Here is a 115343-nt window from a genome sequence, read left to right as displayed (position 1 = left end):
CGGCTGCTCCAGGAGACCGTTGAACACTCCCGGCTCCTGGTACAGCCACGGGCACCAGTCCTTCTCACGCCCCGGGAGGACCCGCACGCACCGCCCGGCGACCAGGTCGGCGCCGCTCTCCTCGGCGGCCGCCCTCAAGATGTCGCAGGCGTGAGGCGGGAGGGTGTCGTCGCTGTCGAGGAACATCACGTAGCGGCCACGCGCGACCTGAAGCCCGAAATTGCGAGGTGCGCCGCATCCGCCGGAGTTCTCTCTGAGCAGGTAGGCGCGCACCCGATCAGGGTCGGCCGCCGCCATGGACGCCGCGACCTGCGGCGTGGAATCGGTGCTGCCGTCGTCGACGATGACGACCTCCACCCGTGCGAGCGACTGGGCCAGCACCGAGCGGACCGCGCGTGGAAGCCGCCGCGCGTCGTTGTGGGCGATCACGACCACGGTCAGATCGGTTTCCGAGCGCAAACGGTTCCACCGCCCTCTTCCATGGCCAACGATCTACTATCGCGATAGTAGAAGTTGGTCGGTTAGCGAAACGTAAGCGCGGGGTGCGGCGACCGTTCCCCGGGCGCCCGCACAGCGCCGACAGGACGGCGGGCCCGCCCTCGCCGTGAAGGGCGAGGGCGGTCAGGTGCACCCGGGGGCGGTCAGGAGGTCTCGGCGCCGGAGCCGGTGTCGCGCAGCAGGCGCTGCAGCAGCGCCTCGTCCCCAGGGGACATCTCGGCCACGAACCGGGCGAGCACGGCGGCGCGGTCACTGCGCCGGCCCAGCAATTCGTGCATGGCGGCGGCGGTGTGGCCGGCCTCGTCGACGCGAGCGGAGTACACGTACCCGCGCCCTACGCGTTCGCGGGTGGCGAGGTTTTTGCGCACCAGGCGAGCCAGCGTGGTCATCACGGTCGTGTAGGCGGGTGAGCCGTCGAGAAGGGCCCGGACATCGGCGGGGCTCATCGGCCGCCGCCTGGCCCACAGGACGGCCAGCACCGCGTCTTCCAGCATCCCGGCAGGCCGGCGCTCTGCCTCGTCCGCGCTCACCGCTCCTCCGTTCGGCTACTACGCCGATGGTAGGAGCCACTGGCTCCCGGCGTCCATCAGGCCAGGTCAGTGGCCATCCACCGCGTGGCCCGGCTCGACGGCGACGTGGGCGTGAGGGATCGCGTGTAGCGGGTTAACAGGAGTACGGGTGGCGGCAAGGCCGAGGAGCAGGCCGAGCCAGATCCCCGTGGTCTCCAGATCGAGGACGCTGGCCAAGAGCACGGCGGCGGGCAGGCCGACGGCCCAGTAGCCGATCAGGGTGATCCGGGATCCGCCCCTGGTGTCGTTCAGAGGCCGACGCCGATGTTCTGCGCGCAGTCGAAGAACTGCGGGAGCGCAGCGATCAGGAGCAGGTGGGTCGCGATCGTCAGCGCGCGATCGGACTGGGGGTCAAAAGGTCGTGGTTCAAATCCCGCCGGCCCCACAAGAAGCACCAGCTCAGAGGCCGTTTCTCCACCACGGAGAATCGGCCTCTTGATCGTTTGTTAGCCGTTCGTTAGCGAACCCGGCCGCCTCCCCCGGCATCCGGACGGTTCACACAGGACCAGAAAACCCGAGAACCGTCGGCGGGACCTCTCCCCCGTGTTCAACCGAGCCACGCCGAGCTATCAGGCCTCCAGCCCTCCGCAGCCGCAGGTACCAGGCGCGTCGCCCAACTCCAGCGCCGCTCGGCCGAGGGGCCGGATCCGCAGACCCGGCCCCGGACGGCAAGTGCTCACGTCCGCCCAGCGGGCCGGACCGTCATCACCGGCCATCTTCCTCAGAGCCGGTCGGTCTACACCCCCAGCGCTCGACCGCCTTTGCTGCCTCCTCAAGGCGACCGGCAGGAGCAGTGCTCCGATGAGTCGGAGCTGAGAAGGGCTTGTAGAGCTGCAGTGGGGACGCGGTAGCAGGTGCCGATGCGGAGGATCTTGCAGGGGAACTGGTCCTGTTTGGCGAGTTGGTAGGCATTGGTGCGGGAGAGGCTGAGGGCTCGGGCGGCGGTGTTGATGTCGACCACGGTGGGGAGTTCGGCGAGTTCGGCGTTATCAGCGGTTGCATACGTCGACCTCCAGGTCCGGGAGTTCTTGGTCCTTGTGAGTGAGCTGGTCTGCAAAGCCTCAGCCGATGTCAAATGCGCCGTCGCCGCCGGGAAGGCCGCACCCTGTGCGTGACGCCCACCGGGACTCGGGTGCGGGGATGCGGCCGGCGGCCTTCATCGATTGAGACCTGGCCGCCCCTGGGCGGCGGGTCCATGATGTCGCGCACGTGTGCTGGCAGTACCTGGGGCTTGGTCCCGGCGTCGCCGATGTCGCAGCGGCGGCTCGGCGAGCGCGGTTGATCTGCGATGCCTATGGACTGGCCGATCGCAGCGAGCTGGTCGATGTGATCTTGTGGTGGCAGGACCGCTGCTGGCGCGGCATCGCAGCCGCCGCTCAAGCCGGCGACCTGGCGATGATCCGTCTTCGCCAGGGTGGCGCCATCGACGAGGTGCAAGCCGCACATCACTGGGTCCAGCAGCATCGCGCAGAGTTGGTCGCGGGCCTGTTGTCGCAAGGGCAGTCCTGAGGGTGTGGACGGTAGCCAAGCTGGCGTGACTGGTGCATGCGCAGGCCTCCGGTCAGGCTTCCGCCGTGTGGGCTGCGGGGCGGATGGCGCCGATGTATTGGCGTTCGCGTTGGGGGTTGCCGGTGAATTGGGAGATGCGGACGACGTCGCCGGTGTGGGGGGCGTGGATCATGCGGCCGCGGCCGTAGTAGATGCCGACGTGGTGGATCGTGGCGGGGTTGCGGGGGTTGGTGGCGAAGAAGAGCAGGTCGCCGGGCTGGAGTTGAGGCCGGGGGATGTGGGTTCCGGCGTTGTACTGGTCGGCGGCGACTCGGGGTAGGCGGATGCTGGCCTGGGCCCACGCGTACTGGGTGAGACCTGAGCAGTCGAAGCCTTTGATGCCGGCTCCTTGGGCGGTGCCGTAGGTGGGGCCGGCGGGCCCGCCGCCGCCCCAGGAGTAGGGGGTGCCGAGCCAGCGCAGGGCGGCGCGGACGGCCACCGCGCCGCGTCCGGTGGCGGTGAGGGCGGCGTAGCGGGCGGCTTGGGCGAGGACTTTGCGGACGTACCAGTCGGCGTGGTTGTACTGCCAGATGGCCTGGTAGAGGTGCTTGCCGCCTTTTCCGGCGCCGTTGGCGCACAGGTAGTGGGCGGCGCCGTGGATGGCGTCGGCGGGGTTGTAGCGGTCTTTGCGGCCGTCGTGGTCGCCGTCGATGCCGTAGGCGGCCCAGGTGGCGGCGAGGAACTGCATGGGGCCGCCGGCTCCGGCGGTGTTCTGGCCGGAGTGGACGCCGGGTGCGGTGGAGCGGCCGTGGTCGGATTCGATCTTGCCGATGGCTGCCAGGACGTTCCAGGGCAGGCCGGGGCAGGTTGTAGCGGCGTCGAGGTACCAGCGCAGGTAGGCCGGTGGGATGTCGCGTTCGGCTTCGGCGGTGGGCGCGCCTGCCAGCTCTGAGCCGGTTCCTGCGGCGGAGTTGTGGCCGGCGAGCAGGATGACCAGAGCCAACGGAAGGGCGAGGGCGGCGGCGCATGCGGTGGCGGCGGCTTTCACCGCGCCGGCCTCCAGGGTGTTCTACTCCAAGCCGACTTGCTCCTGGGTGGTCTGGTTCTGGGCGCCGGTGCGGGCGCGGCGTTGGGCGCGGTATCCGGCGCCCCTCTTGGGTTCGGGTGGCTCATGTGCGGTCTCCCCCGGAGAGTGGGGCTGCCGCAGCACCTCGCGGACCGCTTGCCAGGAATAGCGGAAGTCCTTGCCGGTCTTGAGGGCGGGGATCTGCCCTGCGTTGGCCATCCGGCGGACGGTCTGGGGCGAGAGGCCGAGTTTGGTCGCGAGTTCGGCGGTGGTGAGGACGTCGGGGTCGCGGCCGGGTGTCTCGGTCATCGCGGGGGCTCCTGGTTCGGCGGTCACAGATCGTCCTCTCCAGTGTGGTGGACGGGCGCTGCGGAAGCACGTTCTTGAGGCCGGTTGGTTCTCGAAGAAACTGTTTGACGTTGCTTGCGCTCCATAATTCTGCCACGTACTGTGAGCGATCAACAACCCAGCGCATTGATTCGGGGGTACGCGGGTGAGTCTTCGACAAACCGGACCAAGGCCGGCCGAGCGGCCGGCAGAGGTCCTTGACGTGGTCGTTGCCAGCGCGCACGGCGGCGCCGGGACCTCCACGCTGGCCGCGCTGCTGCCCGCGGCGTGGGACATGGGCTCGATCGGCCAACTGCTGGATCTGGATCGGGCACCGCTTCAGGCCAAGGGCCGTCCGGTGGTGCTGGCCGCGCGCAACACTGCGGTGGCGGCCACGCACGCCACCGCCGCGATCGGTGCGCTGCATGAATGGGGCGAGCGCGTGGCCGTGCTGGCGATCGTCAGCGACGGCGGCCCGGAGTCGCGCGACGCGACCGCCCGGTACGGGCTGCTGACAGCGCGGGTCGGTGGCGTGGTGCGTGTCCCGCATGTGCGGACTTTGCGGCTCGTCGAGGACCCATCGACGGTCGCCCTGCCGGGCAAGGTGCACCAGGCCCTCGCTGAGATCCGGCGCCTGGTCAGCGAGGAGCAGCCATGACTCTGATCTCGTCCCTGCTCACCGCGTTCCCACTTGTAGGCGCGGATGTCGATGTGCCCGATCCGCCCCCGGCTCCCCCGCCTGGGCTGGATAGCAAGATGGCGACGCTGCTGTCGTGGGGTAAGTGGGGCGTGCTGATCTGCGGCGTCGCCGGCCTGTTCATCTGCGCGGGCCAGATGGCCATCGGCCGCAAGAACCGGTCCACGTTCGCCGCCGACGGAGCTACCGGCATCCCGTGGGTGCTGGGCGGGCTGAGCCTGGCGGCAACGGCAGCTCCGATCGTCGAGGTGTTCTTCAAATGACCCGGGCGAAGGACGAGACGAAGCGGTCGGATGGCGCCGCGTGGTGGCGCCGCGGCCCGGTCATCGCGGCGTCGGTGATCGGCGGCGGAGTACTTGTCGGGCTTCTGGCGCCTCCGGTCTTCAGGACGTCTCCCACGACCACTCCGGTGATCGTTCAAACGACGGCGCGGGCCGGGCAGATGGTCAGCGCGCCGCAGGTCTCCTTCGGCGGTGTGTCGTGGCGGGACTACCACGGCGTTCTCCTGCCCTACTCCGCTGGGGACGGGCCACACGACACTGCCGGCGATCTGGCTTCGGGGTTCGCCAGGTCGCCGCGCGGGGCCTTGCTGGCCGCGATCCATATCGCGGTGCGGGCCAACGTGCAGTGGGGCAGCAGAGTGTTCGGTCCGACCATCGAGCGGCAGGTCACCGACCCCGATGCCAGCGCCCTGCTTGATGCGACACGCAGGGCCTACGAGCGTTTGAGGGGCGACCGGCCCGATGGTGCCATGCTCAGCCGCGGATATGTCGTGCTGGAAGCGTTCCGTTGGCAGGGCTATTCGCCCGAGGCGGCGAGCCTGGATCTGGTGTCGGCGGGGCCGGGCGACAGCGATGTGACGGCCCGTGCCGTGGCCCGGTTCCAACTCCAGTGGCAGGACGGTGACTGGCGTCTCCTGGCTCCCCCGGGTGGGACATGGGTCGGAACAGCGGCCCCCGTCGATTCGCCGGACGGCTACGTCCGCTTCCCGAGCGGGGGCGCCTGATGTTTCCATTCGATCCGTGCTCACCGGTCATGGACCCGGCCTGCGTCCAGCCGGTCGATAACGACGGCCACAGCGGAGGGGTCCCATCTCTGCCCGGGGTACCGGACATCCCTGCCATGGTCGGCGGGCACATGCTGGATGAGGCTGCCAAGTCGTTCCAGTCGGCGGTCGGCTGGCTGATCTCCAACACCGCCGCCTGGTGGGTTAAGACCCCCTCCCCCGACCTGGAGGGCGAGCCGGCGATCAGATACCTGCAACTCCTGGTCCAGCCCCTGACGATCGCGGTCGCGGCACTGGCGTTGCTGGCGGTCGCCGCGCGCATGGCGCTGTCGCGCAAGGCGGTTCCGCTGATCGACGCCGGACGCGGCCTGGTCGTGCTCGCGACGGTCACCGTGATCGGCACCGTCCTTCCGAACCTGCTGCTGAAGTGGGGCGATCAATGGTCGGGCTGGGTGCTGAACGCGTCCTCACAGGGTGACTTCGCCAAGCGAATGACCCAGATCGTGATGATGCCGAGTGGGACGCCCGCCGCGCTCGTGCTCATCCTCTGCCTGATCGCGCTGATCATCGGCATCATCCAGGCGATCCTGCTGCTGTTCCGCGGAGCGGCGCTGGTCATTTTGGCCGGGCTGCTGCCGCTGGCGGCCGCAGGCATGATCACCACCTCGACTCGGTCGTGGTTCACCCGTGTGGCCGGCTGGATGCTCGCGCTGATCTTTTACAAGCCCGCAGCGGCAGCGGTGTACGCGACGGCGTTCACGCTCGTCGGCAAGGGCAAGGACATGCGCGTGATCCTGATGGGGTTCACGATGATGCTGATCAGCCTGATCGCCTTCCCTGTACTGCTGAAGTTCTTCACCTGGACGACCGGCGGCACCGAATCGAGCACCGGCGGCGGGATCCTCGGCGCGCTGATGGGCAGCGCGACCGCGTTGGGCGCGTTGCGCGCCTACGGTGCCCTGGGGGCATCGGGCGGACGGTCGGACTCGGCAGGCGAGCACGCCGACTACCTCGACCAGCAGCTCGGCGACCAAAGTCCCCCAGCGCAGCCACCGTCCACCGCCGACTCTGCCGACCAGCCGTCTTCCCCGCCCGGTCACCCCCATGACACATCGGCACCGGCCGGCGGTCTCGGCCATGGCTCTTCCGATTCCAGCTCCCCCGAAGGAACCGGTTCTCCCGAGGCGGGCCAGCCTGCGCAGGACGGTCACGGGTGGGCTCCACCGGACGGCGGCCACGGCGAACCGGTCGGTCCTACCGGCATCCGCGCGGCCGACCGTGAACGTCGTCGCGGTCAGGACGCCATCCGCTGGGTTGGCAACGGCGGTCTGGACGGACCGACCGGCGCCGCCGGGGAAGGGGGTGGCGGCGGTGGAGCATGACATCCGCACCTACGGTGGCTGGCGACGCCGCCAGGGCATCGGCCTGCTCGGCCTGGACACCACCTCGACCTTCATCGCGCTCGGCACCGCGATGCTGCTCGTGCTGGTCGCGGCCACCGCTCCGCCGCTGCTGGTCTACCTGCTCCCGCCCGCGTTCATCGGTGGCGCGCTGAGCCTGGTCCGGGTCGGTGGCGTGCCCCTGGCGCGTCTCGTTCTGGCGCGGTGCCGCTGGCGTTGGGGCGTGTGGCGCGGCCACACCCGCTACCGAGCCGGTGTCGTCATCGACCACCCGCGCGCGTTCCAACTCCCGGGCGTTCTCGCGCCGCTGACGCTGCTCAGTGCCGAGGACGGCTACGGCGGCCGGTACGGGATCGTGTGGGACCGCCGCGCCGGTCTGCTGACCGCCACCCTGCGCGTCGTCCCCGCCTCGACATGGCTGGCCGACCGCAGCGACGCCGACACCTGGGTCGCCTCCTGGGGAGGCTGGCTCGCCGCGCTCGGGCACATGCCCGCCGTGCGCTGGGTGAGCGTGACGGTCGACACCGCACCCGAGCCCGGCTCGACCCTCGCCGACGCCGTCGACCGCGCCGTCGTGGACACCGCACCGGAACCGGCCCGCACCATCATGAGCGAACTCGTCCGCACAGCCCCGGCCGCAGCCGCCGATGTCGACACCCGCGTCTCGATCACCTTCGATCCCAAGGCGTCCGCGGTCGGCCCGAAGGACCTGTTCGAGGCGGTCGCCGAACTGGGCCGCACGCTGGACGGGCTGGCGTCACGTCTCGGCGGCTGCGGCGTGTCCGTCCTGGGGCGCGCCACCGCAGCCGAGATCGCCGGGGCGGTACGGATCGCCTTCGACCCCGACGCGCGCGGTGAGGTGAACCGGCTGCTCGCGCGCCCGAACTCCGAAGAGATCCTTTCGTGGGCTGATGCCGGACCGGTCGTAGCGACCGAGCACACCACCCACTACGAGCATGACGGCGGGCACTCGGTGAGCTGGGCCTGGCACGAGCCACCCCGCCAGAACGTGCGCTCCGACGTCCTGGCCAGGCTGGTCGCGCCCGGCCCGTTCCCCAAACGCGTCACCCTGCAGTACCGGGCATTGCCCGCCGCGGCGGCGAGCCGCGTCCTGCAACAGGAAGTCAATGCGGCGGCGTTCCGCGCCCAGTTCCGGCGCCGCACCGGCCGCGACGAGACCGCGCGCGACAGCTGGGACGCCGCCCGCGCCCGCCAGGCCGCCGCCGAGGAGGCCATGGGCGCCGGGGTCTGCCTGGTCTCGATGTATGCGACCGTCACCGTCACCGACCCCGGCCAGCTCCAACGCGCTGTAGCCCACGTGGAAGCGTCGGCCGACTCGGCCAAGATCCGGCTCCGCCGCCTGTGGGGCAGCCAGGCCGCCGGATCCGCCACCACCCTGCCGTGCGGAATCTGCCCACCCGAGCTGTCTCGCCGCCTCGTGCACTGAACCGGAGGAACCGAGCTTGCCCAACGCCGAAACCGCAGCGATGTCCGAGCCGCTCGCCCCGCCGTGGGGCTGGCGCGGTCCAGGTATCGGACGCGCCGCGCACGTCGAAGCCGCCCCGGAGTTCCAGGCCACCACCAGCCAAGTCTGCGGTCTGTACCCCTTCACCGCCGGCTCAGGAACACCCACCGCAGGCACTCCCATCGGACGCCACCAACTCTGGGGCGAGGTCGTCTGCCTCGACCCGCTGGCCTGGCTCCGCGAAGGCCTGGTCACCAACCCGGGCATGTTCGTCCTCGGCCAACCCGGCACCGGCAAATCCACCCTCGTCAAACGCCTGGTCACCGGCGCCGTCGCCACCGGCACCACACCGATCATCCTCGGCGACACCAAACCCGACTACACCCTGCTGGTCGAGTACCTTGGCGGCCAAGTCATCCGCGTCGGCCGCGGTTTCGACCGCATCAACCCCCTCGACGCCGGCCCCCTGGACCAGGCACGGCAACGCCTCACCGGCGCCGACGCCGAAACCCTGCGGTGGGAAGTGCGCTCCCGACGGCTCTCTCTGCTGCTGGCGCTGGCGACGCTCGTCCGCGAAGCCCGAATCACCAACGCCGAGGAAGTCGTCCTCGGCCGCGCCATCGACCTCCTCGACGAGCGCCTGGCTCACGACCCCACCGTCGTGGACGTCCTGCGCATCCTGGAACAAGGCCCTGACGAGCTGCGCTCAGCAACCCGCACCGATTCCGCCGAGTCCTACCGTGCCCAGACCCGCGACCTGGTCTTCACCCTCGACCTGCTCATCTCCGGGTCGCTCGCCGGCGTCTTCGACTCTCCCACCACCCGCCCGCTGAACCTGGACGCACCTGCGATCAGCGTCGACATCTCCCGCGTGCGAGCCGCCGGCGACAAGCTCCTCACCGCCGCGATGCTGTGCACCTGGGCCTACGCGTTCGGCATGGTCGACGCCGCCACCGCCCTCGCCGACCTCGGCGCCGCCCCACGCCGCTCCTACCTCGGCGTCATGGACGAACTCTGGCGGGCGCTGCGCGGCGCCCCCGGTCTGGTCGAGCACGCCGACGCCCTGACCCGCCTCAACCGCGCCAAGGGCATGGCCTCCATCATGATCACCCACTCGCTCGCCGACCTGGACGCCCTGGCCACCGAGGAAGACCGCGCCAAGGCCAAGGGCTTCGCCGACCGCTCCGCCATTACCGTTTTGGCCGGGCTCCCGCCACGCGAACTGGCTCGCGTCCACGAGATCACCCCGCTCACGGGCCCCGAACAGCGCCTGGTCACCTCCTGGTCGGCACCCGACTCCTGGCAGCCTGGTGCCCGCCACCCCGGGCGCGGCAAGTACCTCATCAAGACCGGCGAACGCCTCGGCATCCCCGTCGAGCTTTCCCTCGTCGGCCCCGAAACCGACCTCTACGACACCGACCAGGCCATCCGAGGTGTTGGATGACACGAGCGCTGGGGCCGCGGGCATCGCTGTGGGATTCCAACGCCGGTGCCGGATGGCTGGTGCTGGCCGCCTGCTGGACACCCATTGTCGCGCTGGGGGTCGTGTGGCTCGCTGCCAAGCTGTGCGCCGCCGCCACGGGCGGGACTGTCATGCCCTTCGGCTCCGATTTCGCGATCGCCCTCGCCAGGGGCAAGACCAGCACCACGTGGCCGGGAACACCGACACCGCTGGTCCTTCTCATCCTCGCGCTCCTGGTTACCGCATTGATGAGCGGCGCTTGGGTGGTCTGCTCGCGCATAGCTGCGCGCCTGCCCCAGCCTGGAGATGCTGTCGCCGCGCTCGCCGACAACCCGGGCCTGAGCGCACTCCAACCCGACGCGACCGCACGCAAGGCCATCGCGCTGAGACGTTCGCTCGCCAAGTTTGCCCCAGAAGAGTTGGACCGGGACGACATTGGCCTCGTCCTGGGCGACGTCCTTCTCCCCGGCGAACGTTCTGGCCCGACGTTGTTCGCCTCGTTCGAGGACACCGTGGTCGCGTTCATGGCACCGCGGTCGGGCAAGACGACCACCCAGTCGATCCCGCACGCCCTCTCGGCGCCGGGCCCCGTCATCGCGACCAGCAACAAGGCCGATCTGTGGTCGGCGATCGCGACCGTCCGCGCCAAACGGACCGGCGGGAAGATCTGGCTGTTCGATCCGCAGCACATCACCTATCAGCCGCAAGACTGGTGGTGGAACCCGCTCGCTGCCCTGTCCACCGTCGAGGATGCCCACCGGCTTGCCGGGCACTTCGTCCTCACCGTCGACGACGGCCAGAAGAGAGACCTGTGGGGGCCCGCCGCGCAAGACCTGCTGTGCGCCTTGTTCCTGGCCGCGGCGACCTCCGGCCGTTCGCTTCATCATGTGGCGCAGTGGCTGGATGAGCCGGCCGTCCCCACGCCGATCGAGCTGCTCCAGAAGGCCGGGTTCCAGCTCATGGCCTCCTCACTCAAAGGCACGCAGAACGGGGCCGTTGAGACGCGGGACGGCATCTACCAGACCGCTCGGACGGCGGCCAAGGCACTGCGCGACCAGGAAATCCTTGCCTGGGTAACCCCCGACCGCGACCTGCCGGTCTTCGACCCGGACGCGTTCGCGAGCTCCCGCGACACGCTGTATCTGCTGTCGAAGTCGCTCTCGGCGGCGGCTCCGCTGATCGCCGCGCTCACCGACACCACCATGCGCGCCGCCGAGCGCCGCGCCGAACAAGCTGGCGGACGCCTGGACCCGCCGCTCATCGTCACGCTGGACGAGGCCGCCAACATCTGCCGCATCGCCGACCTCCCGCAGCTCTACTCCCACCTCGGCTCGCGCGGCATCATCCCGGTCACCATCCTGCAGAGCTACGAGCAGGGCGTCACCGTCTGGGGTGAGCCCGGCATGGCCGCTCTGTGGGGCGCCGCAACCCGCAAGCTCATCGGCGCCGGCATCGACTCGCCCCGCCTCGTCCGCGACCTGGCGACCCTCATTGGCCAGCACGACGTGCCCGTCCGGTCCATCACCTACAGCGAGGGACGCGCCAGCGAGCAGATTTCGCTGCGCCGCCAGGACATCCTCGAAGCCGCCGACATCCGCGCCCTGCCCACCGGCACCGCGCTACTGCTCGCGACGGGCACCAAACCCGCCCTCATCCGCCTGCGCCCCTGGTACGCCGGACCACACGCCGCAGCCATCAACACGGCGATCAAGACCGCCGACGTTGCCATCGCCGACGCCGCCCGCCGCCATTACCACCGCGGCACCAACTGATCCCCCCGTCCGAGAAAGGCCCTTGCATGCACATCTCGAAGGCTCTGGAGGCTCCATGTCCCACCCCGAGTCCCACCCCGACGCGCCACGCACGAACGGCCGGCGTCTCAAGCCGCTGTATCCGGATGTCACCGCCTGGGTGACCCAGCACTTCATCCCGATGTACCGGCGCACCCTCGGCGGCGAATTCCGCTGGTGCTCCGAATGGTGGCGGCACGGCGAAGCCATCTCACGCCTCACCGCCCTGTGGTTCTCCTGGGAGGCGATGCGGCTGCAGGGCGCCACCGGCATGGCCCTGTGGTACCGAGACCACCTCGACCACCAGATGCCCGTCCTGCTGGGACCGCGCGGCCCCTTCTACCAGTGCACCGAGAACGAGCATCTGGCCCCGCACCAGGCACGCATCATCCCGGTCCCAGCCTGGTGGCTGGGCGTCGACCAAGACGACCTCGCCGCGGCGGACGCATGAACTCGTCTCGCACGCTGCGAACCGCCGGCTGGAGGCCCGCGTGACTGGACGCATGGCCGCCGCTGCCCTGGCGCTGGACGCCTACGAACAGCACCTGTTCGGGGAGCTCGCCCATGGGCCCCGCAACGACCACGCAGAAGCCGAAGGGCTTGTGCACGCCCTGGTCGTCGACCTCATCACCTACGGCGAAAGCAACCGCCTGGACGTCATCGACCTCCTGGACGCCCTCGTCCAAGCCCGCATCGACCGTGGCGGGGACCTCATCAACCCTCGCTACAGCTTCCGCCTCAACACCGAAGTCCAGTTCCGCGACAGAGGCGCCGACGAGCACCGCGGATTCATCACCGAACTGAAGTCACCCGGCTCCAGACAGGACGCCGAATGCGTCCTGCGCGTCCCGGGGCTCATCGACCCGCAGCACACCATCACCTCGCAGCTTCAACCGGCTATCCGGCTGGCCCCTGTGCGGACTCGTACCTGCGGAATCGTCTTCTCCGCACTGGAGGCCGAAGACACCATCATCGAGATCCTCGGTGGCCTGACGAGCAAGCCGGACACCGCTCCTGCTCCTGAGGTGCTCGCGGATCTGGACGAGCTGGCCACCGCCCTGGCCACCTGGTCCGGCACGACACCCCAAGGGGTCCTGCACCACCTCCGCTACCAGGCGAGACTCTCCCCGCCATTGTCGGATCACCGCTCACCAGCCGCTCGCCGCGCCGCAGCAGCATTCCCGAACGGCATCGCCGCCAGCCTGGCCGGCGAGCAGCTCACCACGTCAGCGGCCCACCGGCCCAAGCCGCCAGACCCGAACCCGCCTCTCCGCTTTACGTGATCGGCCCTACCCGCCCAGTTATCCGGAGGTACTAGATGCGCGAACATGAAGAGGCAGTCGCCAACGCGCTCGACACCTACCAGCGGCAAGTCCTGCCCGACAAACTTCCCAGCCACCGGGCCGACCCGTTGCTGGCCGAGTTGCTCAGCAAGTCGCTCCTCGATCAACTCGTCCGCTACGCCGAGCGCCGGGACCTGAAAGTGAACGACACCTTGGCTCTGCTTCATCAGGAACGACTCGACCGCGGCGGGCGCGCCCACGACCCGGTCGAACGCTTCCGGCTCGCAAGCGAAGTCCAGTTCCGGCAAGAGCCCACCGCCACAGGGGCCAAGCCGCGGTTTCCGCTATGGCGCGGCTTCATCACCGCACTGGCAGCCTCACCAAACGGTGGCGCACAGTGCACGGTCCGCGTGCCGGGCATCCACCAAGGTCTACACGTCACCGCATCCGAGCTGGAACCGGCCGATCCGTTTCCGCCACTCTCCACCCGAACGGCTGGTGTCGTCGTCAGTGCCCGGGGAGCCGAGTCGACGATCATCGACATTGGCGTCCGGCTCAAGCGCGCCGCTGCCAGCGGCCTCGTCGCCGACGAGCAGGCGCTCACCGACCTCGCACAGCTGACCATGAGACTGGGGACCTGGTCCGGCGGCCAGCCCGACGCAATCATGCGTCACCTCCACGACCGCATACTGGCCGCCGTTCAGAAGCCGTCCCAGCCAGGACGAGGACGACCTGCAGCGCGGCTGTCCGCAAGCGAGTTCCCCCAGGGCCCGACTCCCTCGCCGTCACCCGACCAACCGCCCAGCACAAGGCCCAGCCCAGACAACCGGCACAACCCACGCAAGCACCACCCCTAAGACCCACCGGCGCCTCCCATGCCACCTAACTCGAACCCTTGGAGGCCATATGGCCGAAGCCGGCGCCGAAGAGTTCGCCGAGTTCGGAGCCGCAGCCTTGGACTCCTTCCAGGCCCTCTTCGAGGAGACCGAGCATCTCGACCATCGCAGCAACGACGTACACGCCCGAGAGCTCCTCGGCGACCTGCTGATCGATCTGATGCACTACGCCCAGCACCGCGGGCTGGAGTTCAACGACGTCCTCGCCCAAGCCAACGGTCACTACCTCAGCGAACGCAACAGCTCCAACGTCTACGCCATCGGCTCGGTCGTCCAGCTCGAAGGGCCGGCCGCCGACGAGGCAGCTCTGCTCGGTCGACCGACCAGGGGCGGCGTCACCGGAATCTACGTCCCTCATGACGGTCCTACCGAGTACTACGTTCGTTTCCTGGGCGAACCCGGCAGCCACAGCATCCTCGCCACCGAACTGGCAGGAGCGCCGACCTTCCCGGACACATCCACCACAAAGGGCATTATCAGTGACCCCTTCTTGGCTGAAGGCGCCCTCGTCGAGGTGATGACCCAGATCGCGCGAGCCGACCTCAACGGCGTCCCACCGAACCAGGACGACCTCAACGATCGCCATGTCCTGCTGGATGCCCTAGTGGCCTGGAGCGGTATGGACACTCGTGACGTCACCGACCTGCTCCTGGCTCAGGTGGAACAACGACTCACCACGTCCCAGGTCGAGATCCCAGTCGCGGACACAGCGCTCAGCCCCGGCCGACTCGCAGCACAGGACTTCCCGATACCGCTGGAGCAAGGACTCGCAGAGCACCGCCCTGGCACCCGCACAACTCCTCACCCCACCGCCTCCGCCAGCAGGCGCACCGACCGCCATCGATAGGGCCGCCGCCACCTGCGGAAACTCATCGCGAGACGCGCTTCCATCGTTGGCATATTGATCATGAGCAACGATGGCTGTTGTCAGTGCTTTTAGACACACGCCTTGGAGATGGGCGTCAACAACCTGGAGGTTCCGCTGAAGTACTTCTTCGACTACGCCGCCCGCCAGATCAAGACGGCCGACTCAATCCCCGCGCTCCTCGCAGCCGCATTCATGGGCATGGAACTGATCGAGCGCGCCACCACCGTCCTGGCCCAGACCGCACCCGAGGACGCCTACCAAACCGCACTCGCCGAGGCGAGCGACGCTTGGTGGGCCCTGGTCGACGCTCCCACCCTCACCTGGCCAGACCGCGCTATCTCAGACACCGACGTATCAGACCTCGCCGAATCCATCGCCGCCTTGGTGATGGTCGTGGCCGAAGCCATCCTCACCGTCGCTTCCAAAACCACCGACCCAGCCGATCGAGTGGCCTGTCTGAGAGCCGCCCACCACGCCGGCAACGTTCACGCGGCAATGAAGTAGGACCCGTGCCTCACTACACCAAGCGCATCGACCGCGCCACCCACGCCCTGACCGCCTACGAACAGGAGGCCTTCCCAGGCAAGCCTTCGCTTCTGCAACGCGACCCCTTCTATACCGAGGCCTTGCTGGCAGCGCTGGTCTGCGATCTGGAGCACTACGCCAACCACCACGGCATCAGCTTCTCCGGCGTCGTCAGCACTGGCCGCGCCCTTAACGCCGAAGAGGCCTCCGAGGACGCCCCCTACAAGCCTGGCGACCAGGTACGCCTCACTCGCCAGTACAACTACTGCGGAACCGTCATCGGCTGGCAAACCACAGGCTCCGACAACGAGACCTCCTACCTCGTCACGATCCCCGGCATCCCCTACATCTATGCCGAGGCGGCCACGCACCTTGAACCCGCGCCTGCGTTCCCACCGACCGAGACAATCCTCGGCACCGTGCGCTATCCCGACCAAGCCGAACAGCTGTACTTCAACATCGCCAAGCAGCTTCCGAACGCTCCTGAGGCAACCCGCCTCAAGCTAGAAAACGACCGCCAGCGGCTGCTGGCCGCATTGAGCTCCTGGAGCGGAATCTCCGGGTCCCGGATCCACAACGAACTCGCCCCGCGCCCGACCGCGGCCAGATTCCAACAGCCCGATACCCGTGCAGCCGCCGCGGACTTCCCCACCGACATCAACCACAGACTCACCGCAGCACCACCGGACGCACCCGACCACAAGCAGCCGCCTCCCTCGGCCCAGGGCTCAACTCCCACCGCATAACCACCCGGCTGGAGCATCCCAAGGCTCCGAATAGCCCATCGCATCGCCGCTGCAATCAAAACCGTGCCGCCGCCGCCCGGTCGGCACACGGGCCAACCCAGCCGTCCACCCGGAGGACACCGCAATGACGAACGAACGCCAGCACCAGGACGTCCGCCAAAGCTGGTTCACCGAACTCCTCAACAGCGCCCTCAACGACCTCGCCCACGCCGAACGCGTCATCACCGCCTACGCCGCCCAATCACCCGACGGCTTCATCGCCTGGGGCATGGCCGAGGGTGAAGCCGTCCAAGCCCACCAGGCACTTCGCCAAGCCCCATCCCTGCGCGCAAAGCTTCCCGCCGACCACACCGGCCAGAACGCGACCGCTGACGCCCTGTTCGACCTCGCCCGAAAGACCTCCCAGAGCCTCGTCCGGGCCGCGGAACTGGCCAGCGACCCCGACGACAAACTGGCCTGCCTCCAAGCCGCCCTGCACGCCGGACGCCTACGCGACGCACTCCGGTAGCCGCCCATGGCCACGTTCGGGGAGATGACCGCACTCGCCAACGAACACCTCACCGACCTCCGAAACCAGCTCCACCTGGCGCGCTTCGAAAGAGACATCCGCAGTCGCACCGCCGTGCCCGAACTGGCACGCCTCGCCCACGTCCTCGCCCGCTACCACAACGAGATCGCTGACGGCTTCGGCGTCCCTGACCCGACCGGTGCCGGCGTAAGGGTCGGCGCCCGCCGCGCCAGCAACCTCATCAAGCAAGCCGAACACCTCCTCGGCCCACACCCAGACACCGAAACCCCACGGTCGGCCCTGGCTCAAAAACTCCGCGCCACCTCGATCGCTCTGGGCTGCGGTCTGGACCTGCTGTCCACCCACTTCTCCGCAACCCATGACCATGCGACCTCGGCGACCGCAAGCGTGATCGCGTCTGCTGACAGCGCCCGCTCGCTCCTGCGACAGCTCAGCGTTCACACGTCCACCGTCGGGCATCTTGCCAGGCGCACTCCAACGCCCACCAACGAGGCCGGCGTTCTGCTCTTAAAGGCCGCGCTCCTCTCCCACATCTACAGCGAGAACCAGACCTCACCGCCCATCACCGCCGTACAGCCCCTGCACACGCCGGGCCGCATCCCCCCTGCGGTCGGCGAAGACCTCACACAAGCCCTCGCCGGCATTGGCGCCAGCATCCAACGGCTAAGCAACCCGCAAACCAGTACCTCGGTAACCACCTGGCGCTACCTCGCGCGAGCAGCCGCCATCATCTGCGACCTCGACTCGAAAACCGTCCACCAACTGATCCACCGAATCAACGAACTGAACGAATATGACCGCCTACCCGCCCTCAAGCAGGCCGCAACAGACATCCAACGCACTGGTCGCACTTGGAGAACCATCATCCGGCGCTGGGACGAGCACATCGGCCACTACGGCCACCCCGCCAACGGTCCGGCCACCGACGCCAGCGACCTCATCATCCGCCTGGGCCGCCTCATACACGCCGACCCGGCGTGGACACCAAGCCCTCATTCATCCAGCCGACTAAAACCACCCCACGAACTCGCCCCCGACCTCCACCACGCAGCCGCCCTCGCCGTAACCACCCTTAAAACCATCGAAGCCTGCAACAACCTCGCCGCACACCACCACGCCGCCATCAACGACGCAGCCACAATAGGCGCAGTGAACCGGCACAAGAAATACCCAACCCACCTACCACGCGTGCCAGGATCAGTGCGCGAACTATCAACCCGCTACGACGCCGCCAAAACCAAAGGCAGTCAGGCAATCACAACACTAGCCCAAGCAATTCAAGACCTCACCTCCCCGCACTCCGTCCCGCAGGAAGTATGCCTAATAATCCGTCGAGCGACCAATTTCCACGAGCAAAACCAGCCCAAGCTGGCCGCAGTCGACTTCCCAGCCCCACTCGCCAGGACTCTCACCAGCTCGAACAACTGCATGAACGTTTCAACCAACCCCCCTTCTTCACAAGTTAAGCGAGACTATGGGCACCCAAGATGGTGACATAGGCCTACCACCGCCCCGCGAACCAGAAGCCGTGGAGATACATTAATTAGCCGCAGGAAATGATTTACCCGAAACGAACAAGACAGGCCGCACAACAGCACCAAATCACCGGACGCCGATTAGGCCACCAGGTACCACTAACCCCGTTCCCGCCGGTCAGCACGAAGGGGGCCACGGTCATGGAAGGTTCACCAGTGCGGGTCTGGCGGCAACCAAGGCGCCGTGCAACATGGCAGCATCCCCACGTCTGCGGTGAGCGGTAGGCGGCGGACCGACTCGTTCGTGGCGAGGTAGGGACCATCGCCCGCGTCCGCGGGGAGGACAGCCGATGCACTGCCCATCTGGTTCTCCTTCGGAGACCATCCCCGCGTGCGCGGGGAGCACGGCGTCATCAGCGGGGTCTCAGCGGTGAGCGTGGGACCAACCCCGCGTGCGCGGGGAGCACCGAGTCCCGGCCGAGCGACTTCGATCTGACGTGGGACCATCCCCACGTGCGCGGCGAGCACTAGCCGAACCGGACCCCCTTGGAGGAGTCGGCGGGACCATCCCCGCGTGCGCGCGGAGCACAGCTGCCGTCCCTCGTTACTGAACTTCCACACGGGACCATCCCCGCGTGCGCGGGGAGCACCCTGCGTCCGCTGGGGGTGTCGTGGCATGTCGGGGACCATCCCCGCGTGCGCGGGGAGCAGTCGAACTCGATCGAGGCCAGCTCGCTGATCTCGGGACCATCCCCGCGTGCGCGGGGAGCACTCTGCTGACTCACGTCCTGCCTCCTTTTTGGGGGGACCATCCCCGCGTGCGCGGGGAACACAAGGCCGCCATGCACGACGGCATGGAAGGGCTGGGACCATCCCCGCGTGCGCGGGGAGCACAGCATCCACCCGCTCGCCGTCGGCGTGCTGGTGGGACCATCCCCGCGTGCGCGGGGAGCACTGACAGGTGGGTGATCAAGGGCGCCGCGCCGTGGGACCATCCCCGCGTGCGCGGGGAGCACTTCCCGACCGAGTTCGCCGGCGCGAGCGTGGTGGGACCATCCCCGCGTGCGCGGGGAGCACTCTAAGAGCAACGGGCATTGCTGGGTTCTCGCGGGACCATCCCCGCGTGCGCGGGGAGCACGTAGGACCACCATGGTTTCTGAGCCTGCTCTCGGGACCATCCCCGCGTGCGCGGGGAGCACGCTTCGGCGCTGCTGGTGGCGGGGGCGTGCGTGGGACCATCCCCGCGTGCGCGGGGAGCACTCCCCTGATCTCCATTACCGGGGGGTCCTTTCGGGACCATCCCCGCGTGCGCGGGGAGCACTGGCAGCGGCTCACCACGCTGGCCGAGCAGGAGGGACCATCCCCGCGTGCGCGGGGAGCACTTCTTCGGCGGCGCAGGTCTGAGCGGTGGACGGGGACCATCCCCGCGTGCGCGGGGAGCACTGCGGCGCGGTGAAGGTCGCCATGTAGACCTCGGGACCATCCCCGCGTGCGCGGGGAGCACAAGACGCGCGTGTCCGACGGCGCGATCGCCCAGGGACCATCCCCGCGTGCGCGGGGAGCACAAGGTCTGCACGTTGCTGATGGCCGGGCTGCCGGGACCATCCCCGCGTGCGCGGGGAGCACGACACAGTCTCCAACAGGGGAGGAGTCTTCAGGGGACCATCCCCGCGTGCGCGGGGAGCACCAGGGCGTAAGCCCAGAGGATGAAGCGTTTCTGGGACCATCCCCGCGTGCGCGGGGAGCACCTCGTCGCCGAGGGCGAACTCGATGCCTCGCCGGGACCATCCCCGCGTGCGCGGGGAGCACGTCCCCGCGGTGTGTGAGGCGTGGGCGTTCCCGGGACCATCCCCGCGTGCGCGGGGAGCACGACCGCACCGTCAACGGTGGCTGTCCCGACATGGGACCATCCCCGCGTGCGCGGGGAGCACACTCCGCGACCTGGGCTCTTAGCGTGGTGCGGGCCTGGTTTCGAGCACTTCTAAACAAACAGACATACAGGACTTTCCGCGAGTTGCGTGGCGTCAATGGAGTTGCCTGCGCCGACTGCATCGGGCCAGCGCTCACAGGTCCCGCGGCTGGCACATTCACTCGGTTCCGGCGGAGCTGACGCAGCAGTGCGATGATCTTCATGGTACGCGGTGGCCCATGGTCGGGGTATCAACTCGTGCCATCGGGGGTGGCCGGATCGTCCTAGGTCAGCCCGCGATCACCGGGCCTTTTCGCTCCCCGCGCACGCGGGAATGGTCCATTGTCACCACTTATTGCCGCTTTCTACTCCCGTGCTCCCCGCGCACGCGAGATGGCAAGTCGACGCGCGCGGCGCCGACTGTTGGGCTTCCGGTGCGCTCGGGCGCGGGCATAGTTCTGAGCCATTGACACGTGCCTCGCCCGCATTGTCAGTGCGGCTGCGGCTGATCATCAAAGGTCATTAGTTCCCTCTGTTGATAGCGGCGATACAGGCGGGCCAGGGCGTCGAGCGGGAGTAGGGGCCACCGGGTGACGGTGCCAGTGGACTTGTCGATGACCAGGGTCATGGCAGTCTCGACGGTCGGGATCGGGGGTGGTTCAGGGATCGGAACCGAGATAGGGATGGCCTGGTAGCCGTCCTCGAATTCTCGAATGTGGATGAGGATCGGGACGTCGCCGCGGTGGGGCAGGCGGAGGTGGGCGCGGCGCCAAGCCTCGGCAGTGTCCAGGGGATGTGAGGTAGCTGGTGTTAGAGAGTTCGCGCAGAGTGGGGCGAGGTAGAGGTCAGCACCAGGGACCCCTGTCGGCTGGCTACCGTCGTTGCAGGTTGGCTTCGCGATTTCTAGCGCTGTTGTCAGCGCTTGCGCAGTGGAGCAGACCAGGTCTTGGGCCTGGCGGAGGAAGTCGAGAGTGGGGGCGTCGAGTTGATTGGCGGCGTCTGGGCGAGCGAGGAGGCGATCGATGGCGGTGCGGTCGGCTCGCTCGGCGAGCATCCGGGTCTTCTCGGCGCTTCGCCGCAGTAGAGCAAGGCGGTCGGCTTCGGTAGGCATAGGTACTGGTCCTGGGTGCTGTTGTGGGCCGGGGACGCGGCGAACCGGGGGTGGCGCCGCATCCCCGGCGTTGGGTCCCCAGGCGGTCGGGCTGCTCGAGCTATCAGGCAGGGGATACCGAGGGGTGAGTTTCGTGATGGCTGGTGATGCGCTCGGCGGTCTCTTGGAGGTCGATCAGTGATTGGCGGGTGTAGCGGTGACCGTCGTGCCAGGTGAACGTCTTGGACCCGATCCAGATGCTCAGGCTTCGGGTGCTGAGGACGGTGGCTCCGCTGTCTTCCCTGCGGTAGGAGGTCGAAATGCCGCGGGCTTTGAGTGCGTCGGAGAGCTGACATGCCGCCAGCGTCGGCGTAGGAGCTTGATCGATCATCTGCCAGGGGGTTGGTAATGCGAGGGTGAACCAGACACACTTGCCGGGCGCCGCGGTGAGGCGTGACCGGGTGAGGTGGGTCCCGGTGCCGGCGGAGACGGCCGCGACGATGGAGAGCCCCTTGCCGTGCTCATCGAGCAGCTCGGCGTCGCGGATGACTGGCCAGGTCTCTCGCTGTGTGTCGAAGATCGAGACGACCAGTTCAGGAGTGGGACAGATGCGTGCCCAGATCCAGAGTTCCTGCTCCGCCGCGCTGACGCGCCCGGTCGGGGACGCATAGGTGTAGGCATTGGTAGCTAGCTCGGACACTGCGAGTTCACCGTCCTCGATCTGATCTGAGGCGAAGCCCAGCGGGCGCATTGTCGCAGCGAGGAGAGAGCGTGCCTGGGAGGCGGTACTCGCGTCACTGGGGAGGCGGAAAGCGCACGCTCCGCCGGCTGGGATGTCGGTCGGTTCGCCCGTCAGCACCTGTCTCTCCCCCTTTCAAGCCAAGGGTTGGAGTGACCGTCTCGGCCCCAGTCGGTGGCTCCGGTCCCCTCCCGACCGGGAATCGGTTGAGCGTCAGAAGCTTCACGAGCCACGAGCGGGGTTGAGCTGTGGTGGGAGGCGTGACGGGAGGGCGGCCGTAGCCGGTGATGCTCCGGCGTAAGGGGCGCCATGGTCGCGAGATATCGACTCAGGTCCTCCGGCGAGCTCTGCTCGATCAGCCGAGGCTCGCCGTTCTCGGTACGGACCAAGGCCCAGTAATTGCCTGTGTACGCACCGAACCAGATCGCGGTGTGAGGGTACCGATGGCCGAGTTCGGCGACAGCCTGGGCCGGGCCTCGATCAACCGTCCTGTATGGCACGGACGCCGTGAACCGAACAGACGTATGGCCATGGCGCCGTCCGCCGTCAGGCCCGTTTTTCGTGGCGTGAGCGATCACCGGGCCGGGTGTTGTATTCGTTCGATCATGCATGGGTCGGAGGACCTCCACTGTTCGATCAAGGCCGCGGCGGATGATGCCCGCACCGCGTCCGAGGTCGCACCACTCTCGCTGAGGGCTTCAGCCGGATTCGACCGGAAAAGATCAGCGGGATCGGCTTCTTCAGATTTGATTCAGTCGCTCTGCGTGGTTGGCCGAACACAGCACAGCATGCACCTGGAATCTGTGCCGCACAAGTGTGCCGACCAAAGTAAGGACAGCTTGTCTCTTTTGTCAGAGACGTCCCTACAGGCCTGTGGGAGGTTAGAGCTTCAGGGGCCGGAGGGGACTTGCGCCGTATAACTTGTGCCAGGCATGAAAGGAGAGCTCCATGCCGCAACCGCGGGTCACGACAGTACGTATGCGCCGACTCGGCACCGAGCTTCGCAAGTTGAGGGAGAGCGCCGGATACACGATCGAGCAGGTCGCTGAACACCTTGAGTGCTCACCCTCACGGGTGAGTCGGATCGAGACCGGCAAGGCACAGCCGCCCAAACAGCGCGAGCTTCGCGACCTGCTGGAGTTGTTCGGCGCGTCCGATGCCCGGATCCAGGACGCCCTCCTCCAACTTGCTCGGGAAGCGGCACAGCCGGGTTGGTACAGCGAATTCCAGGACGTCTTCCCGCCGCACTTCGGCTCCTACATCGGCCTGGAGAGCGAAGCCACTGAGCTGCGGCATTTCGACAACCAACTCGTCCACGGCCTACTGCAAACACCCGAGTACGCACGTGAGGTGTTGCGGACAACTCTGCCTGGCGAGGCACCCAAGACCATCGACCGACTCCTGGAGCTCCGCCTCGCCCGGCAACAGCTCCTCGACCGTGCCGCCCCGCGGTTCTCTCTATGGGTGATCCTTGACGAGAACGTACTGCGCAGGCAGATCGGGGACCCTCAGGTGATGCATGAGCAGATACACCGGCTCCTCGAAGCGATCAAGACTCCCAACATCACTTTGCAGGTCCTACCCTTCGCTAAGGGTGCGCACGTCGGGCTCGACGGGCCGTTCTCGCTACTCGGCTTTCCCGAACCCACCGACCCGGACGTCGTATACGTCGAGAGTCAGGCCGGCAACGCCTACCTGGAGCAACCGCATCAAGTGAACCGCATGAACACCAAGTTCAACCTGCTGGTGGCATCGGCACTCGACCCCCGTGAAACGGCGTCCTTCCTGCGCAGCGTCGAAGAGGAGATTCAATGACTAATCAGCCCCCCTCCCCCCTCCCCTGGCGCAAGGCGACCGCCAGCCAGGGCAGCCAGGGCTGCGTCGAACTCGCTCCCCTCCACGGAGGTATCGCTGTCCGCGACTCCAAGGACCCCGACGGCCCAGTGTTCCTTCTGAACCGCGATGGATGGCGCCAACTGGCCAAGATGGCTAGCCACGGAGAGCTCGACCTCTAGCACCAGCGCATACAGAGAGCACCGTTACTCGTCCGCATAGGGTGGCCGCGTTCCGCAAAGTCCGCGCGACCAGGTACCTGTCGTGCTGATCACGTGCCGGGCCTCCAGGAGCGGGTCGCGTCGTCCAATAGGAGGTGGTCGCCGTCCCAGTAAAGGCTTTGATCCGGACGAGACGGCTAACGGGAAGCTGGTAACGCTTTTCGTAGACCGTCAGGTAGTCGACGACGTGGGCGGCGGGCGGGTTGCGGAGGTGCTTTGAGGGCGGCATCGGCCAGCCGGGCAGGGAGCTGCAGTGGCGGCGGGAAGAGTCGAAGCGAGTCTTAGGCGTGCGGCCAAGCCCCGCCAGGCTGGTCTGGGGCATAGAAGATGACAAGTCCAGTTCGGCGCGACGGACGTAGTAACCGACGGCGAATCCGGGGCGGAGTGAGACGAGGATGGGGGTCACGCCTGCTCTGGCGCGGCCTTCAGTTCGGCGGTGAGTTTCTCGATGCGGCCCCGGATCTCGTCGCGGATGGGGCGGACGGCGTCGACGCCTTGGCCGGCGGGGTCGTCGAGCTGCCAGTCGAGGTAGCGCTTGCCGGGGAAAACCGGGCAGGTATCGCCGCAGCCCATGGTGATGACGACGTCTGAGGCCTGGACGGCGTCGATAGTGAGGACCTTGGGGATCTCGGTGGAGATGTCGATGCCCTCTTCCGCCATGGCTTGGACGACGGCGGGGTTCACCTGGTCGGCGGGCTCAGACCCAGCGGAGCGGACTTCGACCCGGTCGCCGGCGAGGTGAGTGAGGTAGGCGGCGGCCATTTGGGAGCGTCCGGCATTGTGGACGCAGACGAACAGCACACTGGGCTTGTCAGGCATCAAGGCTCCGTTGCGGGTCGAGGGTGGTGAGCAGGTCGGTGACGAGCAGGTCGATTTCGTCGCGGATGCGGCGGATCTCGTATAGGGGCTGGCCGGCAGGGTCAGGGATGCTCCAGTCCAGGTAGCGGACGCCGGGCAGGAAAGCACACGCCCCGCCGCAGCCCAGCGTGATGACCAGGTCGGCGGCGCCGACCAGCTCGTCGGTCAGCGGCTTGGGGAAGTCGGCGGACAGATCCACGCCGATCTCGGCCATGACCTCGACGACGGCCAGTTCCAGTTCGGCCTTCGGTGCCGTGCCTGCCGAACGTGCATGCACACGGCCTTGTCCGCGGGCTATGGCGAGCGCCGCCGCCATCTGGGAGCGTCCGGCGTTGGCGTCGCAGACGAACAGCACCTCGGGGACCGGTTTGGCGAATCGGCCGTCGGCCTGGGCAAGGGCGGTGAGCCGCTCGGTGGCGAACCGCTCGGCCAGGACCACCAGGTGAGCGCCGATGCGCGAGGTGGAGTGCAGCTGCTGGTAGGAGTCGATGACCAGACGCTTCACGGTGTCGACGGAGACCAACCCATGGGAGCGGGCGGCCAGTCGCACGGCGATGCGGTCGAAGACGGCGCGGTCGACGGTCGCGCTCATCGTCGGCTCTCCAGCCGTTCGGGCGCCTTGGAGAAGCGGCGACGCAGCCAGAGCGAGACGTAGACGAGCCCGACCAGCACAGGTACCTCGATCAGCGGCCCGACGACGCCCGACAGGGCTTGGCCGGAGGTGACGCCGAAGGTTCCGATCGCGACCGCGATGGCCAGCTCGAAGTTGTTCCCGGCGGCGGTGAACGCCAAGGTCGCGGTGCGCGGGTAGGACAGCCGGACGCCCCCGCCCAAGGCGAACGCCCCGCCCCACATCAACGCGAAGTAGACCAGCAGCGGGAGCGCGATCCGCGCGACGTCGCCCGGCTGGGACGTGATCGTCTTTCCCTGCAGGGCGAACAGGATCACGATGGTGAACAGCAGCCCGTACAGCGCGACCGGGCCGATGCGGGGAAGGAATCGCGACTCGTACCATTCGCGGCCGCGGGCCTTCTCGCCGAAACGCCGGGTGAGGTAGCCGGCCAGCAGCGGGACGCCGAGGAACACCAGCACGTTCACCACGATCTTGCCGGTGGAGAAGTGCAGGTCATTGGTGTCCAGTCCGAGCCAGCCCGGCAGGACCTGCAGGTAGAACCAGCCGAGCACCCCGAACGCGACGACCTGGAACACCGAGTTCAGCGCGACCAGCACCGCCGCGGCCTCCCGGTCGCCGCAAGCCAGGTCATTCCAGATGATGACCATCGCGATGCAGCGCGCGAGCCCGACGATGATCAATCCCGTGCGGTACTCGGGCAGGTCGGGCAGGAAGATCCAGGCCAGCGCGAACATCACGGCGGGTCCGACCAGCCAGTTCAACACCAGCGAAGAGACCATCAGACGGCGGTCGCCGGTGACGGTGTCGAGCCGGTCGTAGCGCACCTTGGCCAGCACCGGATACATCATCACCAGCAACCCGAGCGCGATCGGCAGGGAAATTCCGCCCGCCTCGACCTTGCTCAGGGCGTCATCGAGTCCGGGAACGGCCCGTCCGAGGCCGAGGCCGATCGCCATCGCCATGATGATCCACACCGGCAGGAAGCGGTCCAGGGTCGACAGCCCTGCCACGACCTTGGGCTCGTTGTGATCGGCGGTGGCGTGCTCCGATTCGATGCTGGTCAAGTGCAGGGCCTCTTCCGCTGTTCGAGATTGGCCAGTCGTGCCGCCTCGGCCAGGCGAGTCAGCTGGACGGCCAGGCCGTCCAGGGCCTCTGGGCGCAGCCGGTAGTAGGTGAAGCGGCCACACGGCTCGGTGTCCACCAGCCCTGCCTCGCGAAGCGCGCGCAGGTGGTTGGAGATGTTGGTCTGCCTGGCCCCGGTCTCCTCGACCAGGTGGCAGGTGCACAGTGCCTCGCCGGCGAGCAACGAAACGATCCGTGCTCGCAACGGGTCTGCGAGCAGTCGCAGCACATCATTATCAACTGACATCATCACAAACTGATACGTTAGCAGGCGCTGACCTCCACAGGCACGTGCGTTCGGTGAGGGAGGTTCCTGTGCTGAACTGCGCGTCGCTCGGTTCAGGCCTGTGGCCCTCACCGTCGACACTTGGTCAGGAGGTGGTTCGGCGCGTGGTCTGGTCGCGCAGATCGTCTGGCCTTGCACCAGGAACACTGCCGGTGGCCAGGGCGGCGGCGAGGACTGCGGTGGCCGCGAGTGCGGTGAACAAGGTGGGATAGCCGCCCAGGGCGACGGCCAGAGCGGCACCGGCGGCGGGGGCAATCGCGCCGGCGATGGTGACTGGTGCAGCCATGACGCCCGACAGGGACCCGTAGACGGCTGTGCCCCACCGGTCAGAGACAGCGGTTGCCTGCAGAAGCGTGGCGATGCCGCGTGTGGTACCGCCCAGGACGGCGACGGCGATGAGCAGTGGCACAGGGCCGGGCAGCACCGCGAGTGCGGTGGTGGTGACGGCCGAGCCGGCCAGGATGCAGACGGTGCGGGTGCGGACGCCGAGGCGGCGGGTCAGGGTGGCGTAGCCGAGGCGTCCGGCGACTTGGCCGATACCACCGAGGCCGAGCGCCCAAGCGGCGACACTGCTGGAGGCGCCGCGCGAGGTTAGGAGCGGGATGAGGTTGGTGAGCACGGCGTACATGGAGAACGCCGACAGGGTGAGCGCAGCGGTCATCAGAAGGAACGGTGCGCTACGTGCCACCGTGCTCACCTGGTCGCGTCCGATCCTGGAGGAGCGGTCGGTGTCAGGCACGTGAGGTGGTGGCCATGGACGACGCAGGGCGAAGTAGTGCAGGGGGATGGTCACGACGGCAAGGACGACGGCGAGGACCAGGTAGACGGTTCGCCAGGACATCTCCGCTGCAAGGGCATTGGTCAGGGGTGCGAAGACGGTGCTGGCGAGCCCGGCGACGAGGGTCAGGGTGGTCAGCGCCCCGAGGTGACGGGGTGCGTAGTAGCGGGTGAGCGCGGCGAAGGCGGGTTGGTAGAGCACGGCGCTCATAGCTGCACCGGCCAGCATCCACGCGGCGACGAACCCGAACAGGTTCGGGGCTGCGGCCATGCCGAGGACCGCCAGTACGCCCAGTAGGGAGCCTCCGGTCATGAGCAGCCGGGGGCCGTGCCGGTCGAGCGCTCGCCCGATGGGATGCCGCCGAGGGCTGCCAGGACGAGTGCGGCGGAGAACGCCGCGGTGATGGCACCGGTCGACCAGCCGGTGTCGTGATTGATGTCAGGGGCCAGGACGGGAAAGGCGTAGTAGAGGATGCCCCAGCTCGTGATTTCGGTGACGCACAGCGCGATCAGAGGGACGCGGGTGACCGCACCGTTGGCGGTGGCGCTGCTCGGGCTGCTGGGAGCGGTGGTGTCGGTGCCGGCGACGGGATCGTCCGTCGCCGGCACCGGCTCTGGCGTCGATGGTTCGTGAGGCACCGGTCAGTTGTCGCCGCGTTCGGTCTCGCCGGAGTAGCCGTGGACGCTTCCGGTCGCAAAGCCCAATCCGGCGGGAGCGCCGATGCCGATGGTGACTGGCTCGGGCGCCGATCCACCGCAGCACGATCCGCCTCCCGCTTCGCCTGCGGTGACCGCGGCCGGTGTCTCGGCGGGCTCGGTGTCGCAGGAGGTCCCGCAGCCATCGCCCGCAGCGGCGCCGGGCAGCTGGTCCTCAGTGATGAGGTTGGTGGAGCAGACGCCGGTTTCGGGGAGGTCGAGCTCGACGGCGTCGGCCGCGGCACGGTCTCCAGCGAGCGCGGCGACGACGGAGCGGACCTGCTCGTATCCGGTGGCCATTAGGAAGGTCGGGGCGCGGCCGTAGCTCTTCATCCCAACCAGGTAGAAACCAGTCTCGGGATGGGCGAGGTCGCGTTCGCCGTGCGGCGGAACGGTGCCGCAAGAGTGGAAGTTGGGGTCGATCATCGGCGCGAGCCGCACGGGCGCCTCGGTGGCCGGGTCGAGTTCAGCCCGGACTTCGCGGAGCATGTCCAGGTCAGGACGGAAACCGGTGGCCGCCACCAGGGCGTCGGCCTCAATGACGCGCTCGCCGTCCGGGGTCACGCCGATGACCTTCACAGGACCGGCAGCCGGGCCGGCGTTGGGGCTGGCGAAGCCGGTGATGGTGAAGCTGCGCACCAGTTCGATCTCGCCGCCTTCCACAGCGGCCTTGAGACGGGTGCCGAGCGCGCCACGGGCGGGGAGGCCGTCGGCGTCGCCGCCGCCGTACAAGCGGGCGACCGAGGCGCTGCGCACCCCCCAAGTGATGCGGGTGCCGGGAGCGGTCTTGGCGAGTTCGGCGAGAGACAGCAGCGTGTTGGCGGCCGAGTGGCCCATGCCGACTACGAGGGTGTGCTTGCCGGCGAAACGGTCGCGGTCACGGCCCAGCACGTCCGGCAGCGGTCCGGTCAGGTAGGGGCCGGCCTGGTCCTCGCCGGGAGCTGGGAGGCCGGAGTGGCCGAGCGGGTTGCTGCGGCCCCAGGTGCCCGAGGCATCGATGACGGCGCGGGCGGTCAGGTCGGTGACGGTGCCATCCGGTCCGATGGTGCGGACGAGCAGCGGCCGCTCGTCGCGTCCGACGGTGCGGGTCACGTCCACGCCCTGGCGGGCCACCGCGACCACGCGGGTGCCGGTGCGAATCCGGACGGCCAGCTCGGGCACCTCCCCCAGGGGCGTCAAGTAGTCGCGGACCAGCTCGGCGCCGGTCGGCAGCGTCTCCGGATCGGGCAACGTCCACCCGGTGGGCTCCAGGAGACGTCGTGCGGCGGCGTCAGTGTCGTACCGCCACGGTGAGAACAGCCGGACGTGCCCCCAGTCGGAGATCGCCGCCCCGACGCTGTCGCCTGCCTCCAGTACGAGGAATTCCAGCCCGCGTTCGGCCAGATGCGCGGCGGCGGCGAGGCCCACCGGCCCTGCACCAATGACCACCACAGGCAGGTCATGGGCACCGTCCTGGTCGTTGACGCAGCCGCAGCCGGCATCGGTCTTCGCTTCGAGCACGGTGATCGCCGGGTCCAGCGACTGCTCGGTGTCACTGCAGCAGCTGCTGACACCGCAGCAGCTGCCTACGGCGTCGCCGTCGGTAGGCCGCGGAGCCTCGGTGCTCTCGCTCATCAGTTCTCCTCGCTGCGTTGCGTGGTCGTCAGGATGGACTTCGCCAAGACTCGTCAGGGGTTAGAGCCGGGCGCGGTGGGCCGCCGTGCTGATCCGGTCGCGGTGGGCGGCAGCGCGGCAGGCGCTCGTGCAGACTTCGCTGCGGTCGTCGCTGAAGGTGATCCGCTCGCTCGCGCGGACGGTCTGGGCGGCGATCCGACTGAACAGCGTCTTCATCCCCGACTCCTGATTAGATGGACTTCTAAGTAGCCGCTAGTTTGCCTTGCTGCCTAGATAGATGTCAAATTAGAGACATGTCTAACTTGATGGATCTGGAAGACGTCACCGCCCCGGCGTGCTGCGCTCCGCTCAGCGGACCGGCGCTGGGCGAGGACGATGCCGCAGAGCTCGCAGGAGTGTTCAAAGCGCTGTCGGACCCAGTGCGGCTCCGGCTGCTGAACATGATTGCCTCTGCTGACGCCGGCGAAGCGTGCGTGTGCGACCTGACCGGCGCCTTCGAGTTGACCGCCCCGACCATCTCCCACCACCTCAAGGTGCTCCGCCAGGCCGGGCTGATCGACGGGGAACGCCGAGGGACCTGGGTGTACTACCGGGTCGTCCCCGAGCGCCTTACCCGGCTCGCCGGCCTGTTCACCCTGCCCCATCTCGCCTCGGCTTGACCCTCTCCCGAGGGCTTACGTGCATTTGCGGAGCCTGCCGAGGACGTGACGGGCATCTGCGCCGACGCCGCGCAAGGTGGCAGATGCGAACGAACGCTGCCACTCCAAGCCGACGTAGCCCAAGCCTGGATGGGTGGTGGAGATGCCGCCCCGGTGCAGCGGCCGGCCCTCGTCATCGAGGGCGCCCAGCGCGTCGAGGTATGCCACGCCGGGACGGAACCCCGTGGCCAGCAGAACTACGTCGACGCGATCGTGCACCCCGTCCTGCCACACCACGTGATCGCCGTCCAGGCTGGTGAACATGGGGCGGCGGTCTGGATTGCCGGTAGCGATCCGCGCCCGGTAGGTGCCTGTGTCGAACACCGGTGTCCCTTTGCCGCCGGTGAGTAGCGGACGCGCCCACCCAGCCGCGTCCAGGCCGGTGCGCTGCAGCCACAGGTGCATGTCGACGCCGAGCACGCGCTGCGCCATGAATCGCAACGGATGCCGGGTGGCCAGCGTGACGCGCGATTGTGCGGCCAACTCGATGGCGATCTGAACCGCAGAGTTGCCGCCACCCACGATCACGACCCGCTGTCCGGCGAATTCCTCGGGCCGCCGGTACTGCGACGAATGAAGCACTCTGCCGGTGAACGAACCCAGCCCTGGCAGTTCGGGACGGTACGGGCGACTGAACGCTCCGGTCGCAGCGATGACGATCGGTGCGGTGAAACTGTCTCCGTTCTCGGTCGCGACCTCGAACATCCGCCCGCGCGCCGTGGCGGCCTCCGCAGCGACCTTCGCCACGCGGTGACCGGTCCGAACATCGACGTCGAGCCGTTCGGCGTACCGGGCCAGGTAGGCGATGACCTCATCGCGGGTCGGGTAACCGTTCGGGTCGCCAGGAAACGGAGCGCCTGGCAGGGCGCTGCGGCGGGCCGGAGAGAACAGCGTGAGGCTGTCGTAGTACCGCGGCCATGACCCGGTCGTCGACTGCGCGGCTTCCAGGACCAAGGGGCTCAGGCCGAGCCCGCGGGCGACCTGGGCAGTGGCGAGACCGGCCTGGCCGCCCCCGATGATGATGGTGTTAAAACGCTGAGGCATGGGCTCAACATAACATCATTTCATGAAATGTTAATATGTTGCCCTGAGGTAGAGGAGGAACCGGTGCCTGACCAGGCCACAAGCAGCTCGCTCCCCGAGCCGGAGTTCAGCTGCGGAGCCGTCGTCGAGCCTCCGAGCGAGAAGCTGCGCGAGTTCCTCAAGGGCCTGGCCAGCGAGCAGCGACAGCAGATGCTCGAACTGTTCGCAGGCGGTGTTGAGCTGACCGTCGGCACCGTTGCCGAACGCCTGGGCGTCGGCCAGTCCAACGCCTCCCAGCAACTCGCGGTACTGCGCCGCGGCGGCCTGCTCACCTCCCGCAAGGACGGCAAGCAAGTCCGCTACCGCGTCGACACCCACTCGGTAGAGCGATCCCTCACCGAACTCCAGGCCTACTTGCGCACTTGCTGCCCACCCCAAGAAGACAGCACGGTCGACGGGTGAGTCCGCGACGGCGGTCGGTCATCTGTCTGAGGAGAGGGTGGAGCACTTCACCTTCCTCCGGCCGCCAGCCCGTTGAGGTCGGGCGACATGTGCACTGCTCGTTCGAGCACTTGTGCGGCCAAGGAAAGCAAGCTGGGTGCTGGCAACACGGTGTTGGACGGTGCCGGGTTGGCGGATGTTACGGGCGGGTGGGTCGCCGAGCAACCGTTGGCATGGACATCAGCTTGATGAAGCCGTCGTCCTTCGACAGTGGTGCTAGGCGGGCAGGGTCGGGCAGCTGCGCGGCATGCGTTGAGAATTCGCTGTCGTGTGTGACCTCCACAGTTGTCACCGCGGGAGACGACAGTGAGATGACGACGACTTGGCCTCGCTGGCCGCTCGGGAGCTCGCGGACGTCTGCGGCGCCGCCGTAGTAGGTGATCAGGACACGCCGGGAGACTGTCTGACGCCGTAGGAAGGCGCGTGTCTGCGCCAGGCCTTCGGTCAGCTCCAGGCCGGGGATCCGATCCTCTTGCAGAGTGTCGATATCTATCCCGAGCAGTCGCCGCGCGTCTGGTCGACTCAGGACGAACTCGGTGGTGGCTCCGGCCCGACTACTCAGGGTGTCCATGACGAGGCGGCGGGCGGCGTCCTCGGCTGCTGGGCCCTCAAGGGACTCCCCCGTCGTGGTGAGCCGGACATTCTCAGGCGGGTCGGCGGGGTCCGGTGACGTCGGTTTGGACTCCGGCCGCGGGCGTCGTTTCTGCAGGCAGAGCATCGATTTTGCCGCCGAGAGGAGGGGCCATCGGTATCTGCTCCGGGAGGCAGCAACGCCGAGGAGGACGACTAGTGCACAGGCTCCCGTCCCAATGATCGCCCACGGCCGGCGGCCGTCTTGTTGTGTGCGTGCGGTTGGGATGGCCGTGTGGGCGGACGGGCCAGCGGGCGCCGGTTCAGGCTGGAGTGTGTTCAGCTGCTTCTTGGCGGTCGGTGCCTGTGGTCCTGGTGGCAGCTGGCCTTGCGTTCGATCCGGAGGCTGGCTGCGGCCGGTAGCACTGGTTGTGGGTGCCTTCCCGGGCGGCGTCGGGGTCGACTTGTGCTTCTTGGAAGGTTGGCGACGAGGCTTCGAGGTCTGGTGGCGGGGCCGTATGGACGCCTTGGGCATGGAGTCGCGGAAGACGTCGCCCCAGTCGGGGTCGCGGCCGGTCTTGAGGCTTCGCAAGACTTCCTTGCGAGCCCGGCGGCAGACCTTCTTCTTGTCGACGTACCTGCTGGCGATTGGGCCGATCGGAGCACATGTCGCCACATGCTGGACAGCGATCGGGCCAGTGTTCTGATGCTGAGCAAGCGATGCGGCAGTACAGAGGAGGACGGCGGAACTGACGAGGGATGGGCCTAATAGGCTCGCTGCTCTGCGCCTTCGGGCTTGTGTTCGGCTCTCGCGACCTGGATTGCCTCGGCCTCGCCGGAGCAGGCCGCTGGCGGCTGCGGCGTCACGCATTCGGGCCTCGGCCGCGGAGGTTGCTGCGGGAGCCGCCGAGTGGTGGTCTATATCCAGGCTTCCGTGATGAGCCGGGCGAACGTGGGTGGCTGATCGGCCATCTCATGGCTGCGAAGACTGCGACGGGCCAGGCGAGGACGGTCGCGCAGCAGATCAGGTTGATCAGGATGATGTAGCCGATGTCGTCGGCACCTCGTATGAGCGCGATGAGCGTCGGCAGGACAGCGAGGAACGCCAGGAGCCCGATCAGTCCGAGCCAGAAGAACGCGCTGCTCTGGATGGCGATCATCATCTTCCCTTCGGTTAGAGGTTCCGCCGGCGGTTGCGCTCGGGGATCTGGGGCTGGGTCCGGCGAGCGGCTGGGGCGTCGAAGGGTTGGTTCGAGCTCATCTCCAGTGCCTCGTCGATGGAGAGAGGGAAGCCCTCAGCGGCCCGCTCCACGTCCGAGCCCCGACTGGGGTCCGGCCCAGGGGTCGCCGGGACGGCCTTGAGGATGATGTGTTCGGGCAGGTTGGTCGTGAGCTCCAGGATCGTGCGCAACTCTTCAGGCTGAGGCTCACGTCCCTGAAGGTTGAGGCTGGTCCTCAGCTTGTCCGCGATCTGGCTTGCGCGCAGTTCTTGCCGGACTTCCTCCCACTCGCCGCGGTCGGGCCCGTGGGCTCGTGCAGCCCATTCGGCGCCTGTGCCTTCGTGCAGTTCTCGTTGTTGGGGCCCAGGGTCGCCAGGGCGAACGTTTGGATCCCGCGTGAAGAAGGGTGCAGCTTGGGCCATGGCGTCGAGCGAGTCCATGCCTTCACTGCGGAAGCGGTCGTAGTGGCTCATGCCATGCGGATGAAGGCGGCGGAGCCGTTCCTCGCATTTGCGCACGGCGAGGGCCGCCGAGACGTTCCCCGAGGCGTACGGGACGGCGGCTCCCCATGCCTCGGCTACCTTGAGCAAGTTCGCCTGGCGGAGCCATTCGCTGTCGTGGGCCCGCCCCCAGCGCGATCGGGCCTCGGACATCGCTGCCCTTTGAGCTCTGGCCTCTTCACGCTGAGCCTGTTGGTCCTGAGCCTGCTGGACGACCTTTAATTGATGCCGGCGATGGGCGAGCGCTTGTTGAACTCCGACGGCTGCGGAGACGACCTGGACGAGGCGCTGTCCGCCGTGCTGGAGGCCTTCGTTGATCGGGTCAGGGTGTTGCTGGTTCACGTCATCCTCCGATGGTGGGGTTTCGGCGAGGCCGTGGGCGAGGAGCCTTGCGCGCCGCGGTTCTGCTGGGCGGGGGTGGAGGCCGCGGTGATGAGGCACCCGGGTCGAGGTCCGGGCTGATCGCTCCGGCGACCAGTGCAGTGACGTCTGCCGGGTCTATGCCCGTGCGTGCCGCAACGCGGTCAACCTGGCGAGCGATCTGGTCGGGTGGCAGTTGAGCGATCTGGGCTGCGGCGGCTTGGGCGGCGGCCAACCGGGACTCAACGAACTCCAGCGCTCCCCCGAACCGCTGGATTTTCTCATCTATGACCAGGTCAGCGAGGGGGATTACGGAAAGTAGCGCCTCGCGGACGGCGAACTGGCTCGCTGGGGACAGGAGGTCGCCCGGGTCGCGGCCTGGTGGAAGGAGAGCCGCTTCGATAGGCCCTGCGATCGTGCGGAGGGTGCGCCAGGCTCGGACCGCTGCGGCTCGTCCAGCATCGTCCCCGTCGAGCGCGATCACCAGCCCGGACGTGGACCCGTCAGCGCGTGCCGCGATCGCCTCGACGTGCGCGGTGGTGATCGCTGTGCCGCAGGGAGCGACCGCGGCGTAGACGGCCGGTAGGGCGACATTGACCGCGATCGCATCGAGCGGCCCCTCGGCAAGGAGAGGACGACAGGTGGTCGCGAGCTGGGCGCGGCTTTCGTGCAGGCCGAACAACACTTCGCGCTTGTGGAAGAGAGCCGTGTCGGGTGTGTTGAGGTACTTCGGTCCGGGGGCTTCGTCACGTCGGCGACCGATGAAGCCGATGATCTCTCCGGTTCGGTCTCGGAGCGGGAACAGAACTCGGTCCCGGAACGTGTCGAGAAGTTCGCCGCCGTCTCTCTCTTTCGCCAGGCCGGCGTCGATGATCGTCTGGTCTTGATGTCCGAGACCACGCAGATGTTGGAGCAGCGCACGGCGGGGGCGTGGTGCGAGGCCGAGCTCCCATCGTTCCTGGACCACGGCGTTGAAGCCGCGGTCCGCTAGGTAGCTGGCGCCCCAGCTTCCTGGCAGGGCTCGTCGGTAGAAGTGATGCGCGTCTCTGAGCGCTGCTCGGAGGGCCGAGTTGTCTCGTGTTGCAGTTGTCGGAGAACGCTCGGCAGGGCTGACAGCTGAGGTTGAGGCGGAACTGGTCACCGGACTGGCGAGCGCGTGCAGGCGTCGTCGGAGTCGTGTGCTCGTTCTGACAACCTGGTCGCCGACGACGCGGATCGCGGCAGACGCGTTCGTCCGAGCGTCCGTCCCGGCCCATTGCTCCGTCGGCGGGAAGCGAAGGTGTGAGACGTCCAGTCCGAGGTCGGCCAGGACGAGGTGAGCGACCGAATCCGCGAACACGCGCCGCGCCCCCAGGCACGGCGCAGCATTCCTGGTGCAATCATCGAGGAGCCCGCCAGGTCCAATGGCGTGGGCGAGCTGGTGCACGAGCCGCGTCGCTGCGGAGACCTCGTCGAGTTCTGGAGCGAGTTGGATTCGTCGCCCCGCGCGCCCGAGGTAGGTCCAATCTTGCCCGCGGTCTAGGTAGAAGCCGAGGTCGGCAGCCAGCCGAGAGAGCTTCTGCAGGGCTTCAGCCGGGGAGAACGACTCCTTTGCGATCGGCTCGCCGTCGGTCTGCTCGACATCGAAGACCGCGCGGGGGTTACCGCGCATGGAGATGATCCGGATGCCGGTCTCGCCACGGCGCACTTGCCGTCCGTGCTCCTGCCATGCGTCGTAGGAGCGGACGTCGGTCGCCGAGCGACGCTGGGCTGGGATGAGCAGGGTGTTGATGAATCCGTAGCGCCCGTGCCGGCTCGCGTCGCGGAGCCAGGCATCCCACGCCAGGCTTCCGTCCACGAGGCGGCCGACCGAGTGTTCGGCGATGCCGTGGAGGACGCCGAGTTGGCGATGCTGTTCCTCCTCCTGGGCGAGAGGCTCATCCTCCGAGGGGGCGCTCATGACGTCTCCCGGCCGGAGGACTCTTCACGGACGAAGGCGATCAACTCTGTCAGCCGGTAGTTGGCCATGCTGAAGCCCAGCTCTCGCAGCCGCTGGCCAAGCCGGTCCCGGCTGAACGAGCCTCCTTCACGTTCCACTTGGCGGTGAAGCTGACGAGCGATGGCCAGTACCTCTTCGTCGTACCGGTCTTCTGGTGCGCTCTCGTTGCCGGGCGCGTGTGAGGTGGGAGATGCAGGCGGCCGGTTGAGAGCCAGCCGTTCGGCCAGCGGTGCCTGCCATCGCCACGACCACCTGCCGTACTCCTGCTGCAGTCGCGAGACGGCCTCCAGGTGCTGGCGCTCCAGTTCGAGGCCCTGTTGGTACTCGGTGATGTGCCAGAGGACCATCCGTCGCCACAGCAGGAGGCTGGAAGCGGGCGCGAGTACCCAGCGAGCCATCGGCACTCGCTCCACTCGGCGGGCCGAGGCCAACCCGACCCACCGTCGGATCAGATGCCGCACGCCTTCGATCACCGTGATGAACAAGACGGGCATGGCCGCGTACATGAGGCTGCCCGCGAACTCTCCGTGTGCGGCGGACACGTTCACCAGGACGGTGCCGGCGATGTAGAGCCAGGCGACCAAGCGAAGGACCGGCCACGGCAGGTCGAGGTACTCCATCAGCAAGTCCCAGGCCAGCAGGATCAGGATGCCTACGTCCATCCCGACGGGGACGATCCAGGCGAGCCCCTTGAAGTGCGGCTCGGCCATCTGCCGGATGGTGGTGAAGGAGCCAAGGCCTCCGAGGATCGCCAGCGCAGCTATCAGCGGTGCGATACCGGCTGCCGCCCACCTGACAACGCCTGGCTCCGGGTGCGTCCGGACGATGTCGTTTCGACTGTCGCCCGTAACCATGGCTCGGGGTCGCTTCAGCCAGGTCACCGCCGCCGCCTTTCGACCATCCAGAGCACCAGTTGGGCGACGTACCGAGGCTCAGCCGTAGTGCCCAAGAGACGGCCGTGAGCGGTGACGTAGGCGTAGACGCCGTCAGCTCCAGCGCACAGGACGGTCTCGGACCATCCGTTGTGCCGGATGCGCAGGCACCAGCGTCCGTTGCGCGGCTTTCGGACTCGTACTCTGAGCCCCAGCCGTCTCAGCTCGTAGCGCAGCCGGAGCAGACGGGCGCGCCGTTCCTCCAGCTCAACCTGCATGGTCGATGCCTGCATCCCCATCGCTCCCCCGGTGATGTCAGCCCAGCGCATTATCAACTAAAGCCTTCGAGGATGAAGATGCATCACTCATAGGCATCGGTCAACTACAGGGAGCGTCCGGCGTGTTGTGACTTTTTTGGGTGATGCCAAGGGCTCATGGGCTGTGCCGTTGGCCCTCCTGCCGCAGCGGTGTACTGGACGTCCGTCTGCCGTGTGTGTCGGCGGTCGCAGGAGTCCAAGGTGTTGGGAAGGCGGCCATGGCAAGGCGAGCTGGGGTTGGCTGGGCCGCGGTTTCGAGCCACGGAACTGAACTGTCGGTCACGCGGCCGAGGTGTTGTCTTGCTCGACGAGCCGCGTCCGCCTGCGCCTGGCGCTGCTGCAGGAAGCGGATCTGGGTGATGGTTTCGAGGAGTGCGATTAGCCGACTGGCCAAGACGAGGATCGAGACGGTGGTGTGGTTCTGGTTTCCGGTCAGCGCCAGGAGACGAGCAGCAGAGCGCAGGGCATTGCCCGCTGAGGTGGGGTGAGAGATGCGGCCGTAGGGCGAGCGGGCGGCACGCTCGTAGGAGTCAGCGGCATAACCCAGGTGTCGGTTGCCGGTAGCTCTGGCGGCCACGTGCAAGACGTCGGATGCAGCCCAGCAAGCGTCCTCGGCCGCGTAGGGATTGGTGGCCAGATACCTGCGCATGTGGGAGGTGGCGTAGGCGGCGGCACGAGCCGCATCGTCATAGAAGGCTTGGCGTTCCTCTGGCGTCAGATCATCCCTCGGAGAAGCACCACCCTCGGCGCCCGGCCCTGATGGGCTCCAGCGTTGCCTAATGCGCGGGAGGGTGAGGTCGTCGGCGAGCTGGCCGCCGGAATACCAGTCGGGCTCCTCACCACCGGGAAGCGCTACGGCGTAGCCGGTGAGCTTTTCGGGATCGAGCCGGCTGTAACGAGGGCGGACGAGCAGACCGTGGCGTTCCAACAGCTCGAGGAAGTCGGCGGGCGTCCGCGCCTCGTCCGCCGCGCGGCGGACGGTCGTCCGCAACACGGCGCGCGTCGTCCGCGCTGACAGATGCCGTCCGGACGGCGGACGAGCCCCCGGACGATCGACCTGCTCTGGGGCCCATCGGCGACGGAGTCTGGGCAGGGTGAGGTCGCTTGCCAGCTTCCCGCCGCCGAACCACACAGGCTGCCCGGACGATCCCAGATCGTCTGGCAAAGCAACGGCGTAACCGGTGACCTCCCCGGAGAACTGCGTGCTGTGACGCAGGCGCACCAAGACGCCCTCAGCTCCCATGGCAGCGAAGAACTCCGCTTCGGTCCGTGCTCCCGCCGCCGCGGTGGCGACCCGCCGCCGAAGCACAGCGCGAGCAGACTCACCGCGTCCGATCCGCGCTGCCTTCTCGGTCTCGGCGCGCTTGGGCCGCCGCGCCGCCGTCCGGTCCGCCGGGGCCGTGGACCGCAACCCGAATTTCCGCTCCATCGCCCGGCAGGCATCCCGAATCCGATACCCGTCGTTCCATACCTTTGGTCGTGTCCCGTCCGGACGGGCGAGAGTGGCGACGACGTGGATGTGGTCATCGGCATGACGAACCGCGATCCAGCGGACGGCGTCCTCGTCTCCGTCCGGCGCCAGCCCGGTGCGAGCCATGGCCGCCTCGGCGACCTCTGCCCATTGCCGGTCGCTCAGAATGGGGTCTTCCGGTGCCGCCCTCAGGGACAGATGCCACACCGGCTTGCGGTAGTTGCGCTCCCCCAGTAACGCCAGCGGCTGATTCAGCAAGCCGTCCAGGTGACGAAAGTTCCGGCTGCCGTCCGGCCGGAGCGCGGGCTCCAGTTCGGCTGGGGTTCGGAAGCCCGCCACGATGTGCGGATCGCGGTGCTCCCCGCGCCGTCCGGGCCCGTACAGGTACCGAATCAAGCCCTGGACCCGTTTTCCCCGCAGAACCTTCCCGATCACTGCTCGCCCATCAAGGAAGGCTGCGCCTCAGCTCGTCTGCCAGGTCATCGAGCTTGCGCACTGTCCGCGCCGCCGCCTCGGCGTACCACTGGAGCTGAGCCGGCGGATCCCCCGCGTGCAGCGCTGCCACGACCTGGTTGAGGTTCACTCCGATCCGCCGGGCCTGCCCCGCCGCGTGCATCACCGCCGCCAGAGCTTCTCGCAGCTCGACATAGTCGGCATGCTCGCCCTGACTTGCCACGGCCAACAGGACCTGAGCCGCCCACGCCCCCGTCGCCAGCCGTTCCCGCTGCGCCGCCGTCACCAGTAGAGCGTGCTCGTCCTCGGACAACGCGACGAACAACGCACGCCCTCGCCGCGGCGTTTGATGCGTCCTTCGGTTCCGGCGAGTCTCGCTCCTCCGCGACGAGTCGCTGCCCCCGTCCTCGGTCATCACCCTCCCCCGGATCGCGCTCGATCCGTCCGCTCGCTGTGGACCGCGCCCGGTCCACACACCAAATCCTTAGGATTTCCATTTCTTGCCCCGCGCCCGCCGCCCTCCGGCGGACGGCTCATGGACCTGTCCAGCACTGCTGGGTAAGGACCTGCAAGGGCGACCCCACCAAGGCAGATCTAGTCGGAGCGTGGAGAACGAAGAATCGTCATCCCACTCTTGGCGGACGCCCCCGGTACCGTCGGGCAACCCGAGCTAATTCAGACGACCGGTCTCAGCCGCTCGACCCGAAGCTCGGCTGCTTGGGTTCCGTCTCCCCGCAATCGCTGGAACCCTTTGGTAAGGCACTTCCGGCGATCATCGTGTCGGCCCATGCTGGATTCCGTGCTGCAGCAACTCTTTTGATCGACAGCGCCACAGGAGACGACCGATGAGCACTGAGCCAGCAGCGGCCCTGCCCAAGCTCGCCGCCCCGGCCCGGCGAGCATTGGCGGCCGCCGGCTACAGCAGCCTCACCCAACTCGCCCAGGCCAGGGCAGACGACATTGCTGCACTGCACGGGATGGGCCCCAACGCGATCAAGGCGTTGTGCCAAGCCCTCCGGGAACACGGCCTATCGTTCCGCGCCAGCGACGACGCCTAACGGCCGCGGGGCCGCTCGAGGACGCCCTGGGTCAACGTTCCCGGCGTGGGTGCGGTACCTGCGGCGGGGACCGAAGCTCGGGCGGAACCGCGTCGGTGCCACAGGGATTCGACAGGACGTCACCAATCGGGTTGGGGAAGTCCTTCTTCGCGGGCTCCACCTGCGCCGCCTCACGATCGTCAGTCCTTGCCTCAGCCCCCTGCGCAAGGGACTGCTTCTCGCCGGTGTCCACGACGTGGATGGGAGCGAGCGCGCTCGCCGCACGCCGGAAGGTGTCACCGAGATCGGCAGCCTGTTCAGCCGCCCGCCCCAGCGCGTTGTGTGCCGCAGTCACGGCGGGGGTCGGGTCTCCGCTCTGGTCATGCCCGAGCCGTCCGGCATCCAGTTCCCTCGTCAGGAACGCGTCGATCTGCTCAGCCGTCTGCGCCAGGCGGAATGAGGTCTGAGCCAGGTTCCCCAGAACCGTGTACGCGGCTGCCGGCTCGGAGAGCCCCGGTGAGTCTTGGGTCAGATGGTTGAGGTCCCGGACACGCTCATGCAACTCGCCAGCGAGTCGCTCGATGTCCTCGTTCGTACGGGTCTCGTGATCGTCCATGTGTGGTGCTCTCCAGCATCGAGGCGGATCCGAACATGCGGCTCTCCTTTCGTCGGGGACAGTCCACAGTCTCAACGCTCACTGAAGTGAGATAAGACTGTTTGCGCTCCATACTGCCTGGCGATGCCGCCGATGGCCAGCTAGCCCGTCGGCGTGTCCGTCCTGGCGACCTCGATGACAGCAGACGGGCACTCCCTGCCGGTTTCGGAAGCAGGGAGGGCGTGCGCCGAGGCTTGTTGCAGCCGTCTCGACGCACTCCCTTCTTCACTGCCCCAGCGGGGCTCTACACATCTCCTCAGGCAGGTTTGCCGGCGCGGTACTCGAGAGCCTCGGGTGTCTCGTTGTACTCCAGGAGATGGTTGCCCGCGATGCGCTCGAGGACCTCTCGGACCTCGGCGGGCGTCGCGTAGAAGAACTCCCTGCGGAGGTTGACCTGGTTGACGCGACGTTCGGAGAACTCCTGATGGAGCTTGTTCTCCAGACCAACGGCGTCGTCGCTGAAGATGAGCGCGTGGACATCGAATCGGAACGGCACCGACGCGTCGCCCAGTTCGCGTACCCGGTCCATCGGCTCCAGGCGCCGCGTCATCCCTATCTTCACCATGCGCTCGCCGAACGCGCCGATGTTGGAGATGACGTACACGTAGCCGGCGCGGACGTTGGCGGCACGACCCTCTACGTCGGAAATGGCCGAGTCCACGTCGGCGAGCTTGGCCCGCAGATCGGCAGCACCCTCGGCGTTCCCGTTCGCCTCCAGGCGCGCGAGCGCCGATTCCACGTGTGAGCGCTCCTTGAGCAAGCGGGCCTTCTCGCGCTCGAACTCCTTGCGGGCCTTCTCCTCCTCACGCTGCCGCTCACGCTCGGCCCGGACGCGCTCCTTCTCCTCCTCGGCCTTGGCCAGATGGTCCGCGGTCAGACGCAACTCCTTGACGCGGATCGCGCGGTAGTCCCTGCTGACCCGGATGTCCATGGTCTTGCCAAGCCGCTCGATCGTCTGGGCGCTCTTGTCGAGCCGCTCGATCGCCGACTGCAGCTTGTAGGGGCGCATCGTCCTGACGAGGTTGTCGGCCTCGGCGTTGTAGGCGCGCAGCATCAGCTTGGAGAAGTCCCGCACCATCTTGCCGCCCTGAGCCGCCGAACCGTTCACCGTCCAGTTCGTGGCTCCGACGACCGCCTTGCCCGCCCGGGCCATGGCCTTGATGCGGTCCTTCACCTTGGCCAGCTCGGCTTTGTAGGCGACGACGTCGGCCAGCGGATGCTGGTACTCGTAGACGCCCGCCTCCTGCAGAAGGGCCAGGTCCTCGGTCTCGACGATCGAACCGCGGATCCGCCGCAACTCGGCACGCAGCTCCGTGCGCTTGCGCTTCGCATCGGCGACCTCGCCGCGCAGACTCTCCAGTTCTGCCGCTACCGCGGGAGCGTCCAGGCCCCCGAGCCGCTCCAGCCATCCGCGCAACTCGGCATTCTCGGTCTCAAGTTCTTCGATCCGTTGTTTGCGGGTGCCGAACCCCGCCCTCCCTCTGGATCCGCCGGAAGGCCCGTGCGGAGGTGGCGCAGATCCGGCAGGCTGGGGAGCAGGTGGCCTGACCACCTCCTGGCTCGGCATTGGCGGCGGGATACTTGCAGGCGGTGAGGTCTGCACCGACGCGGGTGACCAGAACTGCCAGCCAGGCGGCACGGGCGGCCAACTGGCATCGGGCATCCAACCGGGTGGCGGCGTCCAGCCTGGGGGCGGCGCGGGCCAGGTCGGCGGCGGGTTGTACTGCCATCCGGTGGGGTGAGGCATGGTCGGAGCAGGCATGGGCGCGGGCGGTCCCAGGACGGGGGCGGCCGGCGGCGGGGTAGGTGTCCCCATGTCGGCTGCGAGCATGCGCAGTTCCGGGACGGCGGCCCCTTGCAGGGGCGGTCCCCCGACGAGATCTTGGACGACCTGGGCGAGTAGCGGCGCGTCCTGATCGTGTACGTCGCCGAAATCAACCTCGGCGCCCGCCCGATCCGTGATCACGAAGAACCACCGCTGCTTGTAAGATTTCCGTGTTTCCACGGAGGCGATCGCCCCGATCTCGCTCTCCTGGAGTGGTCCCTTTTGCGCGAGTTCGGCAAGGCAGAATCCAAGGACCCGACGTCCAGTGACGGCGATATGCGTGAGCGTCGGAAGCGCCTTGACGGTCGTCGCGAGAGCCAGCACCCTCTCGCCGTCCTTGAGGAAAAACCTCAACAGGCGCATGGCCCGCTCAGCGTCACCTGGCTCTACCTCGGCCCCGATGTAGTCCGGGTGCGGGATCTCCTGCAGTGTCATCACTTCCTCGCAGCGCCATCTCAGACGAAACGAGGGCCTCGATCTAACGTCACGACCCCCGCTTCGCCGCTGACTTGAACTCGTCGAGGGGAGCACCCGACATTCCTGGGACGGCCCGGTAGTGGTATCGGTTTACATGCCGCTAAGCGCCGCCTCCGCCGCCGAAGCCTCCGAGTTCGGACGCCGATCTTGGTCATTCGGGTGCGGGTCCGTCAGTCCGGCAGCCTCACCGGGCATACGGATGGTCATCTCGTGGCGACTTGACAGTCAGTCCACCAGGCCGTGCTGGACGGCGATCACGCCGAGCTGGAAACGTGTTTTGATATCGAGATTCTCTCGAAGTGCCTTGATGTGGCGACGGACCGTGGTCAGGCTTAGATTCACCTGTTGAGCGATGGTGTCGTCTGGTAACCCCTGGACCAGGAGGCGCAAGATTTTCACCTGAATCTCCGGTAAACCTTTCCTGTTGACCCCACTTCCCCCGTATGGAATGGCCCTCTCCCAAAGTAGTTCGAAGTACTCCCAGAGCGCACCCACGATCACCGAGGACTGAACGAGCAGCACCCCGGACGTTTCAGAGGAGGTGAGGGGAAGGAGCGCAACACCCTCGTCGGCGAGCCCCAGACTCATGCGAATACGAGGAAGGATCCGAACTTCGATCCCGGTCTCGGCTATTGATTCCATCTTGTCGCGCGCGACTTCCTCCGCCAAGAGATCGCCGTCGTAGATGGCCCTACATCGAGCACCGCGACCAACTGGAGAGGGAGTCGCAGTGATGCCAGCTCCATCCATTGGTTCTGTCGGCGCATAGTTGCTTAGGGTCAACCACTCGCGCTGAACTGAGCCTAGGAGCGTGCTGGTCAGTCTGCTGACTTCGTCGGTGTCGGTGATGAGCCGCGCCAACTGCCCTACCGACGCATCCGGCTCTTCGCGTGTGGAGGAAGCGAGGGCACACATACGCTGGTAACCGCCCAGAAGTCTTTCATAATCGGCCAGCGCCTTCCGAGCGAGACCGACGAGCGTGTGCTGCAGGACCACGTCCATCGGAACGGGCATCAGGCGAGCCGGCAAGCCAACTGCCGGTTCGCGGACCTGGGCCATTCCGGCGTGGATCAGGGTCTCTACCTCATCCACGCCCCCGAGGAGGTCTGCGGCCTCAACCGCCGGACAGCCATCTGCGACGAGGAGGCGGAGATATAGACGAAGAGTTTGCGCTTCAACGACTCCGCCAAGCAGTCGAACGGTCTTCTCTTCGAGAGAGCGCATGCAGCAGCCTAAGGTCGAGTGTTTGAGCCGAGATCTGAACCCGCTCCTTCGCTGGAAGCAGACATGATGGACTTACGCCATAGCCTCTTTTGTTTCGATCTTCGAAGAATTCTCTCTCCCGGCGACCAGTCGGAGTCCGATCAGCGCGGAGAGCGTTGCAACTATCGCCGTGGTTCCCGACCAGAACGCGAGCGCCTCGGCCCCCAGGATGGTCGCCAGTCGTCCGGACACCAGCATGATCAGTGGCATGAGGAGATAGCTGGCGACCATGTTCCAGCTGTTAACACGGACTAGTACGTCCAGCGCGATCCGCTCCTGCAGGGCAGTAGCCCACAGAACGTAGTAGACGGCTTGGAGTACTCCGGGCACGACGGCTGCTGCGGCGATCGACGGCCACGGGGCTCCGCTTCCCATTAGGAGCATGGGAAATGCGACCGACACGGGCAACAGCGCGGCCGCCGACATGGGCCAGCCGGGACGCCAGCGGGCGCCGACCAATGCACCCATCACGGCCCCGAGAGGTTCGCAGGCACTGATGATGCCCCAAGACCAGGCGCCGCCATGCCCGTCGATGGCATAGAGCGGACCAGCGATCTTGGTGTAGCAGACCACCGCAGTGGTGATCGCCGTGTACTGCAAGGTCATGATCCACACCCATGGGCGTGCTCCGAACTCGCGCCATCCGGTCCGCAGGTCTCGGAGCGGTCCAGTGCCGGGTTCGCTGGGACGAGAAGTCGCAAGGCGGCTGAGCAGTACGACGCTGAGCCCGCACAGGACACCTCGCATCGAGGCAGACCATGCTGGGCCGACCGCAGTGACCATGGCCCCGGACGAGACGAGCCCGATGAGCAGGCCTATCGACTGGGTCTGGTTGATCAGCGCATTGCCGGCTGGCCGGTTCGGCGAGTCGAGGAGATCGGCGATGATGCCGCGGAGCGTGGGCAGGAACAGTGCGGTCGCGACGCCGCCGACGGCGGCCAGCGCACACAGCAGCGCCAGGGGCGCTCTACCGGTGAAAAGCGCGGCGCCGATCGCAAGCCAGGAAAGGCAGGCCAACGTCTCGGCTCCCATGAGGACGTAGTGCCGGCGGAAGCGGTCCCCCGCGACTCCGCCGCAGATGATGAGCAGGGCCGGGAACGCGTTACAGGCCATAACCAGAGACAGGCCTCGGGCGCCATAGCCCAGATCCATGACGCCCCAGGCCAGGGCAAGTTGTCCGAACCCGACGCTCGCGCTGGAGACGATGCGGGAGATGAACAGGGGCGCCACGGACGGGTCTCGGAACAAGGTGAGGGGCGATAGAAATCCCGACACTGAGCCCATCTACTTTCTCATCAGGTGTGTGAGGAGGAACTGGGCGATGTCTCCGTAGGCCTTGATCTCGTTGGCGCGGTTGCTGAACCCATGGCCCTCATCGGGATAGATGTCGTAGCGCACGTCGATGCCGCGTGCTCGAAGCCTGGTGACGATCTGGTCGGACTCGTCCTGCGGAACGCGCGGATCATGGGCGCCCTGGAGGACCAGCAGTGGTGCGGTGATGGCGTCGGCGTAGGTGATCGGCGACCGGCGCGTGAGGTGTTCGGCGTCGGTGTCGGGGTTGCCCAGGACAGCGTCGACGGTGGGCCGCCAGGTGGGCGGGCAGGCCCGAGCGAGAGTGACCAGGTTGGAGGGGCCGCAGAACGACACCCCGGCCGCCCATCGATAGGGCAACCGAGACAGGCAGGACAGGGCGGCGAAGCCTCCGTAGGAGCCCCCCATGACGGCGATGCGGTCGGCGTCGATGCCGGGAAGCGTGGTCAGGTGGCGAACCGCGTGATCGAGGTCGACCAGATCGATCCCACCCCAGTCGCGGTAGATGAGCTTTTGGTGGGTGAGGCCGTAACCCGTGGAGCCGGCGATGTTAGGTGCCAGCACCGCGACGCCCTCGTGAAGGAGGTACTGGTAGAGGCCGGCATAGGCGTACTCGGGACGTTCCTGGGCTTCTGGACCGCCGTGGACCGAGAGCACGACCGGATGCGGGCCTGAGGTGCTCGGCCGGTAGAGCAGAGCGTGTATGCGGCGTCCGCCGGAGGACGAGTAGGTGATCAGGTCGGGCTCGACTGGATCGATCACCTGAACTGCGGGTGGCCGGGTGTCGGTGAGGTACCGGAACCCACCCCCCGGGTCGAGGACCCCGAGCTCGCTGGGTCGTGTCGGGGTGTCAATCTCCAGGACGATCTGTTCCCCGTCCGGGCTGAGTGCGATCGCGTCGATGACCCCCTGCGGGAGGTCCGCGAGCGCGAGTTCGCTTCCGTTCCGCGTGGCGCGCAGCACGGAACGTCCTCCTTGGTTGAGGGACCAGACGAGCATCTCGCCGGCGGCTTCGATGTGCTCGACGTCCCAGTCGTCGGAGCTGATGCGTTGCATCGAGGCATCGGTCAGGGTGTACCGGCCAATGGCGGTGAACTCGCCCCAGACATCGGTGGACAGGTAGAAGGCGGTCGAGTCTGGTGTCCACGGTCCCGGGGCGAAGTAGCCGCTCCCATGCTCAGCGGTAACGCACACGGCGTCGAGGTCGGGATAGGTGAGGTCGATGAGATAGATGGCGACGTCAGTGTTAGACCGAACGCCGGCCGCCAGCAGCCACCGGTCGTCGGGCGACATGCTGGCAGGGGTGAAGTTGACCCCGTCCGGAGGAACGATCCGGCGTTCAGTGTCGTCCGACAGGTCCCGGACGAGAATGTCCTGCACAGTGCGGTCACGGTCGTTGGCCGCGAAGAGGAGATACCGGCCCTCCGCGCCGAATGGGGTGTCCGCCAAGACTCGCTGACAGTCCGGACCGGCGCTGATCTCAGTGAGCTCCTCGCCGTCTGTACCGATGCGGTAGATGCGGTACTGCTCATCGCCGTTGCGGTCGGCAGTGAAGACCAGGCCCTTGTCATCCGGCCACCATGCGAGCTGGCACGCCGCCTGGCCTTCGAGCCGGGTCAGCCGGTGCGGTGCCCCGCCGACGGTCGGAATCGTCCATACGTCGAAAGTTCCTCCGGCGTTACTGCAGTAGGCCACGGTCTCGGCATCCGAGGACAGGGCCACTTGCCCGCGGAAGCGCTCGGTGGGGACGAAGTCCAGGTAGTCGGGCATCGCTAATGTGCTCCAGACGCATCGTGTTATTTGACCCAGCCGCGGCGGGCGGCTGCGGCGCCCATAGCGACACGGCTGGTGGTGCCGAGTTCTTTGCTGATCGCGCTGACGTGGCGCCGCACGCTGCTGGTCTTCAGCCCGATCCGCCGCGAGATCCCGTCATCGGTCATCCCCTGCGCCAGCATCCGCAGGATCGACATCTGGATCGGCTTGAGCGGCAACTGGGGCTCGGCCTCTCCCAGCGGAACCGCGCGCTGCCACAACAGTTCGAAGTACTCACGCAAGGCGGCGACGATCACCGGCGACTTGATCAGCAGGGCACCGGGCAATCCGGTCGGAGTCAGCGGCAGCAGCGCCACGGCCTCGTCGGCCAGCTTCATCTTCATGCCGATCTCGGGCAGGATCCTGGCCTCTTCACCAGCCTCAGCGTGCATTCGGATGATCTTGGCGCCGACAGGGTGTTCGGCACAGGACGCCTGGTAGATGGTCCGGCTCAAAACGTTGCCTTCGAACGCGGGAAGGGGAGGCATTCCAGCCAGTTCTTCCAGCGGCCGTTCCATGGCGAAGTTCTCCAAGGTCAACCAGTGCCGTCTTGCGGTTCCCAGCAGTGAGCGTGAGGTGTCTGTGATCTCGGTGCGGTCTGTGAGGATCCGCACCAATTGATCGGCCTGGCCTTCCATCACGCCGGGGAAGGGGTGCATGTCGACCATGCGCCGCTGACCGTCCAGCAGCCGTTGTTGGTCATCGACCAGCTTGCGAGAAAGCGCGGCAAGCGCCCCTTGGAGGGCCAGGTCCGGCGCGGTGGCGACGAGCCGCGCAGGAACCGCCAGCCCCAGCGGCATGACATAGGCCAGCCCAGCCTCCTTCAATGCCTCGACGACTTGCGGACCGCCGAGCACCTCGGCGGCCTCGGATGGCAGACACCCGTCCGAGCCGAGCAGCTGGGCGTAAGGGACGAGCAGATCCTCGGCGACGATGCCCTTCAACAGCCTGGTGGCCGTCTGTTCGAGCTCGGTACTCACTCACACCTCCCATGACAGAGAGTATCGACACGAGTGAATAGCGTTACAAGCTGGCCGATGAGCGTTTGGCGTCAACGAGCAAAGTGACCACCGGCAGCCAGCCCCTACAGCTGGGACTCTCCAGAGCTGTCACCGAAGGCGGTCTCCTAGAGGCCAGCACCCCTGAATTGGGCCACCGAACCCTGGTCACTTACCACCATGAGGCGTTTCGATCAGGCCTGTGAGCTGGCAGAACCCGGTTTGATCAGGGTGCCCCGCCGCCGATCGACCGGAGCGAGAATGAACCGTCTACGCAAGGCCACCCACTCACCCATGATCCAGTGGCTCATCCGCCTCACCACACCGGGACTCAACCAGTGCGCGTGCGGTGGATCTGCCCCTGACCCGTTCCTGGCGCGAGCCTTCAGCCACCCCCAGGGAGCCGGCGTCATCGGCCCTGGCGCCCAACGTCTGCTTCGGACCGTGCTGGTCGACACCCTGGCCCGTGGCGCAGAAGGATGCGATGTCGTCATCGTGCGTCCCGACCTGGAGCGCCTACTCGGCGCCACCTCCCTCCCAATTCCGATGCACGTGGCGCCCGTCGTGCACATCACCGACACCCTCGAAGATGCGATCGAGCACCTTGAGAGCAGGGCTTCCGCCACCACTGCCGCAGGCATGGTGGAGCAACCGCCAGTGCTCTGGCTGGCGACACCAGGGGACGACGCTGACGTCGTCCACCAGACACTCGAAGGCCAGCCTTCGACAGACCTCATCGCGCTGTTCAACGGTCCCTGGCCGTACGGCCCCACTCACTTCGTCACCACCGAGGGGCCCCAGCACCCGCCCTGCCACAACCTCGATCTCCTCACCCGCGATCAGGCAGTTGCCAGGCTCCGAACCCTCAGCTGGGCAAACAGTGGATCCGGTGATCAAGAGACACCAGGCGAACGTCCTCCTAGTTAAGGACGGCGACCAGCATGGGTACCCCACCTGGCTTTCTCCGTTCCGGGGACGGGGAGGCCAGCCGGGATCATCGGTGCGGTGCCGCGTTCACCTGCCTTCCATCTTTGGATGGGTGATAGGTAGCCAACCTCTCCTTACAGGACCCGCCTGCCAGCGAGTGTTCCTTACCAATCAGCACAAGTAGCCAGCAGCGACACCCCGGGCCTACACCCCTGGACCGGGGTCTCCTGCGGTGCCCTCAGCGCTCAGCAGCCGCATCGCACTGCTGGTCAGTTGTGCCCAGCGAACGTTCTCCTCATTTAACAGCTCGAATTCCCAAGGTTTCATTGTGGCTCGTCAGCAAACGATCGGAGGATTCCATGAACGCTCTGGCACGCACCTCACACGTCCCTTACGGGACGAGTAGCCAGCGATTCCACAGAGGCTCGCTCACCGCCCCAAGCGGGGAAACAGAGGTCTCCCACAGTCCTCTCGGCAGTCTGTCCGGGCTTCGCGAACCGAGCTGCGCGGACACGACTCGCTCCACCCGTAGCAGGGCCAGCTTCCTGATCGCCGGTCTCAGGGACCCGGTGGACGGTGTCGTCAACAGTCCAGTCGCACATGGCCGTTCCCTCAATGCCGAGGCACTCACGAGCAAGGTCGGCGTGTCCTGGATCCGAGCGACCAGCCCTGTCGCGATCCAGCGTCGACGGCCTGAGCCAAGCGTGTCTCAGAAGCTCGAGCAGATCGCTTAGGCACAGTAACGGGGAAGGCTCCCGCTGCCGACCCCTCGGCCAGGCGTCGTCTGGCCGAGGGGCGCGTCTCCGCCGGGGGCCGGCCTACTGTGCGCCGCGGTCGGACATTCCCCGTTCGACCTCAGCGACCAGAACGCCGCCGATGTCCACCTGCGGTCCACTCGTCGATCGGCTCCATCAGATCAGTTCATGTGCTCCCCCGCGCACGCGGGGTTGGGGCCACCACCTTGTGGTGGCCCTTTGTGGCCGTGCTACTTCGTATCTGCAAGACCATGCAGCCTGCGTGTGTTAGATCAGTCCTATGTTCGGGGAGACGGGCGGCGCATGGCTTCGCGGGCGGCTGTCAGAGGCAGCCAGGTCGGTTTGGGCTAAGCATGATCGCAGAACGGACGGCCAGCTGCCCTTGTGGCGCCATCTCGCCGATAGCGGTGCCGTCGCGGGTTTGTTGTGGGATCTGTGGGTGCCTCGTCAGTGCCGCATGATAGTGGCCGATCAGCTTCCTGGCGGTGTTGAAGATGCTCGTCGGCTAGCGGTGTGGTTGGCGACCACTCATGACATTGGTAAGGCGACGCCGGCATTCGCTTGCCAGGTAGAGTCACTGGCTGACCGGATGCGCAGGGCGGGGCTGGACATGCCCACGCTCAAGCGGCTGAACGATCGACGGGTCGCGCCGCATGGCCTGGCTGGTCAGGCACTCCTGCAGGAGTGGTTGATTGGGCATGGCTGGTCTCGATCGGCGACGCTGCCGTTCACGATCATTGCCGGTGGGCACCATGGGGTGCCGCCGACGTTCAGCGGTATACACGAATTGAACGTGCACCCTGATCTCTTGTGGACGCCGGGCTGTGAGTCAGTTTGGCGGAGCGTTCAGAAGGAGATCTTGGACGCTTGCGCGGAGATGTGCGGTGTTGATGACCGGCTGTCCGAGTGGCGGCAGGTGAAGCTCTCGCAGTCGGCGCAGGTGGTGTTGACCGGGTTGGTCATTGTCGCTGATTGGATCGCCAGTAATTCGGACCTCTTTCCGTACTTTTTCGACAGCGGGTCTCCGAGCGACGAGAAGCGCGTCAAGGCGGCGTGGGAGGGGCTTGCCCTTCCGGCGCCGTGGCGGCCGGTAGAGCCGGTCATGGCCGCGGACGAGTTCTTCTCCTCGCGCTTCACTTTGCCGGTAGGGGCCAGCGTTCGTCCTGTCCAGGCGCGGAGTGTGGAGGTGGCGCGGCGGATGTCCAGGCCGGGGCTGATGGTGATCGAGGCCCCGATGGGTGAGGGGAAGACAGAGGCGGCGCTGGCTGTCGCCGAGGTGTTCGCGGCGCGTTCTGGAGCGGGCGGGGTGTTCGTGGCGTTGCCGACGATGGCCACGGGCAATGCGATGTTTCCTCGGTTATTGCGGTGGCTGCGGCGAGTCCCGGACGCGGAGGGGGCGGGGCCGCGGTCGGTGATGCTGGCGCACTCGAAGGCGGCGCTTAACGACGACTTCGGTGAGATCGTGCGGGCGGGACGGCGGGTCGTCGGGGTCGAGCTCGATGGCGAGGACGACGAGTGGCGGGCGCGGGACGATCATCTCGCGCAGTCGGCTGAGCTGGTGGCCCATCAGTGGCTGCATGGCCGCAAGAAGGCGATGCTGTCGTCGTTCGTGGTTGGAACGGTCGACCAGTTGTTGTTCATGGGGTTGAAGAGCAGGCATCTGGCGCTGCGGCATCTGGCGCTGGCGGGCAAGGTCGTGATCATCGACGAGGCCCACGCGTACGACACCTACATGAACTCCTATCTGGACAGGGTGCTGTCTTGGCTGGGCGCTTACGGGGTTCCTGTGGTGGTGCTGTCGGCGACGTTGCCATCGGGGCGGCGTTGCGAGCTGGCCGAGGCGTACGCCGGGCAGAGCGGCCACGATATGTCGGGCGTGCGGTCAGCCCAGGGCTATCCGCTGCTGACGGCGGTCGAACGCGGGGCTGAGCCGTTGGTCGAGACGGTGGCGCCGTCGGGGCGACGTACCGATGTGCATATGGAGCGTCTGGGCGACGATCTCTCCGAGCTGGCCGACCGGTTGGAACACGACCTCACTGACGGCGGGTGCGCGTTGGTCGTCCGCAACACGGTGGGGCGGGTGCTGGAGACCGCGCAGTTCCTGCGGAGCCGGTTCGGGGTGGACGAGGTCACCGTGGCCCACGCCCGTTTCGTGGACTTGGACCGGGCACGGAAGGACGCCGACCTGTTGAGGCGGTTCGGACCGCCGGAGGACGGCGCGGGGCGGCCGGTGAAGCACATCGTGGTGGCCAGCCAGGTCGCTGAGCAGTCGCTGGATATCGATTTCGATCTCCTGGTCACGGATCTGTGCCCGATCGACCTGCTGTTGCAGCGGATGGGTCGGCTGCATCGGCACGTACGCGGTGAGCGACCGGCGGGTGTGCGCGTGCCCCGGTGTCTGGTCACGGGCACGGATTGGGACGCGGTGCCTGCCGAGCCGGTCAAGGGGTCGCAGCGTGTCTATCGGTTGCACGCGTTGCTGCGGTCTGCCGCGGTGCTGGAGCCGTACTTGGCGAGCACGGCCGCGACGGAGAATGTGGTCCGCCTGCCAGAGGACATCAGCCGGCTGGTTCAGAGCGCGTACGGGACAGGCCCGGCGGGGCCGCCTGCCTGGCAGGACGCGATGGAGCGAGCGTACGAGGCGCATCTGCTGCATCAGGAGACGCAAAGCGCCAAGGCTCAGGATTTCCAGATCAACGATGTGGGGAAGCCGGGCCGTGCGTTGATCGGGTGGGTCGATGCGGGTGTGGGCGACGCCGACGACACCAGGGCGGGCCGTGCCCAAGTGCGCGACAGCCGCGAGTCGCTGGAAGTGCTGGTCGTGCAGCGGTTGGCCGACGGAACCGTCCGGACATTGCCCTGGTTGGGAGACGGGCAAGGCGGCCGGGAGGTGCCGACGGAGGCGCCTCCGCCCTGGGAGGTGGCGCGGACCGTGGCGGCGTGCGGGCTGCGGCTGCCGTTCCAGTTCTCGATTCCGGAGATCCTCGACCGCGTGATCGAGGAGTTGGAGGCCGAGTGCGTTCCCGCATGGCAGTCAAAAGAGAGCCACTGGCTGGCCGGAGAACTGATCTTGATGCTTGACCAGAACTGTCAGACCCGGTTGGCAGGCTTCGATCTGCGCTACACCGAAGCCGATGGCCTTGAGGTGACCCGTGTCCAGTGATGTTCCGGCGATGTCCTTCGACCTGACCTGCGAGCCATGGCTGTTGGTGCTGCGCGATGACGGCACCGACGGCGAGATGTCGCTGCTGGATCTGTTCGCCCAGGCCGACTCTGTGCGGCGGCTCGTCGGTGACGTCCCCACCCAGGAGTTCGCGCTGCTGCGTCTCCTGCTCGCGGTGCTGCACGACGCGATCGACGGGCCTGCCGATCTCGACGCGTGGCAGCGGTTGTGGGAGGAAGGGCTCCCGGTCGACGGGCCGGACGGGATCGCCGCCTACCTCGACCGGCATCGGGATCGGTTTGACCTGTTGCATCCCCAGGCGCCGTTCTTCCAGACGGCCGGGCTTCGTACCGCAAAGGACGAGGTCTTCGCGCTGGGTCGGCTGGTGGCCGATGTCCCTAACGGGAGCCAGTTCTTCACCATGCGTGCCCGAGGGGCGGAGCGGCTGTCGTTCGCCGAAGCCGCCAGGTGGGTCGTGCACGCGCACGCCTACGACACGTCCGGTATCAAGACCGGCGCGGTGGGCGACACCAGGGCTAAGAAGGGCAAGGTGTATCCGCTCGGTGTCGGCTGGGGCGGGAATCTGGGCGGTGTCTTCGTCGAGGGCGCGAACCTGCGCGAGACGCTGCTGCTCAACCTGGTCGCCTTTGACACCGACAATCTGCGGATCGATCCCATTGAGGACCGTCCCGCGTGGCGGCGCGAGCAGGCCGGCCCCGCAGAGACCGGCGCGTTGGAGTTGAGCAGGCGCCCGGCGGGGGTGCGGGACCTGTACACCTGGCAGTCCAGGCGGGTCCGGCTGGCGTACGACCGGGACGGTGTCCACGGGGTGGTACTGGCGTATGGCGACCCGCTGAGCCCTCGGAATCTGCATCAGCGCGAGCCGATGACCGGCTGGCGGCGCAGCCCCGTGCAGGAGAAGAAGCTGGGCGTGGCGCAGGTGTACCTGCCGCGCGAGCACGATTCGAGCAGGAGTGCGTGGCGGGGGCTGGGAGCGCTGGTCGCGGGACGAGCGCCCGGCGCCGATCAGCGCAACGAAGCTGCCGCGATCGTGCGGCCGCGGATACTGGACTGGGTCGCCCGCCTCACGGTCGAGGGCGACTTCGAGCCGGACTTCCTCGTCCGGGCGCGGCTGGTGGCGGCCGAGTACGGCACGCAGCAGTCGGTGATCGACGAGATGGTGGACGACTCGGTCGCGATGCCGGTGGTGTTGCTGCACGAGCGCGACACCCGGCTTGGCCAGGCGGCCCTTGATGCCGTCGCCGATGCCGACAAGGGAGTCGGTGTGCTCGGCGATCTGGCTGCGGACCTCGCCCGCGCGATCGGCGCCGATCCCGAGCCGGCCCGCGCCCGTGCCACGCATCACGGCTACGGCCTGCTGGATGGCCCCTTCCGCGAATGGCTCGCCGCGCTGGACCCGGAGAAGACACCCCAGGAGCAGCGGGCGCTCTGGCAGGACGAGGCAAGGAAACTCCTGGCCCGTCTTGGAGCCCAGGAGGTGGCCGACGCAGGCGAGGGCGCGTGGGAGGGCCGTGTCATCCAGACCGGCAAGGGCCAGGAGCTGTGGCTGTGCGCACCCCGCGCCGACGCGACCTTCCGCTACCGGCTCCGTAAAGAACTGCCCGGGACGGCTACCACACCTGAAGGCGAGTCCGACGAGCTGACGGGGTGGGCCCCTACCGAATCCTTGGAGGCAAGCAGATGACGGCCACCCTTCCGGACGGGCGTCTCCAGGTATCCGACCTGGTGCACCAGGTCGTCGGAGAGTTCGTCTCCGAGTTGCAGGAGGGCTACCTGCGCGATACCAGCGGGGCCGTGGGCCGTCTCGCGCAACTCCGGCGCGGAGCGGGCAAGCTCCCGCAGGACGTTCCGGAGCTGTGGGGGCTGGCAGGAGCCGAGCGGCTCTATCAGGAGCAGTCGCTCAGCGAGGTGCAGGCGACCCGAGCCGAGGCCGCGGCCTTTCTGGCCGTGACGCTGTTCGCGTTGCACCAGCAGTCGCGCCCCAACCAAAGGATGCACGGCTCCGGTGTCGAACTCGGCGCGGCCGTGCGTCGGCTGATGCCGCGGGGCGAGATCGATGAGGCGATTCGGCGGCGGTTCGTCCGCGTGGGTACGGCAGGCAGCCTGGAGACGCTCGCCTACCGGCTCCGAGAGATCGTCTCGCTGCTGCGCCGGGAGTCGATCCCGCTGGACTATGCGCTGCTGGCTCGGCAGCTCTACCAGGCCCACACTCCGGAGGGTCTGGAAAGGGTCCGCCAGCAGTGGGGCCGCAGCTTCCACAACTACCGTCCGCCCCGCGGCAACGGCGACCAAGCTCAGCCGGCACACGCGGGCCAGTCCGGGCGGACACCGCAGGACGAGGCCACGACCGACAAGGACGTCACATGACTCGTACCATCATCGACCTGCACGTGTTGCAGAGCGTCCCGCCGAGCAACCTCAACCGGGACGACACCGGCACGCCCAAGACCGCGGTCTACGGCGGGGTTCGGCGTGCACGGGTGTCCAGCCAGGCGTGGAAACGCGCCACCCGCAAGAGCTTCCACGACCTCCTCCACCCCAGCGAGCTGGGCGTGCGCACCAAGCGCGTCGCCGAACTGCTCTCCGACCGCATCTGCAAGCTGGACGCCTCCATCGACGAGCCGACCGCCTGGAACCTCGCTGCCGAGACCGTGCAGAACGCGACCGGCTCCAAGATCGAAGTGCCCAAGCGCCGCGCCGGCGCAAAGGACGACGACGCGTCGGCCGCAGCGCCGGAGGCCAAGTACCTGATGTTCCTCAGCGCCCGCCAACTCGACGGGCTCGCTGAACTCGCCGTCGAGGGACGCGACGACATCACGACCTTCTTCAAGGACAAGGAGAACAAGGCGCGCGCCAAGCAGATCGCCAACGCCCGCCACTCGGTCGACATCGCCCTGTTCGGGCGCATGGTCGCCGACGGCGCCGACATCAACGTCGACGCCGCCGCGCAGGTCGCGCACGCCCTCAGCGTCCACCAGGTCGAGAACGAGTCGGACTACTACACCGCGGTCGACGACCACAAGGAACGCGAGGACGACGACCTCGGCGCGGGCATGATCGGGACCGTGGAGTTCAACTCCGCCACCCTTTACCGCTACGCCGCTCTCGACGTCGACCAGCTCCGCGGCAATCTCGGCAAGGGCCTGCGCGACGACGAACCGGTCACCGAGCCCGTCCGCCGTGCCGTGGAGGCGTTCGTGCAGGGCTTCATCACCTCGATGCCCACTGGGAAGGTCAACACCTTCGGCAACCACACCCTCCCGGACGCTGTCGTGGTGAAGATCCGGTCGGCCCGTCCGATCAGCTTCGTGGGCGCGTTCGAAGAGCCCTGCAAGCCAGGCGCGGGCAGCGGATACCTGCAGCAGGCCGCAGCGCGGCTGGCCGGCTATGTTCCACAGATCGAGCGGGCTTATGGAGTCGCCGAGGACGCCCGCACCTGGGTACTGCGCGTCGGCGACAACACCGAGCCGCTGTCGGAACTGGGCGCCCAGGTCTCGCTGCCGGAGCTGGTCAGCGAGGTCGGCGAGGAGGTCGCCCGCCGCCAGGAAGCCGCGCAGTGAGCGTCCTGGCCATGCAACTTGCCGGCCCCTTGCAGTCGTGGGGGGCCTCTGCGAGGTTCGCCCGCCGCACCACCGAACAGGCACCGACCAAGAGCGGCGTCATCGGCCTGCTGGCCGCCGCGCTCGGCCTCCGACGCACCGACGACCTCAGCGACCTGGCGGCGCTGCGGTTCGGTGTCCGCGTCGACCAGCGCGGTGTCCCCGTGCGGGACTACCAGACCGCCCAGCACTTCAAGTCCGGCAAGTCCATGCCGGTGTCGGAGCGGTTCTACCTCGCCGACGCGGTGTTCCTCGCCTTCGTCGAAGGGGATGGCGTCCTGATCGAGCGGTTGCACTCCGCGCTGCGCGACCCGGTCTTCCTGCCCTATCTCGGGCGCCGCTCCTGCCCGCCGTCCCGCCCGGTCGAGTTGGACGTCCATCACGACCAAGGCATCGAACAGCGCCTGGTGGACGAGCCCTGGCGTGCCGCCGCATGGCACCAGCGGCGAACCCGCGAGCAGATGGTGCGGCTGGAGACCATCGTGGAGGCCGGCCGCGGCGACGGCCCGACCGACACTCTGCGCGACCAGCCCCTCAGTTTTGACCCGATCCACCGTCGCTACGCCCTGCGTGGCATCGTCCGCGACCACGTGAGAGTGCCCAACCTCATCGCCCGCCGCGCGGGCGCCGGCGCACCGACCGACCACGACCCGACCGCCGTCCTGCGAGGCAAGTGATGTACCTGACGCGCTTCGGTATCAACACCGAACGGATCGGCGCCCGCAAAATCCTGTCCTCCCCGCAGGTCCTGCACGCGGCCGTGATGGCGTCGTTCGCCGAACTCCCCGACCCGTCCCCCGACGCACCGCGCGTACTGTGGCGGCTCGACCGCGACAGCCGGTCCCGCACCCACTTGTGCATCGTCAGCCCGTACAAGCCCGACCTGACGCATCTGGTCGAACAGGCCGGTTGGCCGACCACCGCCCGCTGGGAGACCTACGACTACGGGCCGTTCCTCGACCGTCTGGCCGCCGGCGACAGGTGGGCGTTCCGGCTGACCGCGAACCCCGTCCACTCCGTCCGCAACAAGGACGGAGTACCGACCAAAGCCACCGCGCACATCGGCCCCCGCCATCAACTGGGCTGGCTCTTGCAACGTCAGGAGAGCAGCGGGTTCAGGATCGTCCGCAAAGCCTCAGCTCGCGACGACGAGGACCCGCTTGCCGCGCACGAACTGATCGTCCACAATCGCCGCCAGCTCGCCTTCACCAAGAGGGGCGCAGGTAAGCCGGTCACCCTGGTCACCGTCACCTACGACGGCCGCCTGGAAGTCACCGACCCGGACGCCTTCCGCCGCATCCTCACCCGTGGCCTCGGTAAAGCCAAGGCGTACGGGTGCGGGCTGATGACGCTGGCAACGGCCTGACCGATGTCGACCGTTGGCAAACGTGGCGCTTCCTCCCCCTACGAACTCACCCGGATGAGCGACCGGCTCTCGTTCATCTACCTCGAACGCTGCATCATCCACCGCGAAGACAACGCCATCACCGCCGAAGACGCCGACGGCACCACCCACATTCCCTCCGCCACCATCGGCACCCTCCTGCTCGGGCCCGGCACCCGCGTCACCCACCAGGCCATGAGCGTCCTGGGCGACAGCGGCGCCGGGGTCGTCTGGGTCGGCGAACAAGGCGTCCGCTTCTACTCTGGGGGACGCTCCCTCACCCGCTCGTCCGCCCTCGTCGAAGCCCAGGCCACTGCCTGGGCCAACCGCCGCACCCGCCTGGACGTCGCCCGCGCCATGTACCGGATGCGCTTCCCCGGCGAAGACCCTTCCGGACTCACCCGGCACGAACTCCTCGGCCGCGAAGGACGCCGCGTCAAAGAGCGCTACCGCTACGAAGCAGCCCGCGTCGGCCTGGCCTGGAACGGGCGCCACTACGTCCCCGGCGACTACGACTCCGGCGACGCCGCCAACCAGGCCGTCACCGCCGCCGCCCAATGCATGTACGGCATCGCCCAGACCACCGTCGCCGCCCTCGGCTGCTCACCGGGCCTCGGCTTCGTCCACTCCGGACACGAACTCGCCTTCGTCCTGGACATCGCCGATCTCTACAAGACGGAGATCGCCATTCCCGTCGCCTTCGAGGTCGCAGCCGACAGCCCCGACGACATCGGCTCCCGCACCCGCCGCGCCATCCGCGACCGCGTCAACCAGCTCGGCCTGCTCCGCCGCTGCGTCCAGGACATCAAACGCCTCCTGCTACCCGACAAGGCCACCGATGACCCCACCGGCGACGACACCGACCACGTCACCCTGCAAAGCGACCACGGCATGAACGTCGAATCCGGACGCAACTACGGCGAAGACGTGTACTGGTGACCGTCATCGTCCTCACCAACTGCCCCGCCGGCCTGCGCGGATTCCTTACCCGCTGGCTTATGGAGATCTCCCCCGGCGTCTTCATCGGCGGCCCCTCAGCCCGCATCAGGCAAGCCCTCTGGGACGAGGTCCACAAGTACGCCGACACCGGCCGCGCCCTCCTCGCCTACACCACCAACAACGAGCAGGGCTTCACCTTCGAAACCCACGACCACAAATGGCACCCGATCGACCACGACGGCATTACCCTCATACGCCGCCCCAACAGCCAACCGGCGGTCTCCGCCAAGCCCCCGCCCGCTGGCTGGAGCAAAGCCTCCAAACGTCGCCGCTACGGCAAACGTTAACCCCGGTGCCCGAAATGCCGGAATTGAAAGAAGTGCTTCCAAACACCATGATCAGCCAATAAACCCGCAGGTCGCCGAGAGTGCTCCCCGCGCACGCGGGGGTGGTCCCTTGGACGTGTACCAAACCTCGTCCACGAACAGGTGCTCCCCGCGCACGCGGGGGTGGTCCCGCTGTGATCACGAGTCCCTGTGCCCTGTCCGTGTGCTCCCCGCGCACGCGGGGGTGGTCCCTTCAGGTTGTCCCCCCTCCGACGACGGGGTTTGTGCTCCCCGCGCACGCGGGGGTGGTCCCCGGATTCCGGAACTGGAGACGATCGAGTTCAAGTGCTCCCCGCGCACGCGGGGGTGGTCCCGCGGAATCAACCCGGGAACGAAAATCCCCGATGGGGCCCTGGTGCTCCCCGCGCACGCGGGGGTGGTCCCCTCCGTTACTGATGTGACGGACGCGAGCAAAGGTGCTCCCCGCGCACGCGGGGGTGGTCCCTCAGCAGTGGAAGACACCCCTTGGAGACCCGGGTGCTCCCCGCGCACGCGGGGGTGGTCCCCGGTCGGCGGGCGCCCCGGACCCCACGTACTGGTGCTCCCCGCGCACGCGGGGGTGGTCCCTCCCTCAAGGCGGCGACGTGACCCACTGGAACGTGCTCCCCGCGCACGCGGGGGTGGTCCCCTGCGCAGCACGGGCGGCCGCCTCGAACCAGAGTGCTCCCCGCGCACGCGGGGGTGGTCCCCCGTCGAATCTGCGGTCGGAGACGGTCGGGTCGTGCTCCCCGCGCACGCGGGGGTGGTCCCTCGGTCGGCTCGACCTCGTCGGCCTTCGCGATGTGCTCCCCGCGCACGCGGGGGTGGTCCCGCTGGGTCGCCTTCACAGCCGGCGTCTCGCACGTGCTCCCCGCGCACGCGGGGGTGGTCCCTGCTCGGCCATCATCCGGCCGAACGTCGTGGAGTGCTCCCCGCGCACGCGGGGGTGGTCCCCCGGCGACCTCGATGCCGCGGGTGAGTCCCCCGTGCTCCCCGCGCACGCGGGGGTGGTCCCAGCCGATCGCGTGCACGACCATGGCGGCCGCGGTGCTCCCCGCGCACGCGGGGGTGGTCCCCCGCGCCCCCCGCTCGACAATCCGCACCATCCGTGCTCCCCGCGCACGCGGGGGTGGTCCCGCTGCAAGGTGGACGGCCCGCCCGACGCGAAAGTGCTCCCCGCGCACGCGGGGGGTGGTCCCCCCTCCTCTCCGGAGCCGAGTCCCCGCCGGAGTGCTCCCCGCGCACGCGGGGGTGGTCCCCAGCTGACACCGACCAGAACGGCAGCCCCTCGGTGCTCCCCGCGCAGGCGGGGGTGGTCCCACCACCAACCCGGTCGGGACGCCCGTCCTGTAGTGCTCCCCGCGCACGCGGGGGTGGTCCCACCACCAACCCGGTCGGGACGCCCGTCCTGTAGTGCTCCCCGCGCACGCGGGGGTGGTCCCGTCCCGCCGGCTGGTGCGCTGGCGCGGGGGATGTGCTCCCCGCGCACGCGGGGGTGGTCCCATCCATCCCATGACTGAATTCCTGTCCAAGGAGTGCTCCCCGCGCACGCGGGGGTGGTCCCGTCACTTCCGTATTAGCCCTAACGCGTTAGAGGTGCTCCCCGCGCACGCGGGGGTGGTCCCTGTCCCTCAGGAGCAGACCTCTTCGCAAATGCGTGCTCCCCGCGCACGCGGGGGTGGTCCCAGCTCCTTCAGGATCGTCTTGTAGAACCGCCCGTGCTCCCCGCGCACGCGGGGGTGGTCCCTGGGGTCTGCCCTCGCCCACGATCGCCATGGGGTGCTCCCCGCGCACGCGGGGGTGGTCCCCGCAAGCTCGAACCGCTGTCGGACATCTACCCGTGCTCCCCGCGCACGCGGGGGTGGTCCGGCAGGCGTGGTCAGCGTGCCCGCCACAAACGAGTGCTCCCCGCGCACGCGGGGGTGGTCCCATCCGGTTCGTGCAGGTCGCCGCCTACATCAGGTGCTCCCCGCGCACGCGGGGGTGGTCCCCAGTTGTTGACGACCTTCTCTGTCCGCTTGGAGTGCTCCCCGCGCACGCGGGGGTGGTCCCAGATCGCTCTACCTGGGCCTGATTGCGCATCTGTGCTCCCCGCGCACGCGGGGGTGGTCCCAAAGGGTCAGTCACCGGTTGCGGTGTTGTTCGGTGCTCCCCGCGCACGCGGGGGTGGTCCCACCGTCATCGGCATCTGGGGCGCCCGCCTGTTGTGCTCCCCGCGCACGCGGGGGTGGTCCCGACCTCGCGAAAGGGCTGTGGGTGCGGGGCCCGTGCTCCCCGCGCACGCGGGGGTGGTCCCTCGTACTCGATGCCCTCGCGCTGTTCCGGCTTGCGCTCCCCGCGCACGCGGGGGTGGTCCCCTGGCCGGAACCTGAGGAGAGGGCATCGGTTCGTGCTCCCCGCGCACGCGGGGGTGGTCCCCTGGCCGGAACCTGAGGAGAGGGCATCGGTTCGTGCTCCCCGCGCACGCGGGGGTGGTCCCACCGCGCTCGTGGCCACGCCCGAGGGCGGCCCGTGCTCCCCGCGCACGCGGGGGTGGTCCCCAACCCGGGTGACCCGGTAGACCCGGTGAGTGGTGCTCCCCGCGCACGCGGGGGTGGTCCCGTCGCGGTCCGCCGCCCGGACGGCTCCATCACGTGCTCCCCGCGCACGCGGGGGGTGGTCCCGAGGGACCCGGCGTCCCCGGCCTGAGCGGGGCGTGCTCCCCGCGCACGCGGGGGTGGTCCCAAGGGCGCGTTCATCAAGAACCTCACCGTCCTGTGCTCCCCGCGCACGCGGGGGTGGTCCCTGGACGAGAAGCAGGCCGCGCGGGCGGTGCTTGTGCTCCCCGCGCACGCGGGGGTGGTCCCGACCGGGACCTGCGCTGGCTGTCGGCCACCCGGTGCTGCCCGCGCACGCGGGGGTGGTCCCATCGTCGAGCGCGCCGCGGCCCGCCAGCGGGAGTGCTCCCCGCGCACGCGGGGGTGGTCCCTCGTACGCGAGGGACTGTCTGTGACCTCCGCAGTGCTCCCCGCGCACGCGGGGGTGGTCCCCGTCCTCGCCTTCGAAAAGAAGTGGCCGGGCAGTGCTCCCCGCGCACGCGGGGGTGGTCCCCGGGAGGGACGCGCCCGGGTCCTGGGCGGGTTGTGCTCCCCGCGCACGCGGGGGTGGTCCCCCACGTCACGGGGGTTCAGCTCGGATCTGACCGTGCTCCCCGCGCACGCGGGGGTGGTCCCGCGGGGTCGACGTAGCCGATCAGCTTCTCGGCGTGCTCCCCGCGCACGCGGGGGTGGTCCCTTGTACTGGCCGCGCCAGGCCAGCACGCCGGGGTGCTCCCCGCGCACGCGGGGGTGGTCCCGCCGCGGTGTAGGCGTCGTGCATGACGCTGCTCGTGCTCCCCGCGCACGCGGGGGTGGTCCCGGGCCGGCCGCGCCCTTCATGGTCTTGCCGTGGTGCTCCCCGCGCACGCCGGGGTGGTCCCCGCTCGGTCACGGTCCGGTAGATGACCGCGCCGTGCTCCCCGCGCACGCGGGGGTGGTCCCAACTGGCTCACCCGAGCCTGGGGCATGCCGGGGTGCTCCCTGCGCACGCGGGGGTGGTCCCGCTGCGGTGGTTCTGCTGGTGTCGTACGGGCTGTGCTCCCCGCGCACGCGGGGGTGGTCCCTCAACGATCGGGTTCTGGCGCAAGGGACGGCGGTGCTCCCCGCGCACGCGAGGGTGGTCCCCGCGACCGGGACCTCGACCCGTCCAACCTGGGGTGCTCCCCGCGCATGCGGGGGTGGTCCCTCGATCCCCCTCCGTGTCCAAGGACGAGGGGGTGCTCCCCGCGCACGCGGGGGTGATCCCGCCGTCGGTGTGAGCATCCCGCGCGTGGCCGAGTGCTCCCCGCGCACGCAGGGGTGGTCCCGCCACCCGCAAACCGGAAGCGGTCTTGACGGAGTGCTCCCCGCGCACGCGGGGATGGTCGCGCCGGCGGCGGCTGGGACTGTACGTTCTCCACGTGCTCCCTGCGCACGCGGGGGCGGTCCCGGTCAGATGCGCGCTCGGCGGGGCGCGTGCAGTGCTCCCCGCGCTCGCGGGGCGGTCCCGGCACCTGGCTTGCCGTAAACGGGATCGTTCTGTGCGCCGCCAGCCGCCCGCGCCGACTGGTATGTAACCGGCAGCCCGACGAGCCACGAGTAAAGCGCCGGTTGCCGGGTCTTTCCTCGCGGCCCGGTGGCGAGGATCCACAAGCGGGCACGGTCGGCTTTCTGTGGGTGTGGATGCTGGTGAACGGTGTCGCGCTCACCGGGTGAGGCCGAGGCATCATGGGCCACTATGCCGCCCTCACCATCATCGTCAGCTCAAGCGGCGCGCGAGCGCCTGGGAAGCAAGCTCCGGGAGCTCCGCCGGACCAGGCGTATCTCGGGCCGGGCCTTCGCAGTCTCGGCGGGATGGAAGTCCGCGTCCCAGGTATCCATGATCGAGAGGGGCCGCCGGACGATCTCGGCGGAGCATGTGCGGTTGTGGTGCTCGATCTGTGGAGCGTCCGAGCGCCGGACCGAGGAACTGCTTGCCGAGCAGGCGGCGGTCGCGGGGATGTGGATCCCGTACGAGCAGCTGAATCGTGGTGGCCTACCGGCGGCGCAGAGATCGATCCGGCAGCAGTACGAGGAGCTGGTGCTGGCCCGGTCGTATCAGCCGAAGGTGTTTCCCGGCATGCTGCAGACGCCGGCTTACACTCGGGCGGCGCTGACCGGAGTGATCGTTGAGCAAGCGGTGCAGACGCCGGATCCGGACGGTGAGGTCGAGCTGGCGGTGGCCGAACGGATGGATCGGCAGAGTCTCCTCAGCCGACCGGATGCCCGCTGGTACTTCCTGCTGGAGGAGCCAGTGCTGTGGTACCGGCCGTACCCAGCCGACGTGCACCGCGATCAGCTACGGCACCTCCTAGAGGTGCGGCGGCGGCCGAACGTGTTCCTGGGAATCATCCCGGCCGGCACCTTCCGGCAAGGTGTTCACCCGGAGGAGGCGTTCGACATCACCGACGGCCACCTTGTGACAGTGGAGCTGGTGTCGGGCTACCTGTCGGTGACGCAGCCGGCCGAAGTCGCGCTTTACGTGGCCACGTGGAAGCGGCTGTGGGCGCTGGCAGAGACAGGTGAGGCGGCAACGGAGCGGGTCCGCGCCGCGCTCGACCGGCTGGGCGATCAGGAGGGGGTGTAGTCATCGTGCGGGATGCCGCGTTCCCACAGCATCTCGAACATGCCGACGATGGGCAGGACCTTGCGCGGGTCGGCTACGTACTCCATCCGGCCGGTGTCGGTGCCGTCGCCTGCGGTGAAGTTGTAGGCGATGAGGCGCTGGTCGTACATGAAGAAGTCGGCGACAGGATGCGGCAGGTCGTAGGCCAGGTGGCGGGGCAGCCATCGCAGCTCCTCCCCGGCTTTGAGGTTGCCGTAGCTGATGGCATGTTCCCAGCGGATGTAATCGCTCACGGGCTCGGACACGATCCGCAGTCGACGGAATCGGACACCGCGGGCTACAGCGCCCCCGACCAGGTCGATCCAGGCGTCCCATTGGTAAGTGGTGTCGCCGTCCTCTAGCCATTTCATGAAGGCCGGGTCCGTCTGATCGTATGTATCGCGGGCTTCGAGGTGGACGACGGATCGTTCGGTTCCGGCCAATAGGTCCTCGAAGGCCGGTTCCCCTGGGCCGTCCCTGCCCGGCTCGTATTCGCCGGTGAGGGCTTCGAGGAGGCCCCGTTTGAGGTTCGCTGGTGTCCAGATCGCGACCTCGTCGTCAGCGATCGATGTGTGCCGGCCTAGCCGAGCGAGGGTGGCGGGGTCGGTGACCCGGCGTCCGACCTGAAGGACGTCACCGGTGCCGGGGACCACGAGGACTGCCGGGCATTTGTTGGCAGGCGAGTCGTCGTCGATCCCGACGAAGTCGACGTCGCTGGACGGCGGGGTGTTGGGCTTTTCGGTCGGTTTGTCCATGAAAATGGCTCCCAGTTAACGTTCGCTTCACCTGGTATCCCCGACTTTGAACCCCACCCGGTCGACGGTCAACCCGGGCCGCGCACCGGTGTGAATGTGTGTGAACTTTCTGGCGCCTGCGAGAACTGTCGGCGATTCTCCTTGCCGTGGCCGCAATGCCGATAGTGAGGAGCCGGTGGGCTCCGGAAGGGTGTGGAGAGACGATGACCATCCGAGAGTCCATGGAAAGCGACGAGTTCGACCTGGACATCAGTGGCCTGGAGTCCGGCGACGCATCAGCCGACCTCATCGTCCTGACCGACGACGGGTGTGGCAGTACGTGCTCCAGCCCGTGCGCGACCAACGTCGTCTGACCGCGTTCTGACGTTGACCTTCGGGCTCCCGCCCATGCTCCGAAAGGTTGTTCGGGGCATGGGCCGGGGTCCGGCAGAACGCTCCCCCGAAGGCGAGATGATGGCATCAAGCGGCGGAAAGCGCCTGTACCGGTGTGCTGAGACGGCGATGGTCCGTGCCACTCCTCACTCGGCATCGGGATTGCCGGAATGGCCGGATCTCACCAGCGACTCACCGGAACACGTCGCCGGTTGGCGTGCGTGGCTCCTGGCGATCTGGGAACTGGACGAGATCGCCGAAGCCATAGAACAGGCCAGCCCGGCACTGGCTCGGCAGATTGCGGTGGTGTGCTCGACCTCGACCACGGACACCCGGAAGGCGCGGCGCACGGTGCTGTCGGTCGTGCGATACGTGCTCCGAATGACGGGCAGAGCGACGCCTTTCGGGCTTTTCGCCGGAATCGCACCGGCCGACTTCGGTTCCCGACCAGTGGTCGAGTGGGGTGAGGACCATCAGGTCGTCGCGCGGGCCGGCGCAAGCTGGATCAGCGAGGTCATCGCCCAACTGGAAGGCATCCCGGAGCTATTGCGGCGGCTACCGCAGATCGCTAATCCCATGGCATTCGTGCGGGGCGGTCGCCTGGTCATCTCTTACCCGCCCGGGCGGCGAGCAGGTCAACGCTCCCCGGCGGAAGTATCACTGCGGTGCACCACACCCGTGCGGATCGCGATGCAGGTGGCCCGTGCTCCGGTTCCGTTTAACGAAGTGGCGGCCGCGGTCGCCGCCGCGTTCCCGGCGACACCGCAGTCTGAGATCGAGAAGCTGATCACCAGCCTGCTGGATCAGGGCGCTCTCATCAGCAGCCTGCACGCTCCCTCCACCACGATGGATCCCTTGGGGCATGTCGTGGAGCAGGTGGAGAAGGCCGGGGCAGGCGAACTGCGGCGGGTCGCGGACCTCTTGGATCAGCTGCGCGAGATCCATGTAGGCCTTGCCGAGTACAACCGGCACACGACCTCTGCGGATCGACGGAAGGCCCGCCCCGCCCTCGCGGAGTGCATGGCGCGCCTGGGAACGAACACGGACTCAGCCCCCGTGGTGGACATGCGGGTCGATTGCTCACTGAGCTTGCCGTTCCAGGTGGCCCGGGAGGCCGAAACGGCCACGTCGGTGTTGGCGCGCCTGAGCGAGTTCCCGTCAGGTTCGCTTGGCTGGCGGAGCTATCACAACCGTTTCTTCGAGCGGTACGGGATCGGTTCGCTCGTGCCGCTGCGGGACCTGGTGGATCCCGATGTCGGTTTGGGGTTCCCCGCCGGTTACCTGGATGGCGAGCCTGAAGCACGCGAGCCGGTGACCGCCAGGCAGTTGCGGCTGCATGCCTTGGCGCAGGCGGCGGCCCTGGACGACTGCCAGGAGATCGTGCTGGATGAGGACCTGATCGATGAGCTGGAGATCGGCACCAGAACCCAAATCCTGATGCCGCCGCATCTCGAGCTCCGATTCCACCTTCAGGCGGCATCCCGGGAGGCGCTGGCTCGCGGACACTTTCAGCTCACGGTCGTGGGACCGTCTCGTGGCATCGGCACGACAACCGGCCGATTCATCGGCTTGCTGAGCCCTGGCGACCGGGCCAAGACCGCTGCGGTATTCGATCGGCTGCCGGTCAGCGAACCACGGGCGATGGCGGTTCAGCTGTCCTTTCCGCCGCTCAACTCGGGCGACGCTCATGTGGCGCGGGCGCCGGAGTTCCTCGCCGCCACGATCAGCCTCGCTGAGCACCGTTCTGCGGGGCCCGAGGTGATCGGGGTGGACGACCTGGTGGTCGGCTGCGACCGGCGCCGCCTCTTCCTGCTTTCGCTGTCACGCCGGCAGCGCCTGGAGCCGGTGGCGCTGCACGCGCTCGATCTGCGGGCGCACACTCCCCCGCTGGCGCGCTTCCTCGCCGAGATCGCCAGGTCCCAGGCTGCGGTCGTGTCCAACTTCTCCTGGGGTCCGGCTGGGCAGATGCCGTTCGTGCCCCGGATTCGGATCGGCCGCACGGTCCTGTCGCCGGCTCGCTGGCGCTTGCACCGTTCGGACCTACCCGACCGCCATGCGCCGTGGCCCCAGTGGTGGGACGGCATGTGTCGTTGGCGGGACCGCCGTCGCGTACCGGACGCCCTCACCCTCACCGATGGGGACCAGGCCCTACCTCTGGACCTATCCCAACCCGCGCACCTGGCGGTGCTGCGCGCACACGTTGACTCAACCGGCGTTGCCCTGTTGAGCGAAGCGGCGACCGGGAACGGCTGGTTCGACGGCCACGCCCACGAGATCGTCGCGCCAATGACAGCGGTCGTAGCGGGCGGATCAGCAAGGGGAACGCAAGTCCCGGCCCCTCGACCGCAACGTCGGGATCATGGGCAGCTGCCGGGGGCGTCCCGGATGCTGCTGGTCAAGCTCTACAGCAGTACCGAACGGCATCCTGAGATCCTCGGCCGCTACCTGCCGGACCTGCTCGCTCGGTGGGCGACTCCGCCCAAGTGGTGGTTCCTGCGCTATCGCGACCCGCTCCCCCACCTTCGGCTGCGGATCGAGCTCGACGACCCGGCCGATTTCGGACCTACTGCCAACCGTGTCTCCGCGTGGGCCGCGCTTCTGCGACGCGAAGGGCTTCTCAACGAGGTGCAGTTCGCCACCTCCTACCCCGAGACCGGCCGCTGGGGACGTGGAATGGTGTTGGAGGCGGCCGAGGACGTCTTCGCCGCCGACTCTCGTGCACTCGCCGTGCAGTTCGCGCAGATGGCCAGGTCGTCCCCACAGGCGCTGACCGCAGCGAACCTTGTCTCCCTCGCGGCCGGGTTCAGCGGCAGCCCGCAGCGTGGCATGGACTGGCTGATCCGGCACGGGAAGGTCGATGCCGCCCGCCCCCTGGAACGGCCAGTACTCCGCGAGGCGGTTCGCATGGCCGACCCGAAGGACGGCTGGGCCGCGCTGCGCGCGGTCCCCGGCGGCGACACCGTCCTGGCCGCCTGGTCCGAACGCGACCGAGCGCTGGCCCGCTACCGGGACCGGCTACACAGCGCCGAAGACTTGAGCCCTGACCTCGTCCTGGATTCGCTGCTCCACGCCCATCACATCCGGGCCGCCGGGCCGAACAAGAACGACGAACTCACCTGCGTGCGGCTGGCCCGCGCCGCCGCGCTGGCGTGGACGGCACAGCGGTCGTCAGCAGCAGGACGGTGAGGTGAACATGGTCGTCCAAACGGCAGGCACGCCAGCCGGCGCGCAGGCTGGTGCAGCGCTCGCCGCCCGAATCGCTGACCACCTGGCCTCGCCGCAAGCCGTGCGCGCTACCGTCCCGGCCCACAGCTGGTGGCCTCAGTCTCTGGCCTACGGCGCGGCCGGGATCGCGTTGCTCCACATCGAGCGCGCCCGTTTGGGCGAGGGCTCCTGGCAGCGTGCTCACGACTGGCTCGCCTGCGCCGCTGCCGAACCAGCCGTAACCGGGGCGGGCAGCCACCTGTACTACGGGGCACCGGCTCTCGCCTTCGCCTTCGACGCTGCGGCTGACCGGCCTGGACGTTATGCCCGCGCCCTGGAGACCCTTGATCGGCACATCGCCGCTCTCACCCGCTCTCGACTGAACGAGGCCCACGCCCGGATGGATCGCGGCGAGCTGCCCGCGCTGGCCGAGTTCGACGCCATCCGCGGGCTGACCGGCATGGGGGCTCTGCTGCTGCGGCGCACCGTCCACCATGGCGATGCTCACGCCGACCTAGTCCGGGCCATCCTGGCCTACCTGGTCCGGCTCAGCGAACCCGTGCGGCGCCATGGGGACCTCCTTCCCGGCTGGTGGAGCGATCTGGCCCCATCGGGCAACCGGTCCTCGCAGTACCCGAGCGGGCACGCCAACAACGGCGTCGCTCACGGCATCGCCGGTCCGCTGGCTCTCCTGGCCTTGGCCTCACTACGCCACATCACCGTCACCGAGCAACGGGAGGCGATCGAACGGATCTGCGCCTGGCTCGACCTGTGGCGGATCGAGGGACAGTACGGCCCGCGCTGGCCGTACTGGATCACCCTCAGCGAGCTGGAGTCCGGCCGTCCCAGCCCTGGTCCCGCGCGTCCCTCCTGGTGCTACGGCGTCGCAGGTTCAGCGCGCGCCCAGCAACTCGCCGCTCTGGCCACCGGCGACACCGAACGCCAGCGCATGGCCGAAGAGGCGCTGCTACACGCCATGACGGCCCGGATTCCGCTCGCCGCGACCACCGACCTGTCACTGTGCCACGGCTTCGCCGGCCTGGCGCACATCGTCCAACTCGCCGCTGCAGATGCGATCACGCCAGGCCTGCGCGAGTGCTTACCCCGCCTTCTAGCACCGATCGAATCCACCGCGCCGGACACCCTGATGGCCCGCGGCGCCGGACTTCTAGAAGGCGCGACCGGCGTGGCGCTTGCTCTGCTCGCCCAGGTCAACGGAGGCACCCTTTCCGGCTGGGACTCCTGCTTCCTGATCACCTGACCTCGTACGCCTGAAGGGAGACCGGCTGGATGACAGCCCAGCAGTGGCCGCAGCACGTCATCACATTCGCCGACTGGCGCAGCGCCGAGCGCCTCGTGCTGGAGCATCTGCTGCCCGCGCTCGAAACCTCGCAGAGCGGGGAGCCGCACGGGTGGTCGTTCGTGCGCAAGTACCCGACCTGGCGGCTACGGCATCACCCGACCGCTGACCATGGCCTGCGGAGACTGGACCGGGTGCTGGACATGATGCTCTCCAACGGCTTGATCGAAGGCTGGACGCCCGGCATCTACGAGCCGGAGACCACTGCTTTCGGAGGCGCTGCGGGCATGGATGCCGCCCACGTGCTCTTCCACCACGACAGCCGCCTCGTCCTTCAGCATCTGGCCCAGTCCGGTCTCCCCTGCAGGAATCCGCCACAGCTCGGGCGGCGCGAGCTCGCCGTGCTGCTCCCGAGCGGGGCGATGCGGGCCGCGGGCCTGGACTGGTTTGAGCAGGGCGACGTCTGGGCCAAGGTCGCCGACCAACGCCCCACACCGCATGACCAGCCCGGCTCCCGGAGGCTCTCGCATGCCGTGCACCGGCTCATGACCGTCGAGGCGGGCTCGTCCAGCACTCTGACGACCACGGGCAGGCTTGCGCCGCTGGCCGACTGGGTCGCCGCCTTCGAGCACCTCGGTCGACGGTTGGCCGATCTCAACCACCTGGGCCGGCTGGAACGCGGTCTGCGAGCCGTCCTCGCGCACCACGTGATCTTCCATTGGAACCGCATGGGCCTGTCCCGCGAGGAGCAGGCCACCTTGGCCGTACTAGCGAAAGAAGAAGTCATGGGAACAACCGGACGGCGTCCCGTGTCCGCCTCTGGCACAGGTCCGCTGAACACTACGGTGGCCCGCGTGAGCAACGACACGATCGAGGCCGCCTCCGCCGAGCCCTTGCGCCACGCCCTGGTCGACCAGCTGATGGAGCACGGGTGCATCCGCACCGGCCGCGTCGAAGAGGCGATGCGCACAGTCCCCCGCCACTTGTTCGTGCCGCAAGCTCCCCTGGAAAAGGCGTACGCGAACGCCACGGTAGACATCAAGCTCGACGCCGGCGGCGCGTCGATCAGCTGCGCCTCCCAGCCCGGCATCGTCGCGATGATGCTGGAACAGCTCCAGGTCGAACCGGGCCACAAGATCCTGGAGCTGGGGGCCGGGACGGGCTACAACGCCGGTCTGCTCGCCTACCTGGCCGGCCCGACCGGCCACGTCACCACCATCGATGTGGATGACGACATCGTCGACGGCGCCCGCACCTCACTGTCCGCCGCCGGCATCGACAACGTCACCGTCATCCTCGGCGACGGCGCTCTCGGCCACGCCAACAACGCGCCCTACGACCGCATCATCGCCACGGTCGGCGCACACGCAGTCCCCCACGCCTGGCTCGACCAGCTCGCCCCGGGCGGAAGGCTCCTCACACCGCTGCGGCTGCGGGGCACCGTCGCTCGTTCCATCGCCTTCGAACAGCAGGACGGCGCCTGGCGCAGCGTCAGCAGCGAGATGAACACCTTCATGCCGCTTCGCCAAGGCATCGCCGACGATCCGCGGCGCCTGGTTCCCATGACCTCCGACGACACGGTCACCCTCGTAACCAACGGCGGCCAGGAAGTCGATGCCGAAGCGCTGGGCGACGTCCTGCACCAGCCCGCCTCACAGGTCTGGACCGGCGTCACGTTTGGTGGCCAGGAGTCGGCCGAGTGGCTGGAGCTGTGGCTGGCCTGCACGATGCCCAACGGTCTGAACCGCATGCCCGCCAAGCCCCAAGCCATCGAAAGCGGCCTGCTCACCGCCCCCTACCCCAGCTCCACAGCCTGCTTCGACCAGGCGACACTCACCTACCTGACCCGCCGCAAGGCCACCCACGCCGCCCCGGACGGCGCCAGCCTGTACGAGTTCGGCGTCATCGGCCACGGCCCCGGCAGAGACACCCTTGCCGAGCAGGTAGCCGAGGCAGTCCGCACCTGGGACCACGAGTACCGCGGACGCGAGGTCACCTTCGAGATCCAGCCGCTCGACAGCCCGCCTCCCGCCCAGCGCCCCGGCAGTTTCACCTTCTCCAACGCCCTCAACCGGATTTTCATCGAGTGGCGATGAGATGGACGTCGCCGCGATAGCCCAGCGCTTCCCGCTGGTCGCCCGCCCCCGCCCCACCTGCCCACACCTCGCCGAGCGGATCGGCCAACTCCGCGAAACCGCCCGCGCCGCTCACACGGAAGACAACCGAGCGTCAGCCGCTGCCGTCCAGAACATGGCCGCCCTGATCGCCAGCGACTGCGGCCTGCACGACCTGGCACGGACCCTGTGTTGGCGACACTTCGACACCTACCTCAACCGCTGGCCCCTCGACGCACCAACAGCCCGGCATGCCCTGGAACCCCTGGTCAACATCGCCCGCCTGCTGATCCGCACCCGCGACGCCAACAGAGCTCACCATCTACTCAACGCCCTCTTCCACGCGGTCAGCGCCCACGGCGACGCCGTGATCGACGGCCGCTCCCTATCCTTCCGCCACCTCACCAACACAGAAGAGGACCGCCACACGCTCCTCCAGTGGTTGTGGACGGTCCTGCTCGCCGACGGCACCCGCGCCCTGACCAGCGCCGGCCGGTGGCAAGAGGCCCTCGCTTACGTACAGCAGCACAAGGGCATCGGCCGCCGACTGCTCGACGGGCGACAGGTCTCCATCCTCGCCCAACTACACGCCAGCAATCCCATCACCGCGTTGACGACCATCAGCCAGAGCGACACCACCGAGCCATGGGAACGCGCCGTGGCCGCCTGCCTCACCGCCCTCTGCACAGCCCGTACCGGCCAGTCGGCCAACGCGGCGGTCACCACCATGATCGACCACTACCTCAGGCTTCCTCTCAGCCCCGAAGTCGTCCTGTTCCAAGTCCGCCTGGGCCTGACCGTCACCGACATCGCAGGTATCACCGGCCAACACCACGAAGGCGAACGAGCCACGGCCCGGCTCGTCGAACAAGCCCTGACCTCCGAGGACGGATACGCCGCCCAAGAGGTCATCAACAACCGGAGCAGCCGTACGCACCTGACCGTCGAGCATGAGCGCGCTCTATCCGCAGTCGTACGATCAACTGGACTCAACCACAAAGCCATCCCTCAGCACCTCATCACCGACCTCCTCAACGCCGCCGAAGCAGCCCAGGAAGTCACCACGCGCCAACAGAACGCCCCGAACCATGCCGCGCATGGGTGAAGTAATCGGCAGCGTGGACAGCGAACACTCCGACGCCGCAGGGAGAGGCCCAGATCGCCGTGGCGATCGCTGACGACGATCGTCTTTGGACAAGAGCTGGGCCGCTCACTCACCGTCGCCGAGCTTGGCCCGCCCCCTGACAACCTTGAAGCGGCCCCACAACGATCGCCCTTCAGATCCGGCCCGCGGGGACTTTGCGCGCAGTGCAAACGGTCGCGGACGCTGGCTAAATGAATCATCGTAGCTTCCTGACGCTGGTTGGTGCCTCGATCACCTCGCCGACGCACGAATGGCTCTTTGCCCACCCCGTCACCAAGCTCGCCCAGGAAACAGGAACCGCTGTTCCTGCGCCGGCCGTCGACGACTTGGACGTCATCACCGCCCGGTTCCATCAAATGGACGACCAGCTCGGCGGCGACTTGCTACAGCAGCTCGTCCACGGACATCTGCGATCATCTCCGCCCGCACCGATTGCTCCGGGTCCAGGGCTCCGCGTAGGCGGGTACCGATGTGCTGGGCTAGCGGGACGTCCGGGACCAGCGTGATACCGAACCGGTCGAGCCCGGCAGCGCCGACCGCGACCGATGACCAGAACCTGCCACGCGTTCGGTCCGAGTTGAACTGGCCGCACTCTTCTGCCGATGAGCGGATGCTGGGAGTCCGGTGTTAGCAAGCTGCCTGGCTTACGTGGAGATCTCGTTGATCACGAATTCTGACAGTCCGGGATCAGGCGATGGTCTTGCTGAGTAGCAGAATGAGCGGGCTTGTTGGTCAGGCGAATTCGCCGGATGTAGCGAGCCGGAGGCATCCAGTTGGCCGGCTCAGTCAAGGAGCGTGCCCGAAATTGTGTAGCTTTCCCCCTCTCACTGGAGCACAATCCCACCATGACTGCCACCCCGCAAGACGACTGGTCGCCCGCCGACCACCCGTACGCCATCGCTGTGTCCGAGGCTCAATGGTGGCTACACATGGTGGAGCTGAGCAGGCTTCGCATCCGAAGGGGCGAGGAGCGCTGGACGCAACCCTTCAGCTCCGAGCAGATCGACGCCCGGGTTGTCATCCTCGCCCTGCGGCAGCTACTCGCAGCAGAACAGCTCGAACAACTCTCGCTCAAAGCGCTCGACATAGACCCGACCGTCGGCCATACCCTCAAGGCCGCTCGTGACCGCTTCGAGGACGCCCTTCCCGGCATCAAGCACATGCGGGACGCCCTCACGCATTTCGAGGACTGGTCCCGCGGTGAGGGCCGGGGAGAGCCTCAGAGGTCGCGTCGGGGTGCTGGTGAGGAACTGCGCGATATCGCGCGGACGTTCTCCGGCTTCGGCTACGACTCCAGGGCTGGCACCATCACCCTAGGGCCGTACAAGATCGGTGTTGAGACGGCAAGCCGCGCCGCACACATGCTCTGCGAAGCAATCTACGCAGCTGCTCGCGAGGTCGACAAGAAGACCGCGGCTGACCTGCGCGCCAAGGCCGTCCGAATCCTGATCGACGCTGGCGTTCAGCACGCCATGGCCGACGCGCTGCTGCCGCTCTACTACGGGTTTGATCTCCGGCTCCAGCTGTCCACGGACATCGAAGCGCTAGACGGGCGCGCGGAACTGGCACGGCAAGTCACCACCGCTCTCGCTAGTGCCTGCATCCGCCTGATGTCGTCCAGCCACCCGCAGGCCCAAGACATAGCTGAGCGGTTGGCGAGGGGAGAGTCGTTGTATGTAAGGCCGTCCGGCCCACCAACTCCCCATAGCCACATCAGTTAGCGCGAACGGGTCGTCTGACATACCGTAGCTGCGGACGGTAAGCGCGGTATCGGGTGACCTCCAGCGATGCAGATTGGGTACTTCTCGCGGCGCGGGCAGCGCCAGATAACTCGATTGCGGAGATCACGGCGCGCCTGACCGAGGTGCAAAAGCAGTGCCCTGATGCGAGGTGCGGCACGACAGGCGAACCGATGGTACCCGCGGCCAGTGAAGAGCCAGACCGCGATCTTGAAACCCATTTAAAGGCGATCCACCGCCCTCGTGCCGATCAGCGTGCGCCACCCGTCAATAAACGACACGAGAAATCGAGACATATTCATTGGCGCGTGTGTAGCGACGAATAATCTCAGCAGGGTGAGATGAGCGCTTCAATCATCACCTTCCGGCTTGCTGGGCGATGGCGCAGACTCGAAATGGTTAACGCTCACCCCGAAGCCAAATCTGTCCTTGCCGACGGCGTTTACGAGGGTGTCGTAAAGGTCTGGGCGGAGGAGTAGGTCGGCTCCGTAAATGGCTGGTTCAAGTGGACTGTAGTTGCCGTCGTGGATGAGGAATCCGCGCCATTGCCGGCCGACGATTGCTGCGCCGTGGTCGTCGACGAGGACGTGACGTAGTGCTGGTGCTTCGGGGCGAAGCCCAAGGAGAGCGATGACCTCGATCCGGGGGACGAGTGCGAAGGGTTGGAGACCAACTCCGCGCTCAGGCGCTGGGGAGCCCGATTGGCCCTTGTAGTCGATGAGTGCAGCGAGGGGCCCTTGCGTGGAGTTGATGGTGATGCGGGCATGTTCGGCGTCGAGGCTTGGTGCGAGGCGGTCGTAGCGGACGGCCCACGGGTTCGGCGCAGTGTGGGAGATCGGCATGCTATTGACCGGCGGTGATCCGTCGCACGCCTCGAGTCCGGTGGCAATTAGTAGTTGCCGGGCTGGGACGTCGGGGTAGCGGGTTGCGAGTGTCGCTTGCCGCTCGAACATCCCGAGCTGGACCCATCCTCGGTAGGGCTCCTCGATGACGCGTACCAACTCGCCATCTTCACCGGTGAGTTGCCGGACATCCGCGAGGGCCACTGCACCGGCAGGGGGCCACTTAGCGTCGTCTTCGACCCACGGGACGGGCGTCAACGACCAGTTGAGCACACTGGCTCGGGTTGGAGGCCGCGGAACCCTTGATGCTTCGCTGCGCAGCGCCCATCGTATGTTCGGTGCCAAGCGTTGTGCGAGATTGTGTTCGAACCGTCGAGGGTCTGATAGGACTCCTTCTAAGGCTCTCGCGGTCCGGATACCGGCAGCAGCGGCCTGTAGCTCGTTCTCGACGGCCTCTTCGTCCGCGAGGTACGCGTTCGGGATTCGTCGAGCCGATGGTGACCGCAGATGGTCGATCTGTTGGCCGAAGCGCTGTCCGATGTCGTCGACCCGCCCAGCAAGCCGGTCGACGATTGCTTCACGCAGTCCTGGGGGCTGGTTCGCATTCTTGATGAGGTCATCGAGGAAGAGGGTTACCAGGCCTTCAGCCCGCTCCTCCGGTGTCGGCGACGTCATTCGTGCTCCCTCATCAGGTCGTGAAACGCGGCACGCACCTTCGGGTCCGGTTCGGTCGCCGGCGGGTGCGGAACTGGCCGCCCGTGTGCATCCAGGATCTGGTCCGCGAGTACACGAACCGACAACCGATCCGTCCCTGCCAGCTTTGTCAACTCCGCCGCCATCTCATTAGTCAGCTCACCAATCGACAGGCAGGTGCGTACGACGTCCAACAGCCATGTGGTCCGGCCTGCATCCAACCCTGCCCTCAGTACGTGAACGAGTGCCGGCTGCCCAATCTTCGGGCGGCACATCACCAGCAGGGCGGCGGCGACGAGTGTCTGCCGCAGGTCCGCGCGGAGCGGGTGAGCGATCGTCGCCAGCGCAAGTGCCACCATCGCGACATCTAAGGTGTCCTGCGAGTCAGGGGTTGCGGTCGGCCGGTAGGTGTGGCCGCCCCGTTCCGCGATCCCCGGGAGCCGGTGTTGGATGATGGGGAGTGCAGCCTCCCAACATAGGACTGCCGTACCGCCCGGCGCGTGGGTCGGCGTCGCAGCGAGTGCTGCGACCACAGCCTGCGTCACCCCGTACGTGCGCTGCGCATCAGAAACGACCGTCTCGACAACCGCCGTCGCCAGCGTCCTCTCCGCAATAACCGAGTCCAGCGCGTGTGCCGCGGTCCACAGGTGTACGCGTTCCCGTCCGGCGAACCTGCGCCACCCTCCCCCGCCACGGATCCGGGTGTAGGCGAGTGTAAGGCAGTAGCTCGCGACCCTTTTCAACGAGTCGTGGGTGCTACCACTGCGGGCGGCGAGCCCCTCCCCAAGACCAGCAAATACCTCGTTGTTGGAATACGAAGCCACCTCACAGGCGACTTCGTCAACTAGCCTGATACCTGCCTCGGCCCCATGGGCTAGGGTCGTTTCGATAACACGCCACCCGATGGCGTTCGTGACCGCGTCAAGGTCCCATCTCGGAGCCGCATCATCCCTAGACCGCTGGATCTCGAACTCGCGTGCCGCGAGTACCGCACCGGCCGGGCCTTCGGGGACCACAGGACGCTGGTCGTTCACAAGTCGCTTCTGTATCTCCTGCGGGTCGGGCTTTGGGGTGGAGGCCCATGCGCTCTTACGCTCCTGCTCCGTGCGCGGCGTCCGGGCCAGGAAAGCCGCCCCACCCAGCCGGACGACTGCCTCGACAAGCTCGGGTGTCACCACGGACTTGGGTTGGTCGCTGGAGTACAGCATCGGCTGATCGTCGTAGGTCGCCGCGACGTTGTTCGCAACGATGGAAAGCATCACGTCTGTCTGCGGGCTCTTGCCGAGCTCATCCTCGAGTCGGGTGAGGAGTTGGAGATCGGTGGTCGGACGACGCCAATCCGTCCCGACGGTGAGGCGCAGGGCCGCCAAGATAATAGGGTCCGCCGCCATGACCTGGGTTTCGAGCAGGTGAGTGTGTGCGGTGTACGCGCGCCTGTCTTCGAACCCGAGCTCGCTGAGGAGGGTGTCGGCGCCGTCGAAGGCGGCGGCGGTCGGATCAATGGTTGCGGCCTTCTCCCACCACAGGTCTACGAAGTGTGAGGTGTCGCGGCCGTCGGTGTGTTGCCTCACCAGGTAGACGAGATCGACGAGCTTCTCCAGGCAGGAGCGTGCGGTGTCGATGTCGACGTCGGCGATGTCTTGAACGCTATCGATGATTTCGGAGGCGGTGAGGTCCTTGTGTCCACCGTAGCTGGCGAGGAGTAGGCAGGCGCGGCGCCAACATTCGTCGGCTTCATCCTTGGCTCCCGCGGCGATGCAGATGCGGGCCGTTGCGAGTTCGAAGTCGGCAGTGACGCGGTACTGGGTGTTGGTGTCGCGGCGTCGGTCTCGGATGACCTCCATCAGGGCGTGGATGGCGTCGACGCCTATGTGGTCGGAGACGCGAGACAGGATTTCGAGGAGGTCGTTGGTTACCAGGGGTCCATTCTCGGGCAATCCGAAGTTGGTCGTGGTGGTGGTGCCGTCGCCGATCGCGACAAGGTGGGCGAGAACCGGATCAAGATCGCTGGGTTGGACGACAACGAGCGAGTCCTCGACGACCTTGTGGATGAATGAGTGAATGGAATATAGGTCGCACGCTCGTGGGTTCCCGGTGAACGGATGTGCTTCTGCCGCGAGGTCTGCGAGCGCGACCAGGACGGCCGTGGAGGCTGCTTCGGCCGTGGTGACATCTGCGGCGACGTCGTCTGCGATACCGATGGTCCCCACGGAATACCGCAGCCAGGCGCGATAGAAGCCGACGCCTGCGAGTTGGCCCACGTACCTGAGTGGCATGGTCCGGTCGAGGGTGTGGGCGAGTGTGAGGAGCGAAAGCCACCGTTGGATGCTGTCGTAGGTTACGGGGCGACCGTCAAGCACGGCATCGGTGGCGGCCTGGATGTCCGCTTCGAGGTCGGTGGTTCCCAGCCCTGCGAGGACATCAGTGGCCGGGATGCTGTGGTCCAGGTACCTGACGATGTCGAGTGCCGGCGCAAGCGTCCACGCCTGCCGGGCGAGGTCGGTTGGGTTCGGTAGGCCAGGTGCCCCAGATGCGGCGAGGTCGGCGAGTTTCAGGTAGACCCGGGCGGCCTTGTCGGGGTCGGTCATCGCGGCGGCGACATCCGGCATGACGCCTGCCGGGAGACCGGCAGTGAACACCTCGACGAGGTCTTCGAGTGACGCCTTGTGATCCTGTTTGAGGTTTTCGGCGACCTGCTCAGCCAGGTTCGGCGGGATGTCACCCCGCTGGTTATGGCGGCGGAGCGCGCCGAGCTGGATGGCGAGGTGGAGTGCGCCGTCGTGATCGGAGCTGTAGGTGGAGCGTTCGCGCTTCGATTCGGATTCGCGGGCGTCGATGTAGGCGTTCCATGGGGCCGCGGCCCCGGCTCGGTCCACGGACTCACAGATGCGAAGGCCCCACCGTGCCGGGAATGTTGGCCGTCCTTCGTACATAAGCCGCTCGGCTACGACGTCGGCACCAACGATGGCCACCACGACGTCCGCGTACTCGACAATCGAGTCGATCAGCGACTCGGACTCGTAGGTGTCAATCGCCTTGCGGGTCTCGACGCAGGCAATCAGGGTTGGCCAGTCGAGCCGCACTTCGCTTTCACGGGCAACGGTTCCGACGACCCGCTGAAGCGCCTCCGGCGGTTGGAACGCACGAATTCCTTCGGCGACGAACCCTGGCTGGATGAGCTCCTTCAACTCGTCGTACCGGTCCAGGCGTGCGAGGAGCTCGGGAAGGTGCCGGAACGCCCGCGCGTCGGTGAAGAAACCACGAGCCGCGAGCCAAGCGGCCGCTCTTTCACGAATGGACGCGACCCACTCGTTGTCCTGGTCGCGCAGAATGTGTCGGCTAAAGCTCTCGTGATGGATGCGCAGGCCACCGAGGCCGGGTTGTGAGTTCAGCACGGGTGCGAGCGTCTTGAGAGCGGGTGCCAGAACCGGCTTCATCGGTGGAAGCATTTCGCCAAGCTCATTCACGGACAGCGCGAAGTCGCACACCGCAAGGGTGCCAATGGCGAACAACTGGTCGGGAGTCATCGCATCGAGCAAGTACTCGTAGTACGTGTCGACGTCAGTGGCCGTCTCGGGGACAAGCGCCAGCCGGTGAATGATGTCGTTGACGCTGCCCGGTGCTTCGTCGTCATCGAGCGGAGAGATACGGATCGCGTACCGGCACAAGTAGGTGGCGTATAGCGCATTGCCACCAGAGCGGTCGTGGACAAGGTCGACGATCGCGTGTTCGTCGTCATCGAGCGGCTCAGTCCCTTCGGGGCCGATGAGCAGCCCATGCGTGGTCACGAGAGTGCGGATCTCCTCCCATGACATGCGCGGGATCTGGACCAGACCGCCGGTCGCAGGTGCTGCGTTGGCCAGGTGAGAACCGGGTTGGCTGGCGATAAGCATGCATACGCCAGGTGGGAGATCGATGGCAGCAAGCTGTTCAACAAGCACGCGCGAGGGGTCCATCTGCCGGCCGGTACGTCGGCCTAAGACCCGGTCAACGTGGTCAAGACCGTCGACAATGAGAAGTACGCGCCGCCCAGGGCGCATGTAGCGGCATGCCTGGACTGCGACGGCGAGCGCCTCCGGGGTGGCGGCGAACCTGGGCCGGAGGTTCGTGGTGGCTTCGGGCACGGTTTGTTCGAGCTGCCGCAGAAGGCTTCCGATGACAACGTCGGTGAGGACGCGTTCCTCTCGGTTGAGGTCAGTGGCACCGAGCCAGCAGTGGTGCCGGGCAACAACCCAATCTTCGTCGCGGTAGGCATCTGCGAGTTGTTGACACAGCCACGATTTACCAACGCCGGGTTCCCCAGTCACAACGACGCGGCCACCGGTGGGAGCGACGGAGTCGACATGTTTACGCACCTCGACAGCAGCGCCGACCCGGGCCACGACGACAGCCGTTTCTACGGGGTGTCCTTCGGCAACGGCACCGAAGTCGGTGGTGAGCCCGACCTGGGGGAGAACGTGCTCTCGCATGACGTTCCCGTCAAGTGCGCGGGCCTTTGTGGCTGCATGAGCCAGGGCAAGCGCTGCGTATTCGGGTGGGATGTCGGTGTTAGGGGGTCGGCCAGCACCGAGCTCTTCGATAACACGGCGCAGCAACGCGCGCTCAGCAGGACCGGGCGCGGAGAAATCGAGCGTCGAGGCCGGGGCGCTGGTGTCGATCGTGAGAAACTTGCACGCCCTGCGGATCTGCACCTCAGTAAGTCCAGCAAGACGCGTTCTCCAGGGTTCAATTTCCTGGAGAGCCGTCGGGTCGAACTTGAACCTGCGGGTGGCGAAGCCCGGCAGCGGGTCGCCGGGGTCGTATGCCGTGTGGATGGGTTTTAACGCGGCGGCGAGGTCCTCATCCGGGTCACCGTCGCGAACGATGACCCGGTACGTAGTGCCGGGATGCTGGTCCAGATCGCTCAGAAGAGAGCCGAACAGCAAGTCGAGCCGAAGACTCCGCCCGTCTCCGGAAAAGCTGTCCTTGGACAGTTCGCGATCGAGACTCGTGTGCTTGATCTGGATGCGGACCCGCCGACCGGTCCCGTAGCCGATGGTCAGGTCATCGAACCGGTCGCCGGTGAACCCCTTGGTGTCAACCATGATCTTTTCGGCAGCGCCTAGCATCAGGTCGACAAGGGCGATACCGGTGACGAGGTCTTGGTACGCGTATCCGTAATGCGTCGCCCTCAGGTTCATGCGCGTCCCCAAACTGGTCCCACTCGGCAAGTCGGGTCCCAAAGGAAGCCCCCGTCGCGCTCGAGTGAGTCGATGATGGCACGCGGAACCGACAGAGTCGTGTCCCACCGCACAGGTCAGACACCCCGTGTCGTTTGGGCGTCAAGCGGCCGTGGGCTTGGATGTGATGTGACCAGGCGGTTGCTTCGTCGTAGAGGGTGCGGCTCTTGAGGCATCCGTGAAGGATGCCGACGAGGCGGTTGTTGCGGACGTGGCGGGCCTGGACGGTGTGCCTCTTGCCGGAAGCCCGGGTGATCGGTCTGGTGCCAGCGTAGTCTTGCGTGCTTTGGCGGAGACGTAGCGGGTGGGGTCGTCTCCGAACTCGGCGAGCACCCGGGCGCCGGTAATCTCCGCGATGCCGGGCATCGACAGGTAGATCTCAGCGTTCGGGTGCGTTGGAAATGGGCTTTCACCTGCTCCTCGATCGCCGCTATCTGATTCTTCAGCGCGGTGATCAGATGGCGTGGGCGGCGGCGGTGACCGGCTCGGGCAGACAGAGCTGTCGTTGGCGCAGCGCGGTCTGGATCCTGGCCGCTTTGGTGTCCCGGTCGCGTCGGCGGGCGCGGGCTAGGACGGCGGTGATCTGGGTGCGGGTCAGCTTGGCCCCGGCTGCCGGGGTGGATGCCTTGATCAGCAGTTCCAGTGCGGCCGTGCTGGTCAGCGTAGGCGTTCAGGGCGGCGGGGAAGTACTCTCGCAGCGTGCTGCGCAGCAGCTGGAAGGTGCGGGTGCCTTCCCAGATCAGGGTCTGGTGGGCGCGGGCGACATCCTTGACGGCCTGGGCCTGAGCGCTATCCACGGCCACCGCCCGCAGTTGGGCCCGGTCGATGCGGACCATGTCGGCCAGCGCGTGTGCGTCACCCTTGTCGCTCTTGACCCTTGTCGCTCTTGGCCGCCAGAGGAGGCGTACCCGCTCCTTGAACCTGGCCACCTGCCGGAATTTGATCGCGTAGACGCGGTAGCCGGAGGCGATCAGGGCCTGCACCCACGAGCCGCGGTCGGTCTCGATCCCGACCACGCGCCTCCCTCACGGCAGGTGAGCCACTCGGTCACTCGACGACCCGACCCGATGACTGGACAGTCTCCGACAACGCCGATGGGGCTCCTGCACCGTCGGTGTTCTGGCACCCGACCGATCTCCTAGCATTGAACGATGCGGAGCCGAAGTGCCCACTCCATGCCGGAGGCGCTCTATCTCGACTGCCACGACCTGGACAGCGCGCTGCGCTCGTTCGCCATCGTCGGCGATCGCCCTGAGAGCGCGCTGGTTGAGGCCATCGCGTCCTATGACGTCGATTGGGACACCGCGACAGAAGAAGCTGAGAGTTCGGTGCCACAGGAGGTGTTCGGACAGCTCGAGCTATCCGAAGAAACCTTCACTTTCGCTGGTACGTGCTTCTTTCATGGCACGCGAAGCATGGACCCGGCACGCTTTCAGCGCGAGGGCATCCTTCCCCTCGGCCATATCGTCGACCAGATCTGGAGCGACCTCCACCAGCTGATCTCTGCCGAGATCAGCCCAGCGGCGTGGCTGGACCACCGGCGGGCGGTGGAGGCGGGTGCCGGAGGCCATTCCGGGTGGCTGTACCGCTTGAAGACACAGGGTGCCGCGTTCCATGGAGGACCGTACGCCTACCTGATACGCGACCAGCACCTGTCCACCTTCTATGGGCACCACGACTACTTGGCGATCCCGGAAATCGTTCAAGACATAGCACGGACCTGCGACTTCGGCCTGCAGGAACTCTTCGAAAGCGCGGCCAGCCCTCACATCGTCAAATTCCGTACAGCCGAGACGACGACACACGCGATTCACACGGCCTTTTGGTATATCCATGCTTCTCTACGTGGAGAGAAGCTGGGCTGGCACCATATCTACGGTCACGATTGCCGCAATGTGGCCGTTCCGCCAGACGACGTCCTGGAAGTCACGCCGGTTTCACAGTGATCTCCCTGCCCATGGCGCAAGACGTCGTCCCCACCGTGGAGGCCGGGCGCTCGACGACTCTCCGGCACCTAAACGTGGCGTCCGGGCGGCCTCGGTCGCCCGGCGTCTTTCGATCTTTGCCGTTATCGGCTCGGCCCGTTTGCTCTCGGCCAGCGGAACGCGAGCGCGAACGCGATCGTGGCCGTACGGCCGGAGAAGGCGATCATTGGGGCCGCGGAATGAGTAGCTCCTTCCTAACGAGCCGAGGACGATAGAGTTGCCGATCATCGATCGGCCAGTCGCTGACCGGGCGGGTGCAAGCGCCCCCGGTCGTGACGTACCTCTGCCGGTACCCCACAGATGGAGACACACCCATCGTCGCGGGCTGCGGTACGCTGACCGGTCGGTTGGCGATCAGCGGCTTCTTCACGCTCGGCGGTTGAGCCGTCCCTCGCCCTCTAGATCCCTGCTGGTATGGCATCAGTACGCTCTTCCTCCTGGGCCGGCCGCTTGCGGGGCTCCTCGGGTCAGAAGTTCGTGCCGGCGAGAGCGGGAGCACAACCTAACGCACATGGCGAGGCCGAGGTCACGGGCTTGGCTATGCGTCTGCGGGACCGGAACTCGGGAGTGCTCCCGGCGAATCGGTCGCGATCGGGGCCGGGTCACGCCGGCCTGGCCGCGAGTTTCGTGGCGGACCGGTAGCGTTTCCCCACGCCTCGACGACCGCAACCGGAGCAGCTCGGAGGACCTCCCCCAGTGAACATCCCTGACATCGAGTTCACGCGAATTCGGTCGCTGGGCCCGGGCGGGCAACGCGACGGGTATGAGCAGTTCATCTGTCAACAGGTCGCACAGGAGCCGCCCACGACTGAGGCCAGGTTCGTCTCATTACACGGAGCCGGTGGCGATGGCGGCGTCGAGTGCTACTGGACGCTGCCTGACGGCACCGAGCACGGCTGGCAGGCCAAGTACTGGACCACCCACACTGACGTCAACAAAGCCCAACTCGACGGGTCCGTCGAGGCCGCCCTGGACCAGCATCCGAAACTGACCAAGTACACGATTGCCATCCCTGCTGATCCGACCGGCCGCACCGGAGGTCGCGGCAAGTCGCTCCTGGAGAAGATCAACAACACAGGGGGGTGGCTCGAGGGCTGGAAATCCATGGCCACCATGCGCGGTATGACGGTGGAATTTGAGTTCGAGTGGGCGACGAACATCCTTACCCGTCTCGAACGCCTTGACCCCACCGGAATCCAGCGCCGGTACTGGTTCGACGCCGATGTCCTCGCCGCCCCGTGGTGGGAAGACCGGCTGCAAGAGGCGATCGACGCCGCCAGGCCCCGGTACATGCCCGAGGTGAACGTTGAGGTACCCGCCGCCAGGTCTATTGCGGCACTCTGCTCCGACGACGAGTGGTGGGCGGTCGTCATCGACCAGATCGATGAGGTCAACAACTCCGCTCGCCGCGTGCGCAACGCTGAGAAGGAAGTGCTCGCCGCAGACCTGAACGCAGCCCTCGACGCCGCCACCAAGGTCACTGATGCGCTAGCCGCATGGCACACCTCGCGCACGACAGCTGGACTCGACGACCTCGCTCAAGCGCTCGATGAAGCCTCGAGAATAGTTAGCGGCCAAGAAGCTGCCGAAGGCGCAGCGATGGACGCCAAGTATCCCGACGGCTGGGACACCCGGAGTTGGCGGCAGTTCCAGGTTGAGTACCAGGTGTCGTTCCCCGCGGCAGCCGTCGATGCTCTGCGCGAACTCGGCAAAAAGCTCACTGACGCCACCGGCCTCCTCATCAGCCCGGTCGGCCGGCTCGCCGCCGCCCAGGTCGCACTGATGACGGGTGCCGCCGGTATCGGGAAGACCTGTCTCGCCATCGACGCGGTCGTCCGGCGCCTCGGCCAGGGCCGCCACAGCGTCATGATCCACGGCCGTTGGTTCACCGACCGCGACCCGCTAACCCACCTGCGCGACGTGCTCAAGATGCCGGCCGACCTCACCAGTGAGGAGGCCATCGCACTCCTCGACGAGAGCGCCCGCGTCGCAGGCGTCCCGGCCCTCCTCGTCATCGACGCGCTCAACGACACCCGCCCACGGTCCATGTGGCGCGACAACCTCGACCGGCTCATCACCACCGTCGGCCGGTACTCGAACGTCCGGCTCCTTCTGACCGCCCGCACGCACTACGTCGGCCAGGTCCTCCCGCCCGGGCTCACCCTGGCGAAGTTCGAGCACACCGGGTTCGAAGGGGTCGAGTTCGAGGCGGTCAGTGAGTACGCCGCGTTCTACGGCCTGGAACCGCCGACGTCGCCGCCCATCCACGGCGAGTTCGACAACCCGCTTTACCTGCGTCTGGTCTGCGAAGCGCTCAAGAGCAATACCCGGCTGTCCCTAGACCAGGCCACCATGGGCCTCGGCGAGCTGACCCAGATGGTCCTTGACAATGCGAACGACATCGTCAGTGACCGGATTGATGCCTCACCGTCCGACCGCGTCGTCCACCAAGCGATGCACGCCCTCGCCTCAGCCATCGCCGACGGCGGCGGCGATCCGCTGCTGACTCGTACCCAGGCCCAAGCCCAGCTGGCACCGATCTGGTCCGACCGGAGCGCCGAGAAGTCACTCCTCGACGCGCTCATCGCCCAAGGGCTTCTCGAAGAAGACATCGTCCCGGATGGCAGCCCCTACGGCGCAGACGTCATCGCCATCACGTTCGAACGCGTCGGACACCACCTCATCGTCTCCGACACCCTCTCCGACGTCACCGACGCCGCCGGCATCACGGCCCAGCTTGGCGGTCGCCTCGGCAGGGTCATCGGCCTCGGCGGTACGATCGACCTCGGCCTTCTCGAAGCAACCTCCATCGTCGTCGCGGAACGGTTCGGGCTTGAGCTCACCGAGTTCCGCATTGAGATCGGTGACGACGACGCCATCGCGGCGGCCGTCGTCGCCGGAATCGGATGGCGCAACGACAGCTCAATCACCGACGCCACCCGCGACATCGTCATCGACGCGCTCCGCCGAAACGACGTGTGCTCCGACACGCTGACAATGCTGTTCCGTCTCGCCGCCCGGCCCAGCCACCCCCTGAACGCCGACTGCCTCCACGCGTTCCTCACCGGCCTGAACATGGCGGCTCGCGACTCGTTTCTGCCCGGCTGGTTCCACATCACCCACGGCACCAGCGGAGCAGTCGACCGGCTCATCCGGTGGGCCAGGGAGAAGCCGCTGGACTACGTCGGTGAGCAAACCACCCGTCTGTGGGTCACAGCGCTCCTGTGGGCCGCCAGCGCCAGCGACCGCCGCGTCCGAGAACCGGCAACCATCGCGGCCGCCCGTCTACTGACCCGCCACCCGAGTAAGGCGGCCGGGCTGCTAGACCGCTTCACCGTGGTAGACGACGAGTGGGTCATCGAACGAGCCTGCGAGGCCCCATACGCGGCCCTCCTTGTGAGCGGCACCCAAGACGACTGGGTGGCCGCAGCCGAGGTGGTGTGGAAGAACGTCTTTTCCGTGCCGTCGGCGGTCACCCCAAACGCCGCCGTGCGTGATGCCGCTCGCAGCATCCTCGAAGCCGCCAACGACCGCGGAGCTCTCCCCGCTGGCGTCACCGTCGACCAGTTCCGGCCGCCCTACACCAGCGACTGGCCCCTCACCTGGCCCACCGACACAGACATCGCCTCGTACGACACCAGCAGCTACCCGAAGCTGGTCCACTCGGCCACCGGCGACGACTTCTTCATCTACCAACTCAGTCCCGAACTCCGAGACCGCCCCGGCATCGACCTTGCCTCTGCCGCCCGGTGGGTCGTCACCGAAGTCATGCGCCTCGGGTACCAGCCCCACCTCCACGCGTCCTTCGACGGGTACGTCCTCGGCAAGTTCGGCTTCGGCCGGTCCAAGCCAGCATGGATTGAACGCATCGGCAAGAAGTACCAGTGGATAGCACTCAATCGCCTCATCGGCATCGTCTCCGACCACGCCCCCAAAACCCCCGATAGCTGGGACCCGCCAGCGCCCGCCGTCCCTGGCCCACACACCGACATCTCCCGGCAGGTCGACCCGACCGTCGTCGAGTTCTCCCCCAAACCGACCCCACGTTCATGGGTGCCCGCCTACAACTGGGTGCCCACCGTCGCGAAGACCGACGCCGAGTGGGTCGCCGACGACACCGACCTCCCCGACATCGCAGTCAACGAAGCCGTCTTCGAAGGCCACCCCCACATCGTCCTGGCGGGCACCTACAACTGGAACAACGGCTCCGACACCACGAAGCGCAACCGGGGTATTTGGGCCCACCTCTACGCCCATCTGGTCGCGACCCAGGATCTTGCTACCGCCATAAGCGAGCTCGAAGGGCGCGATCTCCTCGACCAGACAATCGCCAACAATCCCGAACTGCACCACGGATACGTCGGCGAATTCCCCTACGGCCATCACCATGGAGAAGAACTCCACATGATGCGCCATGAATGGACCGAGCCACTCACCGTCCCCACCCAGCCCGCCGCCTGGCGCCTCCTCGGCGAGTACGAGTACGCCCCCGGAGACCAGAACACCATCTCCCTATACATGCCCGCCCCCGAGTTCTTTGGACTCGCTCCCGGCGAGCTCCGATGGAATGGGCGTAACGGCTGGACCGACCAAACGAGCCAGGTCGTCGCGACCGTTCGGCACGCGGGCAAACTTGGACAGAACGAACTCCTCGTTGACGCTGAGTGGCTCGAACGGTGGCTCATCGCCGAGCAGAAGTCGATCATCTGGGTCGAGAACACCGGCAAGGACGTATACAGAGACCTCGGCAGCGGAGACAACCACCCTGGGAGGCTGGCCCGCTCCCAGGTACGGTCCTGGACCCCCGGGGAAAACATGCAGACCGCTGCACCCGGCTGGTACCGCCTCGCAGCCAGCACCTCCTGAACCTCGCGATCGGCGCGAACGGCAGGTTGCATCATCCTATCCACTTGCTCGCCTACGATGTCTTGCCAGACCCCGCATGTGCAAATGGTTTGTCTCCGGGATGATCATATTTATTTGCACATATCCCCTGTCGTCTCTCGGTGAGCCGTACCGGATCGCGATCGGAGGCTAGGGCATCCCCTATGCGCCACCGCGGGCCGGCGGAGGTTCCGACCCGCATGTGTGGCGTCTCGCGAACGTCCGCACATGCCGCAATGCGCGCACCGAACGGACGACTGCATGATTTGGTCAAACAGGGCCATGACCATAGGTCCACGCGCTGGTAGTCGCACCTGGGCAGCGATGAGCCCTGCGCCGCCTCGCGGCGCTCCTCTGTGACCACCGCGATCGCTTCTAAATGCCTCGCCGGCCCCGATGCTGCGGCGGCCGTAGCGGCGGATCTCAGGCCGGGAACCTGCTCGACGCAGGTCTGCCTAGCGCAGGCGTCGTTGCCGCACTGGAACCGGTGAGCCGCAGATGGATCAGCACCTCTGCCGACCGACCGCCGTGTTGGATAGGCACCGCTCGTACTGGCTGTGCCTGCACTGCGACCACGTTCCGCACGCCGGCCTCAGGACCTTCTCGCCCACAGCGTCCGTCTCCGAAGATCATGGCAGTCGGCGTGCTGCCTCCCAAACTCCATCGATACGCACGGACGAACACCCGGGTTCCATCAGGGACGAAGGGGTAGCCGCAGCCAGTTCGTCTACGGGAGCGACCGGACTCGCACGTGGACTGTGGCGACTTCGCACCTTCCGGCGCCAGCGGGCAGCCCTACGCCTGCTCGGCAGATCCCGCCGGGCCTTCCCCCGACACCCGACCCGCCCTGAGCAAAAAGTGGCTTCGATCGTAGAGAGATCGCCCATCGCGCCTGGGGGAATCACGGACACCACGTGAGCCGAAGTGTTGACGGACGGCGTGTCGGTTCGACTCTGACGACACGCTTCCTGAACGTACTTATCTGACTACTCTCCGTGTAAACTTAGGGTCAAGGTCGTCTATCTCTTGCGAAGGGTGCTTTCGGTCCCTGACGTGGAGCCGTAGGAGCGGGCGCGTGCTCGCGCCTCCTGCGGTCCGGTGGCGAGAGCGAGGTGTGACCTTGCAGGGTGATTCGAGCGCTCAGCGGCATGATGCCGATCCAGAACACAGGTCCGGTCCCGATGTCCGGCTGTACACGCCTGCCGAGGCGGCGGCGATGTTGCAGGTGCGCGAGTCGTGGCTGCGAAAGAAGGCCAGTGCGCGGGTCATCCCGTGCACCTTCATCGGCAAGCACCTGCGGTTCAGCGATCAGGACATCGCCGGGATCATCGCGGCCGGCGCCAAGCAGCCGGTGGTCCGCCGGCGGCGCGGCCGGTTCTGAGCCGCGGAAGACACAAGGAGGAGCAAGTCATGGCGTATGCCGAAAAGCGTGGAAACAAGTGGCGGGTCCGGTACATGCGGCCGGATGGCAGCTCGGCCTCGCAGTCGGGGTTCGAGACGAAGAAGGCCGCGCTGAACTGGGGTGAGGAGCAGGAGGCCGGTATCCGGCGACATAGTTGGAACGATCCTCGTGACGGGGCGGCGTTACTGGCCGACTGGGTCGAGCTGTGGTGGTCGGGGCAGGATCTGGAGGCCACGACCGAGGCCAAGTACCGGTACCTGATCGATCACCACATCGTGCCGACGTTCGGGAACCGGCCGGTCAACACCCTCACCAGCCCCGAGGAGATCGTGGCCTGGGAGAAGCGGACACGGAACAGAGGGTTCTCGCACCGGACCGCAGCCGATGCCCGGTCGCTGCTGGGCACGATCCTTGGAGATGCCAAGGAACGCGGGATGGTCGCGACCAACGTCGCCGTCAAGCGGCGGGGGCGCGGGCGGAAGCGGGCGCGGCGGGCCATCGCGGTGCGGGGGCCAGAGAAGGTCTGGGCGACTCCCCTGCAGACCCTGCTGCTGGCGGAGCGGTGTGCGCTGCTGTCTGGGCGGGATGACGACTTCGTGCTGATCGTCCTGACCGCCTACACCGGCATGCGGTGGGGCGAGGTGCACGGGCTGGAGCGGCCGGCGTGCCGACTCGACCGGATCCAGGTCGACTGGCAGCTGCGGGAGCTGGCAGGGCGGCTGGAGAAGGTGCCGCCGAAGGATGACTCGCACCGGCCGGTCGATCTGCCGCCCTTCCTGTCGGCGCTCGTCTCGGAGCAGAGCCTTCGGACGCCTGGCCGCTGCGCCTGTCCGGGGCGGGCGCCTGTCTGCGGCGGGCGCGGGCAGTACCTGTTCCTCAGCTCTGAGGGTGCTCATCATCGTCGTTCCCACTACGCTCGGCGGGTTTTCCAGCCCGCGGCGGACGGTCGATACCCCAAGGGCACGCGGCAGACCGGAAAGCGCGTCCTGGCGGACACGACGGTATGGCCGGGGACGCCGGTTCCACCGTGGCCTGACGCCGTCCCCGGGCAGCCTTTCCAGCCGCCCAGGGGGAAGGGGATCCGGGTGGTTACCGAAGAGCACTCGCCGTCGGTGTGGTTGCCGCTCATCGAGGGGCTCACGCCGCACGGGCTGCGGCACAGCCACAAGACCTGGATGCTGGAGGACGCCATTCCGGAGGTGCTCCAGGCCGAACGGCTCGGTCACACCGTGCCTGGCATACGCGGCGTGTACTCCCACGTCTCGGACACCATGCGAGACGACCTGAAGGCCAAGCTCCAGACGCGCTGGGAGATCTCGCTGCAGGAACGGCTTCGGCTCAGTGGAAGTTCGCCGGTTCCCGTGCTCAACGGGCTGCTGGAGGGTACGCAGAGGCGGGTTCAGGCCCCGGTCTCGATCTTGAGCGCCTAGCGGCCCGTCATGCTGGTGGGGGGTGGGATGAGGCCTCGTCCCGCCCCCGCTGCATGACTACGCAGAGTGAGCAAGAGTGGGGCGTTCTTGTGGCCTCGTTTGGGTGGGAGGGAGATGATCTCCCAAAATCCTCCCAGTTGATCAATCAGGCCCTGCCGCAGGTGTGCGGGAGGGCCTGTGTCATGGGGGTGGGCGATACTGGGTTCGAACCAGTGGCCTCTTCGGTGTGAACGAAGCGCTCTCCCACTGAGCTAATCGCCCCTGCGGAACGCGTGTTCCGACGTCGGAAACTCTAGCGCATCTGCGGGGGTGGTCGCGCGCCGGTTTGCGGGGGTGCGGGGCTTGGGTCAGGTCCAGAAGGTGGGGTCTTCGATGTTCCAGGGGAGGGTGGCGCCGTAGACGGCCAGGTAGGCGGTCAGGGCGGCTGCCAGGGCGGCGGCGGCGAGGGCGCCGAGGATGGTGTTGCGGCGGCGGGCGCGGGGGTCGAGGGCCTTCTCCTTGGCTCGGTCGGCGGCGGTCCTGGCGCGGTGGAGGGCGCGCTGGGCCCAGGCGAACTCGGTGGCGAGGATGGCGAGGCCGATGACGATGCCGAGGAGGCCGGGGCCGGGGGTCACCATCATGATCAGGCCGCCGGCGAGGACGGCGGCACCGGTGAGGAAGACGCCGGCGCGCCAGGCGGTGTTGAGGAGCGGGTTGCGCCGGATGCGGGCGCGGAAGCGGTGGGAGAGGCGCGGTTCCGGGGGCGGGGCGTCCTTTTCATGATTTATTGCCACGGTTTTACTCTAAGCCAGCGGATGGGCGCTCGGGAGGCCGCGAGGGTGGGCGGATCGGGCCGCGGGGCAGGCGGGGCGGCACGAAGGAATCTTGCGAATGATCCGCTTTTGCCCAGGTCAGACGCGGGTTTTGCTATGGTGAGATGGATCACAAACGCCGGGGACGCCGGAATGTTCGGCCGAGTTCAGGCAGTTAGGCGTCATAGATCGCGGGGATGTCGGTGGGAAGGAGTACCGCCACCGAGGCACCCCGTGAGCCAGCGGGACCGACGTAAGAGGGAATGGCCATGAACAGCAGTACCACCGTCTCAGCAGAGCTGGGCCTTCGTCTCGTCGTCCCCGACCGCACGACCGTCCCTCTGCTGGCCGGGCTGGAGTACGCGGCCGACGACCCGTACGCGATCCGGATGGCCTTCTACGTGGGCGACGACGAGCCGGTCGAGTGGATCTTCGCTCGGGAGCTGCTCACCGTCGGCATCGTGCGCAAGGTCGGGAACGGGGACGTGGAGGTCTGGCCCGGCGAGGACGACGGCACGCTCAACATCGCGCTGTCCTCCCCGTTCGGGGACGCGCTGTTCGAGGTGCCGCTCTCCCCTCTCGCCGACTTCCTCCACCGGACGTACCAGGCGGTGCCCGCCGGCGAGGAGAGCGAGTTCATCGACATCGACGCCGAGCTGGAGAACCTGCTCTGGCCGTCCTAGCCGGACAGGCGGGCGATGTGGCGCATCTTGTTCATGGCGTCCAGGGCGGCGACCTTGTAGGACTCGGCCAGGGTGGGGTAGTTGAAGACGGCGTTGACCAGGTAGTCGATCGTGCCGCCGCAGCCCATGACCGTCTGGCCGATGTGGACGAGCTCGGTGGCGCCGGTGCCGAAGACGTGGACGCCGAGGAGGCGCCGGTCCTCCGGTGAGACGAGGAGTTTCAACATCCCGTAGGAGTCCCCGATGATCTGGCCGCGGGCCAGTTCGCGGTAGCGGGACACGCCCACCTCGAAGGGGACCTTGGCCTCGGTCAGGGCGTCCTCGGTGAGGCCGACGAAGCTGATCTCGGGGATGGTGTAGATGCCGATGGGCTGGGTCTCGTGGATCTGCGAGACGGGCTCGTCGCAGGCGTGGTGGGCGGCGAGGCGGCCCTGCTCCATCGAGGTGGCCGCGAGGGACGGGAACCCGATCACGTCCCCGACGGCGTAGATGTGCGGGACCTCGGTGCGGTAGTGCTCGTCGACCTTGATCCGGCCGCGGTGGTCGGCGGTGAGGCCCGCGGCCTCCAGGCACAGGTCGCCGGTCATGCCGTGGCGTCCGGCGGAGTACATGACGGTGTCGGCGGGGATCCGCTTGCCGCTCTCCAGGACGGTGATCGCGCCGTGCGCCATCCGCTCGACGGACGCGACGCTCTCGCGGAACCGGAAGGTGACGGCCAGGTCGCGCAGGTGGTACTTGAGCGCCTCGACGATCTCCAGGTCGCAGAACTCCAGCATGCGCTCGCGGCGCTCGACGACGGTGACCTTGGTTCCGAGCGCGGCGAACATGGAGGCGTACTCGATGCCGATCACGCCGGCGCCGACGACGACCATGGTCTCGGGGATGCGGTCCATGTGGATGATGCCGTCGGAGTCGATGATCGTCCGGTCGTCGAAGTCGACGGTCTCGGGCCGGGCGGGACGGGTGCCCGTCGCGATCACGATGCGGTCGGCGGTGAGCTTCTGCTCGCGGTCGCCGGCCCCGCTGACGGCGATCGTGTCGGGTTCCAGGAAGCGGCCGGTGCCGGGCAGCACGGTGACGCGGTTGCGGGCGAGCTGGCTGCGGACGACGTCGGTCTCGCGGCCGATGACGTGCTGGGTGCGCATCCCGAGGTCGGCGACGGTGATCTCGTCCTTGACCCGGTAGCTCTGCCCGTACAGCTCGCGCTGGTTGAGGCCGGTCAGGTAGAGGACGGCCTCGCGGAGCGTCTTGGACGGGATCGTTCCGGTGTTGATGCAGACACCGCCCATCATGTCGCGGCGGTCGACGATGCCGACCTTGCGGCCGAGCTTGGCGGCGGCGATGGCCGCGCGCTGCCCGCCGGGTCCCGAGCCGAGGACGAGGAGATCGAAGTCGCTCACTCCGCCAGTGTGACGCCTGGCGGTCCGCCCGATAAGGGCTTCAGGGAACGATTCCCCCGGCCCGTACGGCTTCACCCCGGGTTCAGACCGCTGAGGCGTTCGCACGCCGACCACACCGCCTGCTGCCCCCGCGCGTCGGACGGCCAGGCCGCGCGGCGCGCCCTGGCGTCGACATACGCACCGGTGACGCCCTCCATCTCCGGGCTGGACGCCAGGTGGACGCTGGAGCAGGGGCCCCAGCAGCCTGATCAGCGGGGCGGCGGGCCGGTAGAGGTAGGGGAACGCGCGCATGGGCGTGGCCCGGTTCCCCGGGGTGTAGGCGTGGCCGGGGTAGGCCACGTTGACGGTCACCCCCCGTCCAGGTGGGAGGCGAACCGGTGGCTCATCGCCATGAGGGCCGTCTTGGCGTGGTTGTAGTGCGCGAACCTCCACCCGAGGTACTTCTTCTCCCCTTGCAGGTTGCCGGGATCGATCGTCCCGCCGGGCATGCCGCCGGTCAGGTTGACCACGCGCGCCGCGCCCGCCGCGCAGCATCGGCAGGAGCAGGCAGGTGAGGACGTACGGCGCGAGGACGTTGACGGCGAACGTGGCCTCGACGCCGTCCCGCGTGAGCCACCGCTCGGCGTTCATGCCCCCGGCGTTGTTGACCAGGACGTCGAGGCGGTCGTAGTGCTCGGCGAAACGCGACGAGCTGCGCGATCGGATCAGCGCCGCGCTGAGGGAAGGACCCGGCGACCCCCTCGACGCCTTCACCGCCGATCTGCTCACCGCCGCTGCCGGCGCCGCGCTGGACGCGGCCGCCCGCGAGTGGCTGCGGTTGGACGGCTCCGCTGACCGCGCCGCCCTCATCGACCAGGCGTTCACCCTGCTGGCGCCGCGCCTCTGAGATGGCCGCCTCTTGGCCCCGTCACACCGCCGGTGGGCGCGGTCGGGCTTCGCCCTCACGGTTCCCGGCGCCCTCGTCCGGACGGCGGCGAAGGATCATCGCTCCCGGGGTGCGGTGAGGTCTTCGGCGAGCGTGTCCAGGCCCGCCTTGATGCGGTCGAGGGGCATGCCGCGCGTCCGGCGCTGGTAGAGGAACAGGTTCGCGGCGAGGGGGGCGAGGAGGGCGTCGGCCAGGTAGGCGGCGTCGGCGCCGGGGCGGATCTCGCGGAGCAGCATCGCCAGATGCCGGTGGTAGAGCATGTAGGAGCCCTCGCGGAAGCGGGCCTCGGGCGGGTCGGCCTCGGCCATCAGCAGCAGGTCCGCCTGGGCCTCGGTGCGGTCGGCCAGGGCGTGCAGGAAGGCGCGGACGCGTTCGGCGGGGGCCGCGCCCGGGCCGAGCGGCGGAGGGCCCTGGATGAACGCGGCCTGGAAGTCGCGCTCGAGGTCGTCGATCACGGCGTAGACGAGCCGGGCCCGGTCTCCGAACCGGCGGTACACGGTGCCGACGCCGACCCCGGCGGCCCGCGCGACCTCGTCCATGGAGACGGCCTCGGGCCCGCGGGTCGCGATCATCTCCGCGGCCGCGCGCAGGATGCGGCGGCGGTTGTGCGTCGCGTCCGCGCGCTCGGCGGGCGGCCGCCCCACCACGGGCAGCTCCCGCATCCAGCCCCCTCTCGGCACGGCACACCAGCCTAACCGGTTTGTATCCGGAATATTCTCCGGTTAAGCTCGGCTAAGTGGAACTTTCTCCGGTTAGGGAGTTGAGATGACGGCGGAGCTGACGGGACGGGCCGCGCTGGTGACGGGCGGCGGGCGCGGCATCGGGGCGGCGATCGCGCGGCGGCTGGCGCGGCACGGCGCCGACGTCGCGGTGACCTACGTGCGGGCCCCGGAACGGGCCCGCGGCGTCGTCCGCGACATCGAGGCGGCGGGCGGGCGTGGGCTGGCGATCGCCGCCGACGCGGCCGACCCCGCGGCCGTCGTCGCGGCGGTCGACCAGGCGGCGGCGGAACTGGGCAGGCTCGACATCCTGGTCAACAACGCCGGGATCGCCCCCTACGGGCCGCTGGAGGACGTGTCGGTCGACGAGCTCGACCGGACCCTGGCGATCCACGTCCGGGCGGCCTTCGTCGCGGCGCAGGCGGCGTCCCGGCATCTCGGACCGGGCGGGCGGGTCATCAACATCGGCAGCAGCCTCGCCGAGCGCGTCCCCTACGCCGGGTGGACGCTGTACGCCATGAGCAAGTCGGCGCTCACGGGCCTCACCCGGGGTCTGGCCCGCGATCTCGGGCCGCGCGGGATCACCGCGAACGTGGTGCAGCCGGGCTCGACCGACACGGAAATGAACCCCGCCGACTCCCCCGACGCCGAGTTCGAGCGCGGGTTCACGGCCCTCGGGCGGTACGGGCGCGCCGAGGAGATCGCCGCGATGGTCGCGCATCTGGCGGGCCCGGGCGGGGACTATGTCACGGGTGCGGCGATCGCCGTGGACGGGGGGTATGCAGCCTGATGGCCTGGGTTTTCCTGCTGATCGCGGGGTTGACGGAACTGGTGTGGGCGACGGCGCTGAAGCAGTCGGACGGCCTGACGAAGCTCTGGCCGACCGTCATCGGCCTGTCGGTCGCGCTGCTCAGCGTCGTGGTGCTGTCGTTGTCGCTGCGAACCCTGCCGGTCGGGACGGCGTACGCGGTGTTCGTCGGGCTGGGGGCGCTCGGCGTCGCGGTGGTCGGCATGATCGCGTTCGGGGAGAGCGCGTCGCCGGCCCGGCTGGCGTTCCTCGGCCTGATCGTCGTCGGCGTGGTCGGTCTGCAGGTGCTGGAGAGCTCTTAGCGGCGCGGAGATCGGGCAGAGTGGGGGCATGGCGAGGGAGATGCTGGGGATCGACATCGGCGGGTCGGGGATCAAGGGCGCGCCGGTCGACCTTTCGGACGGGACGTTCACCCGGGAGCGGTTCCGGGTGGACACGCCGCAGCCGTCGAAGCCCAAGGCGGTCGCGAAGGTGCTCGCGCAGGTCGTGGAGCATTTCGGGTGGGACGGCCCGGTCGGGGTCACCTATCCCGGCGTGGTGGTCGACGGCGTGACGATGTCGGCGGCGAACGTGTCCGGGCGGTGGATCGGGCTGGAGGCGCGAGCGCTGATCGCGGACGCGACCGGGCGGGAGGTCACGCTGCTCAACGACGCGGACGCGGCGGGGATCGCGGAGATGCGGCTCGGCGCGGGCCGCGGGCGGCGCGGGACGGTCGTCGTGCTCACGCTGGGGACGGGGATCGGCAGCGCGCTGTTCACCGACGGCGTCCTCGTCCCGAACACCGAGTTCGGCCACCTCCAGATCGACGGCGAGGACGCCGAGGTCCGCGCGGCGGCGAAGGCGCGGGAGGAGGAGGACCTCAGCTGGAAGAAGTGGGCGAAGCGGCTGAGCGTGTACATGGCCCACCTGGAGGCGCTGATCTCCCCCTCGCTGATCATCGTGGGGGGCGGGGTGAGCAAGAAGTCCGAGCACTTCCTTCCGCTGATCAAGGGGGTCCGGGCGGAGATCGTCCCGGCGCGGCTGGTGAACAACGCGGGCATCGTGGGGGCGGCGATGGCGGCCGCGGCCGCTCATGACACAGCGGCCGAGGCCGCTCATGACACTGCGGCCGCGGCCGCTCATGACACTGCGGCGGAGTCGGCGCGGGCTCTGGAGGCCGCGCGTTAGGGCGTCCGGAAACGGACGGTCGCGATCTCCCAGGGGCGCAGTGCCAGCGTGGTCGTCCCGTCGTGCACGTCGAGCGGGATGCCGGGGCGTCCGCGCAGGTCGACGCGGGTCGCCTCGGTGAAGTCGCCCCGCAGGACGGCCGTGGTGGGCCGCGCGCACTGGGCGACCATCCGGGTCTCGGTCCAGCCGTCGCGGAGGCGGAGGGAGGTCATCGCCACGCCGTCGCCCGTGATCGAGAGGCCCTCCCGGGAGGCCGGGAGGGGCGTGGCCGCCCGTCCGTAACCGGCGGCGGTGAGCAGGTCATGGCGGTATGCCTCCGCGGCCTGCAGGACCTCGGTTCCGGGCGCCGCACCGAAGTACGGCATGATCGCGAAGCCGACCGCGCGCTCGCCCCGGCACTGGGCCTGCGGTGTATGAAGCTGCGGCCCGGCGGGCTGGTCGCGGTAGGCGTTGCGGTCCCGCGACAGGTAGCCGATCGAGCGCAGCAGGGTGAGCGCCAGCTCCCGTCCGCCGAGCACCTCGTACTCGGTGACGTGCTCCAGCAGGACGGCGAGGCCGCCCGCGGCGACGAACCCGGACGCGGGGAAGGTCGGCACCGGCCGCTCCCCGAAGCCGCCCTCCGCCGAGGGCCCGCGCTCGACGATCGCGAACTGCCCCTCGGCGAAGGACGAGCCGGCCTGGCGCGGCAGCGACATGTGCAGCCGGACGCGGTGGTCGTCGCACCGGTTGTCGAACGCGACGCGCAGCCGCAGGAAGGGCTCGCCGGCGCGCAGTTCCGCGCGGGTGGTGACGGTCACGTCCTCTTCGGCGTCGGACCGGGCGTCGCGGGCGAGGTCTCCGGAGGCGGGCCACCGGTAGCTCCGGACGATGTCGAGCGCGGCGACGAGCGGCCCGTCCCAGACGGGCCGGACGTCCACCGCCAGGGGGTCGCCGACGATGCGGTCCTCGGCGGGCGGCGCGTGGTTGTAGGAGTCGCCGAGGTCGCCGCCGTCCACGACGCGGCCGACCCCTTCGACGACGTGGCCGGACGGGGTGCGCAGCTGGAGCGTGCCGTCCTCCCGGACCTCGGCGCGCAGCAGCCCGTTGTCCAGGACGTTCCCCTCGGCCCTCACCGGGCCTTCCGCGGCGTCGCCCGGCGCGGCGGGCCGGACGGCGGTGAGCCCCAGGGCGGGCACGTCGACCAGCGCGGCGACCGTGCGGCGCGGATCGGCCAGGATCCGGACGCGCCAGTCCCCGTCGGCGTCGCGCAGGGCGTCCCGCACCTCGCCGATGTCGAACCGGACGTCGGCGCGGGAGGTCACGTGGAAGGTGAGCGTGCGGTCCTCCCTGGACACCGTCCAGTCGCGGATCTCCTGCCCGAACAGGACCCGCCCGTACACCCGCTCCAGAAGTATCGGCAGTTCGGAGGCCGGGTGGACGGCGTCGTCCAGGACGGTGGGCGCGACGTCGAGCGTCTGGACGGGGACGGGCCGCCCGTCCCCCGTCTCCAGCCCGGGTTCCCCTTCGCAGGGGATGTCCAGGGTGACGAGGCCGGTTCGCGGGGCGGGGGTCGGGTTGAACACCAGGTGCGAGCCGAGCGGCACCCTCGCGGCGCGTTCGGCGGTGACCAGGTCGCAGACCGCGCGGCCGAGCTGCTCGGCCTCCGCCATGCGGGCCGCGACCTGCTCGGCGGTCTCGTCGCTGCCGCATCCTGTGACCGAGTCGTGGCAGCTCACCTCGATGAGGCGGCGCCACGCCAGGTCGAGGAACCGCTGGGCGTCGCCGGTGTACCAGAGGGCCGTCAGCGGTTCGGCGTACCGCTCCACGAGCCGCTCGGCGCGTCCCATCAGCTGCTTGAGCCGGACGCGGGCCGACAGCACGCCCGGCAGGATGTTGGCGCGGGCGTGCGACCGCAGCTCCCCCCGGACGTGGGGCAGGCCGTCCACGGACGGCGTCTCGCCCGCGAAGTACCCGGCGAGCGTGTCGAGCCGCATCGGGAGCCCGGCGGAGGCGACCCGGTCGGCGAGGTCGGGGGCGGGCGCGGTGTGGTCGGCCCCGTACATGGCCAGCAGCGGCCCGCCGGCCGGGTACCAGCGGCCCATCGCCTCCGCGAACCCGGCGACGCGGCCGGGCAGCAGGGACGCGCCGTCCTCGAACTCCTCGAACATCGACGCGGCGTTGCCGTAGCCGCCCTCGGGGAGGTACTGGGTGCGGATCGCGGTGCCGTCCGGCGCCTCCCAGGCGAACGCGCGGGTGCGGACCCGGTCCGGGACGCCGCGCCACACGCAGGCGTGCTCGATCCCCGCGAGCTTGAGGATCTGCGGTGTCTGGGCGCAGTGCCCGAACTGGTCGGGCAGGTAGCCGACCATCATCGCGGCGCCCAGCTCCTCCGCGCGCCGCAGCCCGAGCTCCAGGTTGCGGACGATGTTCTCCCCCGAGCACAGGAACTCGTCGTGCAGGATCTGCCAGGGCCCGACGGCCAGCCGGCCCTCGCGGACGAGCGCGGCCAGGCGCTCGCGCCGCTCGGGGCGGATCTCCAGGTAGTCGTCGACGGCGGCCATCTGCCCGTCCAGCGTGAAGTGCCAGCGCGGGTCGGCCTCCATCCCTTCGATGACGCCGTCCAGCAGCGACACCAGGCGGAGCCGGAAGCGCTGGAACGGCAGGTACCACTCGCGGTCCCAGTGGGTGTGCGGCACGACGACGATCTGCGAGTCCCCGGTCCGGCCTTCTACCCGCACAGTGCGATCACCTCGTTCTCGTGGGTCTCCAGTCGGTGCATGCCCGCCCCGCCGGCCGGCATCCGGACGCGGTCGCCCCGGACGGCGGTCCGCCGCCCGTCCGGGGCGACCAGCACGGTCCCGTCCGCGCCGAGGGCGACGAGCTCGCCGGCGACGCGCAGCAGCACCGGCGCGTCCAGGCCGGCGGACACGGCCGTCCGGCCCGCCGCGAGCCCGCCGAGGACGTCCGTTCCCTCGGCGAGGACCCAGGTCACGGGCTCGCCGAGGCTCTTCTCCTGCGCCGGATCGTGGAAGTCGCTGCCGCCGAGCGGGACGACGCTCTGCGGCCGCCACACCTGCGCCCAGGCCAGCGGGGCGCCCCAGCGGCGGTCCCACCAGGACGAATGCCAGATCTCGGCGAAGCGGGGCCGGTGCTCGGCGGGCAGCGGGCGGCGCCAGGCGCAGTCGCCGCTGAGCGGGTGGTTGATCGACATGAGCCCGCCGCGGGCGGCGGCGGAGGCGGCCCAGTCGGCGCTCGGCGCGCGGAAGTCGATCCAGCCGGTGTCGCCGAAGACGTTCGCGTGGCCGAGGTCGGTGGTGACCTCCTGGCCGGGCAGCAGCAGGATCCCGGCGTGCGCGCCGGCGGCGGGCAGCTCGGGGTGGTGGCTGACGGTGTTGTGGTCGGTCACCGCGAGGTAGTCCAGGCCGCGGGAGGCCGCGAGGCACGCCAGCTCGTGGACGGTGAGCGTGCCGTCGCTGTGGACGGTGTGGGAGTGCAGGTCACCGGCGAGCCAGCGCATCCCTTCCGGGGCGGGGAGTTCCGGGCGGGACGGACGCGGCGGACGTGGAGGCGGAGATTCGTCCGGCCGCCTTGGGCTCCGCCCAGAGGTGGTGACGGTGACCTCGTACGGGACGCCGTCCGGTGGGATCCGGTGCAGCCCGAGCCAGACGTGCCAGAGGCCCGGCTCCGGCTCGCCGGGGAGGTACCCGGGCGTCGCCCAGTCGGCGCCTATCGTGAACCGGCGGCGCGCCCCGCCGGACCAGCCGCGGAATCCGCCCGGCCCATGGCAGCCCAGGTCGATCACGCCGCCGTCGAAGGAGAGCTCCACCGTGACGGACGCCGTGCCCCGCGGGACCTCGAAGGGGAGTTCGCGCAGCCCCTGCTCCAGACGGTCTTCAAGAGTCCACCGTCCGCTGTGCACGGTCATCCGCTCCTCCCTCCTCGGTCAGGGACGCCGCCGGCCGTCCGGCCCGGTCGCCGCCGCCCGTCACCAGCTCGCCGTCGCGGTAGAGCAGGACGCGCCCCGGACGCGGCGACGCCCACCCTTCGGCGGAGAGCCGGGGTTCGCGGCCCTCCCCCACGACGACTCGCACCGTCTCGCCGCCGACGTCCAGGGTCACGAGGGAGGACGCGCCGAGGTTCTCCACGACGGACACCCTCCCGCCGAACGCCCCGTTCACCGGCTCGGCGCTGAACTCCATGTACTCGGGACGTACCCCGCAGACGACCTCCTGCCCGTCCGGCACGAGGCCGCGCGCCTCCTCCGGGACGGGGATCTCGGTCCCGCCGACCGCGACGGCCCCGCCGCGGACCGTGCCGGGCAGCAGGTTCATCGGCGTCGAGCCGATGAACGAGGCCGTGAACAGGTTCGCCGGGCGCCGGAACACCTCCGCGGGCGTGCCGATCTGCCGGATCCGCCCCGCCTCCATGACGGCGATCCGGTCGGCGAGCGCCAGGGCCTCCGCCTGGTCGTGGGTGACGAACACCGACGTGAACGCGAGGCGCTGCTGGAACCTCTTCAGGAACGTGCGGGCCTCCAGGCGGAGCCGCGCGTCCAGGTTGGACAGCGGCTCGTCCAGCAGGAGGACCCGCGGGTCGGCCACCACGGCGCGGGCCAGCGCGACCCGCTGCTGCTGGCCGCCGGACAGCTCCCCGGGGCGCCGCCGCTCCAGCCCCTGGAGGCCCAGCTCGCGGGCGGCCTCGGCCGCCCGCCCGTGCCGGACGGCGCGGCTCTGCTTCCTGACGCGCAGCGGGTAGGCGATGTTGTCCACGACGGTCATGTGCGGGAACAGCGCGTAGTCCTGGAACACCATGCCGACGTCGCGCCGCCCCGGCTGGAGCCGCGTCACGTCCTCGTCGCCAAGGCGGATCGTCCCGCCGGTTGCCGCCTCCAGGCCGGCGACCGTGCGCAGCAGCGTCGTCTTCCCGCAGCCGGACGGGCCGAGCAGCGCGAAGAACTCGCCCGCGCCGATGTCGAGGTCGAGCGCGTCCAGGGCCCGCACACCGCCCGGGTACACCTTCGTCAGCCGCCGGATCGTGATGGACCCCATCAGCGCTTGATCCCTCCGTGGAAGCGGAACCCGTACCGGCGGCTGACGAACAGGTACATGAGCACGACCGGCAGGGAGTACAGCAGCGAGAACGTGGAGATCAGCGGCAGGTCCGGCTGGCCGCCCTCGGTGTAGAACGTGTACATGATCACCGAGGCGGGGGCCTTGTCCGGGTTCCGCAGGAGCAGGAACGGCATGAGGAAGTCGCCCCACACCTGCGCGACCGTCCAGACCGTCACGGTGGCGAGCCCGGGGCGGATGACCGGGACGACCACGTGCCGCAGGACCTGGAGCGGGGAGGCGCCGAACACCCGCGCGGCCTCCTCGTAGGACGTGGGCGTGGCGTCGGTGAAGTCCTTCAGCAGGAAGATCGCCGCCGGCAGCAGCCCGCCGGTCAGCACCAGGACCACGCCGAGCCGCGAGTCGATCAGGTGCAGGTTGAAGGCCAGCAGGAACACCGGCACCATCGCGGCCGTCCCGGTGATGATCGACGACAGCAGGAGCAGGACGTACAGCAGCAGGTCCCGGCCCGGGACCCGGACCCGGCTCAGCGCGTAGGCGGCCAGGGACGCGGTCGTGACGACCAGCGCGGCCGTCCCGGCGGCCAGCAGCACCGAGTTGCGCAGCGACGCGAGCGCGTAGGGGTTGTCCAGCAGGATCCGGAAGTTGTGCAGGGTGAACTCGGGCAGCGACGCCGCGATGCCCGGGTTCGCGTCGAAGGGCGCGAAGGCCAGCCAGAGCAGCGGCAGCGCGAAGAACCCGAGGACGGCGGAGACGAACACGGCCAGCCCCATCCGGCGCAGCAGCTCGCGCACCGTGCCGTTCACGCGGCCGCCCCCTCCGCCGCGCCGGCCTTCACCGCGCCGGCCTCCGCGCCGGGGGCGCGGCCGCGGTCGCGCAGTGCCCGCAGGTAGACCAGCGCGATCACCAGGTTGACCAGGATCATGATCAGCGAGATGGCGGCGCCGAACCCGAGCCGGCCGTCCCCGAGCGCCGTCCGGTACACGTACACCGACATGATCTCCGAGCGCCCGTCCGGGCCGCCCGCGGTGATCAGGAAGGGGGTGAAGTCGTTGAACGTCCACAGGCTGACCAGCAGCAGGCTCGTCAGCAGGTGGCCCCTGATGCGCGGGAGCACCGCGTCGCGGAGCGTCTGCCACGTGGAGGCGCCCGCGAGCCGGGCCGTCTCCAGATGGGACGGTGGAACGTTCCCGATCGCCGCTCCGTAGAGCATCATCGAGAACGCCGTGCCGCGCCAGACGTTGAACACGACGACGCACGCCATCGGGTGGTCGAGCAGCCACGCCGTGCCCGGTGTGCCGAGCACGGCGTTGAGGGTCCCGCCGTCGCGGTCGAGCAGCGCGATCCACAGGAACGCGATGACCGAGGACGGCAGGATCCAGGCCAGCAGCACCAGGCCCTCGACCAGCCGCCTGAGCAGGCCCGTGCGGTCGCGCATCACCCACGCGATCGAGAAGCCGAGCGCGGTCTGCCCGATCACCGCCGACCCCAGGACGAACTGGAGCGTCAGCCACAGCGACCGGTGGAAGTCGCCGTCGCCGAGCACCGTCCGGTAGTTGCCGGCCCCGACGAACCGCGGCTCGCTGGCGGCGACGCCCGTGAGCCGGTAGTCGGTCGTGCCCAGGTAGAGCGTCCAGAGCGCGGGGAACACCAGGAACACCGCGACCAGGACCAGCGCGGGCGCGACGAAGGCGGCGGCGCGTCCCCGTCCCAGCCCGGCCGCGTCGTCCTCGGAGAACGCGGCCGGGGACGCGACGTCAGCGCGGGGTGACGTGGGAGGCGCCACCGACGATCCCCTCCAGCTTCTTGCCGTACTCGGCGGCGGCCTGGTCGGGGCTCTTGCCCGACACCACGCTCGCCGTGGCCTCCTGCAAGGCCGTCGACACCTGCGGGTAGGCCGAGAGGCCGGGACGGTAGGACGTGACGGGCAGCACCTTCTCCGACACGAACGTCAGGAACGGGTCGCCCGCGAGGATCTCCTTGTTCACGTCCGTCCGGGACGTGATCTCGGGGGTGCCGGCCGTCCGCGCCTTGACCATCTCCGGGGAGTTCATGAAGGCCAGCAGCTCGAAGGCCTGCTGCGGGTACCGGGTGTTGGGATTGAGGACGGTCACCGAGCCGCCCGACATGCTCACGAACGACTGCCCGCGCACGCCGCGGCCCTGGGAGACGGCGGGGATCAGCGCGTAGCCGACGTCCTGGTCGCGGCCGGCCATCTTCGCCACGCCGGTCTTCGGGTTGAGGACGTCCCGCCAGAAGTAGTCGCCCTCGAACAGGATCCCGATCTTGCCGGCGGCGAACTCCTCGAACGACTTGTCGCGCCCCTTGGCCTCCTGCTGGAGCTTCGGGTCGCCGAGGCCCTCGCGGCCGTAGACCTGCGCGTACAGGCCGAGGACCTGCTTGAGCGCCTGGCCGTCGCCCGTCCACCTGCCGTCCGCCCAGATCTCGGCGCCCGCCCCGGCCAGCAGCGGGAGCGCCCCCTGCATGCTGGTGGCCTCCCCCATCGCGGTGCCCGCGTTGAGCTGGATCGGGGTCACGCCGGGGACCTTCTTCAGCGCCCGCCCCGCCGCGACGATCTCCTGCCAGCTCTTCGGCTGCCAGTCGGCGGGCAGCCCGGCCCTCGCGAACAGCTTCTTGTTGAAGAAGATGAGGCGGCCGTCGGTCCCGGGCGGGACGCCGTACCGCTCGTCCTCGAACATCGCCAGCCGCTGGACCGACCCGGGGATCTGGGACCAGCCGTCCCAGGCGCCGGCGGGGGCGCCGACCGCCTCCGAGAGCGGCAGGATGTAGCCGGCCTGCGCGAACTCACCGACCCAGATGCCGTCGATGTCCATGATGTCGGCGCCGGAGCGCGACTTCAGGTCGAGCGCCAGCTTGGTCTTGTACACCTCGTCGTCCACGCCCTGGCCGCGGAACGTCACCTTCGCGGTGACGCCCTTGGCCTTCTGCGCCGCGACGAACTTCGGGATCACCGTTCTGGTGAGCCACACGGCCTCTTCGGTGTTCTTGCCGCCCTCGATGGCGTTGCGGGTGATCGTCAGGGAGAAGCTCTTGGCGTCCTTGCCCCGGTCGGGGTCCGTCGAGGACCCGCCGCCGCACCCGGCGAGCGCCGCGCCCGCCATCGCGAGCGCGGCCGCCGCGCCGATCCGCCTCCTGGAGAAGCCCCTGCTGGAGAAGACCATGGGTGACCTCCTACAAGCGTCACCACATAACGTGAACGAAGAATTCGATCACGTAAAGAGCCGGAGATCGTTTTTCTGGCTCAGGGGTCCATCAGCTCGGCGGACCGTGCCGCGAACGCCTCCACGGCCTTCGCCGTGATCGGGCCCGGGGCCGCCGGGAGGACCGTCCCGTCCACCGCCCGGATCGGCTGGACGTCGCGGGTCGTGGAGGTCAGGAACGCCTCGTCCGCGCGGTACAGGTCCTCCAGCGCGACGTCCTCCTCCTCGCCGCCGCACCACTCCAGCGTGAGCGCGCGCGTCACCCCGGCCAGGCAGCCGGACGCCAGCGGCGGCGTGATCAGCCGGCCCCCGAGCACGACGAAGATGTTGCTGCCCGTCCCCTCGCACAGGTTCCCGGCGGTGTTGCCGAAGATCGCCTCGCCGCCGCCGCGCTCCTTGGCGTAGGCCAGCGCCAGGGCGTTCTCCGCGTAGGAGGTGGTCTTGAGGCCGGACAGCGCGCCCCGCTCGTTGCGCGGCCACGGCACGACCGTCACGTCCGCCGTCGCCGGGAACGGATCCTGCGGGCCGGCGATGATCGACACGGTCGGGCCCTCGTCGCCGCGCGCGGAGCCGAGCGGGCCCGGGCCGCTCGTGTAGGTGATGCGGATCCGGGCCAGCGGCCACTTCGGCGCGGCCGCGAGCACCTCCAGCGTGCCCTGCGCCAGGGCGTCGTGGTCGGGTTCGGGCAGGCCGAGGCCCGCCGCCGAACGGGCCAGCCGCCGCAGATGCCGGGTCAGCGCGAACGGCTCCCCGTTCGTCGCCTTCACGGTCTCGAAGATCCCGTCCCCGACGAGCATGCCGTGGTCGAAGACCGACACCGTCGCCCGCTCAGGGTCGAGCAGTTCCCCGTTCAGCCAGATCCTGGCCTGCTCCGTCACCGGAAGCCACCTCCAATAGCCGAGCCGCCTTCAGCTCGGTCTCGCGCCACTCGCGAAGCGGATCGGACCCCCACGTGATGCCGGCGCCGGTGCCGAACCGCAGCAGGCCGTCCTGCGCCCAGAACGTCCGGATGCCCACGGCGAGGGCGCCGCGCCGGGAGTCCGCGTCCACCCAGCCGACGGCCCCACAGTACGGCCCCCGGGGGACGGGTTCGAGCTCTTCCAGCAGCCTCAGCGCGCTCGACTTCGGGGCGCCCGTCACCGAACCGGGAGGAAACGTCGCGGCGATCAGCTCCGGCCAGCCTCCCCCCGCCAGCCGCGCCCGGACGGCCGACACCAGGTGGACGAGCCCCGGATGCTCCTCCAGCGCGCACAGCTCCGGCACGCTCACCGACCCGGTCTCCGCCACCCGCCCGAGGTCGTTGCGGACCAGGTCGACGATCATCACGTTCTCGGCGCGGTCCTTGGGCAGCAGGTCCTCCGCCGTCCTGCCGGTCCCCTTGATCGGACGTGACTCGACCACCCGCCCGTCCCGCCGCAGGTACAACTCCGGCGAGGCCGACGCCACCTCCAGACCAGGCAACTTCAGCGTCATCGCGTACGGCGCGGGATGGCGCTCGGCGAGCCTCGCCCCCAGCCCGGCGATGCCGGCGCCGCCGGGCAACTCCGCGGAGAGCACCCGGCAGAGATTCGCCTGGTAGACCACACCGGCCGCGATCGCGCCGCGGATGCGCTCGACGCCCGCGACATAGGCGGCCTCGTCCAGCGAACTCGTCCACTCCCCCGGGCCGGTCCACGGACCCCCCGGATGCGGCGCGGGCCTGACCGTCTCGAACCGGGCGCATGTGACCTTCCCCTCATAGGTCACCACGACCGCCCACCAGCCGCGCGAATCCAGCGCCCCGAGATCGGACGTCACATCCGCGAGCCCGGTCGCCAGCAGCCCCCCGGCATAGGCGAAACTCACCCGAGCACGCACCCGAACGAATCGGCCAGGCCCGCCAGCCCGGTCTCGGTCACCACAAGCGCCCGCCGCGTCCTGCCCCGCTCGAACCAGCCCAGCTCGATCATCCGGCTGGTCAGCGCCTCCCCCAGAGCCCCGTTCAGGTGCGGCCGCCGCTCCGTCCAGTCGAGGCAGTGCCAGGCGAACCGCCGCCGCGCCCCCCGCAGCGCCGCCAGATCCAGGCCCAGCGCCCCGAGGCGCTCCTCGCCCTTCTCCGTCACCTCGTAGGCGTCGCCGTCCGCCGCCTCGATCAGGCCGCCGTCCACCAGCGCCGCGAACAACGTCACCCCGGCGAGCCCGGCCAGATGGTCGTAACACGTCCGCGCCACGTGCAGGCGCCGCGCCTCCCGCGACTGCCGCAGGCCGTTCACCCGCACCGGCGGGCTGATCCGCGACAGCGCCTCGATCACCTGGGCCACGTCACGGCCCCGCAACCGGTAGTACCGGTGCCGCCCCTGCTTCACGACCGTCACGAACCCGCCGTCCAGCAGACGCGACAGGTGCGCGCTCGCCGTCTGGGCGCTCACCCCCGCCGTCCTCGCCAACTCCCCCGCCGCGAGCGGACGCCCGTCCAGCAGCGCCGTCAGCATCGCGGCCCGCGCCCGGTCCGCCAGCAGAGCCGCCACCGGCGCGAAGTCCACACCCACGACCTGTTCCGAGCCCATGCCACCGAGCCTAGGCGACCCACCCTTCGACCAGCGACGAAGCATCCGCGCCCCGCCCCGCCCCGCAAACCGGTTCGCGTCACCGCCCCGGACGCGCTAATGTTTTCCCCGTCGCCGCAGGGCGCAAGCGGAAGTGGCTCAGGGGTAGAGCATCACCTTGCCAAGGTGAGGGTCGCGGGTTCAAATCCCGTCTTCCGCTCTGAGGGGCCTTTCAGGCTATGACCAGAAGGTCTCCTTCTGGTGGAGTGGCCGAGAGGCGAGGCAACGGCCTGCAAAGCCGTGTACACGGGTTCAAATCCCGTCTCCACCTCAACCCGTCCCTCTTCGGAGGACACGGACCCGGGCGATTAGCTCAGTGGGAGAGCGCTACCTTGACACGGTAGAGGCCACTGGTTCAATCCCAGTATCGCCCACGAGTCGGGCTACCTTGGTCGGCGCCTTCGGCGCCTTCCCCGGTGGCCCGCAATGCTTTCCTGGGGGGCGACCCCCAGAACCCCGAGTCGGGCCGTCGTGGTCGGTGCCTTTGGCACCTTCCCGGTGGCCCGCAATGCTTTTCTGGGGGGCGACCCCCAGAACCCCGATGTGGGGGACTCCGTCCCCCACGCCCCCTGCGTGCGGGCCGGGGTTGCGTTCGTGCCTTTGAGGTCGTCGTTCGGCTCGGGTACTTCTCTTCTCGCCTTGCCTTCTCGTTTCTGGCACTCTCCCTGTTTGCGTCACCTGGGCAGCGCTCTTTCGACCTCGGCTGCGGGTGGCCTCCTCTTCCTCGCCGTGTCCTGACTTGCGGCCGACTCTTAGCGGCCCTCGCCTGGGCTTCTCCTCTCCCCGCCCTCGGCCTGTCTGAGACGTGCGCGGCCTAGAACGCGTCGACCTGGTCCTCTTGGGACGCTCGCGCGGGCATCAGCGGCACGTGTCTGTGCTGATTTGCGTCCGGCTCAGCAGCGCCGGCGCGCCTGCCCACACCGGCGCAGGCGCGATCTCAGGTGGGGCTCCTGGTGAGGCGCTGTTGGTGGCTGCGACGCACTGTGGCTGTGATGCAGTCCCCTCGGGTGAGGTGGCGTGTTGACGTTAGGCAGGTAGATGCCTGCATAATGAGGGCGTGGATTCTGGAGGGATGGATTCGGTCTTCAAGGCGTTGGCCGATCCCACGCGGCGGCTTCTGCTCGACCGGTTGCGGGAGCAGAACGGGCAGACGCTGCGTGAGCTGTGCGAGCGGCTGGACATGGCGCGGCAGTCGGCGACGCAGCATCTCGACATCCTGGTGGGGGCCGGGCTCGTGACCGTCGTCAGGCGGGGGCGCGAGCGGGTCCACTACCTCAACCCGGCGCCGATCCACGAGATCGAGGAGCGCTGGATCTCCGAGTTCGACAGGCCCCGCCTGCAAGTGCTCAGCGCCATCAAGGCCCAGGCAGAGGAGTACGCCATGACCGGCGAACCGACGACCGTCCCGACCTATGTCTATGTCACCTACATCCGCGCGAGCGCCGAGCAGGTGTGGCGCGCCCTGACCGACGCGGACCTGACGGCGCGGTACTGGGGGCACGAGAACATCTCGGACTGGCGGCCGGGCTCGCCCTGGGAGCACCGGCGCTCCGACGGGTCAGGGGTGGTCGACGGCGTCGGCCGGGTGCTGGTGGCCGAACCGCCGACGCGCCTGGCCATCACCTTCGAGGACTCCCCCGGCGTCGAGCCGACCAGGGAAGCGTCGGTCGTCACCTTCCTCGTCGAGCCGCACCACGACATCGTCCGGCTCACCGTGACCCACGAGAACCTTCCCAACGAGGAGATGCTCAACGGCATCTCGCAGGGGTGGCCGGCCGTCGTGGCCAACCTCAAGTCGCTGCTGGAGACCGGCGACGTCCTCCCGCAGGTGCCGTGGGAGATGGCCGGTACGCAGGCCTGACGAGAAGGAGGACATCATGGACACCGCTCCGCTGCGGGACGCCTACCGTGCTCTGCTCGACGCCGCCGCCGCGGCCGACTCCGATGCCGTCCCGCCGCCGGGCGAATGGAACCTGGAGCAGATCCTGGCGCACGTCAGCATCGTCAGCGCCGTCACGATCAGCGCCGTCTCCGCCGTCGCCTCGGCCGCGATCGCGACCTACGACAACCGCATGGCCCAGGAGGCCTGGACCATCGAGCGCGTCGTCGCGCAGGCCGGTGGCGGCGCGGGGCTCCGGGACCGCATCGCGTCCCAGGCGGACGCTCTCTGCGCGCTCGGGCCCATGCTCGACGACGCCGAACTCGACACCCTGGTGCCCACCCGGCTCGTGTCGAACGGCGATCTCCTGGTCGACCAGCCCGTGCCCCTGCGCGCCCTCCTCGGCGGTCTCGCGGAGACGGAGCTGCCCGGACACACCCGGCAGATCCTTGCCCTGGAGCCGTGACTACGGCGCCGTGCCAGCGCGGGCGTGGATGCCGAGGACGTGGGCGAACAGGGCGGGAGCCCGTGAGCCGCCCACCGTGTCCGGGAGGACGTCGGGGGTCAGCGTCCATTCCGCGCCCACCCACGAGTCGCCGATGGAGCCCTCGCTGGAGGGCAGGTCGTTGCAGGACTGCCGGACGCGCATGGTGCGCACCGACTCCGCCGCGGGCGTGTCGGTCTCGACCAGGAGCACCGGGACCCCGACCAGGGGGCCGTCCTCGACCAGGCGCAGGAGGTGGTGGGCCTCCTCGCCGTCGAGCGCGGCGCCGGCGTCCATGACGACGACCATGCGCAGCGGCGGTCCCGCGGCCGGGCCGTCGTCGCCGCCGATGCGGCGCAGGTCGACCAGGTCGAGGAGGCGGCGGAGGCGTTCGGCGGCCGCCGGGCCCGTCGCCACGCCGCCGCCGAGCAGGCGGGCCGTGGTGGACGGGTCGAACCCGTGCAGCCAGCCGGCGCCCGACAGGCCCGCGGCGTCGATCACCTCCAGGCCGGCGAGCCCGGGCGGGACGGCCGCCAGGAACCGCGTCACCAGCGACCACGCGTAGGCGGCCGAGTCGCCCGGCATGGTCCCCCGCGAGATCCACACGGCGCGCCGCAGCGGCAGCCGGAGGATGAGCGGCACCTGCAGGGCGGGCAGCTCGGCGGTGGACAGGCGGCCGAGCAGCATGGCCTCGGCCAGGTCGGCGCGGGGCTGCCAGGTGAGCCACGCCGGCGCGTCGAAGGGCGCGGCCTCCGGGGTGACCTGCGGCTCCACCCGGGCCAGTTCCTCGCGGAGCTGCGCCGCGTCGGCGCGGAGCCGCTGGTCGGCCGCCTCCATGAGCCGCTGGAAGCCGCCGGGCGGCTTGCGCCCTGCGATCTCCTCGTTGCGCAGGACGAGCGCGTGCTCGGTGGAGGAGTGGAACGCCGCCAGGGACCGGCTGGCGTCCTCCCAGACGAGCCAGCACCGCTCGACGTAGCCGACCTCCGACGCCGGAGGCGGGGCCGGCGGTCGCGAATCCGCGGGCGGCGGGCTCGCGGGCGGCGGGACCGAGGGTGAGGGGGCAGGCGGGGGCGGGCCCATGGCGGGGGCCGGTTCGGGCTCGCCCGGGTCGTCCACCTCGATGCCGTGCGCTTCGAGCAGCTCGGCCAAGCCTCCGGCGTAACCCTGGCCGACGGCCCGGACCTTCCAGCGGCCGTCGCGGCGGTAGAGCTCCAGCCCGATGATCGCCCTCTCCGGGCCCAGACCCGGGACGGTGAACTCGACGAGCGGGTCACCCGTCGAGGAAGTCAGGGCGAGCCGGGGCGGCGGCATCGTGCCGAAGGTCGTCGCGCCGGTCAGGCTGACCGCGATCAGCACCGCAGCGGCATCGGCGGGGACCGCGTCCAGGTCGACCTCGACGCGCTGGCGGCCGTCGCCGGACCAGCGCACGCCGGGCGCCTCGGGCGCGTTGTAGAACACCAGGTCGGCGTCGGAGCGCGCCCGCAGGCCGGGACCCACGAGCAGGGCGCTCACGTCGACGGGGACGGCGCAGGACGCGGTGGCGGTCACGCGCCGGGCGGGCAGCGGTGCGTTGGCGCCGGGCGACAGTTCGGCCATGGGCGGTCAGGCGAGACCGGTGATCGTGGGCAGCATGTCCTGGAAGGTGCGGCCGTGGCAGGGCTCGCCGATCGCGTTCATCTTCCAGGTCTCGCCGTGCCGGTAGAGGCGGGCCATCACCATGGCGGTGTGGGCGCCGCCGCCGGTCAGCGTGTAGCGGGCCAGCTCGCCGCCGTCGATCTCGTTGACGAGGCGGCAGAAGGCGTTCTCCACCTCGTTGAACGTCTGCCCGTTGAAGGAGCTGACGGTGAACACCAGCGAGGTCACGTGGACGGGCAGCCGGGCCAGGTCGACGATGACGGACTCGTCGTCGCCGTCGCCCGCCCCGGTGAGGTTGTCGCCGGTGTGCCGGACCGAGCCGTCGTCACTGACCAGCTTGCCGAAGTAGACGACGTCGGCGAGGTTCCCGTCGGCGAAGAGCACGCAGGAGGCGTCGAGGTCGATCTCCCGTTCCCGGGAGCCGAAGAAGCCCTTCTTCTTCACCGCGTCCCAGCCGAGTCCCATCCGGACCATGCTGAGCGCACCGCCGGGCTTCTCCAGCGATATCCGCTGGCCCTTCACCATTGAGACGGTCACGGCCGTCGCCTCCTCGCTGTTTCCGAAGGCACCCCGAACATGGTGCGGGCACAGCCTTTCAGCCGATCCGCTCCTTGTCATCCGGTTCACGACTCAGGTGTCGCAGGCGATGCCGTCACCGTCACGGTCCAGGTCGTAGATGTCGCTGCCCACCACGCGGACGGGGCCCGCCACGTAGCCGGGGCCGTCGCCGCTGCCGCCCGCGCAGTCGACGTCGCTGGCGATCGGCACGCACGCGCCGGTGTAGTTGGGGTCGCACCGCCGTGCCTGCTTCGTGCCCACCGCGATGACGCGGGTGACCGCGCGCCTGGTGACCACCGCGCGGATCAGTTTCCGATCCGTCTCCACGCCATTGGCGACGGTGACCTCATAGGTGAGGGTCCTGAGTCCGGCGGCCCCGCGAGTGCGCACCTTGGTCGCGCCTTTGGCGAGGGACGCGTCGTTCACCTTTCTCGTCCTGAACGGGATCTTCCGCGTTTCCGTGACCGTGCGTTTCACCGCCGTCGGAGTGGCCGGAGAGCTCGCGCTCGCACCGGTGGACGGGGACGTGTTCGCCACGGCTTTCGACGGACCCGCCTCGACCGGGGCCTTTTCCGTCCCGCAGGCGCCGAGCGGCACGAGCGCGGCGGACGCCAGCACAACAAGAATGGCGCGCCTCATGAATTCCCCCCATATGTAGGAGGAAATCGTCCGCCCGTCCGTTAATCCGCGTCAATGGCATCGGCGAAGAATCCCGGGCCGGATCCGGCCCGGGATTCTTCGCCGAAGAGGTAAAACCCTCCCGGCCCCGAACAGAAAGAGGGCCCCGGGGACCGC

Annotated in this window: 94 protein-coding genes, 4 tRNA genes, 1 pseudogene and 2 CRISPR repeat arrays (1 of these 101 running past the window's edge); of the genes and pseudogenes, 50 read left to right on the top strand and 49 right to left on the bottom strand. The window is 68.4% G+C overall.

The window, feature by feature from the left end:
- A protein-coding gene (locus AB0C87_RS08645) for a glycosyltransferase family 2 protein (protein ID WP_360576974.1) crosses the window boundary here: on the bottom strand, window positions 1-459 show its start. It extends 1335 nt beyond the left edge of the window; 459 of the gene's 1794 nt are visible here — the first part of the coding sequence; its start codon is at window positions 457-459; its stop codon lies off the left edge, out of view.
- A gap of 182 nt (window positions 460-641) precedes the next feature.
- Complete coding sequence (locus tag AB0C87_RS08640) at window positions 642-1028, bottom strand: BlaI/MecI/CopY family transcriptional regulator (protein ID WP_360576973.1); 387 nt, start codon at window positions 1026-1028, stop codon at window positions 642-644.
- Between the two features lie 1248 nt (window positions 1029-2276).
- Here AB0C87_RS08640 and AB0C87_RS08635 point away from each other — a divergent pair.
- Window positions 2277-2576: a hypothetical protein gene (locus AB0C87_RS08635; protein WP_360576972.1), complete on the top strand. Its 300-nt coding sequence runs from the start codon at window positions 2277-2279 to the stop codon at window positions 2574-2576.
- A 52-nt stretch (window positions 2577-2628) separates the two neighbouring features.
- On the opposite strand, the gene AB0C87_RS08630 is transcribed toward AB0C87_RS08635, so the two are convergent.
- Both AB0C87_RS08630 and AB0C87_RS08625 read right to left on the bottom strand, forming a co-directional pair.
- Window positions 2629-3603 carry an NlpC/P60 family protein gene (locus AB0C87_RS08630; RefSeq protein ID WP_360576971.1) on the bottom strand — a complete coding sequence of 325 codons (975 nt, stop codon included), beginning with the start codon at window positions 3601-3603 and terminating at the stop codon, window positions 2629-2631.
- A gap of 21 nt (window positions 3604-3624) precedes the next feature.
- Window positions 3625-3930 (bottom strand): helix-turn-helix domain-containing protein, encoded by a 306-nt coding sequence (locus AB0C87_RS08625; protein WP_360576970.1) that lies wholly within the window; start codon window positions 3928-3930, stop codon window positions 3625-3627.
- Window positions 3931-4171: 241 nt separating this feature from the next.
- Between AB0C87_RS08625 and AB0C87_RS08620 the strand changes: the two genes are divergently transcribed.
- From AB0C87_RS08620 to AB0C87_RS08550, 15 genes are all read left to right on the top strand, one after another.
- A complete protein-coding gene (locus AB0C87_RS08620; protein ID WP_360576969.1) occupies window positions 4172-4606 on the top strand; it encodes a hypothetical protein in 435 nt (144 codons plus the stop codon).
- A complete protein-coding gene (locus AB0C87_RS08615; protein ID WP_360576968.1) occupies window positions 4603-4908 on the top strand; it encodes a hypothetical protein in 306 nt (101 codons plus the stop codon). Before AB0C87_RS08620 ends, AB0C87_RS08615 begins: the two co-directional genes overlap by 4 nt.
- Window positions 4905-5651: a hypothetical protein gene (locus tag AB0C87_RS08610; protein ID WP_360576967.1), complete on the top strand. Its 747-nt coding sequence runs from the start codon at window positions 4905-4907 to the stop codon at window positions 5649-5651. The genes AB0C87_RS08615 and AB0C87_RS08610 overlap by 4 nt, the downstream gene beginning before the upstream one ends.
- Window positions 5652-5782: 131 nt before the next feature.
- Window positions 5783-7033 (top strand): hypothetical protein, encoded by a 1251-nt coding sequence (locus tag AB0C87_RS08605; RefSeq protein ID WP_360576966.1) that lies wholly within the window; start codon window positions 5783-5785, stop codon window positions 7031-7033.
- Entirely contained in the window at window positions 7023-8498 is a 1476-nt protein-coding gene (locus AB0C87_RS08600) for an SCO6880 family protein (RefSeq protein ID WP_360576965.1), read from the top strand. The genes AB0C87_RS08605 and AB0C87_RS08600 overlap by 11 nt, the downstream gene beginning before the upstream one ends.
- A gap of 16 nt (window positions 8499-8514) precedes the next feature.
- Window positions 8515-9960, top strand: coding sequence for a hypothetical protein (locus AB0C87_RS08595; RefSeq protein ID WP_360576964.1), 1446 nt, complete (start codon window positions 8515-8517; stop codon window positions 9958-9960).
- Complete coding sequence (locus AB0C87_RS08590) at window positions 9957-11750, top strand: TraM recognition domain-containing protein (protein WP_360576963.1); 1794 nt, start codon at window positions 9957-9959, stop codon at window positions 11748-11750. Before AB0C87_RS08595 ends, AB0C87_RS08590 begins: the two co-directional genes overlap by 4 nt.
- 55 nt (window positions 11751-11805) lie before the next feature.
- Window positions 11806-12219, top strand: coding sequence for a DUF4913 domain-containing protein (locus tag AB0C87_RS08585; RefSeq protein WP_360576962.1), 414 nt, complete (start codon window positions 11806-11808; stop codon window positions 12217-12219).
- A gap of 40 nt (window positions 12220-12259) precedes the next feature.
- Window positions 12260-13051 carry a hypothetical protein gene (locus tag AB0C87_RS08580; RefSeq protein WP_360576961.1) on the top strand — a complete coding sequence of 264 codons (792 nt, stop codon included), beginning with the start codon at window positions 12260-12262 and terminating at the stop codon, window positions 13049-13051.
- Between the two features lie 35 nt (window positions 13052-13086).
- Entirely contained in the window at window positions 13087-13908 is an 822-nt protein-coding gene (locus AB0C87_RS08575) for a hypothetical protein (protein WP_179848120.1), read from the top strand.
- A gap of 49 nt (window positions 13909-13957) precedes the next feature.
- Window positions 13958-14794: a hypothetical protein gene (locus tag AB0C87_RS08570; protein ID WP_360576960.1), complete on the top strand. Its 837-nt coding sequence runs from the start codon at window positions 13958-13960 to the stop codon at window positions 14792-14794.
- Window positions 14795-14896: 102 nt separating this feature from the next.
- Window positions 14897-15319 (top strand): hypothetical protein, encoded by a 423-nt coding sequence (locus AB0C87_RS08565; RefSeq protein ID WP_360576959.1) that lies wholly within the window; start codon window positions 14897-14899, stop codon window positions 15317-15319.
- 5 nt (window positions 15320-15324) lie between these two features.
- Window positions 15325-16086: a hypothetical protein gene (locus AB0C87_RS08560; RefSeq protein WP_179848117.1), complete on the top strand. Its 762-nt coding sequence runs from the start codon at window positions 15325-15327 to the stop codon at window positions 16084-16086.
- A 124-nt stretch (window positions 16087-16210) separates the two neighbouring features.
- Window positions 16211-16594: a hypothetical protein gene (locus AB0C87_RS08555; RefSeq protein ID WP_179848116.1), complete on the top strand. Its 384-nt coding sequence runs from the start codon at window positions 16211-16213 to the stop codon at window positions 16592-16594.
- Window positions 16595-16618: 24 nt separating this feature from the next.
- A complete protein-coding gene (locus AB0C87_RS08550) occupies window positions 16619-18109 on the top strand; it encodes a hypothetical protein (protein WP_360576958.1) in 1491 nt (496 codons plus the stop codon).
- Between the two features lie 297 nt (window positions 18110-18406).
- Window positions 18407-20021: a CRISPR direct-repeat array (repeat unit 29 nt; unit sequence GGGACCATCCCCGCGTGCGCGGGGAGCAC).
- A 468-nt stretch (window positions 20022-20489) separates the two neighbouring features.
- On the opposite strand, the gene AB0C87_RS08545 is transcribed toward AB0C87_RS08550, so the two are convergent.
- Both AB0C87_RS08545 and AB0C87_RS08540 read right to left on the bottom strand, forming a co-directional pair.
- Window positions 20490-21110, bottom strand: coding sequence for a hypothetical protein (locus tag AB0C87_RS08545; RefSeq protein WP_360576957.1), 621 nt, complete (start codon window positions 21108-21110; stop codon window positions 20490-20492).
- Between the two features lie 103 nt (window positions 21111-21213).
- A complete protein-coding gene (locus AB0C87_RS08540) occupies window positions 21214-21948 on the bottom strand; it encodes an ATP-binding protein (protein ID WP_360576956.1) in 735 nt (244 codons plus the stop codon).
- Window positions 21949-22776: 828 nt separating this feature from the next.
- Here AB0C87_RS08540 and AB0C87_RS08535 point away from each other — a divergent pair.
- Together AB0C87_RS08535 and AB0C87_RS08530 are read left to right on the top strand one after the other, a co-directional pair.
- Window positions 22777-23643 (top strand): helix-turn-helix transcriptional regulator, encoded by an 867-nt coding sequence (locus AB0C87_RS08535; protein ID WP_360576955.1) that lies wholly within the window; start codon window positions 22777-22779, stop codon window positions 23641-23643.
- The gene (locus AB0C87_RS08530) at window positions 23640-23843 is read left to right on the top strand and encodes a DUF397 domain-containing protein (RefSeq protein ID WP_360576954.1); all 204 of its coding nucleotides are present in this window, start codon (window positions 23640-23642) and stop codon (window positions 23841-23843) included. The genes AB0C87_RS08535 and AB0C87_RS08530 overlap by 4 nt, the downstream gene beginning before the upstream one ends.
- Before the next feature lie 441 nt (window positions 23844-24284).
- Here the strand turns inward: AB0C87_RS08530 and AB0C87_RS08525 are convergent, their stop codons facing one another.
- The 8 genes from AB0C87_RS08525 to AB0C87_RS08490 form a co-directional block, all read right to left on the bottom strand.
- Window positions 24285-24701, bottom strand: coding sequence for an arsenate reductase ArsC (locus tag AB0C87_RS08525; RefSeq protein WP_179848110.1), 417 nt, complete (start codon window positions 24699-24701; stop codon window positions 24285-24287).
- Window positions 24694-25332 (bottom strand): arsenate reductase ArsC, encoded by a 639-nt coding sequence (locus AB0C87_RS08520; RefSeq protein ID WP_360576953.1) that lies wholly within the window; start codon window positions 25330-25332, stop codon window positions 24694-24696. The genes AB0C87_RS08525 and AB0C87_RS08520 overlap by 8 nt, the downstream gene beginning before the upstream one ends.
- Complete coding sequence (arsB, locus tag AB0C87_RS08515; protein ID WP_360577139.1) at window positions 25329-26429, bottom strand: ACR3 family arsenite efflux transporter; 1101 nt, start codon at window positions 26427-26429, stop codon at window positions 25329-25331. Before arsB ends, AB0C87_RS08520 begins: the two co-directional genes overlap by 4 nt.
- Window positions 26430-26434: 5 nt before the next feature.
- Window positions 26435-26746: a metalloregulator ArsR/SmtB family transcription factor gene (locus AB0C87_RS08510; protein ID WP_246396272.1), complete on the bottom strand. Its 312-nt coding sequence runs from the start codon at window positions 26744-26746 to the stop codon at window positions 26435-26437.
- A 121-nt stretch (window positions 26747-26867) separates the two neighbouring features.
- Window positions 26868-27872, bottom strand: a complete 1005-nt coding sequence (locus AB0C87_RS08505; protein ID WP_360576952.1) for an MFS transporter — start codon at window positions 27870-27872, stop codon at window positions 26868-26870.
- Complete coding sequence (locus AB0C87_RS08500) at window positions 27869-28198, bottom strand: hypothetical protein (RefSeq protein ID WP_360576951.1); 330 nt, start codon at window positions 28196-28198, stop codon at window positions 27869-27871. The genes AB0C87_RS08505 and AB0C87_RS08500 overlap by 4 nt, the downstream gene beginning before the upstream one ends.
- Window positions 28199-28201: 3 nt before the next feature.
- On the bottom strand, window positions 28202-29869 hold the full coding sequence (locus AB0C87_RS08495) for an FAD-dependent oxidoreductase (RefSeq protein ID WP_360576950.1): 1668 nt from the start codon (window positions 29867-29869) through the stop codon (window positions 28202-28204).
- Between the two features lie 60 nt (window positions 29870-29929).
- Window positions 29930-30085, bottom strand: a complete 156-nt coding sequence (locus AB0C87_RS08490) for a hypothetical protein (protein WP_360576949.1) — start codon at window positions 30083-30085, stop codon at window positions 29930-29932.
- 89 nt (window positions 30086-30174) lie between these two features.
- Here AB0C87_RS08490 and AB0C87_RS08485 point away from each other — a divergent pair, with 89 nt between their 5' ends.
- A complete protein-coding gene (locus AB0C87_RS08485; RefSeq protein ID WP_360576948.1) occupies window positions 30175-30528 on the top strand; it encodes a metalloregulator ArsR/SmtB family transcription factor in 354 nt (117 codons plus the stop codon).
- 15 nt (window positions 30529-30543) lie between these two features.
- Here the strand turns inward: AB0C87_RS08485 and AB0C87_RS08480 are convergent, their stop codons facing one another.
- On the bottom strand, window positions 30544-31611 hold the full coding sequence (locus tag AB0C87_RS08480; protein ID WP_360576947.1) for an NAD(P)/FAD-dependent oxidoreductase: 1068 nt from the start codon (window positions 31609-31611) through the stop codon (window positions 30544-30546).
- A gap of 63 nt (window positions 31612-31674) precedes the next feature.
- Here AB0C87_RS08480 and AB0C87_RS08475 point away from each other — a divergent pair, with 63 nt between their 5' ends.
- Window positions 31675-32052: a metalloregulator ArsR/SmtB family transcription factor gene (locus AB0C87_RS08475; protein WP_360576946.1), complete on the top strand. Its 378-nt coding sequence runs from the start codon at window positions 31675-31677 to the stop codon at window positions 32050-32052.
- Between the two features lie 1472 nt (window positions 32053-33524).
- Here AB0C87_RS08475 and AB0C87_RS08470 read toward each other — a convergent pair.
- The 6 genes from AB0C87_RS08470 to AB0C87_RS08445 form a co-directional block, all read right to left on the bottom strand.
- Window positions 33525-33824, bottom strand: a complete 300-nt coding sequence (locus tag AB0C87_RS08470; RefSeq protein ID WP_360576945.1) for a hypothetical protein — start codon at window positions 33822-33824, stop codon at window positions 33525-33527.
- Between the two features lie 11 nt (window positions 33825-33835).
- A complete protein-coding gene (locus tag AB0C87_RS08465; protein WP_360576944.1) occupies window positions 33836-34723 on the bottom strand; it encodes a hypothetical protein in 888 nt (295 codons plus the stop codon).
- 1 nt (window position 34724) lies between these two features.
- On the bottom strand, window positions 34725-36680 hold the full coding sequence (locus AB0C87_RS08460; RefSeq protein WP_360576943.1) for a toprim domain-containing protein: 1956 nt from the start codon (window positions 36678-36680) through the stop codon (window positions 34725-34727).
- Window positions 36677-37600 carry a DUF2637 domain-containing protein gene (locus AB0C87_RS08455; RefSeq protein ID WP_360576942.1) on the bottom strand — a complete coding sequence of 308 codons (924 nt, stop codon included), beginning with the start codon at window positions 37598-37600 and terminating at the stop codon, window positions 36677-36679. Before AB0C87_RS08455 ends, AB0C87_RS08460 begins: the two co-directional genes overlap by 4 nt.
- Before the next feature lie 423 nt (window positions 37601-38023).
- On the bottom strand, window positions 38024-39814 hold the full coding sequence (locus AB0C87_RS08450) for a hypothetical protein (RefSeq protein ID WP_360576941.1): 1791 nt from the start codon (window positions 39812-39814) through the stop codon (window positions 38024-38026).
- 10 nt (window positions 39815-39824) lie between these two features.
- On the bottom strand, window positions 39825-40157 hold the full coding sequence (locus tag AB0C87_RS08445; protein WP_360576940.1) for a hypothetical protein: 333 nt from the start codon (window positions 40155-40157) through the stop codon (window positions 39825-39827).
- A 520-nt stretch (window positions 40158-40677) separates the two neighbouring features.
- Between AB0C87_RS08445 and AB0C87_RS08440 the strand changes: the two genes are divergently transcribed.
- Complete coding sequence (locus AB0C87_RS08440) at window positions 40678-40890, top strand: DNA-binding protein (RefSeq protein WP_360576939.1); 213 nt, start codon at window positions 40678-40680, stop codon at window positions 40888-40890.
- A gap of 31 nt (window positions 40891-40921) precedes the next feature.
- On the opposite strand, the gene AB0C87_RS08435 is transcribed toward AB0C87_RS08440, so the two are convergent.
- From AB0C87_RS08435 to AB0C87_RS08410, 6 genes are all read right to left on the bottom strand, one after another.
- Window positions 40922-41485, bottom strand: coding sequence for a hypothetical protein (locus tag AB0C87_RS08435; protein WP_360576938.1), 564 nt, complete (start codon window positions 41483-41485; stop codon window positions 40922-40924).
- Between the two features lie 295 nt (window positions 41486-41780).
- The gene (locus AB0C87_RS08430) at window positions 41781-43784 is read right to left on the bottom strand and encodes a DUF4041 domain-containing protein (protein ID WP_360576937.1); all 2004 of its coding nucleotides are present in this window, start codon (window positions 43782-43784) and stop codon (window positions 41781-41783) included.
- Between the two features lie 267 nt (window positions 43785-44051).
- Entirely contained in the window at window positions 44052-45050 is a 999-nt protein-coding gene (locus AB0C87_RS08425) for a helix-turn-helix transcriptional regulator (RefSeq protein WP_360576936.1), read from the bottom strand.
- Between the two features lie 72 nt (window positions 45051-45122).
- Window positions 45123-46319 (bottom strand): MFS transporter, encoded by a 1197-nt coding sequence (locus tag AB0C87_RS08420; RefSeq protein ID WP_360576935.1) that lies wholly within the window; start codon window positions 46317-46319, stop codon window positions 45123-45125.
- Window positions 46320-46373: 54 nt separating this feature from the next.
- A complete protein-coding gene (locus AB0C87_RS08415; protein ID WP_360576934.1) occupies window positions 46374-48170 on the bottom strand; it encodes a S9 family peptidase in 1797 nt (598 codons plus the stop codon).
- A 26-nt stretch (window positions 48171-48196) separates the two neighbouring features.
- Window positions 48197-49192, bottom strand: a complete 996-nt coding sequence (locus tag AB0C87_RS08410; RefSeq protein ID WP_360576933.1) for a helix-turn-helix transcriptional regulator — start codon at window positions 49190-49192, stop codon at window positions 48197-48199.
- 462 nt (window positions 49193-49654) lie between these two features.
- On the opposite strand from AB0C87_RS08410, the gene AB0C87_RS08405 reads away from it, so the two are divergent.
- The 10 genes from AB0C87_RS08405 to AB0C87_RS08360 all read left to right on the top strand — a co-directional run bounded on the left by AB0C87_RS08405 (window position 49655) and on the right by AB0C87_RS08360 (window position 65544).
- Window positions 49655-50137: a hypothetical protein gene (locus AB0C87_RS08405; protein ID WP_360576932.1), complete on the top strand. Its 483-nt coding sequence runs from the start codon at window positions 49655-49657 to the stop codon at window positions 50135-50137.
- 1035 nt (window positions 50138-51172) lie between these two features.
- Window positions 51173-54055 carry a CRISPR-associated helicase Cas3' gene (cas3, locus tag AB0C87_RS08400; RefSeq protein ID WP_360576931.1) on the top strand — a complete coding sequence of 961 codons (2883 nt, stop codon included), beginning with the start codon at window positions 51173-51175 and terminating at the stop codon, window positions 54053-54055.
- 10 nt (window positions 54056-54065) lie between these two features.
- Window positions 54066-55760, top strand: a complete 1695-nt coding sequence (gene casA / locus AB0C87_RS08395; RefSeq protein WP_360576930.1) for a type I-E CRISPR-associated protein Cse1/CasA — start codon at window positions 54066-54068, stop codon at window positions 55758-55760.
- Window positions 55757-56443 (top strand): type I-E CRISPR-associated protein Cse2/CasB, encoded by a 687-nt coding sequence (casB, locus tag AB0C87_RS08390; protein WP_360576929.1) that lies wholly within the window; start codon window positions 55757-55759, stop codon window positions 56441-56443. The genes casA and casB overlap by 4 nt, the downstream gene beginning before the upstream one ends.
- Complete coding sequence (gene cas7e / locus AB0C87_RS08385; RefSeq protein ID WP_360576928.1) at window positions 56440-57636, top strand: type I-E CRISPR-associated protein Cas7/Cse4/CasC; 1197 nt, start codon at window positions 56440-56442, stop codon at window positions 57634-57636. Before casB ends, cas7e begins: the two co-directional genes overlap by 4 nt.
- Window positions 57633-58352: a type I-E CRISPR-associated protein Cas5/CasD gene (gene cas5e / locus AB0C87_RS08380; protein ID WP_360576927.1), complete on the top strand. Its 720-nt coding sequence runs from the start codon at window positions 57633-57635 to the stop codon at window positions 58350-58352. The genes cas7e and cas5e overlap by 4 nt, the downstream gene beginning before the upstream one ends.
- Entirely contained in the window at window positions 58352-59041 is a 690-nt protein-coding gene (cas6e, locus tag AB0C87_RS08375) for a type I-E CRISPR-associated protein Cas6/Cse3/CasE (RefSeq protein WP_360576926.1), read from the top strand. The genes cas5e and cas6e overlap by 1 nt, the downstream gene beginning before the upstream one ends.
- Window positions 59042-59044: 3 nt before the next feature.
- Window positions 59045-59998: a type I-E CRISPR-associated endonuclease Cas1e gene (gene cas1e / locus AB0C87_RS08370; RefSeq protein ID WP_360576925.1), complete on the top strand. Its 954-nt coding sequence runs from the start codon at window positions 59045-59047 to the stop codon at window positions 59996-59998.
- A complete protein-coding gene (gene cas2e, locus AB0C87_RS08365) occupies window positions 59995-60345 on the top strand; it encodes a type I-E CRISPR-associated endoribonuclease Cas2e (protein ID WP_360576924.1) in 351 nt (116 codons plus the stop codon). The genes cas1e and cas2e overlap by 4 nt, the downstream gene beginning before the upstream one ends.
- 80 nt (window positions 60346-60425) lie before the next feature.
- Window positions 60426-64428: direct repeats of the CRISPR family, unit length 29 nt; unit sequence GTGCTCCCCGCGCACGCGGGGGTGGTCCC.
- Between the two features lie 228 nt (window positions 64429-64656).
- Window positions 64657-65544 carry a helix-turn-helix transcriptional regulator gene (locus AB0C87_RS08360; RefSeq protein ID WP_360576923.1) on the top strand — a complete coding sequence of 296 codons (888 nt, stop codon included), beginning with the start codon at window positions 64657-64659 and terminating at the stop codon, window positions 65542-65544.
- Here the strand turns inward: AB0C87_RS08360 and AB0C87_RS08355 are convergent.
- Window positions 65529-66317, bottom strand: coding sequence for a DUF6879 family protein (locus tag AB0C87_RS08355; protein ID WP_360576922.1), 789 nt, complete (start codon window positions 66315-66317; stop codon window positions 65529-65531). The two genes, AB0C87_RS08360 and AB0C87_RS08355, sit on opposite strands and share 16 nt — an antisense overlap.
- A 203-nt stretch (window positions 66318-66520) precedes the next feature.
- Between AB0C87_RS08355 and AB0C87_RS08350 the strand changes: the two genes are divergently transcribed.
- From AB0C87_RS08350 to AB0C87_RS08325, 6 genes are all read left to right on the top strand, one after another.
- Window positions 66521-66670: an FxLD family lanthipeptide gene (locus AB0C87_RS08350; protein ID WP_360576921.1), complete on the top strand. Its 150-nt coding sequence runs from the start codon at window positions 66521-66523 to the stop codon at window positions 66668-66670.
- Window positions 66671-66728: 58 nt separating this feature from the next.
- On the top strand, window positions 66729-69875 hold the full coding sequence (locus AB0C87_RS08345; protein WP_360576920.1) for a lantibiotic dehydratase: 3147 nt from the start codon (window positions 66729-66731) through the stop codon (window positions 69873-69875).
- 7 nt (window positions 69876-69882) lie between these two features.
- Window positions 69883-71154, top strand: coding sequence for a lanthionine synthetase C family protein (locus AB0C87_RS08340; RefSeq protein WP_360577138.1), 1272 nt, complete (start codon window positions 69883-69885; stop codon window positions 71152-71154).
- Window positions 71155-71183: 29 nt separating this feature from the next.
- Window positions 71184-73289, top strand: coding sequence for a methyltransferase, FxLD system (fxlM, locus tag AB0C87_RS08335; RefSeq protein ID WP_360576919.1), 2106 nt, complete (start codon window positions 71184-71186; stop codon window positions 73287-73289).
- Window position 73290: 1 nt separating this feature from the next.
- A complete protein-coding gene (locus AB0C87_RS08330; RefSeq protein ID WP_360576918.1) occupies window positions 73291-74412 on the top strand; it encodes a hypothetical protein in 1122 nt (373 codons plus the stop codon).
- Between the two features lie 884 nt (window positions 74413-75296).
- On the top strand, window positions 75297-76172 hold the full coding sequence (locus tag AB0C87_RS08325; RefSeq protein WP_360576917.1) for a hypothetical protein: 876 nt from the start codon (window positions 75297-75299) through the stop codon (window positions 76170-76172).
- Between the two features lie 368 nt (window positions 76173-76540).
- Here the strand turns inward: AB0C87_RS08325 and AB0C87_RS08320 are convergent, their stop codons facing one another.
- The 3 genes from AB0C87_RS08320 to AB0C87_RS08310 all read right to left on the bottom strand — a co-directional run bounded on the left by AB0C87_RS08320 (window position 76541) and on the right by AB0C87_RS08310 (window position 83927).
- Window positions 76541-77707, bottom strand: coding sequence for a hypothetical protein (locus AB0C87_RS08320; RefSeq protein ID WP_360576916.1), 1167 nt, complete (start codon window positions 77705-77707; stop codon window positions 76541-76543).
- Window positions 77704-82905, bottom strand: a complete 5202-nt coding sequence (locus tag AB0C87_RS08315) for an ATP-binding protein (RefSeq protein WP_360576915.1) — start codon at window positions 82903-82905, stop codon at window positions 77704-77706. The genes AB0C87_RS08320 and AB0C87_RS08315 overlap by 4 nt, the downstream gene beginning before the upstream one ends.
- A 116-nt stretch (window positions 82906-83021) precedes the next feature.
- The gene (locus tag AB0C87_RS08310; RefSeq protein ID WP_360577137.1) at window positions 83022-83927 is read right to left on the bottom strand and encodes a transposase; all 906 of its coding nucleotides are present in this window, start codon (window positions 83925-83927) and stop codon (window positions 83022-83024) included.
- A gap of 192 nt (window positions 83928-84119) precedes the next feature.
- Between AB0C87_RS08310 and AB0C87_RS08305 the strand changes: the two genes are divergently transcribed.
- The 4 genes from AB0C87_RS08305 (at window position 84120) to AB0C87_RS08290 (ending at window position 92645) form a co-directional block, all read left to right on the top strand.
- A complete protein-coding gene (locus tag AB0C87_RS08305; RefSeq protein ID WP_360576914.1) occupies window positions 84120-84890 on the top strand; it encodes a hypothetical protein in 771 nt (256 codons plus the stop codon).
- Between the two features lie 735 nt (window positions 84891-85625).
- On the top strand, window positions 85626-89795 hold the full coding sequence (locus tag AB0C87_RS08300) for a hypothetical protein (protein WP_360576913.1): 4170 nt from the start codon (window positions 85626-85628) through the stop codon (window positions 89793-89795).
- A gap of 1132 nt (window positions 89796-90927) precedes the next feature.
- Window positions 90928-91194, top strand: coding sequence for a helix-turn-helix domain-containing protein (locus AB0C87_RS08295; protein WP_360576912.1), 267 nt, complete (start codon window positions 90928-90930; stop codon window positions 91192-91194).
- A 29-nt stretch (window positions 91195-91223) separates the two neighbouring features.
- A complete protein-coding gene (locus AB0C87_RS08290) occupies window positions 91224-92645 on the top strand; it encodes a hypothetical protein (protein ID WP_360576911.1) in 1422 nt (473 codons plus the stop codon).
- Between the two features lie 189 nt (window positions 92646-92834).
- Here AB0C87_RS08290 and AB0C87_RS08285 read toward each other — a convergent pair.
- Together AB0C87_RS08285 and AB0C87_RS08280 are read right to left on the bottom strand one after the other, a co-directional pair.
- A tRNA-Val gene (locus tag AB0C87_RS08285) sits at window positions 92835-92906 on the bottom strand.
- Between the two features lie 86 nt (window positions 92907-92992).
- Window positions 92993-93418 carry a TIGR02611 family protein gene (locus AB0C87_RS08280; RefSeq protein ID WP_353831523.1) on the bottom strand — a complete coding sequence of 142 codons (426 nt, stop codon included), beginning with the start codon at window positions 93416-93418 and terminating at the stop codon, window positions 92993-92995.
- A 287-nt stretch (window positions 93419-93705) separates the two neighbouring features.
- Here AB0C87_RS08280 and AB0C87_RS08275 point away from each other — a divergent pair, with 287 nt between their 5' ends.
- The gene (locus tag AB0C87_RS08275) at window positions 93706-94119 is read left to right on the top strand and encodes an SsgA family sporulation/cell division regulator (protein ID WP_345180665.1); all 414 of its coding nucleotides are present in this window, start codon (window positions 93706-93708) and stop codon (window positions 94117-94119) included.
- Here AB0C87_RS08275 and sthA read toward each other — a convergent pair.
- The 4 genes and pseudogenes from sthA to AB0C87_RS08255 form a co-directional block, all read right to left on the bottom strand.
- Window positions 94116-95519 (bottom strand): Si-specific NAD(P)(+) transhydrogenase, encoded by a 1404-nt coding sequence (sthA, locus tag AB0C87_RS08270; RefSeq protein WP_353831524.1) that lies wholly within the window; start codon window positions 95517-95519, stop codon window positions 94116-94118. The two genes, AB0C87_RS08275 and sthA, sit on opposite strands and share 4 nt — an antisense overlap.
- 347 nt (window positions 95520-95866) lie before the next feature.
- The gene (locus AB0C87_RS08265; protein ID WP_360577146.1) at window positions 95867-96028 is read right to left on the bottom strand and encodes a hypothetical protein; all 162 of its coding nucleotides are present in this window, start codon (window positions 96026-96028) and stop codon (window positions 95867-95869) included.
- A gap of 67 nt (window positions 96029-96095) precedes the next feature.
- Window positions 96096-96149, bottom strand: a pseudogene (locus AB0C87_RS08260) (hypothetical protein); the annotation flags it as partial.
- Window positions 96150-96500: 351 nt separating this feature from the next.
- Entirely contained in the window at window positions 96501-97106 is a 606-nt protein-coding gene (locus AB0C87_RS08255) for a helix-turn-helix domain-containing protein (protein ID WP_360576910.1), read from the bottom strand.
- A 103-nt stretch (window positions 97107-97209) separates the two neighbouring features.
- Here AB0C87_RS08255 and AB0C87_RS08250 point away from each other — a divergent pair, with 103 nt between their 5' ends.
- The 3 genes from AB0C87_RS08250 to ppgK are packed head-to-tail and all read left to right on the top strand — an operon-like array spanning window position 97210 to window position 99138.
- Window positions 97210-97953, top strand: a complete 744-nt coding sequence (locus AB0C87_RS08250; RefSeq protein WP_360576909.1) for an SDR family oxidoreductase — start codon at window positions 97210-97212, stop codon at window positions 97951-97953.
- Complete coding sequence (locus AB0C87_RS08245; RefSeq protein ID WP_345180653.1) at window positions 97953-98273, top strand: multidrug efflux SMR transporter; 321 nt, start codon at window positions 97953-97955, stop codon at window positions 98271-98273. The genes AB0C87_RS08250 and AB0C87_RS08245 overlap by 1 nt, the downstream gene beginning before the upstream one ends.
- Before the next feature lie 28 nt (window positions 98274-98301).
- The gene (gene ppgK / locus AB0C87_RS08240; RefSeq protein ID WP_360576908.1) at window positions 98302-99138 is read left to right on the top strand and encodes a polyphosphate--glucose phosphotransferase; all 837 of its coding nucleotides are present in this window, start codon (window positions 98302-98304) and stop codon (window positions 99136-99138) included.
- Here the strand turns inward: ppgK and AB0C87_RS08235 are convergent.
- The 9 genes from AB0C87_RS08235 to AB0C87_RS08195 form a co-directional block, all read right to left on the bottom strand.
- Window positions 99135-101855, bottom strand: coding sequence for an alpha-mannosidase (locus tag AB0C87_RS08235; RefSeq protein ID WP_360576907.1), 2721 nt, complete (start codon window positions 101853-101855; stop codon window positions 99135-99137). The two genes, ppgK and AB0C87_RS08235, sit on opposite strands and share 4 nt — an antisense overlap.
- Entirely contained in the window at window positions 101846-103042 is a 1197-nt protein-coding gene (locus AB0C87_RS08230) for a CehA/McbA family metallohydrolase (protein ID WP_360576906.1), read from the bottom strand. Before AB0C87_RS08230 ends, AB0C87_RS08235 begins: the two co-directional genes overlap by 10 nt.
- Window positions 103011-104165 carry an ABC transporter ATP-binding protein gene (locus AB0C87_RS08225; protein ID WP_360576905.1) on the bottom strand — a complete coding sequence of 385 codons (1155 nt, stop codon included), beginning with the start codon at window positions 104163-104165 and terminating at the stop codon, window positions 103011-103013. The genes AB0C87_RS08230 and AB0C87_RS08225 overlap by 32 nt, the downstream gene beginning before the upstream one ends.
- Complete coding sequence (locus AB0C87_RS08220) at window positions 104165-104992, bottom strand: carbohydrate ABC transporter permease (RefSeq protein ID WP_345180641.1); 828 nt, start codon at window positions 104990-104992, stop codon at window positions 104165-104167. Before AB0C87_RS08220 ends, AB0C87_RS08225 begins: the two co-directional genes overlap by 1 nt.
- Window positions 104989-105972 carry a sugar ABC transporter permease gene (locus AB0C87_RS08215; RefSeq protein ID WP_345180639.1) on the bottom strand — a complete coding sequence of 328 codons (984 nt, stop codon included), beginning with the start codon at window positions 105970-105972 and terminating at the stop codon, window positions 104989-104991. Before AB0C87_RS08215 ends, AB0C87_RS08220 begins: the two co-directional genes overlap by 4 nt.
- Window positions 105944-107368, bottom strand: a complete 1425-nt coding sequence (locus AB0C87_RS08210; RefSeq protein ID WP_345180637.1) for an extracellular solute-binding protein — start codon at window positions 107366-107368, stop codon at window positions 105944-105946. The genes AB0C87_RS08215 and AB0C87_RS08210 overlap by 29 nt, the downstream gene beginning before the upstream one ends.
- Before the next feature lie 80 nt (window positions 107369-107448).
- Window positions 107449-108285, bottom strand: a complete 837-nt coding sequence (locus AB0C87_RS08205) for an aminodeoxychorismate lyase (protein WP_345180635.1) — start codon at window positions 108283-108285, stop codon at window positions 107449-107451.
- Complete coding sequence (locus AB0C87_RS08200) at window positions 108236-109252, bottom strand: chorismate-binding protein (RefSeq protein WP_345180633.1); 1017 nt, start codon at window positions 109250-109252, stop codon at window positions 108236-108238. The genes AB0C87_RS08205 and AB0C87_RS08200 overlap by 50 nt, the downstream gene beginning before the upstream one ends.
- Complete coding sequence (locus AB0C87_RS08195) at window positions 109249-109953, bottom strand: helix-turn-helix domain-containing protein (protein ID WP_360576904.1); 705 nt, start codon at window positions 109951-109953, stop codon at window positions 109249-109251. The genes AB0C87_RS08200 and AB0C87_RS08195 overlap by 4 nt, the downstream gene beginning before the upstream one ends.
- 127 nt (window positions 109954-110080) lie before the next feature.
- Between AB0C87_RS08195 and AB0C87_RS08190 the strand changes: the two genes are divergently transcribed.
- From AB0C87_RS08190 to AB0C87_RS08170, 5 genes are all read left to right on the top strand, one after another.
- Window positions 110081-110152 (top strand) — tRNA-Gly (locus AB0C87_RS08190).
- 40 nt (window positions 110153-110192) lie between these two features.
- A tRNA-Cys gene (locus AB0C87_RS08185) sits at window positions 110193-110263 on the top strand.
- 31 nt (window positions 110264-110294) lie between these two features.
- Window positions 110295-110366: transfer RNA gene (locus AB0C87_RS08180), tRNA-Val, on the top strand.
- A 698-nt stretch (window positions 110367-111064) separates the two neighbouring features.
- Entirely contained in the window at window positions 111065-111853 is a 789-nt protein-coding gene (locus AB0C87_RS08175) for a metalloregulator ArsR/SmtB family transcription factor (RefSeq protein WP_345180629.1), read from the top strand.
- Between the two features lie 16 nt (window positions 111854-111869).
- A complete protein-coding gene (locus tag AB0C87_RS08170; RefSeq protein WP_360576903.1) occupies window positions 111870-112337 on the top strand; it encodes a DinB family protein in 468 nt (155 codons plus the stop codon).
- Here AB0C87_RS08170 and AB0C87_RS08165 read toward each other — a convergent pair whose 3' ends face one another.
- The 3 genes from AB0C87_RS08165 to AB0C87_RS08155 all read right to left on the bottom strand — a co-directional run bounded on the left by AB0C87_RS08165 (window position 112338) and on the right by AB0C87_RS08155 (window position 115187).
- A complete protein-coding gene (locus AB0C87_RS08165) occupies window positions 112338-113951 on the bottom strand; it encodes a TerD family protein (protein ID WP_360576902.1) in 1614 nt (537 codons plus the stop codon). It abuts the gene before it with no gap.
- A gap of 6 nt (window positions 113952-113957) precedes the next feature.
- Window positions 113958-114527 carry a TerD family protein gene (locus AB0C87_RS08160; protein WP_345180622.1) on the bottom strand — a complete coding sequence of 190 codons (570 nt, stop codon included), beginning with the start codon at window positions 114525-114527 and terminating at the stop codon, window positions 113958-113960.
- 93 nt (window positions 114528-114620) lie between these two features.
- Complete coding sequence (locus tag AB0C87_RS08155) at window positions 114621-115187, bottom strand: G5 domain-containing protein (protein ID WP_353831540.1); 567 nt, start codon at window positions 115185-115187, stop codon at window positions 114621-114623.
- Window positions 115188-115343 lie beyond the last annotated feature (156 nt).

Source organism: Actinomadura sp. NPDC048021 (genome assembly GCF_040653135.1).
Lineage (GTDB): Bacteria > Actinomycetota > Actinomycetes > Streptosporangiales > Streptosporangiaceae > Spirillospora > Spirillospora verrucosospora.
The sequence above is the reverse complement of the archived record's forward strand: the minus strand, read 5'-3'. Positions and strand labels throughout refer to the sequence as shown.

Bases quoted from the DNA above. Each gene is read 5' to 3' on its own strand.
- AB0C87_RS08550 (WP_360576958.1), top strand. From the start codon at position 16,619: ATGACCGCACTCGCCAACGAACACCTCACCGACCTCCGAAACCAGCTC.
- AB0C87_RS08350 (WP_360576921.1), top strand. From the start codon at position 66,521: ATGACCATCCGAGAGTCCATGGAAAGCGACGAGTTCGACCTGGACATC.
- AB0C87_RS08345 (WP_360576920.1), top strand. From the start codon at position 66,729: ATGGGCCGGGGTCCGGCAGAACGCTCCCCCGAAGGCGAGATGATGGCA.
- ppgK (WP_360576908.1), top strand. From the start codon at position 98,302: ATGGCGAGGGAGATGCTGGGGATCGACATCGGCGGGTCGGGGATCAAG.
- AB0C87_RS08490 (WP_360576949.1), bottom strand. From the start codon at position 30,085: ATGAAGACGCTGTTCAGTCGGATCGCCGCCCAGACCGTCCGCGCGAGC.
- AB0C87_RS08590 (WP_360576963.1), top strand. From the start codon at position 9,957: ATGACACGAGCGCTGGGGCCGCGGGCATCGCTGTGGGATTCCAACGCC.
- AB0C87_RS08570 (WP_360576960.1), top strand. From the start codon at position 13,958: ATGGCCGAAGCCGGCGCCGAAGAGTTCGCCGAGTTCGGAGCCGCAGCC.
- AB0C87_RS08510 (WP_246396272.1), bottom strand. From the start codon at position 26,746: ATGATGTCAGTTGATAATGATGTGCTGCGACTGCTCGCAGACCCGTTG.
- AB0C87_RS08290 (WP_360576911.1), top strand. From the start codon at position 91,224: ATGGCGTATGCCGAAAAGCGTGGAAACAAGTGGCGGGTCCGGTACATG.
- AB0C87_RS08165 (WP_360576902.1), bottom strand. From the start codon at position 113,951: ATGGCCGAACTGTCGCCCGGCGCCAACGCACCGCTGCCCGCCCGGCGC.
- AB0C87_RS08625 (WP_360576970.1), bottom strand. From the start codon at position 3,930: ATGACCGAGACACCCGGCCGCGACCCCGACGTCCTCACCACCGCCGAA.
- casA (WP_360576930.1), top strand. From the start codon at position 54,066: ATGTCCTTCGACCTGACCTGCGAGCCATGGCTGTTGGTGCTGCGCGAT.
- AB0C87_RS08535 (WP_360576955.1), top strand. From the start codon at position 22,777: ATGCCGCAACCGCGGGTCACGACAGTACGTATGCGCCGACTCGGCACC.
- AB0C87_RS08245 (WP_345180653.1), top strand. From the start codon at position 97,953: ATGGCCTGGGTTTTCCTGCTGATCGCGGGGTTGACGGAACTGGTGTGG.
- cas7e (WP_360576928.1), top strand. From the start codon at position 56,440: ATGACTCGTACCATCATCGACCTGCACGTGTTGCAGAGCGTCCCGCCG.
- AB0C87_RS08605 (WP_360576966.1), top strand. From the start codon at position 5,783: ATGCTGGATGAGGCTGCCAAGTCGTTCCAGTCGGCGGTCGGCTGGCTG.
- AB0C87_RS08355 (WP_360576922.1), bottom strand. From the start codon at position 66,317: ATGGACAAACCGACCGAAAAGCCCAACACCCCGCCGTCCAGCGACGTC.
- AB0C87_RS08210 (WP_345180637.1), bottom strand. From the start codon at position 107,368: ATGGTCTTCTCCAGCAGGGGCTTCTCCAGGAGGCGGATCGGCGCGGCG.
- casB (WP_360576929.1), top strand. From the start codon at position 55,757: ATGACGGCCACCCTTCCGGACGGGCGTCTCCAGGTATCCGACCTGGTG.
- AB0C87_RS08325 (WP_360576917.1), top strand. From the start codon at position 75,297: ATGACTGCCACCCCGCAAGACGACTGGTCGCCCGCCGACCACCCGTAC.
- AB0C87_RS08275 (WP_345180665.1), top strand. From the start codon at position 93,706: ATGAACAGCAGTACCACCGTCTCAGCAGAGCTGGGCCTTCGTCTCGTC.
- AB0C87_RS08330 (WP_360576918.1), top strand. From the start codon at position 73,291: ATGGACGTCGCCGCGATAGCCCAGCGCTTCCCGCTGGTCGCCCGCCCC.
- AB0C87_RS08505 (WP_360576952.1), bottom strand. From the start codon at position 27,872: ATGACCGGAGGCTCCCTACTGGGCGTACTGGCGGTCCTCGGCATGGCC.
- AB0C87_RS08360 (WP_360576923.1), top strand. From the start codon at position 64,657: ATGCCGCCCTCACCATCATCGTCAGCTCAAGCGGCGCGCGAGCGCCTG.
- AB0C87_RS08485 (WP_360576948.1), top strand. From the start codon at position 30,175: ATGGATCTGGAAGACGTCACCGCCCCGGCGTGCTGCGCTCCGCTCAGC.
- AB0C87_RS08555 (WP_179848116.1), top strand. From the start codon at position 16,211: ATGACGAACGAACGCCAGCACCAGGACGTCCGCCAAAGCTGGTTCACC.
- AB0C87_RS08435 (WP_360576938.1), bottom strand. From the start codon at position 41,485: ATGGACGATCACGAGACCCGTACGAACGAGGACATCGAGCGACTCGCT.
- AB0C87_RS08430 (WP_360576937.1), bottom strand. From the start codon at position 43,784: ATGACACTGCAGGAGATCCCGCACCCGGACTACATCGGGGCCGAGGTA.
- AB0C87_RS08520 (WP_360576953.1), bottom strand. From the start codon at position 25,332: ATGAGCGCGACCGTCGACCGCGCCGTCTTCGACCGCATCGCCGTGCGA.
- AB0C87_RS08250 (WP_360576909.1), top strand. From the start codon at position 97,210: ATGACGGCGGAGCTGACGGGACGGGCCGCGCTGGTGACGGGCGGCGGG.
- AB0C87_RS08440 (WP_360576939.1), top strand. From the start codon at position 40,678: ATGAGCACTGAGCCAGCAGCGGCCCTGCCCAAGCTCGCCGCCCCGGCC.
- AB0C87_RS08460 (WP_360576943.1), bottom strand. From the start codon at position 36,680: ATGAGCGCCCCCTCGGAGGATGAGCCTCTCGCCCAGGAGGAGGAACAG.
- AB0C87_RS08575 (WP_179848120.1), top strand. From the start codon at position 13,087: ATGCGCGAACATGAAGAGGCAGTCGCCAACGCGCTCGACACCTACCAG.
- fxlM (WP_360576919.1), top strand. From the start codon at position 71,184: ATGACAGCCCAGCAGTGGCCGCAGCACGTCATCACATTCGCCGACTGG.
- AB0C87_RS08320 (WP_360576916.1), bottom strand. From the start codon at position 77,707: ATGACGTCGCCGACACCGGAGGAGCGGGCTGAAGGCCTGGTAACCCTC.
- AB0C87_RS08225 (WP_360576905.1), bottom strand. From the start codon at position 104,165: ATGGGGTCCATCACGATCCGGCGGCTGACGAAGGTGTACCCGGGCGGT.
- AB0C87_RS08470 (WP_360576945.1), bottom strand. From the start codon at position 33,824: ATGATGATCGCCATCCAGAGCAGCGCGTTCTTCTGGCTCGGACTGATC.
- AB0C87_RS08545 (WP_360576957.1), bottom strand. From the start codon at position 21,110: ATGCCTACCGAAGCCGACCGCCTTGCTCTACTGCGGCGAAGCGCCGAG.
- AB0C87_RS08610 (WP_360576967.1), top strand. From the start codon at position 4,905: ATGACCCGGGCGAAGGACGAGACGAAGCGGTCGGATGGCGCCGCGTGG.
- AB0C87_RS08195 (WP_360576904.1), bottom strand. From the start codon at position 109,953: ATGGGCTCGGAACAGGTCGTGGGTGTGGACTTCGCGCCGGTGGCGGCT.
- AB0C87_RS08175 (WP_345180629.1), top strand. From the start codon at position 111,065: ATGGATTCGGTCTTCAAGGCGTTGGCCGATCCCACGCGGCGGCTTCTG.
- AB0C87_RS08255 (WP_360576910.1), bottom strand. From the start codon at position 97,106: ATGCGGGAGCTGCCCGTGGTGGGGCGGCCGCCCGCCGAGCGCGCGGAC.
- cas6e (WP_360576926.1), top strand. From the start codon at position 58,352: ATGTACCTGACGCGCTTCGGTATCAACACCGAACGGATCGGCGCCCGC.
- AB0C87_RS08305 (WP_360576914.1), top strand. From the start codon at position 84,120: ATGCCGGAGGCGCTCTATCTCGACTGCCACGACCTGGACAGCGCGCTG.
- AB0C87_RS08415 (WP_360576934.1), bottom strand. From the start codon at position 48,170: ATGCCCGACTACCTGGACTTCGTCCCCACCGAGCGCTTCCGCGGGCAA.
- AB0C87_RS08530 (WP_360576954.1), top strand. From the start codon at position 23,640: ATGACTAATCAGCCCCCCTCCCCCCTCCCCTGGCGCAAGGCGACCGCC.
- AB0C87_RS08495 (WP_360576950.1), bottom strand. From the start codon at position 29,869: ATGAGCGAGAGCACCGAGGCTCCGCGGCCTACCGACGGCGACGCCGTA.
- AB0C87_RS08315 (WP_360576915.1), bottom strand. From the start codon at position 82,905: ATGAACCTGAGGGCGACGCATTACGGATACGCGTACCAAGACCTCGTC.
- AB0C87_RS08585 (WP_360576962.1), top strand. From the start codon at position 11,806: ATGTCCCACCCCGAGTCCCACCCCGACGCGCCACGCACGAACGGCCGG.
- cas1e (WP_360576925.1), top strand. From the start codon at position 59,045: ATGTCGACCGTTGGCAAACGTGGCGCTTCCTCCCCCTACGAACTCACC.
- AB0C87_RS08340 (WP_360577138.1), top strand. From the start codon at position 69,883: ATGGTCGTCCAAACGGCAGGCACGCCAGCCGGCGCGCAGGCTGGTGCA.
- AB0C87_RS08615 (WP_360576968.1), top strand. From the start codon at position 4,603: ATGACTCTGATCTCGTCCCTGCTCACCGCGTTCCCACTTGTAGGCGCG.
- AB0C87_RS08425 (WP_360576936.1), bottom strand. From the start codon at position 45,050: ATGCGCTCTCTCGAAGAGAAGACCGTTCGACTGCTTGGCGGAGTCGTT.
- AB0C87_RS08525 (WP_179848110.1), bottom strand. From the start codon at position 24,701: ATGCCTGACAAGCCCAGTGTGCTGTTCGTCTGCGTCCACAATGCCGGA.
- cas3 (WP_360576931.1), top strand. From the start codon at position 51,173: ATGTTCGGGGAGACGGGCGGCGCATGGCTTCGCGGGCGGCTGTCAGAG.
- AB0C87_RS08230 (WP_360576906.1), bottom strand. From the start codon at position 103,042: ATGACCGTGCACAGCGGACGGTGGACTCTTGAAGACCGTCTGGAGCAG.
- AB0C87_RS08480 (WP_360576947.1), bottom strand. From the start codon at position 31,611: ATGCCTCAGCGTTTTAACACCATCATCATCGGGGGCGGCCAGGCCGGT.
- AB0C87_RS08155 (WP_353831540.1), bottom strand. From the start codon at position 115,187: ATGAGGCGCGCCATTCTTGTTGTGCTGGCGTCCGCCGCGCTCGTGCCG.
- AB0C87_RS08170 (WP_360576903.1), top strand. From the start codon at position 111,870: ATGGACACCGCTCCGCTGCGGGACGCCTACCGTGCTCTGCTCGACGCC.